Source organism: Rothia sp. HSID18067, from assembly GCF_003989445.1.
GTDB lineage: Bacteria > Actinomycetota > Actinomycetes > Actinomycetales > Micrococcaceae > Rothia > Rothia aeria.
On sequence record NZ_RBMF01000002.1, the window covers coordinates 1 to 115,343 of the forward strand.

Annotated in this window: 103 protein-coding genes, 2 tRNA genes and 1 riboswitch; of the genes, 15 read left to right on the forward strand and 90 right to left on the reverse strand. The window is 56.5% G+C overall.

Going from position 1 to position 115,343, the window contains the following annotated elements; translation table 11 throughout:
• Positions 1 to 448: 448 nt before the first annotated feature.
• From tyrS to D8M23_RS05085, 4 genes are all read right to left on the reverse strand, one after another.
• The gene (gene tyrS, locus D8M23_RS05070) at positions 449 to 1,753 is read right to left on the reverse strand and encodes a tyrosine--tRNA ligase (RefSeq protein ID WP_126853955.1); all 1,305 of its coding nucleotides are present in this window, start codon (positions 1,751 to 1,753) and stop codon (positions 449 to 451) included.
• Positions 1,754 to 1,937: 184 nt separating this feature from the next.
• Positions 1,938 to 4,241: a HelD family protein gene (locus tag D8M23_RS05075; RefSeq protein ID WP_126853956.1), complete on the reverse strand. Its 2,304-nt coding sequence runs from the start codon at positions 4,239 to 4,241 to the stop codon at positions 1,938 to 1,940.
• A 138-nt stretch (positions 4,242 to 4,379) separates the two neighbouring features.
• Positions 4,380 to 4,925 carry an adenine phosphoribosyltransferase gene (locus tag D8M23_RS05080; protein ID WP_126853957.1) on the reverse strand — a complete coding sequence of 182 codons (546 nt, stop codon included), beginning with the start codon at positions 4,923 to 4,925 and terminating at the stop codon, positions 4,380 to 4,382.
• 121 nt (positions 4,926 to 5,046) lie between these two features.
• Positions 5,047 to 6,717, reverse strand: a complete 1,671-nt coding sequence (locus D8M23_RS05085; protein WP_174234616.1) for an AMP-binding protein — start codon at positions 6,715 to 6,717, stop codon at positions 5,047 to 5,049.
• A 249-nt stretch (positions 6,718 to 6,966) separates the two neighbouring features.
• Between D8M23_RS05085 and D8M23_RS05090 the strand changes: the two genes are divergently transcribed.
• Positions 6,967 to 7,383, forward strand: coding sequence for an ankyrin repeat domain-containing protein (locus tag D8M23_RS05090; RefSeq protein ID WP_126853958.1), 417 nt, complete (start codon positions 6,967 to 6,969; stop codon positions 7,381 to 7,383).
• Between the two features lie 104 nt (positions 7,384 to 7,487).
• On the opposite strand, the gene D8M23_RS05095 is transcribed toward D8M23_RS05090, so the two are convergent.
• The 14 genes from D8M23_RS05095 to infC all read right to left on the reverse strand — a co-directional run bounded on the left by D8M23_RS05095 (position 7,488) and on the right by infC (position 22,313).
• On the reverse strand, positions 7,488 to 7,973 hold the full coding sequence (locus tag D8M23_RS05095; protein ID WP_023132807.1) for an arginine repressor: 486 nt from the start codon (positions 7,971 to 7,973) through the stop codon (positions 7,488 to 7,490).
• A gap of 328 nt (positions 7,974 to 8,301) precedes the next feature.
• Positions 8,302 to 9,078: a hypothetical protein gene (locus tag D8M23_RS05100; RefSeq protein WP_126853959.1), complete on the reverse strand. Its 777-nt coding sequence runs from the start codon at positions 9,076 to 9,078 to the stop codon at positions 8,302 to 8,304.
• Positions 9,079 to 9,285: 207 nt separating this feature from the next.
• Positions 9,286 to 11,838: a phenylalanine--tRNA ligase subunit beta gene (gene pheT, locus D8M23_RS05105; RefSeq protein WP_126853960.1), complete on the reverse strand. Its 2,553-nt coding sequence runs from the start codon at positions 11,836 to 11,838 to the stop codon at positions 9,286 to 9,288.
• 4 nt (positions 11,839 to 11,842) lie between these two features.
• Positions 11,843 to 12,970 carry a phenylalanine--tRNA ligase subunit alpha gene (gene pheS / locus D8M23_RS05110; RefSeq protein ID WP_126853961.1) on the reverse strand — a complete coding sequence of 376 codons (1,128 nt, stop codon included), beginning with the start codon at positions 12,968 to 12,970 and terminating at the stop codon, positions 11,843 to 11,845.
• Positions 12,971 to 13,202: 232 nt separating this feature from the next.
• Positions 13,203 to 13,724, reverse strand: a complete 522-nt coding sequence (locus tag D8M23_RS05115) for an ABC transporter ATPase (protein WP_236588911.1) — start codon at positions 13,722 to 13,724, stop codon at positions 13,203 to 13,205.
• Between the two features lie 291 nt (positions 13,725 to 14,015).
• Positions 14,016 to 15,332 carry an iron uptake transporter deferrochelatase/peroxidase subunit gene (gene efeB, locus D8M23_RS05120; RefSeq protein WP_126499787.1) on the reverse strand — a complete coding sequence of 439 codons (1,317 nt, stop codon included), beginning with the start codon at positions 15,330 to 15,332 and terminating at the stop codon, positions 14,016 to 14,018.
• A 158-nt stretch (positions 15,333 to 15,490) separates the two neighbouring features.
• Complete coding sequence (gene efeO, locus D8M23_RS05125) at positions 15,491 to 16,918, reverse strand: iron uptake system protein EfeO (protein ID WP_126853962.1); 1,428 nt, start codon at positions 16,916 to 16,918, stop codon at positions 15,491 to 15,493.
• Between the two features lie 35 nt (positions 16,919 to 16,953).
• Complete coding sequence (gene efeU, locus D8M23_RS05130; protein WP_126853963.1) at positions 16,954 to 17,898, reverse strand: iron uptake transporter permease EfeU; 945 nt, start codon at positions 17,896 to 17,898, stop codon at positions 16,954 to 16,956.
• A gap of 347 nt (positions 17,899 to 18,245) precedes the next feature.
• On the reverse strand, positions 18,246 to 18,695 hold the full coding sequence (locus D8M23_RS05135; RefSeq protein WP_126853964.1) for a (deoxy)nucleoside triphosphate pyrophosphohydrolase: 450 nt from the start codon (positions 18,693 to 18,695) through the stop codon (positions 18,246 to 18,248).
• A 4-nt stretch (positions 18,696 to 18,699) separates the two neighbouring features.
• Positions 18,700 to 19,629 (reverse strand): cation diffusion facilitator family transporter, encoded by a 930-nt coding sequence (locus D8M23_RS05140; RefSeq protein WP_126853965.1) that lies wholly within the window; start codon positions 19,627 to 19,629, stop codon positions 18,700 to 18,702.
• Positions 19,630 to 19,680: 51 nt separating this feature from the next.
• Entirely contained in the window at positions 19,681 to 20,583 is a 903-nt protein-coding gene (locus D8M23_RS05145) for a TrmH family RNA methyltransferase (protein WP_232018634.1), read from the reverse strand.
• A 188-nt stretch (positions 20,584 to 20,771) separates the two neighbouring features.
• Positions 20,772 to 21,155 (reverse strand): 50S ribosomal protein L20, encoded by a 384-nt coding sequence (gene rplT, locus D8M23_RS05150; RefSeq protein WP_006888986.1) that lies wholly within the window; start codon positions 21,153 to 21,155, stop codon positions 20,772 to 20,774.
• Between the two features lie 112 nt (positions 21,156 to 21,267).
• Positions 21,268 to 21,462 (reverse strand): 50S ribosomal protein L35, encoded by a 195-nt coding sequence (gene rpmI / locus D8M23_RS05155; protein WP_004006287.1) that lies wholly within the window; start codon positions 21,460 to 21,462, stop codon positions 21,268 to 21,270.
• A 167-nt stretch (positions 21,463 to 21,629) separates the two neighbouring features.
• Complete coding sequence (infC, locus tag D8M23_RS05160; RefSeq protein ID WP_080727408.1) at positions 21,630 to 22,313, reverse strand: translation initiation factor IF-3; 684 nt, start codon at positions 22,311 to 22,313, stop codon at positions 21,630 to 21,632.
• Between the two features lie 357 nt (positions 22,314 to 22,670).
• Between infC and D8M23_RS05165 the strand changes: the two genes are divergently transcribed.
• The 5 genes from D8M23_RS05165 (at position 22,671) to D8M23_RS05185 (ending at position 25,969) form a co-directional block, all read left to right on the forward strand.
• Complete coding sequence (locus tag D8M23_RS05165) at positions 22,671 to 23,093, forward strand: DUF1844 domain-containing protein (RefSeq protein WP_023132813.1); 423 nt, start codon at positions 22,671 to 22,673, stop codon at positions 23,091 to 23,093.
• 146 nt (positions 23,094 to 23,239) lie between these two features.
• Complete coding sequence (locus tag D8M23_RS05170; protein ID WP_052186586.1) at positions 23,240 to 23,650, forward strand: hypothetical protein; 411 nt, start codon at positions 23,240 to 23,242, stop codon at positions 23,648 to 23,650.
• Between the two features lie 197 nt (positions 23,651 to 23,847).
• A complete protein-coding gene (locus D8M23_RS05175; protein WP_126853966.1) occupies positions 23,848 to 24,537 on the forward strand; it encodes a hypothetical protein in 690 nt (229 codons plus the stop codon).
• Positions 24,538 to 24,734: 197 nt separating this feature from the next.
• Complete coding sequence (locus D8M23_RS05180; protein WP_126853967.1) at positions 24,735 to 25,118, forward strand: hypothetical protein; 384 nt, start codon at positions 24,735 to 24,737, stop codon at positions 25,116 to 25,118.
• A 254-nt stretch (positions 25,119 to 25,372) separates the two neighbouring features.
• On the forward strand, positions 25,373 to 25,969 hold the full coding sequence (locus tag D8M23_RS05185) for an SMI1/KNR4 family protein (protein ID WP_126853968.1): 597 nt from the start codon (positions 25,373 to 25,375) through the stop codon (positions 25,967 to 25,969).
• A 122-nt stretch (positions 25,970 to 26,091) separates the two neighbouring features.
• On the opposite strand, the gene D8M23_RS05190 is transcribed toward D8M23_RS05185, so the two are convergent.
• The 6 genes from D8M23_RS05190 to D8M23_RS05210 form a co-directional block, all read right to left on the reverse strand.
• Positions 26,092 to 26,586, reverse strand: coding sequence for a hypothetical protein (locus D8M23_RS05190; RefSeq protein WP_161971651.1), 495 nt, complete (start codon positions 26,584 to 26,586; stop codon positions 26,092 to 26,094).
• Positions 26,587 to 26,598: 12 nt separating this feature from the next.
• A complete protein-coding gene (locus D8M23_RS05195) occupies positions 26,599 to 27,492 on the reverse strand; it encodes an SseB family protein (protein WP_126853970.1) in 894 nt (297 codons plus the stop codon).
• Entirely contained in the window at positions 27,489 to 28,322 is an 834-nt protein-coding gene (locus D8M23_RS05200) for a HisA/HisF-related TIM barrel protein (RefSeq protein WP_126853971.1), read from the reverse strand. Before D8M23_RS05200 ends, D8M23_RS05195 begins: the two co-directional genes overlap by 4 nt.
• Positions 28,323 to 28,332: 10 nt before the next feature.
• Entirely contained in the window at positions 28,333 to 28,506 is a 174-nt protein-coding gene (locus tag D8M23_RS11825) for a hypothetical protein (RefSeq protein WP_023132820.1), read from the reverse strand.
• A 6-nt stretch (positions 28,507 to 28,512) separates the two neighbouring features.
• Positions 28,513 to 29,208, reverse strand: a complete 696-nt coding sequence (locus D8M23_RS05205; RefSeq protein ID WP_126853972.1) for an imidazole glycerol phosphate synthase — start codon at positions 29,206 to 29,208, stop codon at positions 28,513 to 28,515.
• Positions 29,209 to 29,330: 122 nt separating this feature from the next.
• Positions 29,331 to 29,885 carry a LysM peptidoglycan-binding domain-containing protein gene (locus D8M23_RS05210; protein ID WP_161971652.1) on the reverse strand — a complete coding sequence of 185 codons (555 nt, stop codon included), beginning with the start codon at positions 29,883 to 29,885 and terminating at the stop codon, positions 29,331 to 29,333.
• A gap of 375 nt (positions 29,886 to 30,260) precedes the next feature.
• On the opposite strand from D8M23_RS05210, the gene lexA reads away from it, so the two are divergent.
• The gene (gene lexA, locus D8M23_RS05215; protein ID WP_006888969.1) at positions 30,261 to 30,944 is read left to right on the forward strand and encodes a transcriptional repressor LexA; all 684 of its coding nucleotides are present in this window, start codon (positions 30,261 to 30,263) and stop codon (positions 30,942 to 30,944) included.
• A 105-nt stretch (positions 30,945 to 31,049) separates the two neighbouring features.
• A complete protein-coding gene (locus D8M23_RS05220; RefSeq protein WP_094758307.1) occupies positions 31,050 to 31,418 on the forward strand; it encodes a VOC family protein in 369 nt (122 codons plus the stop codon).
• Between the two features lie 162 nt (positions 31,419 to 31,580).
• Here the strand turns inward: D8M23_RS05220 and D8M23_RS05225 are convergent, their stop codons facing one another.
• Both D8M23_RS05225 and hflX read right to left on the reverse strand, forming a co-directional pair.
• Positions 31,581 to 33,590 carry an ATP-dependent DNA helicase gene (locus D8M23_RS05225; RefSeq protein WP_174234617.1) on the reverse strand — a complete coding sequence of 670 codons (2,010 nt, stop codon included), beginning with the start codon at positions 33,588 to 33,590 and terminating at the stop codon, positions 31,581 to 31,583.
• A 20-nt stretch (positions 33,591 to 33,610) separates the two neighbouring features.
• Positions 33,611 to 35,263, reverse strand: coding sequence for a GTPase HflX (gene hflX / locus D8M23_RS05230; RefSeq protein WP_126854437.1), 1,653 nt, complete (start codon positions 35,261 to 35,263; stop codon positions 33,611 to 33,613).
• Between the two features lie 158 nt (positions 35,264 to 35,421).
• On the opposite strand from hflX, the gene D8M23_RS05235 reads away from it, so the two are divergent.
• Positions 35,422 to 36,039: a class I SAM-dependent methyltransferase gene (locus D8M23_RS05235; protein ID WP_126853975.1), complete on the forward strand. Its 618-nt coding sequence runs from the start codon at positions 35,422 to 35,424 to the stop codon at positions 36,037 to 36,039.
• A 48-nt stretch (positions 36,040 to 36,087) separates the two neighbouring features.
• Here D8M23_RS05235 and dapF read toward each other — a convergent pair whose 3' ends face one another.
• From dapF to miaB, 4 genes are all read right to left on the reverse strand, one after another.
• Positions 36,088 to 37,047, reverse strand: a complete 960-nt coding sequence (dapF, locus tag D8M23_RS05240) for a diaminopimelate epimerase (RefSeq protein ID WP_094758304.1) — start codon at positions 37,045 to 37,047, stop codon at positions 36,088 to 36,090.
• Between the two features lie 45 nt (positions 37,048 to 37,092).
• A complete protein-coding gene (locus D8M23_RS05245; protein WP_126853976.1) occupies positions 37,093 to 38,250 on the reverse strand; it encodes an acyltransferase family protein in 1,158 nt (385 codons plus the stop codon).
• A 92-nt stretch (positions 38,251 to 38,342) separates the two neighbouring features.
• A complete protein-coding gene (gene miaA, locus D8M23_RS05250; protein WP_126853977.1) occupies positions 38,343 to 39,314 on the reverse strand; it encodes a tRNA (adenosine(37)-N6)-dimethylallyltransferase MiaA in 972 nt (323 codons plus the stop codon).
• Between the two features lie 241 nt (positions 39,315 to 39,555).
• On the reverse strand, positions 39,556 to 41,061 hold the full coding sequence (gene miaB / locus D8M23_RS05255) for a tRNA (N6-isopentenyl adenosine(37)-C2)-methylthiotransferase MiaB (protein ID WP_126853978.1): 1,506 nt from the start codon (positions 41,059 to 41,061) through the stop codon (positions 39,556 to 39,558).
• A gap of 40 nt (positions 41,062 to 41,101) precedes the next feature.
• Here miaB and D8M23_RS05260 point away from each other — a divergent pair, with 40 nt between their 5' ends.
• Complete coding sequence (locus tag D8M23_RS05260) at positions 41,102 to 42,412, forward strand: hypothetical protein (RefSeq protein ID WP_238693770.1); 1,311 nt, start codon at positions 41,102 to 41,104, stop codon at positions 42,410 to 42,412.
• Positions 42,413 to 42,449: 37 nt separating this feature from the next.
• On the opposite strand, the gene D8M23_RS05265 is transcribed toward D8M23_RS05260, so the two are convergent.
• From D8M23_RS05265 to dapB, 12 genes are all read right to left on the reverse strand, one after another.
• Positions 42,450 to 43,460: a DNA glycosylase AlkZ-like family protein gene (locus D8M23_RS05265; RefSeq protein WP_094758299.1), complete on the reverse strand. Its 1,011-nt coding sequence runs from the start codon at positions 43,458 to 43,460 to the stop codon at positions 42,450 to 42,452.
• Between the two features lie 38 nt (positions 43,461 to 43,498).
• On the reverse strand, positions 43,499 to 44,749 hold the full coding sequence (locus D8M23_RS05270) for a regulatory protein RecX (protein ID WP_238693771.1): 1,251 nt from the start codon (positions 44,747 to 44,749) through the stop codon (positions 43,499 to 43,501).
• 125 nt (positions 44,750 to 44,874) lie between these two features.
• Positions 44,875 to 45,984, reverse strand: a complete 1,110-nt coding sequence (gene recA / locus D8M23_RS05275; protein WP_094758297.1) for a recombinase RecA — start codon at positions 45,982 to 45,984, stop codon at positions 44,875 to 44,877.
• Positions 45,985 to 46,269: 285 nt separating this feature from the next.
• The gene (locus D8M23_RS05280; protein WP_006888983.1) at positions 46,270 to 46,491 is read right to left on the reverse strand and encodes a DUF3046 domain-containing protein; all 222 of its coding nucleotides are present in this window, start codon (positions 46,489 to 46,491) and stop codon (positions 46,270 to 46,272) included.
• A gap of 162 nt (positions 46,492 to 46,653) precedes the next feature.
• Entirely contained in the window at positions 46,654 to 47,061 is a 408-nt protein-coding gene (locus D8M23_RS05285) for a helix-turn-helix domain-containing protein (RefSeq protein ID WP_006888959.1), read from the reverse strand.
• A 248-nt stretch (positions 47,062 to 47,309) separates the two neighbouring features.
• Positions 47,310 to 47,816: a CinA family protein gene (locus tag D8M23_RS05290; protein WP_006888958.1), complete on the reverse strand. Its 507-nt coding sequence runs from the start codon at positions 47,814 to 47,816 to the stop codon at positions 47,310 to 47,312.
• 69 nt (positions 47,817 to 47,885) lie between these two features.
• Positions 47,886 to 48,503: a CDP-diacylglycerol--glycerol-3-phosphate 3-phosphatidyltransferase gene (gene pgsA, locus D8M23_RS05295; RefSeq protein ID WP_126853981.1), complete on the reverse strand. Its 618-nt coding sequence runs from the start codon at positions 48,501 to 48,503 to the stop codon at positions 47,886 to 47,888.
• A gap of 199 nt (positions 48,504 to 48,702) precedes the next feature.
• The gene (locus tag D8M23_RS05300) at positions 48,703 to 51,777 is read right to left on the reverse strand and encodes an FtsK/SpoIIIE family DNA translocase (RefSeq protein WP_126853982.1); all 3,075 of its coding nucleotides are present in this window, start codon (positions 51,775 to 51,777) and stop codon (positions 48,703 to 48,705) included.
• Positions 51,778 to 51,927: 150 nt separating this feature from the next.
• Positions 51,928 to 53,646, reverse strand: a complete 1,719-nt coding sequence (locus D8M23_RS05305; RefSeq protein WP_126853983.1) for a ribonuclease J — start codon at positions 53,644 to 53,646, stop codon at positions 51,928 to 51,930.
• A 184-nt stretch (positions 53,647 to 53,830) separates the two neighbouring features.
• Entirely contained in the window at positions 53,831 to 54,823 is a 993-nt protein-coding gene (gene dapA, locus D8M23_RS05310) for a 4-hydroxy-tetrahydrodipicolinate synthase (protein ID WP_006888957.1), read from the reverse strand.
• 75 nt (positions 54,824 to 54,898) lie between these two features.
• Positions 54,899 to 55,552: a hypothetical protein gene (locus tag D8M23_RS05315; RefSeq protein ID WP_126853984.1), complete on the reverse strand. Its 654-nt coding sequence runs from the start codon at positions 55,550 to 55,552 to the stop codon at positions 54,899 to 54,901.
• On the reverse strand, positions 55,549 to 56,310 hold the full coding sequence (gene dapB / locus D8M23_RS05320; RefSeq protein ID WP_023132840.1) for a 4-hydroxy-tetrahydrodipicolinate reductase: 762 nt from the start codon (positions 56,308 to 56,310) through the stop codon (positions 55,549 to 55,551). The genes D8M23_RS05315 and dapB overlap by 4 nt, the downstream gene beginning before the upstream one ends.
• A gap of 220 nt (positions 56,311 to 56,530) precedes the next feature.
• On the opposite strand from dapB, the gene D8M23_RS05325 reads away from it, so the two are divergent.
• On the forward strand, positions 56,531 to 58,486 hold the full coding sequence (locus D8M23_RS05325) for an acyltransferase family protein (RefSeq protein WP_126853985.1): 1,956 nt from the start codon (positions 56,531 to 56,533) through the stop codon (positions 58,484 to 58,486).
• Between the two features lie 115 nt (positions 58,487 to 58,601).
• On the opposite strand, the gene D8M23_RS05330 is transcribed toward D8M23_RS05325, so the two are convergent.
• Together D8M23_RS05330 and D8M23_RS05335 are read right to left on the reverse strand one after the other, a co-directional pair.
• Entirely contained in the window at positions 58,602 to 59,195 is a 594-nt protein-coding gene (locus tag D8M23_RS05330; protein ID WP_126853986.1) for a uracil-DNA glycosylase family protein, read from the reverse strand.
• A gap of 59 nt (positions 59,196 to 59,254) precedes the next feature.
• Positions 59,255 to 59,698, reverse strand: a complete 444-nt coding sequence (locus tag D8M23_RS05335; protein ID WP_238693772.1) for a hypothetical protein — start codon at positions 59,696 to 59,698, stop codon at positions 59,255 to 59,257.
• Between the two features lie 318 nt (positions 59,699 to 60,016).
• Here D8M23_RS05335 and D8M23_RS05340 point away from each other — a divergent pair, with 318 nt between their 5' ends.
• Positions 60,017 to 60,808, forward strand: coding sequence for a hypothetical protein (locus D8M23_RS05340; protein ID WP_238693773.1), 792 nt, complete (start codon positions 60,017 to 60,019; stop codon positions 60,806 to 60,808).
• Between the two features lie 48 nt (positions 60,809 to 60,856).
• Here the strand turns inward: D8M23_RS05340 and D8M23_RS05345 are convergent, their stop codons facing one another.
• The 30 genes from D8M23_RS05345 to rpsB all read right to left on the reverse strand — a co-directional run bounded on the left by D8M23_RS05345 (position 60,857) and on the right by rpsB (position 92,802).
• Positions 60,857 to 61,222 carry an RNA polymerase subunit sigma gene (locus tag D8M23_RS05345; RefSeq protein WP_126853988.1) on the reverse strand — a complete coding sequence of 122 codons (366 nt, stop codon included), beginning with the start codon at positions 61,220 to 61,222 and terminating at the stop codon, positions 60,857 to 60,859.
• 79 nt (positions 61,223 to 61,301) lie between these two features.
• Entirely contained in the window at positions 61,302 to 62,633 is a 1,332-nt protein-coding gene (locus D8M23_RS05350; protein WP_126853989.1) for a M16 family metallopeptidase, read from the reverse strand.
• Between the two features lie 139 nt (positions 62,634 to 62,772).
• On the reverse strand, positions 62,773 to 64,986 hold the full coding sequence (locus D8M23_RS05355; RefSeq protein ID WP_126500841.1) for a polyribonucleotide nucleotidyltransferase: 2,214 nt from the start codon (positions 64,984 to 64,986) through the stop codon (positions 62,773 to 62,775).
• A 333-nt stretch (positions 64,987 to 65,319) separates the two neighbouring features.
• A complete protein-coding gene (gene rpsO, locus D8M23_RS05360; protein ID WP_006888961.1) occupies positions 65,320 to 65,589 on the reverse strand; it encodes a 30S ribosomal protein S15 in 270 nt (89 codons plus the stop codon).
• 155 nt (positions 65,590 to 65,744) lie between these two features.
• On the reverse strand, positions 65,745 to 67,166 hold the full coding sequence (locus tag D8M23_RS05365) for an amino acid permease (RefSeq protein ID WP_126499757.1): 1,422 nt from the start codon (positions 67,164 to 67,166) through the stop codon (positions 65,745 to 65,747).
• Positions 67,167 to 67,393: 227 nt separating this feature from the next.
• Positions 67,394 to 67,696, reverse strand: coding sequence for a hypothetical protein (locus D8M23_RS05370; protein WP_006888979.1), 303 nt, complete (start codon positions 67,694 to 67,696; stop codon positions 67,394 to 67,396).
• Positions 67,697 to 67,855: 159 nt separating this feature from the next.
• Positions 67,856 to 68,746 carry a 5'-methylthioadenosine/S-adenosylhomocysteine nucleosidase gene (mtnN, locus tag D8M23_RS05375; RefSeq protein WP_126853990.1) on the reverse strand — a complete coding sequence of 297 codons (891 nt, stop codon included), beginning with the start codon at positions 68,744 to 68,746 and terminating at the stop codon, positions 67,856 to 67,858.
• Positions 68,743 to 69,201 carry an S-ribosylhomocysteine lyase gene (locus D8M23_RS05380; RefSeq protein WP_126853991.1) on the reverse strand — a complete coding sequence of 153 codons (459 nt, stop codon included), beginning with the start codon at positions 69,199 to 69,201 and terminating at the stop codon, positions 68,743 to 68,745. The genes mtnN and D8M23_RS05380 overlap by 4 nt, the downstream gene beginning before the upstream one ends.
• Positions 69,202 to 69,328: 127 nt before the next feature.
• Entirely contained in the window at positions 69,329 to 70,285 is a 957-nt protein-coding gene (locus D8M23_RS05385) for a bifunctional riboflavin kinase/FAD synthetase (RefSeq protein ID WP_126853992.1), read from the reverse strand.
• 114 nt (positions 70,286 to 70,399) lie between these two features.
• The gene (locus D8M23_RS05390; protein ID WP_126853993.1) at positions 70,400 to 71,062 is read right to left on the reverse strand and encodes a DUF4345 domain-containing protein; all 663 of its coding nucleotides are present in this window, start codon (positions 71,060 to 71,062) and stop codon (positions 70,400 to 70,402) included.
• Between the two features lie 59 nt (positions 71,063 to 71,121).
• Positions 71,122 to 71,565, reverse strand: coding sequence for a hypothetical protein (locus D8M23_RS05395; protein ID WP_126853994.1), 444 nt, complete (start codon positions 71,563 to 71,565; stop codon positions 71,122 to 71,124).
• A gap of 45 nt (positions 71,566 to 71,610) precedes the next feature.
• Complete coding sequence (locus D8M23_RS05400; RefSeq protein ID WP_006889018.1) at positions 71,611 to 71,982, reverse strand: hypothetical protein; 372 nt, start codon at positions 71,980 to 71,982, stop codon at positions 71,611 to 71,613.
• Entirely contained in the window at positions 71,979 to 73,127 is a 1,149-nt protein-coding gene (gene truB, locus D8M23_RS05405; protein WP_126853995.1) for a tRNA pseudouridine(55) synthase TruB, read from the reverse strand. The genes D8M23_RS05400 and truB overlap by 4 nt, the downstream gene beginning before the upstream one ends.
• The gene (gene rbfA, locus D8M23_RS05410; protein WP_037233244.1) at positions 73,128 to 73,592 is read right to left on the reverse strand and encodes a 30S ribosome-binding factor RbfA; all 465 of its coding nucleotides are present in this window, start codon (positions 73,590 to 73,592) and stop codon (positions 73,128 to 73,130) included.
• Between the two features lie 220 nt (positions 73,593 to 73,812).
• Positions 73,813 to 76,596 (reverse strand): translation initiation factor IF-2, encoded by a 2,784-nt coding sequence (infB, locus tag D8M23_RS05415; protein WP_126853996.1) that lies wholly within the window; start codon positions 76,594 to 76,596, stop codon positions 73,813 to 73,815.
• Between the two features lie 196 nt (positions 76,597 to 76,792).
• Positions 76,793 to 77,101 (reverse strand): YlxR family protein, encoded by a 309-nt coding sequence (locus D8M23_RS05420; RefSeq protein ID WP_126853997.1) that lies wholly within the window; start codon positions 77,099 to 77,101, stop codon positions 76,793 to 76,795.
• Positions 77,102 to 77,238: 137 nt separating this feature from the next.
• On the reverse strand, positions 77,239 to 78,273 hold the full coding sequence (nusA, locus tag D8M23_RS05425) for a transcription termination factor NusA (RefSeq protein ID WP_037233353.1): 1,035 nt from the start codon (positions 78,271 to 78,273) through the stop codon (positions 77,239 to 77,241).
• A 130-nt stretch (positions 78,274 to 78,403) separates the two neighbouring features.
• Positions 78,404 to 79,060 carry a ribosome maturation factor RimP gene (locus tag D8M23_RS05430; protein ID WP_126853998.1) on the reverse strand — a complete coding sequence of 219 codons (657 nt, stop codon included), beginning with the start codon at positions 79,058 to 79,060 and terminating at the stop codon, positions 78,404 to 78,406.
• A 39-nt stretch (positions 79,061 to 79,099) separates the two neighbouring features.
• Positions 79,100 to 80,917 carry a proline--tRNA ligase gene (locus D8M23_RS05435; RefSeq protein ID WP_126853999.1) on the reverse strand — a complete coding sequence of 606 codons (1,818 nt, stop codon included), beginning with the start codon at positions 80,915 to 80,917 and terminating at the stop codon, positions 79,100 to 79,102.
• A 120-nt stretch (positions 80,918 to 81,037) separates the two neighbouring features.
• Complete coding sequence (locus D8M23_RS05440; protein ID WP_126854438.1) at positions 81,038 to 82,048, reverse strand: GNAT family N-acetyltransferase; 1,011 nt, start codon at positions 82,046 to 82,048, stop codon at positions 81,038 to 81,040.
• Between the two features lie 77 nt (positions 82,049 to 82,125).
• Positions 82,126 to 83,277: a flavodoxin-dependent (E)-4-hydroxy-3-methylbut-2-enyl-diphosphate synthase gene (gene ispG / locus D8M23_RS05445; RefSeq protein WP_023132850.1), complete on the reverse strand. Its 1,152-nt coding sequence runs from the start codon at positions 83,275 to 83,277 to the stop codon at positions 82,126 to 82,128.
• A 188-nt stretch (positions 83,278 to 83,465) separates the two neighbouring features.
• Positions 83,466 to 84,965: a M50 family metallopeptidase gene (locus D8M23_RS05450; protein ID WP_126854000.1), complete on the reverse strand. Its 1,500-nt coding sequence runs from the start codon at positions 84,963 to 84,965 to the stop codon at positions 83,466 to 83,468.
• 105 nt (positions 84,966 to 85,070) lie between these two features.
• Entirely contained in the window at positions 85,071 to 85,919 is an 849-nt protein-coding gene (locus D8M23_RS05455) for a hypothetical protein (RefSeq protein ID WP_148110468.1), read from the reverse strand.
• A 404-nt stretch (positions 85,920 to 86,323) separates the two neighbouring features.
• Entirely contained in the window at positions 86,324 to 87,640 is a 1,317-nt protein-coding gene (dxr, locus tag D8M23_RS05460) for a 1-deoxy-D-xylulose-5-phosphate reductoisomerase (protein ID WP_126854002.1), read from the reverse strand.
• Between the two features lie 142 nt (positions 87,641 to 87,782).
• Positions 87,783 to 88,382: a DivIVA domain-containing protein gene (locus D8M23_RS05465; RefSeq protein ID WP_006889001.1), complete on the reverse strand. Its 600-nt coding sequence runs from the start codon at positions 88,380 to 88,382 to the stop codon at positions 87,783 to 87,785.
• 70 nt (positions 88,383 to 88,452) lie between these two features.
• On the reverse strand, positions 88,453 to 89,331 hold the full coding sequence (locus D8M23_RS05470) for a phosphatidate cytidylyltransferase (protein WP_126854003.1): 879 nt from the start codon (positions 89,329 to 89,331) through the stop codon (positions 88,453 to 88,455).
• A gap of 18 nt (positions 89,332 to 89,349) precedes the next feature.
• Complete coding sequence (gene frr, locus D8M23_RS05475) at positions 89,350 to 89,907, reverse strand: ribosome recycling factor (RefSeq protein ID WP_126854004.1); 558 nt, start codon at positions 89,905 to 89,907, stop codon at positions 89,350 to 89,352.
• 219 nt (positions 89,908 to 90,126) lie between these two features.
• Positions 90,127 to 90,873, reverse strand: a complete 747-nt coding sequence (pyrH, locus tag D8M23_RS05480; protein WP_006889002.1) for a UMP kinase — start codon at positions 90,871 to 90,873, stop codon at positions 90,127 to 90,129.
• A gap of 166 nt (positions 90,874 to 91,039) precedes the next feature.
• A complete protein-coding gene (tsf, locus tag D8M23_RS05485; protein WP_126854005.1) occupies positions 91,040 to 91,870 on the reverse strand; it encodes a translation elongation factor Ts in 831 nt (276 codons plus the stop codon).
• A gap of 125 nt (positions 91,871 to 91,995) precedes the next feature.
• Positions 91,996 to 92,802, reverse strand: coding sequence for a 30S ribosomal protein S2 (rpsB, locus tag D8M23_RS05490; protein ID WP_006889032.1), 807 nt, complete (start codon positions 92,800 to 92,802; stop codon positions 91,996 to 91,998).
• Between the two features lie 610 nt (positions 92,803 to 93,412).
• Between rpsB and D8M23_RS05495 the strand changes: the two genes are divergently transcribed.
• The gene (locus tag D8M23_RS05495; RefSeq protein ID WP_094758270.1) at positions 93,413 to 94,024 is read left to right on the forward strand and encodes a murein hydrolase activator EnvC family protein; all 612 of its coding nucleotides are present in this window, start codon (positions 93,413 to 93,415) and stop codon (positions 94,022 to 94,024) included.
• Between the two features lie 81 nt (positions 94,025 to 94,105).
• On the opposite strand, the gene D8M23_RS05500 is transcribed toward D8M23_RS05495, so the two are convergent.
• The 11 genes from D8M23_RS05500 to D8M23_RS05550 all read right to left on the reverse strand — a co-directional run bounded on the left by D8M23_RS05500 (position 94,106) and on the right by D8M23_RS05550 (position 107,889).
• Complete coding sequence (locus D8M23_RS05500) at positions 94,106 to 96,370, reverse strand: flagellar motor protein (RefSeq protein ID WP_126854006.1); 2,265 nt, start codon at positions 96,368 to 96,370, stop codon at positions 94,106 to 94,108.
• 13 nt (positions 96,371 to 96,383) lie between these two features.
• A complete protein-coding gene (locus D8M23_RS05505; protein WP_126854007.1) occupies positions 96,384 to 97,178 on the reverse strand; it encodes a hypothetical protein in 795 nt (264 codons plus the stop codon).
• Between the two features lie 256 nt (positions 97,179 to 97,434).
• Positions 97,435 to 97,508 (reverse strand) — tRNA-Ile (locus D8M23_RS05510).
• Positions 97,509 to 97,584: 76 nt separating this feature from the next.
• On the reverse strand, positions 97,585 to 98,784 hold the full coding sequence (locus tag D8M23_RS05515) for a glycosyltransferase (RefSeq protein ID WP_037233309.1): 1,200 nt from the start codon (positions 98,782 to 98,784) through the stop codon (positions 97,585 to 97,587).
• A gap of 274 nt (positions 98,785 to 99,058) precedes the next feature.
• Positions 99,059 to 99,922, reverse strand: a complete 864-nt coding sequence (locus tag D8M23_RS05520; protein ID WP_037236051.1) for a phage holin family protein — start codon at positions 99,920 to 99,922, stop codon at positions 99,059 to 99,061.
• A gap of 415 nt (positions 99,923 to 100,337) precedes the next feature.
• Positions 100,338 to 100,410, reverse strand: a tRNA-Asn gene (locus tag D8M23_RS05525).
• Between the two features lie 99 nt (positions 100,411 to 100,509).
• Positions 100,510 to 102,480 carry a DNA primase gene (gene dnaG / locus D8M23_RS05530; protein WP_126854008.1) on the reverse strand — a complete coding sequence of 657 codons (1,971 nt, stop codon included), beginning with the start codon at positions 102,478 to 102,480 and terminating at the stop codon, positions 100,510 to 100,512.
• 105 nt (positions 102,481 to 102,585) lie between these two features.
• Complete coding sequence (locus D8M23_RS05535; RefSeq protein ID WP_126854009.1) at positions 102,586 to 103,947, reverse strand: deoxyguanosinetriphosphate triphosphohydrolase; 1,362 nt, start codon at positions 103,945 to 103,947, stop codon at positions 102,586 to 102,588.
• A gap of 109 nt (positions 103,948 to 104,056) precedes the next feature.
• Positions 104,057 to 105,223 (reverse strand): tRNA dihydrouridine synthase DusB, encoded by a 1,167-nt coding sequence (gene dusB, locus D8M23_RS05540; protein ID WP_126854010.1) that lies wholly within the window; start codon positions 105,221 to 105,223, stop codon positions 104,057 to 104,059.
• A gap of 141 nt (positions 105,224 to 105,364) precedes the next feature.
• Complete coding sequence (locus D8M23_RS05545) at positions 105,365 to 106,429, reverse strand: GNAT family N-acetyltransferase (protein ID WP_126854011.1); 1,065 nt, start codon at positions 106,427 to 106,429, stop codon at positions 105,365 to 105,367.
• An 80-nt stretch (positions 106,430 to 106,509) separates the two neighbouring features.
• The gene (locus D8M23_RS05550; RefSeq protein WP_037236064.1) at positions 106,510 to 107,889 is read right to left on the reverse strand and encodes a glycine--tRNA ligase; all 1,380 of its coding nucleotides are present in this window, start codon (positions 107,887 to 107,889) and stop codon (positions 106,510 to 106,512) included.
• Positions 107,890 to 108,050: 161 nt separating this feature from the next.
• Between D8M23_RS05550 and D8M23_RS05555 the strand changes: the two genes are divergently transcribed.
• Entirely contained in the window at positions 108,051 to 108,263 is a 213-nt protein-coding gene (locus D8M23_RS05555; RefSeq protein ID WP_006888225.1) for an RNA-binding S4 domain-containing protein, read from the forward strand.
• Between the two features lie 94 nt (positions 108,264 to 108,357).
• Here D8M23_RS05555 and D8M23_RS05560 read toward each other — a convergent pair whose 3' ends face one another.
• From D8M23_RS05560 to D8M23_RS05580, 5 genes are all read right to left on the reverse strand, one after another.
• A complete protein-coding gene (locus D8M23_RS05560; RefSeq protein WP_126854012.1) occupies positions 108,358 to 109,122 on the reverse strand; it encodes an alpha/beta hydrolase in 765 nt (254 codons plus the stop codon).
• Between the two features lie 183 nt (positions 109,123 to 109,305).
• Entirely contained in the window at positions 109,306 to 110,109 is an 804-nt protein-coding gene (locus D8M23_RS05565) for a MerR family transcriptional regulator (protein ID WP_126854013.1), read from the reverse strand.
• Positions 110,110 to 110,257: 148 nt separating this feature from the next.
• Positions 110,258 to 111,490 carry a homoserine O-acetyltransferase MetX gene (gene metX, locus D8M23_RS05570; RefSeq protein WP_126854014.1) on the reverse strand — a complete coding sequence of 411 codons (1,233 nt, stop codon included), beginning with the start codon at positions 111,488 to 111,490 and terminating at the stop codon, positions 110,258 to 110,260.
• 91 nt (positions 111,491 to 111,581) lie between these two features.
• Positions 111,582 to 112,928, reverse strand: a complete 1,347-nt coding sequence (locus D8M23_RS05575; RefSeq protein ID WP_126854015.1) for a bifunctional o-acetylhomoserine/o-acetylserine sulfhydrylase — start codon at positions 112,926 to 112,928, stop codon at positions 111,582 to 111,584.
• Between the two features lie 111 nt (positions 112,929 to 113,039).
• A riboswitch (SAM riboswitch) is annotated at positions 113,040 to 113,152 on the reverse strand.
• Positions 113,153 to 113,331: 179 nt separating this feature from the next.
• Positions 113,332 to 113,682, reverse strand: coding sequence for an ArsR/SmtB family transcription factor (locus tag D8M23_RS05580; RefSeq protein ID WP_006888253.1), 351 nt, complete (start codon positions 113,680 to 113,682; stop codon positions 113,332 to 113,334).
• Between the two features lie 143 nt (positions 113,683 to 113,825).
• On the opposite strand from D8M23_RS05580, the gene D8M23_RS05585 reads away from it, so the two are divergent.
• Positions 113,826 to 115,034: an MFS transporter gene (locus D8M23_RS05585; protein ID WP_006888160.1), complete on the forward strand. Its 1,209-nt coding sequence runs from the start codon at positions 113,826 to 113,828 to the stop codon at positions 115,032 to 115,034.
• The last annotated feature ends 309 nt before the right edge of the window (positions 115,035 to 115,343 follow it).

Here is a 115,343-nt window from a genome sequence, read left to right on the forward strand (position 1 = left end):
ACACACCCACAACAGGCACGCAGAAGCCCCCCAGACAGTCATCATTCAGAGCCAACCACAACATCAACAGCACCCCTTCAGGGCCCCTCGCCGCGGCGACTCATACAACTATACACACCCCCCACACAACACGCAACCCGGATTAGAGTGTTCTGCAACACAAATAGGCCTGTATTGGGGGGTAAACAAGCTATACGGAGGCCCTCACACCTCAGAGTTCCTTGAAAACACGCGGAACTGATGGCCTGTTGGACCGTTAAAAATTCTCACAAAAATTTTTCAGCACTCTGGTATCTGGGCGCAGCAGGGTGCTTCTCTAAGGGTAATTCCTGGCATGGCAGCGCATTCGCGCCTATGGCGTTCCCACCCACGTTGCGACAGTAAATAAGAAGGGGGTTTACTGCACAAGCTGTGCAGTAAACCCCCTTCAATGTCTACAGTCAAATCTCTATACGACCGTAATAGCACCTTGGTTTTTCTTACCACGACGCACAATCGCGTACTTACCGTGAAGCAACTGCTCAGCTGTAATCACGGCCCCCTCCCCCTGAACCTTCGCCCCGTTAACCGAGGCGCCGCCTTCTTTCAAAATGCGGCGTGCTTCAGATTTGGAAGAAGCAAAACCAAGCTCCGTAAGCACTGTAATCAAATCCAGCTGATCTGAAGAGAGCTCAACTGAAGGCAGTTCACTCATCACCGCTTGAAGAGTGTTTTCATCCAAAGCCGCAAAATCACCTTTACCAAAAAGAGCTTCCGAAGCCGCAATAGCCTGATGTGTAGCCTCAACACCATGCACAAGAGCTGTCACCTCATAGGCGAGTCGTTTCTGAGCCTCACGTTTATACGCTTCCGTTTCAACCTTACGCTCGTATTCGCCAATCTCAGCACGAGTCAAGAAAGTAAAGACCTTCAAGCGGTCCACCACATCAGCATCAGCGGTATTAAGCCAGAACTGGTAGAAGGCATAGGGTGAGCACATCTGAGGATTCAGCCAAATTGCGTTACCTTCGCTCTTACCAAACTTCGTGCCATCGGAATTGGTAATCAGCGGAGTTCCAATAGCGTGAACGGTTTTACCCTCAACCTTACGAATCAGCTCAGTACCGCTTGTGAGATTACCCCACTGATCAGAACCACCGGTTTGCAGGGCACACCCGTACTGACGATTAAGCTCAAGGTAATCCAGCCCCTGCAAAATCTGGTATGAAAACTCGGTGTAAGAAATACCCTCTTCTGAGTTCAGGCGTTTAGCAACGATTTCCTTCTTCACCATAGTTCCCACACGGAAATGCTTACCAACATCACGCAAGAAATCAATAGCGGAAAGCTGCCCGCCCCAGTCCAAGTTATTCACCATCCGGGCGCCGTTCTCTCCCTCAAACGAGAGAAACCGCTCAATCTGGGAACGCAACGAATCAACCCACCCAGCAACAACTTCACGGGAATTAAGCACACGCTCCGACGTCTGACGAGGATCACCAATCAATCCCGTAAAACCACCCACCAAACCAATCGGCTTATGCCCGGCAAGCTGCAAACGACGCATCACCAATAGCTGCACGAGGTGCCCCAGATGCAAAGACGCGGCGGTAGGATCGTAACCGGTATAGAACGTTACAGTCTCGCTGCTCAGCGCTTTCTCCAGCGCCTCCTCATCAGTGCTCACGTGCACAAGACCGCGCCACTTGAGCTCCTGCCAAATGTTCTCAAAAGTATCGTCATTATGCTGCGCATTGAGGATGTCGGCAGACATGGTTCTCCGTTTCATACGGGTCGAGGTTGCGTGCCGCAGGTAGCGGATACAACACAAGAGGATTTACACAGGGTTAAGCCTAGCAGGTAGCAACCGAGCACGCGCTTTCTCAACATCCCGCTTACTCAGCCTCACAGCTGCTGCTACGCGCAGAACTTTTAAACAGTTCAGACCCAAACGGGTTCTATTCAAGCCCCTCAGGCATACGATCACCTACCAGATGCAAACGTTGAGTGGGCCGAGTCATCGACACATATAAATCCCCCACAGCCCCAAGCGCATCATCAATAAGACGCTGCGGCTCAACAATAACCACAACATCAAATTCAAGCCCCTTTGCCTCCCACGGGGTGAGCACTAGAACCTGATTCTCAAGAGCGTCCTGCGCGGTACCGGTACGCCCGGTCTGTGCCCGCCCCACAGCCTGTGCCACCGCAATATACTCATCTGGTGGGCAGATAACCCCAATCAGTGCCCCGCCGCTGTGCTCAACCTCGCGGTTCACAACAGACACCGTCTCAGCCACCACGCGCTCCGCAGGAACACGGTGAACCTGCGGCCCCCAGTCACCCTGACGCACTGCACGCGGGGCTGACACCTCATAACCAGCCAATCGGGCCACAGCAACAGCAGCATCAGAAATCTGTGCCGGGGTGCGGTAGTTAATCGTCAGCTCATCAAGCGTAAAACGCTCCCCCACAAATGGCTCAAGTGCCTGTTCCCAGGAAGAAGCCGCGGCTGCTGAAGAAGCCTGAGCAATATCCCCCACTACCGTCAAAGACTTCATAGGGCACCGGCGCATTAGCAGACGCCACTGCATGGGTGAAAGTTCCTGAGCCTCATCCACCACAATATGCCCATACGCCCACGTACGATCAGACTGGGCCGCAGCCGCAGCTGTCATGCGCTCACGCACAGTCTCATTCATCGCTGCAATCTGCTCCGCAGTGACCACTCCGTCAGCCCCGACATCGGCAAGAGACTGATGCACATTCTCCAGTGCCTTAGCGGCGTTTTCCAGGTTCGCCTGATGCTCAGCCGCCGCGCGAGCCGCCGCCGCTGCGCCTGTCACCTTCGAAAAATCGCCCAGCAGTTCGGCTGCTTCATCCAGCAGCGGTACATCCGCCTCGGTGAAAGGAGCATCAGCCTCACGTGCTAGAAGGGCCCGCTCCTGTTCCGTAAAATCAGGTGTCGCAGATATCAGATAGTGCTGTTTCGAAAAAAGCGAGCGCACCAATGTTTCGGGAGAAAGCGGCATCCACGCCAGGTTAAGGGCACGGCGCACATCCAAGCTGCCGCGCACATCATCCTGCAGATACGGGCGCTCCACTACCCGGCCCGCCGCCTTATTCAACTGCTCATCCAATGCAGTGGTCAGCTCACGAAGCAGGATTTTTACGAATGTCTCACGTGCCTCATTATGCGGTTTGCCTGTGGCCCTAGCCCGAGCACGGGCAGAACGCACCATCTCAGGAGTCAGCTCAACATCAGTACCCTCAACGTTAAGCTGCTGCGCCTCTTGCGGCACCTTCTGCCGGTCAGCAACCGCACGCTCAATCACTTTCACCATACGCAGCCCGCCTTTTAAAGCAGCAACTTTACGGCTCTTCTCGGCCACAGCCTGTAAGCCCGGGTACAAGGTCGCCAACGATGCCATCACCACGCCTGTCTCCCCCAAGGAAGGCAGCACACGTTCGATATACCACATAAACGAATTCGAGGGGCCCACTACCAGCACACCTGCCTTAGCGAGACGCTCACGATTCGTGTATAGCAGGTATGCGGCACGATGCAGGGCAACTGCCGTTTTACCTGTTCCCGGCCCGCCCTGCACCACGCGCACGCCCGCCAGGTCCGAGCGGATAATCGCATCCTGCTCAGCCTGAATAGTCGCCACAATATCATTCATGCGCCCCGTACGCTTCTGATTGAGCGCAGCCAGCAGTGCACCCTCGCCATGTAACTCACCTGAATCCTGCAGCATGGCTGGGTCAAATACTTCATCCTCAAGGTTCACCACGGTGCGGCCTTCAAGCATGAGGTGGCGACGACGACGCACCCCCATTGGTGTGAACGCTGTTGCTTGGTAAAAAGTTCCCGCTTCCGGGGCACGCCAATCCATTAACAGGCGGTTCTGCTGCTCATCAGTAATCCCCAGCCGCCCAATATAGCGGGTCACGTCCTCGCCCTCGCGGCTCATATCTAAACGACCAAACGCCAACCGCGCATCTACCGCGTTAAGCTGCGCTAGACGGTCCTCATAGTGGGCCGCAAATGAGTCCCGTTCCGACCGGTTCTGGTGCCCACCCACTGCCTGGTTCTTCCGCACCTGCGCGAGCTTCTGCTCAGTCTCTTGCCGCAAAGTATCAAGACGAGAATACAGGCGTGAAACATAGTCACGCTCAAGGTTGAGCTGCTCCGCGAAAACCCGCTCCCTGCGGCGTTCCGCCTCTTCTACATTCGCGTACTGCTGGTCATCTGCGGACAAATGCGGCTCCTTAGAACAGTAATACCGCCCGGGCGAGAACCGCCGGGCGGTATCGAAAATACGGTGAACTATTTTACAGGGTTCACACAGGGGTGGGAAACTTACCCTAAGCTAAAACCCAAAAATGTGAGTGAAGAATTACTCAGTGACCGCGCTAAGGCTCTCAACATGGTACGACTCAAGCGCGGTACGACCGCCCAAGCCATCAAGCTCAAGGAGCACACCAATACCAGCCACCTGCAGCTGTGCCCGCTCCACCAGCTTCGCTGCAGCTACCAGGGTACCTCCGGTGGCTAAAATATCATCCATTAAAAGCACCCGAGTACCCGTTGGGAAATCATTGCAGTGAATCTCAACGGCCGCCGTACCATACTCTAGGGAGTACTCTTCGCGGAATGTCTCGCGCGGCAGTTTACCTGCCTTACGCACCGTCATAATCCCTTTACCCGTGGCGTAGGCAAGCGCTGATGCTAACAAAAAACCACGCGCCTCAACACCGGCCACCACATCATAGGTACCTTCAAACCGGCGGGCCAACTCATCAATGCATTGTTTGAATACCTTGGCATTGGCAAAAAGCGTGGTCACATCGTAGAAAAGGATACCCTCGTGCGGATAATTCTCAATGGTTGTGCACGCATCAGGTACGATCTGCTGCATGGGGGCAGGCTCGGTGACGCTCATATATCTCGCTTTCCGGTGGCGGATGCTGTGCATCCAAGGTGTCTGTGCAGCCCCATTTAGTCGGGGGCGTGGTGCTAATGTAGCCTACAGAATTCTACTCTGTTTTAGCGGCACCTCGCTTTTATTCGGTGAGTCCCAAGGCGGCCCGCAACTCACGTTTGAGTATTTTACCGGTTGGCCCTAACGGTAGCTCGTTCACAAAAAGGTAGCGGCGTGGGTGCTTATACGCTGCTAAGTGGGTGCGGGCCAAGCTGTCTAACTCATGTTCCAGCTGAGAGGTATTTGTGGCCTCACGCGGAAGAATGACCGCTAGGATTTCTTCTCCCACCCGCTCGTCGGGGACCCCCACCACGGCGGCGGTACGCACTTGAGGGTGCACGTAGAGCACATCTTCAATTTCTCGCGGGTACACTGAGTAACCGTTGCGCAGCACCATATCTTTAATACGGTCAAGAATATAAATATTGTTATCTGCGTCGATACTGGCAATATCGCCGGATGCGAACCACGAACCGTCGAAAGCCTGTTCTGTGGCTTCTGGGTTTTCCCAGTACCCTGCCATCACGTTTTCTCCCGAAATCCAGAGCTGCCCGGCCTCTCCGGCGGGCGCTGGGGTGCCGTCCTGTTTGCGTACCTGCACCCTCACCCCGGGCAGCACACGCCCCACCGACCCGATGATCAGGCCAAACTGCGACCGATTAAAGCAGACCACCGGCGACGTTTCGCTCAGTCCGTACCCCTCATAGATGGGGCAGGAGACCAGTTTCTCAAATCTCCGATGCGCCGGTTCCGGCAGAGGTGACCCACCGGATATACCGAAACGGATACGCCCCCTCAAGCACGCTGAGCTTTCGGGATTAGAGTCAAGAACATCGGCGAGCGCTAGGTACATGCTGGGTACCGCTGCGAGCACGCTCACGTGGGCCTGTTCAATGAGATACAGCGCGTCAGCGGGAGTGAACCGAGGCAAAAGGGCAACGGCGGCTCCTGCACTAAATGTGGCGTTCATGGACACGGTTTGTCCGAAGGCATGAAAAAGCGGCAGCCCACCAAAGATGATGTCTGCGTTAGTGAACCCGAAAACCTCCGCGCAGCTATGTGCGTTACTGAGGATATTTGCGTGAGTTAGAGTGGCACCTTTAGGCTTTCCGGTGGTTCCTGAGGTGTAGAGGATAAGCGCGGGATCTGCCCCACAGACCGGTAATGGAGTGAGTACCGCTTGGGTGCTATCAGGTGGGCTCATATGAAAGGGAGCGAAACAGGTTTCTGGGCCTTGGCCTGTGGCCGCGCGAAGTATTTCAAGGCGCAGAGTGCCTCGCTCAATGTGGGGAATACGCGGGGCTTCTTCGGCTAGCCTTGTGCCCTCCCAGGCGAAGAGGACTTTTGCTGTGCTGTCTTGAATGTGGTGTTCCAGCTCGGCCGCGCTCAGTAACGGATTCAGCGGTACACAGATAGCGCCTGCGGCAAGGACACCATAGTAGATAGCGGGCATAAGGGGAACGTTGGGAAGTGAAAGTGCGACGCGGTCGCCTTCACGTACACCAATACCCTGCAGGTAGTCTTGTACGCGGGCGGCTGCCTGAGCTAGTTCACGGTAGCTAATATGGGTTACCCCACCGGCAGCGCTGGGGACAATGAGTGCCGTGTCGTTATTGTGGGCTTTGTCGGCTAAAAGGGCAGCGATATTATTGCGTGGCTGTGGCGCGACTGTGGGAAGGTACGTGTGTGAGTCTTTCCGCGTCTCGGCGGGTGCAGCGAAGTGTTGTTGGTGTTGGGGTTCGCTAGTTGGCATGTAATGTCCTTGCGGGCAGAGGTCGTGAGATGCACCTGATGGGGGCGCATAAGATAGTGCAGCACGTTCTCACTATTTTAGTCCTTTACATGGCTCGTTTGGGAGGCTGCGGCTGGCCCTGAGACACCTCCCCGTTCTTCTTATTATGATAAAATCATTTTTAATATTTTTAGTAATTCACAATAAGTACTTTGAGCGCAGACTCCCCCGTACCACAGCGATAAATCGCCCTATTAGGGAAGAGAAACCATGAACACACAAATACCCCAACCTTCTCAAGATACACAGCTCACCAGTCAAGACCTTGATTTTCTCAACTCAATCTTTGACCTTGTGCGCGACAACAAGCCTCTAGCGCTTACCTCGCTCCTTGACCAAGGCATACCCGTGAATCTCACCAACTCTAACGGCGATACCCTACTTATTCTCGCCGCGTATCACGAACACAAAGACATGGTACGCATCCTCATTGATGCCGGAGCTGATCTGAACCGCCTCAACGACAGGGGACAAACCGCGCTTGTATGCGCCGTATTCCGCGATAACGAACCCATCGCACAGGCGCTGCTAAAAGCAGGTGCTGACCCTCACCTCGGCACACAAACCCCTGCCCAGGTGGCACAGTTCTTTGATCTGCCAAGCATGCAGAAGCTACTTGCTAATTAGCCTATTCTCAAGAGCCACTCCCTCAAAGTGCACCGGAGCCGCCGAACACCCATTGTTCGGCGGCTCCGCTGATACTACTAGCTCTCTACCTGAAACTCTTAAAGCTACTGACCTGCCGACCAGGCAAGGAAGCTTTCAGCAAGTTCCTGACCGCCCGAGGGGTCACGTGTTACCACCATAACGGTATCGTCCCCAGCGATGGTCCCTAAAATAGCTTCTAAACCACTCTGATCAATGGAGGAAGCCAAAAACTGTGCCGCCCCCGGTGGTGTACGAAGGATAGTTGTATTACCAGATCCTTCAGCTGTAATCAACAGTTCTTTGAACAGAGAAATCATACGCGCATCCGGGGTTTCTCCCCCACCGCGCCGGGCAGGGTAATTCGGAACTGCGTAAATTAGCCCGGAGCCTTCATCACGGATACGCTCGGCACCGATCTCAACAAGGTCACGGGATAGAGTAGCTTGGGTGACTTTCATACCATCATCAATGAGGTACTGCGCCAATTCGGCCTGAGAACGTACGCGTCGGGTTTGCAGCAGCTCAACGATGCGAGCCTGACGCGCGATTTTGGTCGAGGGGAAAGGCATGTCTCTTCTTCTTCCTTCGGTCATTATCGTGGAGGTACAGCCGTCGGAACACCGGAAGGTTACCGGGCGGCAAAATCTCCTCCATAAAGATAATACACGCACACATAAATATTCGCTCAAAATAGGTATTATGCGAAGAATAATTTAAAAAGATTTAGGGTGAAAAACTCAAATATTTTCTATTTTCTCCTTGTCAATCCACACTAACAAAATTTATGTGTTATTCACCACCATTATTGATAGGGGTAACGAAAAGAGGCGGATATCAGCGGCATTCAACAGCCGCAGATACCCGCCTCTAAAACTCAATATGAGCCAACTCTAAAGGTTAATCGAGTTCAAGATCTTCTTCACCCTCATATTCACTTTCAAGAGCTTGCTGTCGAGCGCGTCGAGTCAAAATAACACCCACATAACCGCCACCAATGAGAACAAGCAAAGCACCAATAAAGCTGGCCCACCCAATCAGTTTCTGTCGGCCCACGGTACCCTCATCTACTTCATGCAGACTGCCCTTTTCACCAGTGCGAATTACCTCAAGCTGGTTATCTCCAGTTTCGACCAACAACGCGCTCACTTCACGCGGGAAGTCAGAGGAAACTATACCGGTCTGAGAGCCACGGAATTCGATCTCCTCACCCCGGCTTACTTTCTGACGGTCTTTCAGATTCGAACGATATATTTTCCCATCAATACGCTCATCAACCGGCAAAGTACCCTTATAACGGGCCACATTATCTTTCGTTTCCAGGTCGGGGGTAACATCGACAAAAGAACCCTCTATAACCCACGTTTTACCGGTAATACCGGTATCCTGCTGCGCCGCAAACAACGCCCGACCACCCACAACGCACAGAGCAACAGCCAGGATAAGAGCCGCAACAACACTCAGCACCGCGCCCCAGCTCACGCTAGCGCGGTTCTCTGAATATTCCTCGTATTCTTCATCCCCGTGCATCTCGAAGAATTCCGAGTCTACTTCCTCGACTTCATCATCCTCATCAAAAAAATCTTCGTCAACGACTTCTTCGCCGCCGTCGATATCTTCGATGTATTCGCCGTCTACTTCGTCGTATTCTTCGTGCTCGTATTCTCGTTCAGCCATGAATGTGTCTCCTAGTATTTTCTCTACGGTCTAGGGTACCGGTCTACAACGCATTTGAGAAAGCCGACGCGGCCCAAAACTTTAATTCCACCAAAGGTATAAATTATGCATATCTAACAACAAATATACGTTGTAACGACCCTGCACCAGACAATGGGGCGGGTGAGCAACCGCTCCCCCGCCCCGTCAGCAGCACCGAAATCAGTCCTATACGCGTGCTACAGCACCGAAACGTTCCGTCGCAACAGCTACCGCCGCCTCACGGGACGCACTTGCCTCTTCAGCCGTTAGGGTGCGGTCAGGAGCACGGAACCGAAGCGCAAATGCTAAGGATTTCTTCCCCGGCTCAATACCCGCACCGCGGTAATCGTCAAACACCCTAATATCCTCCAAAAGCTCGCCAGCGCCCTCACGCAGCGCACGAGAAACCTCGGCGACAGGTACCGACGCATCCACCAGCAGAGCAACGTCCTGGGTGGCGGCGGGGAAGCCGTATATCGGGGCTGCCTGCGGCGCAGGGGCGTTCGCGTCCAAAAGGGCAGTGAAATCCAGCTCGAACGCACAGGTACGTTCAGGTAAGTTCTCAGTCTGCAAAAGCTTAGGATGAAGCTCACCAGCAAACCCGACCGTCTCGCCTTCAACGGTGCACAGGCGCGCAGTACGCCCTGGATGGAAAGCCTGGTGTGTGCCCTGCACGATCACCAGTTCCACGCCCATAGCATCAGCAATCAGACGCACTGCGTCCAATGCGTCGCGCCAATCATAGGGACGTGCCTGCGTACCTGGCATCGGGTCGTGTTCAGCGCCGGTGAACAAGCCACCTATATGGATTGGTTGTTCGGGAATACCGGCGTTTAGCTCAGCCAACACTTCATCACTGGGGCGCTGCCCCAAGGGCGGGTTCAATGCCGAGCCGTGCTGGAGGCGCGGAATAAACACACGTCCAGCCTCGAAAATCGCCAGGTTCTTAAACCCACGCGAAAGATTACGCTTCAGCACCCCTACCAGCCCCGGCAGCAGCGAGCGGCGCATCCACCCCTGCGCTGAAGAAATCGGGTTTACCAGACGCACCGAAGCGACCTGCTCCCCCGCCACAGGTGCAACCCAGCGGGCGTTTTCATCCGCTGAAACAAACGGGTACGCAAAAACTTCAGTCATACCGGACGCGGCAAGTGCGTCCACAACACGGCGGCGCATCGACTGCTCGGGGGTGTACCCGCGCCCGGCTGGTGCCACCGGCAAAGACGAAGGAATTTTATCGTACCCGTCGATCCGGGCGATCTCCTCCGTCAGGTCCTCTTTCGCCAGCAGGTCGGTACGCCACGAAGGAACCGTCACAGAATAACCGTTCTCAGTTTTTTCAACGTCGCACCCGATCTCACTCAGGCACGCAACAATCTGCTCCTGTGAGTAGTCCACACCGATACGGCCAGCGGTGTACTCGGAAGGCAGATCAATTACTACGGGATGATACGGCAGAGCCGCATCGGTCACCCCAGCATCAGCTGTACCACCGGCCAGCTGAGTCAGTAGCTCGACCGCCCGCTGCGCTGCCGCCTGCTGAATCTGTGGGTCTACCCCACGCTCAAACCGCTTCGAAGCCTCAGAAATCAGCTTATGGCGGCGGGCAGTACGCGCGATAGATACTTCATCGAAACGCGCCGCCTCGATCAGAATATTCTTCGTCTCAGCCGTAACCTCGGTAGAAGCACCGCCCATGACACCGGCAAGACCGATAACGCCGGAATCATCGGTAATCACGATATCCTCGGGGTGCAGGTCGCGTTCAACGCCGTCCAAAGTCGTCAGCTTCTCCCCTGCGACTGCTCGACGCACCACGATTTCTCCCTGTACCTTATCGGCATCATAGAAGTGCAGCGGCTGACCGGTCTCAAGCATCACGTAATTGGAAATATCTACCGGCAGCGAGATAGAACGCACGCCCGCTAAACGCAAACGCGAAGCCATCCACGTGGGTACAGGCGCGGTCGCATCCACACCATTAACCCGGCGCATGACGAAGCGTATGGTTGCAGGGTTCTCGTGAATTGGTGCAGAGTCTTCCAGGCGTACCGGAATGCCTTCGGAGTTCGCTTTGGGGGCGCGAGCGCCGTATTCCAGAACAAAATCGTTGAAAGAAGTTCCGGTCGCATGCGCGTATTCACGGGCAATACCGCGAATCGAAAACGCATATCCGCGATCGGGGGTCACATTAACCTCGGCTGCTTCGTCATACAGCCCCAAAAGCTCCAGCGCGTCTGACCCAAGTTCCGGATCGAGTCCCAGGGTGGAGAGCACCAAAATACCGCCGTGGTCCTCACCAATACCCAGCTCGCGGGTGGAGGCAATCATACCGGCAGACTTGTGCCCGTAGGTTTTACGGGCAGTAATAGCGAAATTTCCGGGTAGGACGGCACCAGGGAGGGTCACCACGACTTTGTCGCCGACCTTGAAGTTGTGGGCGCCACAGATAATGCCCTGCACACCGGATTCTTCGATACCTTTACCGGTGAGAGTCTGTTGCTGCCCCTCAGGAACAACACGCACCTGGCACCAGTTCACAGTCTTACCGTTAGAATGCGTCTCAGGTTCTATCGAGAGCACCTGACCGACCACAATAGGGCCAGAGATCTCATCGGCCGGACGGTGCACAGCCTCCTCTTCCAGCCCAACCTTCACTAGGGTGTCCAGTACGTCTTCAGCCGTCGCGTCCTCAGGAACAGGCGCGAACTCGCGCAACCATGATAGGGGTACTCGCATTGTTTTAAATCTCCATCCCGAACTGCTCAGAGAAACGAATGTCGCCCTCAATCATGTCATGCATATCGGGGACGTTATTACGGAACATAAGGGTACGTTCAATACCCATGCCGAAGGCGAACCCCGAATATATTTCGGGGTCGATCCCGGCTGCACGCAACACATTGGGGTTTACCATGCCGCAACCGCCCCATTCAATCCATTGCGGACCACCCTTGGCGTTCGGATGCCACAAATCTAGCTCAGCGGAAGGCTCGGTGAAGGGGAAGAAGTTCGGGCGCAAACGAATCCTAGCTTCCTCACCAAACATGGCGCGGGCCATATACTCCAGGGTGCCTTTCATATCAGCCATCGTCAGGCCTTTATCAACCGCAAGCCCCTCAATCTGATGGAATACGGGGGTGTGTGTGGCGTCCAGCTCATCTGTACGGTACACCTGACCGGGGCACACAATGTATAACGGCAGCTCACGGGTAAGCATGGCGCGCATCTGCACCGGGGAGGTGTGGGTGCGCAGTACCAAATGTGCCTCTCGCGGCTCGACGTAGAAGGTGTCTTGCATATCGCGTGCCGGGTGGTCAGGCTTAATGTTCAGGGCATCAAAGTTGTACCACTCGGACTCTAGTTCCGGTCCATCGGCGACTTCCCAGCCCATACCTACGAAGATATCGGTGAGTTTTTCCTGCATGAGCGCCACAGGATGCCGCCCACCCAGCGAACGCCGCGCTGAAGCCGCTGTCACATCAACTGCTTCTTCCTCTAGGATACGTGCCTCGCGCTCTGCTTCAAGTTCTGCGGTACGGGCCTCAATAGCCTCGGTGAGCGCCGCACGTGCCTGCCCCAGCAGTTTCCCCACGGGTCCCTTGTGCTGATTCTGAAGGTCACGCATTTGCTTGTTTGCCAAGCTCATGCTCCCCTTATCGCCGAAAAAGCCTAGGCGCACCGTTTTAAGCGATTCAAAATCTTTGGCACGTTCGCGGAGGGCGGTCAGTGCGCGCTCGCGCTCAGCGTCAAAGGCGGCGCGCACAATCTCAAGCCCACTTTCGGGGTTTTCATTGAGAATCTGTGCGATGCTGGCGAGGGTTTGCGCCGATTCAGGCGCGTTCTCGGTCTCCTGCACGGGATCGGTCATTGCTACTCTTCTCTGCGTTCTTCCTGAGGTTAGGGGCGCACCCTACAATTTTGAGGGGCCTGCCCATCCTTACTATTTTAGTGCAGTCGGAGGGCTCTTTCACCGTTTGCCCCTCTCACGTTTCTGCTTCGCAGCACGAAGAGTACATATAGGAACCGGCCGCATCCCAGTTGGCGGGGTGCGACCGGTTTTGCAGGCTACTTTCACGGTGTAGCCGAAAAGTTACGGGAACCTACTTGAGAGCAGCTTTCACTGCCGGGTCGAAAGCGGCGCGAATCCACAGAACATTGGCAATAAACCAGCCAGCATAGAGCGGCACAAAACCATAGCGTTGAGTATCAAGAATGTTACCTAGAAGGGACATAATAGCGATCAGCCCGCCCAAAATTGCGAAGATAAGCCCAATTGTCAGGCCCAGCCGGTTACCGTTTTGCACCATGAAATAGACGGTGAGGTAAACGGCAGCCGAAACAACAAGCAACCCGATGCCGCCAGCAACCCCGAATTCAGGCAGTCCCTCGAGAGGTTTAGCGTTACCCGGCGCAAATGCCGAGATGAGCCCATGAATAAAACAGATAATCGCCGACACAATCATAATTTCTTGTAGACGAAGAATTTTAGGATGTTTAGAAGGCAGATTAAAAAGGTTGCTTGCAGAGTCTCCGCCTTCTTGAATATAAATGGCTTGCGTATCAGAAGGAACGGCGTCGCTCCTAAAATTCTGCGGGTCGTACGAGGGGGGTTGAGCAGTCATCATTGTCTCCCATATGTATGTGATTTTTAACTCAATAGTACCGTTGGCGGTGTGGCAGTCAAATTAGACGCGCACCGCCGAAGGTTTTCAGCCGAACATCACAATAAACCGCGCCGCCAAGGTACACTACATCACTGTTTTAAAATGCCTTAGTACGAAGTTTCTCCCCTTTCCCATGCCCGATAAAGTCCTGAATAACCCGATAGACCACGGTTATCGAAACACTGCTGACCCCTAAGCGCCCGGATACCGTCTTGGTACCGGGCGCCCATCAGAAGCATACTCAGCGGTTTAGAACAACCCAGAAGCGATAAAATCGTTCTCGTCTTTGATACCGGGAGGTACCGCAAAAACGGCGCTGCCGGTGTGTTTAAGATACTCACTGAGCGCATCGGACTGGGTCATGGTATCCAGAAGCGGGATGAAGTGGGTGCGCGGGTCACAGACGAACGCTATAAAGAACAGCCCAGCATCCAGGTGTCCAAGTCCGTCGGAGCCATCCGTGTAGTTAAACCCGCGGCGCAGCATCTGAACACCATTATTTTGGTTCGGGTGCATGAGTCGCATATGCGAATCATCGGGAATGATAGGGCCGTTTTTACCCTTCATATTGAAATCTGGGGTGGTAAATTCCTCTCCGCCTGAGAGCGGCGCGCCTGATACTTTAGTGCGCCCAATAATATCTTCTTGCTCATGCAGGCGGGACCGGTCCCACGTTTCAATAATCATGCGGATGCGGCGTGCTGCGAGGTAGGTGCCGCCGTTCATCCAGTCGGGGTTTCCCTCAGAGTTCTCGGAGGAAGCCCACACATGTTTCTTCAGCAGCTCCGGCTCTTGGATTTTGAGGTTGTTCGTACCGTCTTTGAAACCGAAAAGGTTACGTGCCGTCACCTGACTCGTAGAAGTCGATGCGGTGCGCCCAAACCCTAGCTGGCTCCAGTGCACCACGGCCCGGCCCGCAGCAATACGGATTAAGTTACGGATGGCGTGGAAGGCCACCTGGGGGTCATCGGCACACGCCTGAATGCACAGGTCCCCGCCGCTGCGTTTATCGTCAAGGGCATCACCGGACATTTTAGGGATATTGACGAGCGCAGCAGGCAGCTTGTCTTTGAACCCAAAACGGTCTTTATTATCCTTATCGACAAAGAACGACCGGCCGAGCCCAAAGGTGAGAGTCAGATGCGCGGCAGAAAGATCGTAGGCTTCTCCCGTGTCCTTCGGCGGGGCCTCATAAGTGGAGACATCACCCACAACTTCACCAGCCATGAGCTTTTGGGAAGCGGCAGTCCAGTCTTTAAAAAGTTTCTTGATTTCTTCTTTATCGGTTGTTTTGAGGGTGAGAGCCACAAAGTACATACGATCCTGCACTTCGGTGGAAATGCCGCTCTGGTGCTCCCCAAAGAAAGAGTGGGTATCTTTCACCTCCTGACTCTTATTATCTTTACTGTCGTTCTGCTTCTGCTCGGTAGCGCAGCTGGCGAGTGTACCTGCTGTGGCAATACCAACAGCAGTCAGTGCGGTACCGGTTAGGAGGGCACGACGGTTAGTTCCGTGCGGTGCGGTGCCCTGATCTGTTGGGGGCACCGGGTAATTTTCTTCGCGCATGTGGTTTCTCCCTAATGGGTTTCAGTTATGGAATACGGGCCATGCGTGTGTGTTGATGCGGTGTTATCGGCTTACCCCAGCGGGGTGTGGTGTGGGATTTTCTGCACCCCGCTGGGGCCGTCAGTGCTGGCTCTGCCTAGACTGCGTGCCCGTTGTTGTTACTGGGCTGAGCCTGCCGCGCTGGCGCTTGAATCGTCTGAGGTAGACCCAGCTGATGCCGAGGACCCTGCTGATGCGCCAGAGCTACCGGTAGCTGAGGCTGAACCTGAGGCACCCGCGCTATTTGATGCCCCCGCCGAGGCTGAAGCCGATGCGGAAGCACCCGCTGATTCTTTCTCGGTGGACGTGTCGTTGCCGGTTTCGTCAACAACAGCAGCCGTCAGCTCGGAGAGCGGCTCAGCGAGTGCACCCACCGCGTCAGAAAGCTCACGTACCTCAGCCTCGCTGAGCTCCTTGTAGGATTTGAAGTCGTCACCGCTCTTGTGCTTATCGAGCAGAGTCTGCACAGCCGCGAACTTGCTCTCAATATTCTTGGAGAGCTTGCCGTTCTTCTTCTCAAGGATGGGGCGTACGTTTTCGTAGGCAACCTTAGCGCCGTCAATATTGCCTTGGAAATCGTAGAGGTCGGTGTGCGACCAGTTTTCTTCCTCACCGGTGGTCTTGGTGTGTACGATCTCGTCCAACAGTTCTTTCGCGCCGTTGGTGATGTCATCAACCTTCAGCTCTTGCGCGAACTTCTCGGAGTGTACGTGGTCGTACAGTTCTTTGGTGTCCTTGACCAGCTGGTCTGCGACTTTCTTCCGCTCATCCTGCGTGAGGGGGGTGTACTCCTTACCGTCATTCTTATCGGCCTTGGGCTGCCACAGATCCTTCTCGATCTTGTGCCAGCCGCTCCACTCGCTGATCTTGCCTTCCTGCAGGTCAGCCTCGCGGGCGTCCAGGTTCTGGTCAAGGGAGGTGCCGTACTTTTCCGCTACAGGTTCGATACGTTCGTAGTGAAGACGGGCGAGAGCGTACTTGGCTTTAGCTTCTTCGGTCTTGCCCTCTGCGTAGAGCTTTGCGAACTCTTCGGTCTTGGTTTGCAGAGACTCAACTTGGTCTTTCACATACGAGGCGTACTGGGTGGAGGCGGTATCGCGTAGCTTCTGTATGTCCTCAGCCACGGGTTTAGCGTTCTCGTTCTTGGTGACCTTAAAGTCTCCCTGAATGCCGTCACCGACCATACCCGGTTTGCAGGCGGTCTTGTAGGAGCCCTCGGGCAGATCAACCACCAGCTCACGGGTGAGGTTGGGGCCGATGTTCTCGACCTCTGAGATAATGCGCAATCCGTCAGAACCAAGCACATAGAACTCAGTAACCTTGGTACCTTCGTTCTTGACTTTGAAGGTGACCTTGCCAGCCTTGGTTTCGGTGGCTGATAGTTTGCAGGCGGTATCGGTTGAGGTAACCGAAATATTGCCGTCGTTTGAGGTGCCGCCTGAGGAGTTCGAGGAACTAGCATTATTCTTCGGGTTGTCGGTGCAACCAGTCAGCAGGATGGCGCTAACCGACAGCAGGGCGCCTGCGGAAACAAGTGACTTTCGCATAGTGTGTTTTCCTTTGTTTGGGGACAGGGGAAAATCTAGGGGGTACCGTTAGATAGCGGCTGTGTTGTGGTAGTACCGCCATTTTCAGGGGTACTGTTCGCCGCAGCGGCAACATTCTTAGGCGCACTGCTTTGGCGCACGCGACGGTGGCGCAATTGCACCCGGAAAAAGAGGGTCATGATAATACCGACGTACAGCACCCAGGCAATGGCTTCAATCCAGGTGGTAGTGCTTGAGAGGTTAAAGACCGCTTTTAGCATAGTGCCGAGGAAACTGCCGGGGTCAATGTATTTGTAGGATTCAAAAACAATGTTGTTGATCCCGGGGAGAATATTTGCTTCCTGCAGGTCATGCAGCCCGTAGGAAAGTACACCTGCGGCGATAATAATGAGGAACGCACCAGTCCAGGTGAAGAATTTGGCGAGGTTAATTTTCATAATGCCGCGCATCATAGCCCACGCGAGGAGTACTGCAACGATGATTCCAGTAAGCGCCCCATAAACGGGCAGTGCGGAATCGGCAGAGCCCTGCTCTGCGGTTGCGGCTTGTGTTGCCGACCAGATAAATAGGGTGGTTTCCAGCCCTTCACGCCCAACGGAGAGGGCTGCGAGAAGAACGACCGCCCAGGTGCTGCCCTGCACCGCGTCGAGCTTAGTGTGCAGTTCTGCGGAAAGCGCGCGGGCATTCTCTGCCATCCAGAAAATCATCCAGGTGACGAAACCGACCGCGATGATTGAGAGCGAACCGCCAATTGCTTCCTGAGCTTCGAAGGTGAGGGTTTTAGGACCGTAGGTGAGAAGTGCCCCAAATCCTAGTGATACCACGACCGCAAAGGCTACTCCCGCCCAGACTTTGGGAAGGAGGTGGGTTCGTTGAGTTTTATGGATATACGCGATGAGGATACCGACCACAAGTGCAGCCTCTAAGCCTTCGCGCAGCCCGATAAGGAAGTTGCCTGTAAATGCGGCCCAAAAGTTCATAGCTTTATCACCATAACGTTAGAGTTTCCTTCTCTAATTAACACTCTAGAGTATCCGTGTGCCACGACTCCCAAGCTGAGATGTGTCACTACACACACTTTTTTGCCTCCGGTGACAGATTCGACTGTGACTATCTTTTAGCTACATACCGTCAGCATAATAATTCATACTATCTTTAATAATCCCTTTAAAGTAAGGGGAAATCACCTATAGAAAGATGTATTTTTGAATACTGTTACGTTTCCGTTCCCCAGCCGAGGGCAAGCTTGCTGACCGCAGTTTCGCAGGAAAAACAGCTAACCGACGTAACAATTTGACAGAACACACCAGCTCACTGGAATAAAAACCTAACCAACGGCATGTACCGCGGCCAATAAAGCCTCCACAATCGGATAATCCGCAGGAATCCACTCCAAACTCAGCACTGCGGAGGCATTATGGTCAGACCCCAGCGGAAGCCACCGCAGCTCGCTATGGTCCTGTAAAGGGTGAGGCTCACCCAACGTGAGTTCAGCAAAGAAAACCCTCATCGCCGCATTATTGTTCAGCACCCAGCCCTGGGGGTGCGGCCCCGTAAGTTCCTGCCCCAGCTGAACCTGCACGCCCAGCTCTTCCGCAAGCTCACGGGCGAGCGCTTTTTCGCAGGACTCCCCCGGCTCAACCTTCCCGCCGGGGAATTCCCACAACCCAGCTAATGCCTCAGGCGCTGACCGCCTGGCAACCAACAGCCGGGTAGGAGACTGAAGCGAATCGAAAATTGCCGCGCCCACCACCTGCACCGGGTAATGCGTCATCATGCTTCTATGCCTCCGCAGGACGATAAACATCCGGTTCCAAATAAATTACCCGTGCCGCCGGAACAGCCTCACGGATCCGTGCCTCCGCCTCGTCAATCTCGTTTGCCACAGTAATACCAGTATCAGCATCGTGGATGCGGATCTTAGCCGCCACCAAAATTTCCTCGGGCCCCAAATGAACGGTCTTAATATGGATTAGTCGGTCAGAATCACCGTTCTCAATAGCCGTGCGGATCTTTGCCAGATCCTCGGGAGTTGCTGCCTCCCCCAGGATCAGCGACTTCATTTCGGAAGCTAAAAACACGGCAATAACCACCAGCAGCACCCCGATCGCCAGAGTACCGGCAGCATCCCACAGCCCGTTACCAGTCAGCAGGGTCATGCTCACCCCAAAGAGCGCCAGAATCAGGCCCAAAAGGGCACCTGCATCCTCCAGCAAAAGCACTGGAAGCTCTGGGTTTTTTGAGGTGCGCAAAAACCGGAACCACCCTTGTGTTCCCTTCAGTTCGCGGGATTCTTTGACCGCTACACGGAATGAGTTGCCTTCAAGAAGAATGGCGCCCACCAGCACAGCCACCGGAACCCATTGCCACTCGGTAATGCCATGCGGGTCGTGCCATTTCTCGTACCCCTCATACAGGGCAAACAGCCCACCTAGGGCAAAGATAATAATCGACACGATAAACGCGTAAATATAGCGGTTACGGCCATACCCGAATGGGTGCTCTTCGTCAGCGGCACGCTGGGATACTTTCCCACCCACTAGCAGAAGAAGCTGGTTCCCTGAATCTGCCACCGAGTGAATGGCTTCGGCGAGCATTGAAGAAGAACGAGTTAGAATAAACGCCACAAATTTCAGCACCGCAATGCCCAGGTTTGCCACGAGCGCCGCAATAATCGCGCCGGAACCGGAATGACTAGAATTGGCAGACATAGCTCTCCATCTATCGGTCAGTCAGAACAAAACTTAAATACATGCCGCTCATTAGGGGCGGTTCTGCGCCATCGCCGAGGCGTACAGGCACACGGCCGCCGCTGTGCCCACGTTCAAAGATTCAGCCGCCCCGTAGACGGGAACCGCCACGCGCATTGACGACGCCGCTTTTTCCTCGCTGCTAAGCCCCTGTGCCTCATTCCCAAACAACCACACAGTTGGTTTCGATAAGTCGAATGAGCCTTTCACCCCAGCCGGAACGGGCGTCTCGATATTAGCGGGACGTGCCAGAGAGTACTCCACCAGTTGCTGCAGATCCACCGTACCGTACCCGTCAGCGGCCAAAACCGTCATTCCCTGAGATTTGGCGTCCTCCGCAAAATCTTCAAGATCAACACCCTGAATCAGCGGCACGTGGAATAGCGAACCGGCTGTTGCCCGCACTGTCTTCGGGTTATATAAATCCACTGTGCCCTTTGACGCCACCACCAAATCAGCCCCCGCGGCATCAGCCACCCGCAGGATCGTACCAGCGTTTCCCGGATCTTGTACACGTGAAAGCACCGCAATAAGACGCGGGTTCAGCGCCCCCTCACCCCACAGTCGTCCGGCAGGGGCATCCAGTTTAAACGACACTGCAATAATGCCCTGAGGAGTGAGAGCATCGGCCATCGCTTGTAGTACCTCGTCCGTCACCACACGCATAAAAACACGGCGCCCCTGCTCGGGTGTGGGTGTGCCGTGCACCTCTTCTAATAGCTCGGCAATGTCGGGGTGGCGGTCGAACGCCTCTTCCGTCACGTATACTGCATCCAGCACCGGGCGGCGCAGGTGCGCATGCAGCGCTTCACGAACAGCCTGCGGGCCCTCAACCAAAAACTGTCCCCGTTTACGGCCAGCACGGGTGCGTAGCTTCGCAATATCACGCACACGATCGGCCTGAGGGTTCGACATAATCACTGGGGAACTGATTCGTTCAAGAAAACTCACTCTTCAAGAGTACAGGCAAAGCCCTCCCAATGCCCGTCACTTCCGCGATGCTTTCGGGAAGGCACCGTACAGCAAAACGGCTGCCGCATACAATATGCGGCAGCCGTTCAAGCTCTTAATTACCCCGCACATGACGGGGGTAACAACCGTTCTTATGCAGCCTTCGGCGCGGAGGTGTCCTCAGGCAGGTTGTTCTTGGCAATCTCAACCAGGGCGTTAAACGCTGCGGTATCGTTTACGGCCAGCTCAGCGAGCATACGACGGTCAACCTCAACACCAGCAGCTTTGAGCCCCTGAATGAAACGGTTGTAGGTCAACCCCTGTGCACGGGATGCAGCGTTAATGCGCTGAATCCAGAGACGGCGGAAATCGCCCTTCTTCTTACGACGGTGGTCGTAGCTGTAAACGAGCGAGTGAGTGACCTGTTCCTTAGCCTTACGGTACAGGCGCGAACGCTGACCGCGGTAGCCGGATGCTCGGTCGAGAATAGTACGGCGCTTCTTGTGCGCGTTAACCGCGCGCTTCACACGTGCCACGTGTGTCTCCTTCGTCTTATGTCCTACAAGGCCTCAGAACCAGCCTGTAGGAGCGAGTCTTTCATCGTCGGTGCGGGAATGCACCCGCCTCTAGCGAGAAGTAAGCGGTAGCCTACTTACCCAGCATCTTCTTGACAACCTTTGCCTGACCACCGGTCACAATCTGGTCGGATGCCAGACGACGGGTCAGACGGGAGGACTTGTGCTCCAGGTAGTGGCGGCGGTTCGCCTGCTGGCGCTTAACCTTGCCGCTGCCGGTGAGCTTGAAGCGCTTCTTAGCACCAGAGTGGGTCTTCTGCTTCGGCATAGCTGCCGTTCTCCTTACAATCACCCCCGCACATACGCACAGGGTAGTTTTACTGGGGAAAGGGACGCTTTCCCCACGGTACGGAAATAGTGAGGATTCATACCTCAGAACCCGCAGGACTATAGCCCCGCCGCATGTATGCGCCAGCGGGGTGTTCCCACCGAATTCTATTCTGCGGAAGCCTGCGCTTTCAACTCGGCGGGCATTGCGTCCGCCAGCGAGTTCGTTACAGGCTCTGCCTTGGTCGTATCAATACGTTCACGACCCTTGCGTCCACCGCCGCCCTGTCCACGGCGTACTTCTGCCTTACCGCGTAGCGGAGCCAGCACCATCACCATGTTACGGCCGTCTTGGCGGGGGCGAGACTCAACAGTACTCACCTCAGCCAGTTCTTCGGCCAAGCGTTCCAGTAGACGCACACCCATCTCGGGGCGCTGCTGTTCACGACCGCGGAACTGAATCATTGCCTTGACTTTGTCACCGCCAGAAAGGAAACGACGTGCGTGCCCCACTTTGGTTTCGTAGTCATGGGTATCAATCTTCAGCCGGAAACGGATTTCCTTCAGAACGGCTTTAACCTGCTTCTTGCGGGACTCACGGGCTTTAACAGCCGCCTCGTACTTGTATTTGCCGTAGTCCATCAGCTTGCATACTGGCGGTTTTGCGTTCGGCGCTACCTCGACCAAGTCAAGTTCAGCATCCTCTGCAAGGCGCAGAGCATCGGCCAAAGGCACGACGCCTACCTGTTCACCGCCGGGGCCAACAAGTCGGACCTCCGGAACACGGATTCGATCATTAATGCGCGGTTCGCTAATGACTAACTCCTGTACATAGTGGGTTTCCCCGTGAATATATCCGTTGACGGGAACTAAAAAGCCCCCGCATGTTACAAGCGGAGGCTACACTTACGACCGGTTGGTCGTTCTAAAACCCGACCACCATAATCTTAGAGACCTTTGTCCCTTTAGCCACGCTACGGTGACTGTACGAACCGGTGAATGCGGGTGGGAGTACAATCCACTTGCAAACAGTACAAGAGTTTACCCCATGCTGCCGCCTAATACAAGGGAACCGCTGGCTGCTTTCGTGCGCAACACCCTGATTCCCCTAAGTACCAGTTCTGCCCCGCATCACCTGCCATCACAGCGCGGAGCTGTAGAGACCTATATTTCTTTTATAAACCCTGTAACTATGAGATTCTTAGAGGCATGACTAACGAAACACAGAAGTTTACATTCGAGGCGGAGCACGGCAAACCGGTACACGGACACACAGATTTGGACGCCGAACAGCTTGAAGCCCTCAACGCCCAAATGCGCGACATCGCGGATGTTCCAGCCATCGAAATTATTGGCGCCGCAGCCGTTCACCTGATGAGCGCCGCTGCTATCAAATGCGGATTAGGTGCCGAACAGAACGCTGAGGACCTCAAAGATCTTGACGAGGCTCGGAAACTCATCACAGCACTTGCAGGCTTTATTACAGCCGCTGCACCCGAAATAGGCTCACAGCACGCCGCACCTCTACGCGACGGGCTACGCACATTACAGTTGGCATTCCGTGAAGCGTCCCCTATCCCTGACGAACCTGGCCAGGGCCCTGGAGAAAAGTTCACTGGACCGGTCTGCTAAGTCTGCGCAGCATGTTATAACACCTCAACCCAGAACCAGCAGTCGCTGCGTTACCTATATCTCTAAGCGCGGGGCATTCCACACGAGCGGTTGCCCCGCACAAGTATCTCTTCAGCAACAAGTGCAATCCATAAAGATTATTTATCGTGGAATTTAAGACAACTTCAGACTCTCCTTCTTGGACTCATGTTTCACAGCTCAGGGAAGAACTAGAAGAAATAGAAAAGATAATCAATAAATTTAGTAATTTTCCCGTAAATATAGGGATCTGCGTGAGATGTTTAGACAGTTGGAGCGGGTGGAAATCCGGTGCCAGATACTATTCAAGTGATAATTTTATATACATAGACATTGTCACACAAGAAATAGATTACAAACCCTATATAAACAACGTTCCTGCACAGCGTAAAATAATAGGTCAAGAGTTTTATAATTTTTTCCCAAAAGCCATGAAAAAATATGAAAAAAGATTTCCATCCCTAAAGGACATAAACCCTTATTTCATGGATGATTTAAAACATTGGTTAATTAAAAATCACTGGATTGATTCTCAATAAATTATGAGTGATATATTACGGATAATATGTAGCTCAAACGGCCTATCGTTCGAAACGTCACCAGACTATTCATAGAATGTGCAGCGATAGTACACCCTGTACCGAGCTGGATAGACTTAACGGGCAACACCAGAGCTCTGCACTTCCTGTTAAAATTTAATAAATAGTTCCAACATATCAAATCAGAGGATAATAAAATGAATAAATTAGAAATAATTAAGAAATACATCAGAGTAAATGAGATAGGAAAGGCGCAGAACCTAATCTTTAAAAGTATTACAGACTCAAATATCAGTATATTAGAAAAAAGAGAAATAATTGATTTATTCGTATCACTAGTTCCCAACCGGCGATCAGGCCTGATCGTAGAAATGAACAGCCTACTGGATAACCACACCCAGCTTCTCACATATTTTTCACAAAGTATTAAGAACCTTCCCCTTGAAGAAGAGGGTGACGTAAAGGAAAATGGCATAGAGTATATTGAAAATATTTTCCTGACTCTTGATCTAGAAAAACCCGTTGAAGGTATTAAACTCTCAGAGTGTCTACTTGATAAGAAATATTATGGGAATTTAAAAGATAAATATATGAAAAATATTAATAAAATATATTTTTCTTCAAGCAATAAGGACAAAATAGGCCTGTCTCTTGACAAAACATTTGCTTCGATAGATAAAAAGCTTACTGGTTTAGGTGCAGAAAATAATATTTATACTTATTTTATAGACGAGGTAATGCGTGATGCAGAAATACTCATAAAACATTATGCCTTTGATAAAGTTGACTATTTTATTGATTCACTGGCAAAGTGTTACCTAAAAGGTTATTTCCCCTATACGTGGGAAGGTAAATACCCAGAAGGTTATATTAAATATTTAGCCTAAACAGCAAGTTGCCGATCTACAGAACGGGGTTAGTCGTCAGCTCGCAATATCACTGCTGATACCACATATGGACTTCTGAAGGTTTCAGGCTGTAGCAACAATAAAATTTTTAGGGAATGACTTCGCTCAAGAGTAGACGATATGCAAGAATGGGTCTATGCGTGCGAAACGGTGACTGCACAGTAGGGATTTAAAGAATGAAAAAATCTATAGAGTATAAAATAGCAAAATTTAATAATCATATAAAAACAAATTTTGACTGGCTGGATTTTCAAGTCACTTCACTTGATTTTACCAAATTAAATATTATTGCCAGCTACGATCCAAGTTACTATCTCAATTATAATATTGACCTATACAACACTAAATATTTATCCGGAAGTTTAACATGGACTATAGATATTGACAATAACACTACTGCTGCAGAAATTATTAGTAGTAAAGAATATACCTATTTGCCCGCGGAACAAGAAAATTATTTTTTCCTAAGATTTAATAATACCGATTTAGAGTCTTCTCCTTTTATTATTATGGCAAATGACATAAATATTTCTTATGAGAAGAAATATTTTAATCTTTGAATTACACATTTAGAGGAGGAGGGGAATTATTGATATCTACATAAATTCCAGAATTAACGATGTAAAATTATTTCTTCACGGTAGATTGAAAATTAATATCTTTACACCGAGGCGACGCTGAGTTATAATTTTATTATTATACGATAAACGTAATCAGGTCAAAGATCGCCTTTGAAGCATTACTGGTATACAGATGCTTCACCCCGGTGTTGCAGTATTTATCTTTGAGTATAATCATCGAAAGAGATACTAAAATGAGGATTAAGAATTTAGTTGAAGAAATGGGTGGAGTCGCAAGGTTTACATCTGAACCGCTAGCCCCTACCCTTCGAGAAACAATGTCTGAATTTTTAGACATTACTAGAGAAGAATTTGCTGACTATTTAGATTACCTTGAGTTATATGGTGGGGAAACAGGACTTATAAAAGAATATAGATTAACACCATACAGCAACCTTCCTGAATATTGTTATCCAGATGATGCTATTCCTCCTGTTGGAGGTAATATTGCATGGGGTGGCGGAGGTTTAGGATTTTTTATAGCACCTGTGAAGAGTGGTGAACAATCCTCCCCGATGAGTGAAAGACTTAAAAAATATAAAAATAGAATACCGGATAACTTTCTACCAATATCAAGTAATGAGTTCGGTGACTTAATATGCCTATGCACCCAAGGGGAAAGAATCGGGCAAATTTTCTACTGGGATCATGAAAATGAGTGGGATGAAGAGGATTATATTGATGATTATGGTGTGCCGATGCCTGAAGAAGTAAAATTACAAAATATCTATCTAATCGGTAAAAACTTATATGACTGCTTTAGCAGGATGACTCCAGATTTATTGGATTAGCAAGTGCCACCTATACGTACCCAACTCCCTTGTTTCACTCATTAATTATTTAATTAGGTAATAAATATATCCACCCTTGTGAGCTGTGGAGCACCACTATACGTGAATCTCACCCGGCAGTGCTATCGGGCAGAGGCCATTGTTTTTCTCACCAGAATACGGGATGGCTCGTGCTGGCTTATTATTTTTGCTAGGAAAAAACCTTGCTCACCGTTAGAGAGGTAATACAGGTTCAGCCCGTTTCTCAGAAAAATCACATACTCGTCCCCATCCGAATACTCCTCAATGGCTGCATGTTTTAAAGGGCTGAGGTTAAATTTTTCAACCGTTAGGATGGAGCACAAAGCCGCATCTAGCACCAGCTCCGGAGCATACACCTCAATCTGCTCGCCTTTGGGACGATAAGTATTTTCATCACAGATGAACGCAATACTGTACCCTGCATAATCGAAGTAGTACATGGGTACACCAGTCCCAAATGAGCGGTCACACTGTTGCGGCAGAAGCCTAACAACATGTGTTTCCGAACTAACGCCACGAAAGAATGTGCCACACGCCAAGAATTCTGAAACACTAAACACTGGTAATGATGTAACACCGCTCGCCTTACCCAACACAGCAGCCACTATCTATGAAGCCTGTGAAAGTTTTATCTGCACCGAATCCACTAGCTCCGAGATAACCTCGCTAGCAGCAAGCCGCTGCTGAAAATCAGTAATAGTAGCGTCCAGTTGTTCCCGTGTCATGCCTGGTTTCAGCACCAGCGTTATCTCAAGTTCTGGCCCATGACCGCCCCCTGCCAGAATACGCCCCTTAGCAGAACGAGAGTCAACCCCCGCCGCTGCCGCTAACTGCACATCCTCAACCTGAGGCATCAGGCGAATAAGTTGGCGCACATCCTGGGAGACCGCCCCGTGGTTGTATGACGGCACCCACGGTTGTTCTTTAGCAATAGCCCAAATCGCCGGTCGACGCACCACAAATGTGGGGTCTTGCCCCGGGTTCACCACGATCAGCTGATTATTATCTTCCACCGCGCTCAACGATGTTTTACGCATCGAAGCAGCCACAGGACGCGCCTGGGCGTGCCACTGCGTCAAATAGTCCACACAGGTAAAAACAGGCAATGCCCTACGGCCATCTGGTGATTGAATACTCACCAGCGCCATATCTGCTTCTTTGTCTGAGACCAGCCCCTCAGCTGTAAGATGTACCTGAGATAGCTGTGCTACCACAGGAACAAATACCCGGGCCTCACGAAGAGCATCCACCACTGTTGTTTCATTCGCCTCACCCGCTGCAAATGCTTTCAATGCTGCACCAAGGGCAGGTTCTGTCAGCCCATTATCCCCATAAAACTGGTGGGTCTGTGAGGTGCCCTCGCCAAGGTTGCGACCTTTCCATGGCTGGCCCCCGGTATCTGTCTTACGACCGGCGCTACGTAACTGCGCGGCAATATGGGCCGGGAGCTTGCCGTGAAGACTCTGGGGACCGTGGTGTTGGTGATTCCCTCCGCCGCTCATTCACCGCTGCTTTCTGCCTGCTCTGTTGGCGGTTTCCACGCCAGTTGTTCCTGCACACTAACACCTTCCGCAGTACCGTGTGCCACCTGTAGCGCCTGCTCAAGGGTAAAGCGTCCTGTGTAAAGGGCTTTGCCCAGCACCAAGGCCTCCAGACCCTGGGCTGTCATACAACGCAGCACACGAATATCATTAAGGTTTGCCACCCCGCCAGAAGCTATCACCGGTTTCCCGGTCAGCGCCAACACGTGTTGCAGCGGCTCAAGGCCTGGCCCAGATAACGCCCCGTCACGGCTCACGTCAGTAACAACATACCGTTGAGCTCCCGCACGCTCAAGCCACATGATACTCGCGTCCAATGTGTCTCCCCGCCAATCGGTACCGCGGGCAACCACCACACCATCACGGACATCAACCCCAAGGGCCAGTAGTTCGCCATGTTCCTCAAGAACTTGTTCAAGCCAACTGGGCTGTGCCAGTGCCGCTGAGGTGACATTAATACGATCTGGTCTCAAGCTAAGAGCCAACTCAATGCTGCGGTGATCTTTAATACCGCCGCTTACCTGAATCTTTATACGGTTGGAGGTTCTGTCCCGCACCTCATCTATGACCTGTTCCAGCACAGAAGTATTAGTGCCGCAGCCAAAAGCCAAATCAAGATCTACCAGGTGAATCCACTCAGCACCGGCCTCACACCAGGTAATGGCGGCCGCCACGGGATCAATGCTCTGCGAAGTGCCCAACAGCTGCCCGCCCAGCGGACGTACAGCCCGCCCTTCAGAAATATCAACAGCGGGAAGCAGCTGAAGCTTCCCCAAATGCTGAGAGTGCATGAGCAGCCCCTTATGACCCAAAAGTAAAAGCTACATACGCCCCGTACCCAAAAAGCGCCAGAGCGATAAGCCACATAATAACCTGCGCAACTAACGGTAATTTCTGCTTACGAAACGATATTCCCCCACCCGCGAAGAAGGCTCCCACAGTCATGAGTATCAGACCGGAATACATTGGGTTCATGGACGACTAATTCTCCTCAACGTTGTTCTCAACCACTACTGGCATCCGCCCCGTCATAGGTAATGAGGCAACCCACCGGCGCATGAACTCCTCACCGGGCTCTCCCGATGCAATAGGACAAAACTGCACTGCTGTTAGCGGGCCATTCTCAACCGCCGCAATGTACGGCGGCGTAGTCTGTGTCCAGCTCACCGCAGGAGCTCTCATATAGTCAATATTTTGCTCAAACTCCCACCGCAGCACGCCATCTTCGGCCTTGTACCGCAGCGCTCCAGGCAGATTATGAAGCAGGGAACTTTCTTGTGCGGGCACCAGCTGTTGTACACCGAGAGGGGCGCCAACAGCAGCGAGCTTACAGGCATGCCCGGGCCACTCCCCCATACCTTTAACTTCGACGGTACCGGCTGAAGTCGTATCGTCCATTGTCTCGAACAACATGCCAAAAGCTGCCCCCGCAAAAAGCACTGGACGTCCCCCAGCCACACGACGCCCCACCACACGTTCAGCATCGAAAGACTGCACCGTGCGATAAGTCTCAAGAGAGCTTGTATGGCCGGGAATAATCATGCCATCAGCGTCCAACAATTCATTAGAGGTTTTAGTGACAAGAACCTGCGCCCCTGCGCGTCCAAGAGCCTGTGCTAGTTCCCCGAACGTGCCAGGCTCCCCCAAGATCGCAACGACCGGTTGTTCCTGCGCCATCATTCCTCCGATTCATCGCTTTGTACCATAGGCACTGAACCCACAACTTCTAGGGTACAGGGTCTTTTGAGACGGTGCTATTGCACACCCGACCCACAAAATATGTTTCGCATAGCCACTATTTACCGTGCAGGAACCTCCAGCCGTTGACCAGCCTGAAGCTTGGTGTTCTGTAAATCATTCAGTTTAATGATGCGCACAATCGTGTCCCGAGGGTCTGTCTCAGGGTCCGCCTCATGAGCAATATCCCATAGGGTTTGCTCTGCTTTGACAGTAACCACCTTAGTAACTGCCGTAGTCTGCTGTGATGTTCCAGCCTGTGCGCCCTGGGGCGCTAATAGGGTAATGGCACCAAGCACAATGAGGGCCGCAAGTGTGAGCAACGGCAGCCCCAGCAGGAGCATACCCCTGCGGCCCAAACGACTGTGAATATATTTAATGGGCGAAAAGATGCGCCCGCTAGACTGCTGCTGAGGTACTCGAGTGTTACGCGGTGGTTGAGTCACTGAGATCTGTTGAGCCGGGTTCTCAGCCGAACCGCCGCGGTGCGTGGAACGTGCCCGTTCAGCCTGTTGGCGTTCCCGAGCCAGCCGTCGCACGGCCGCCGATGATTTACGTCGGGCGGGGTGAATAACCGTTAGACCGGAAGGAATAGCGGGGCTTACCTGGGTATCCATAACGAGTCCTTTCACTGGCTGGTTGTCATAAAGGTGTTGATGTGGTGATGGGACGAGTAACGAATCATCCCGTTTCTTCGGACGCGGGCTATTAGCAAGACTCTGCACACATGCACCGGATGTATGAGCAATCATGAGCAAACCTCTGCTTTCGAAGATGTGTTCCTTAGATAGAACCGAGTATATCGAATCTCTATTCCAAATTCTAGTAGATGTGTACTAAAAATTTCTTCGAAGATTCGCCGGAAATCTAGAATAAATGTTTGGTTTCTGAGGAAGTTTGTTCTAAAATAGGAGCAACGATCGTTCCATTGGCGCTACGCCGCACGTATCAGTCGCTTCAGCAGGCGCCGCAGTCTAGGAAAGAAGGCACCCATGGCACCCGAGACCCCACGCCCGGCCCTAACTCCGCGCCAACAGAAGATTTTGGACGCTATTCGCACCGAGATTGAGCAGAAAGGGTATCCCCCATCAATGCGCCAAATCGGCGACATGGTGGGTCTTGCATCCCTCTCGTCGGTGACGCACCAGCTGGGGCGACTTGAGAAAATGGGTTATATTCGCCGTGACCCTAAGCTGCCGCGAGCAATTGAGGTACTGGACGCCTCAGGAAACTCCGAACAACGTGCCAATACCCAAGCGCCCAAAGTTCCGGAGCTGCCTACCTTTGAAGTCAGCGACGAGGATATGGTGCCTATCCCTCTGGTAGGTCGCATAGCGGCGGGCGGGCCCATCACAGCAGAGCAATCCGTTGAGGATGTGCTTTCCCTCCCCAAACAGCTGGTTGGCAGCGGCAAGCTCTTTATGCTGCGCGTCAAAGGAGATTCGATGATCGACGCCGCCATCTGTGACGGCGATTGGGTGGTGGTTCGCGAACAGCACACCGCCGATAATGGAGACATTGTTGCGGCTCTTCTTGACGACGAAGCGACCGTCAAAGTATTCCGCCAAGTAGATGGTCATACCTGGCTACTCCCCCGAAATTCCCAATATGAGCCCATACTCGGCGACCGCGCCACGGTGATGGGTAAAGTAGTTTCTGTTCTGCGAAGCATCTAACGGGGACCTTCTGACCTGCGCGCGTTTTTTCTCAAAAGACACAACGCTAGAGGTTCCGTTCCTGCGTATTCAGCCGTCTCATGTCCAGAAAGGAATAACAGCACAATGATTGACCGTGAGATCGTTTTTATTGTCTATGTATCGGATATCAAGGCCTCAGCGTCCTTCTATACGAGCCTTCTAAATCTTGAAGTCAGTTTTACCTCACCACGCTATGTCACCATGGATTTAGCACCGGGAGTCTCGCTAGCGTTGTGGACCGGAGCAAGCAATGCTCTTCATGAAACTTCAATACGTACCTCTGAGGTATGTATAAATCTCAAGGGTTCCGATGCAGAAATCCTCACGCAGTACCAAGCCTGGGTGGAACAAGGGGTTGTCATATTGGAAGAGCCCCATCGTGATGTATTTGGGATGACTTTCGTAGCAAGTGATCTAGATGGGAACCGTATCCGAGTTGCCCCGATAGACTAACTAGTTACTATAGGCAGCCATAAGCGCACAATGCACCAGGTAGGGTACCGTCGAACGGTACCCTACCTTTCTCACATTACATCTATGGACGCTTCGCTACGTTTATGTCTCGGCACCAGTACCGGAATACAACGTGCATTAAGCCCGCGTATCTTATTGCTTTTAGTCAATACTCTGATAGAGCCGTTCTAAAGCACCCAAAACAACATTCTTATCCTGGGTGGTCCAAAGGTTAGGCATCGCCCGCATCAGGTACCCACCGTATCGCTGAGTCGCCAGCCTAGAGTCAAGGATTGCTACTACCCCGCGATCGTGCACGGAACGTATCAATCGCCCTGCCCCCTGCGCCATACGAATCGCAGCATGATACGCCGAAACCGCCATAAAACCATTACCTCGGTTTGCCTGAACAGCCTCAGTACGGGCCTGCACCAACGGGTCGTTCGGCCGTGGGAACGGGATCCGGTCCATCACCACCAACCGGCACGAATCTCCGGGAACGTCAACACCCTGCCATAGGCTCATCGTGCCGAACAGGCACGCATCCATATCCTCAGTGAACTCGTCAACAAGCGCCCGCAGGGACGACTCCCCCTGCAGAAGCACCGTCAAGTCGCTGTGCTGACGCACATACTCTGCGGCCTGCTCGGCCCCTCTCTTCGACGAAAACAAACCCAACGCGCCGCCATTAGCTGCTTCACACAATTCGAGAAGCCGCTGAAGCTGCGGGGTGCTCACCCCAAAACCGGGTTTAGGCAGATCCGCAGCAACATACATGACCCCCTGTTTGGGGTAGTCGAAAGGAGATCCAACATCAATCCCCTCCCAGCGCGGAGCACCCGTACCCATCAGCCCAAGCGCACCGGCAGCAGCGTCAAACGACTCGCCCACCGCAAGTGTGGCACTCGTAAGAATCACCGTGCGATCCTCAAACAAGCCCTCCCGCAGACGAGAACCAATACTCAAAGGCGCAATATGCAAAGTTGCCGGGTCCGTATCATTCGCATCATGGTAACGGCCGTTCTCAAACACCCGGGGGCGAGAAACCCACAGAACCTCCCGGTTCTCGAAAGCTTCAAGGATACGCCCGCTTTCCTCATGCACCTCAGAAACACGCGAACGTGCCATTTGCAGGCCAGCGTCCACCTCTTTCGAATCCGTTTTAGAGTCCGACAGTGCACCTCGGGCGGCGTCATTCACAGCCGACACAGCAGTGAGTAGGCGCCCGTCAAGGCCCTTCAGCAAACCTTCCGGAACCCCCAGAAACGCTTCTTCAAGGGATGAAGCCGCGTCCTCCAAAGCGGCCGGGCTAGCCTTTGAGTTCTTACGAATACCCTGAGCGGCGCGGCGCACCATCGCCGCCGACAGGGATCCGGTGACTGCGCCAGTCACCCGGTCGGCAAGCTCATGCGCCTCATCAATAATGACAATGTCATGCTCAGGCAGCACGCCCAGCCCTTCAAACGAATTAATGGCCAGCAGCGCGTGGTTGGTGATAACAATATCCGATTCGTTGGCGCGGGTACGCGCCATTTCGCTGAAGCACTCCTCAACCATTGGGCAGCGCCGTCCCAAGCATTCTGAGGCACTCACAGACACCTGCGCCCAGGCCCTATCTGAGACACCGGGGCGCACTTCATCACGATCACCAGTCTCGGTGCGTCCCGCCCAGGCACGCAGACGCTGCACCTCCTCGCTCAGGCGAGACGACGCCCCAGAAGATCCAGGGGCTTCGAAGAGAGCCTCAGGCTCCTCTTCAGGGTACCCGCCTTCTAGCTTATGCAGGCACAGGTAATTATTGCGGCCTTTAAGAATCGCCACCTGGGCCTGCGACTCGGGGCGCGGTTCAAGTGCCGCAAGCAGACGCGGAATATCGCGGTTCACGATCTGCGATTGCAAAGCAAGGGTTGCGGTCGCCACAATAATGGGTTTGTTACTGTCGTCAACCTTGTGAAGCGCGGGAATGAGATACCCCAAAGATTTACCGGTTCCCGTGCCAGCCTGCACCAGCAGATGCCGCTCGAGCTCGAAAGCTTGAGCAACATGGGCTGCCATAAGTCGCTGCCCCTCACGTCGCTGACCACCCGTTGCCTCAATCACCTCGTCAAGCAGACGAAGCACAGGCTGGGCCCCCGGTAGGGTCTCGGCTTCAGCACCGGTGGGGGCGCTCACGCTCTCTTGCACTTTAACCCCTAGCTGCCCGAAGCGGCCACCGGTGTTGCGGCAGCATCCGCAAGCTCCGACTCAAGCACCTCTAGCAGTTCCCCGCTAATAACGTATTCTGAAAGCTCAGCGGCGACGTCCTCACGTACCAGTGCGGTGATAAAAGTGCCATCGGAGACAAACTCGGTGCGTTTAATTTCGGCATCCCACGAGTGCAGACGGGAGATGACCTCCCCATGGTCATAAGGGACGAGAAGCTTCACCAGGATGGAAGGGCGCGGGATAGTATCCGCAATCTTCTGTTTGAGTTCGTCAATGCCCTCCCCTGTGCGCGCCGAGACGATGATGTGGTTCAGTTCGCGCTGGCGCATGCGTTCGAGGATAAAAGGATCAGCCGCATCCGCTTTATTGAGCACAATAATCTCGGGTATACGGCGAGCATCTAAATCTGCGATAACCTCACGTACGGCGCGAATCTGCCCCTCAGGGTCTGGGTGAGATGCGTCTACCACATGCAGAATCACGTCTGCATCGGCTACCTCTTCGAGCGTGGAACGGAATGCTTCCACGAGCTGGGTAGGCAGTGAGCGCACGAATCCTACAGTGTCCGAAAGCGTATAGCCGATGCCGTCCGGAGTCTGTGCTTTGCGCACGGTCGGATCCAGAGTTGCGAAGAGTGCGTTCTCCACCAGGACACCGGCGTCGGTCAGGCGATTCAGCAACGACGACTTACCGGCGTTCGTATACCCCGCGATAGCAACCGAGGGTACCCTGTTGCGTTTACGGTTCAGACGTTTTGTTTCACGGGCGGGCGCCATAGCGGCTATTTCGCGCTTGAGCTTTGCCATGCGGGCACGCAGACGGCGGCGGTCCATCTCGATTTTGGTTTCACCGGGTCCGCGTGAACCAATGCCTTCACCGGATGCGGCACGCCCACCTGCCTGGCGTGACAGGGATGCACCCCAGCCGCGCAGACGCGGGAGCATGTATTCGAGTTGGGCAAGTTCGACCTGTGCTTTGCCTTCACGGGACTTCGCGTGTTGAGCGAAGATATCCAGAATCAGGGCGGTACGATCGATCACTTTGACTTTGACGATATCTTCGAGGGCTCGTCGTTGTGAGGGCGCTAATTCAGAATCGACAATCACGGTATCGGCACCGGTTGCCTGCACAATGTCTTTGAGTTCGAGGGCTTTTCCGGAGCCAAGAAAAGTTCCGGGATCTGGTTTGAGGCGGCGCTGAACTAGCCCGTCCAGCACTTCAGATCCTGCGGTTTCGGCGAGTGCAGCGAGTTCTCGCAGGGAGTTCTCAGCATCTTCGACGGTCCCTTCGGTCCATAGCCCGGCGAGAACCACGCGTTCTAGGCGCAGCTGACGGTATTCGACTTCGGTCACATCATCGAGCTCGGTAGAAAGCCCGGCGACTCGGCGTAATGCGCGGCGTTCGGCAAGGTCTTCCTGCTCGCCGTCAAATTCTGAGTGTTCCCGCTGATTATCGGAAATTTCTCGGGCACGGGTATCGAGCACGCGGCGTTGTGCGGTGCTACCGGTGCTTTCGGGGTAGATAGTGGTCTGTGCCGCTGCGTCTGCACGACCCAGGACTCGTTCTACGGTTCGGCGTAGCTGCTCATCACTGGGCAGTTTTTCGCCGGGGTTATTTGTGGTGTTCTCAGTGTTTTGCATTGAATTCATAGGTGGTTTCTATTCTACCGGGCGGATGCAGGGCTGTCGCGGTGTTCCGTTGCCTCATGCCCGCAGCGAAGCAGTACGCTGGAATCGGTGGCTGGTAGGAGCGGGATGCTGCGGGGCGTGGGCGTAATACGTCCCGTACACTGGTAGGCATGAGCGAACAGCATTATTTTTCCTCGTCCCCTGAAACCGAGTTCAAGCCGCGCACGGTTCAGGTTGAGCTGGCGGGCCGTGAAGTTTCTGTAACGACCGCTAACGGTATTTTTAGTCCTTCGGGAATAGACAAAGGGACCGCTGTCCTTCTGGGGCAGGCACCTGCCCCGCACGGGAAATATATGCTCGATATTGGGTGTGGCTGGGGGCCCATTGCGCTATCTTTAACGATGCTCGCCCCGCAGGCTGAGGTTTATGCGGTAGATGTGAATTCCCGTTCGCTCTCGCTCACCGAACAGAATGCCCGCGCTTTGGGGCTGCATAACGTCTCGGTGAGCACCCCCAATGAGGTAGATCCCACGTTACGTTTCGATACTATCTGGTCCAATCCTCCGATTCGCGTGGGTAAAGAGGTTCTGCACGATATTCTGCTCACGTGGCTTCCGCGGCTAGCCCCCGGTGGCGCAGCCTATCTGGTGGTTCAAAAGAATTTGGGGTCTGATTCTTTGCAAAAATGGCTGGATGCGCACTTCTTAGAGCGGTTCGAGGGAGAGTTCACGGTAAGCAGGTACGCTACTTCTAAAGGGTTCCGTGTGCTGGAGGTTCTTCGCTCCTAACCCGCTTCCGTCCCCGGCGCATACAGGTGCACGGGGCGTGGGGTACGGCTAGCTCAGCTGCGCCGTATACACCATCTGTGCGCCCCCAGCGAGGACCACGTGCTCTAGGTCGTCGGGGCCCAGGACGAAGGTCACCGCGAGGGTGCCTCCAGGAACATGTACGAGCCACTCGTCGGGTGCGTCCTCCCCTCCCCAGAAGCGGGTGGCTGCGGCAGCTGCGCACGCGCCTGTGCCGCAGGAGAGGGTCTCCCCCACACCGCGCTCGTGCACGCGCAGACGAATGGCTCCCACTTCAGACTGTTCCCCTGAGACCCCGGTGTCGCCGGAGTCATGCTCCAGTTCGAGAGGCACCACGAACTCCACATTCGTGCCGTTCTCCGGGGCGGGGGTGACCACTGGGGCGACGCCTAGGTCTAGGCCGTCGAGTTTCCCGTCGCTGCCGAGCATGACCACGGTGTGCGGGTTGCCCATAGAGATGGATAAAGCCGGGCGCGGGGTCTTAAGCCCGCGTGCGGAAACCTGCGAGTCTTCACCGCCCTCACGCGCGGCATCACCGTGGATAAAGCTCCAGGGGCCCATATCTACGGCATACCCGGTGTCGGTGCGGGCCACAGTTTTTACCCCGGCGCGGGTGCCAATACTCACGTGCTCCCCCACTTCAAGGCTGATCAACCCCTCGGTGCGCAGATACTCAACGAAGGCGCGCACACCGTTCCCGCACATTTCTGAGATCGTGCCATCGGCGTTGCGGTAATCCATGAACCAGGTGGCCTCGGGGTGTTTTTCCAGGATTTTCTGCCCTGTAGAGAACGTTTCGGTATGCGCAGCGCGAATAAACCCATCGGCGCCCAGCCCGAAATGACGGTCGCACACACGCGCCACCAGATCGGCATCAAGTACCGCCTCGGCTTTGGGGTCAGTGATGAAAATAAAGTCGTTACCGGTGCCCTGCCCTTTAGTGAGGGCGCGCCCGGTAAGATCTGCCCAGGCTGATGCGTTCTCGCTCATGCGTTCGTTGCCCCTTCGTAGTTGTGCGGTGTCTCTGTGAGAATTCTACCGCTTCTGGGGTGTGCTTACCTGCACCAGCACGGGGTGTGCCTCGGTGCCGTCCGCTTCCGTCTGGCGGTCAACGGGCTTAGCGGGCATAAGCTGCCAGTGTTTCAACGCCATAGCCGGTTTTTCGATATACCGCCACGAGAACCAGGCAATAGGCACGGTCACGACAATGGTCAGCAGCGCATTGAGCACCCACCCCAGCGGCTCGCTGCCAAGCATGAGAAGGATCACCTGCACCGGCCACGCGTAGATATACATGCCGTAAGAGATGTCATTCCGGCGGCACAGCGGGACACGGATAAGCGCCCCCAACGCCAAGATACCGTACGCGTAGGCGGGCTGGATAAGCTGTAACACCACGCTAGGGGCTACGAACTGCAGGGCAAAAGGAACCAAGAAACACGCTAAGGCTGCCTGCGGGTGGAGCCTGATTTTATTCCCCCAAACGTACAGGAGTGTTCCCGCGAAAAACATGGGGTACAGGCGTGCCACCTCCCAAAACGTATTGTTTGTCGCCCCGGCGGCGGTAAAAATAAAAAACGGCAGCAGGCTCAACAGGTACACCGTGGGTACCACCCTGTGAAAATTTCGTTTCAACGCGGGCAGGTAGAAGATTGGGATGAGCACCAAGTACCCCAAGAACTCGTAGCTGAGTGTCCATGCCGAGCCATTCCAGGAGTTTTCATAGGGCACATGGGAGGGTCCGTCAAAAAGCGAATACTGCAGGAAGAATAAGTCGAAGTTGTGCCCCACATACTCCAAAGCCCCCTGTGCTGTCCACGGGCTACCTGAGTGCGCGGTATAGTTCGCCAGTGGTGCACCAATGCATACAACAAACAGGATTGAGGCCCAGTAGGCCGGGAAAATACGGAGTATACGCCGTTTCAGGTAGCCGCCGAAGGTGCCGCGCTGGGCGCTATGGGCGATCAGAAAACCAGAGATGCAGAAAAACATGTTCACCGCATAGTCACCCAATAGGTGACTGAGGTTCAGCACAGGTATTGCGCTGGTTGCCTCCACCCCAAGAACCAGGTATGGGGCGTGCGAGATAATCACCGCAACCGCCAGCATTAATCGTATGAAATTTAGGGAGTTCTCACGGCCCAGTAGTGCGTCACGCAGGGTGGGCGGCGAGTGGGCTTCCAGTGTGGTCATAAGTCTTCTTAGGGTTTATTGAGTTGAGCTGCTTCCTAAATTCTAATGTGCCGACGGGCTCCTGTAACAAACCCTACAGGTTGAGTAGTGGTTTAGGCTAGGTTAGCAGAACCTGCAATATGGCCCTGTATGAGCGTGAGCGTATCCTCAAGGAGGGTCGGGGATTCGGCGTCGAACCAGTGCACGCGCGGGTCGGCCCGGAACCAGGTGAGCTGGCGGCGGGCAAACTGGCGGGTAGCAACAGTTGTGTCTTCGATCGCCTGCGCCACCGTGTATGGTTGATCTGCCCCGGATGTTTGGGATTCAAGGGCGCGTAAAAACTGGGCGTACCCGATGGCGCGGGAGGCTGTTTTACCCTGACGTAGCCCCCGAGCAGCAAGCTGCTCAACTTCCGCCAAGAGCCCCGCCTTTTCCATGGCCACCACACGGTCGTGGAGCCGTTCGTGCAGACGAGCACGGTCCATGTTCAGCCCGATCTGCAAAGTGTCGCTCACGTACTCGCGGGTGGGCATAAACGCAGAGAAGGGGCGCCCCGTTACCTCATACACCTCAAGTGCCCGAATAATGCGCCGTTCATCGTTCAGTTTGGCGGCCGAGTCCGGGTCTACGTCCGCCAGGCGTGCCCGAAGCGCCCCGATGCCGTGGGCCCTGCTTTCTTCTTCAAGGCGGGCACGCACCGCAGGGTCGGTACCGGGCAGCTCAAGTTTATCGAGGGCAGCACGCACATAAAGCCCCGATCCCCCCACCAGGATGGGGTATTTTCCACGGCTGGTAATGTCGGCAATAACTTCACGAGCGTGTGCCTGAAACTCGGCAACGGACGCCTCTTCGGTGAGGTCCATAATATCGATCAGATGATGCGCAACACCTTGGGTTTCGGCGGGAGTAATTTTTGCGGTACCGATGTTCATACCCCTATAGAACTGCATGGAATCGGCGTTAATGCATTCACCCCCCAGTTTTTTGGCGAGCGCAACGGCCAGAGCGCTTTTTCCGGTGCCGGTGGGGCCAACGACAGCGAGAATGGGACGAGACGGGGTTTTAGCCGGTGCTGGTGAGGTCATGGGCACCATTCTACCGGCGGGTTCATTGGCTATTGCGAGAATGTGCTGCCGCTAGGCAAGTTCTTTAAGGTGGGGCTGGGAAAGTTCCTTCCCCACCGAGAAACCATTATGAGTGATATAAAACACAAGGTGGAGCAGATTAGGCTCCACCTCGTGAACAGAAAGGATGTACTTATATACTACCGGCAGTTCGGCCACCGGGTCAGGAACGACACTCCCACAATGTGGGGGCTGAGCCGCCTTACTTCGGGCCGATAGTGGGCATGCCAAGCCCCACCGGACCGCCCGAAACCTGGGTAGTTCCGGCACCGCAAGATTCAGCCTGTGAACGGTCCCAGGCGTCCCCGGCTCGGGTGCGGCGAAGCTGATACTGTTCAGCGGTGGGATCTGAAATCAGATGGAACGACCCTGCCTCAGTGATAGGAACGGTTACCATGTCGCCAGGGCGAGGCTCTTCGCACCCAGCAGGTACTGAGAAATGCACGAGGCGCTGATCCGGTCCGCGGCCCGCCAGACGATGCGTCTGCTGCGCTTTACGTCCAGACTCTGCGACAACCATCAGCTCAACGGTCTTACCCAACTGTTTACGGTTCTCTTCGCCCGCAATACGGTCCTGCAGAGCCACTAGACGTTCGTAGCGCTCCTGCACAACATCTTTTGGAATCTGGTTTTCCATAGTCGCCGCCGGGGTGCCGGGGCGAATTGAGTACTGGAAGGTAAACGCTGACGAGAACCGCGCCTGCTCCACCACGCGCAGCGTATCCTGGAAGTCTTCTTCGCTCTCACCGGGGAACCCCACGATAATATCGGTGGTAATGACAGCGTGCGGAATGCGCTCGCGCACCTTCTCTAAAATACCCAAGAATTTCTTGGACCGGTATGAGCGGCGCATGTCTTTGAGCACCTTATCCGATCCCGATTGAAGCGGCATATGCAGAACAGGCATGACGTTCGGGGTTTCTGCCATCGCTTCGATCACATCGTCGGTGAACATAGCCGGATGCGGTGAGGTGAACCGTACTCGTTCCAGCCCCTCAATATCACCGCAGGCGCGCAATAGTTTGGAGAATGCCCGACGGTCCCCAAATTCCACGCCGTAGGAGTTCACGTTCTGCCCAAGCAGAGTTACTTCGATCGCGCCGTCATCGACGAGCGCTTGAACTTCAGCGAGAATATCGCCGGGTCGACGATCTTTCTCTTTACCGCGCAGTGACGGCACGATGCAGAAGGTACAGGTGTTGTTGCATCCTACGGAGATTGACACCCAGCCCGAGTACACATGGTCGCGTTTCGTGGGTAAGGTCGAGGGGAACACCTCAAGCGATTCAAGCAGTTCCGCCTGCGCCTCATGATTGTGGCGGGCGCGTTCAAGGAGCGTGGGGAGCGAGCCAATATTGTGGGTACCGAACACGACATCCACCCAAGGGGCTTTTTCAATAATAGTGTTCTGGTCTTTTTGAGCCAGGCACCCGCCCACGGCAATCTGCATGCCTTTGTGGCGTCGCTTCACGGAGGCCAGCTGCCCCAAATGCCCGTAGAGACGGTTCGATGCGTTCTCGCGCACCGCGCAAGTGTTAAACACCACGAGGTCAGGCTCTTCACCCTCAGCGGCACGCACATACCCGCTCGCCTCCAGAAGGCCCGCCATCCGCTCGGAATCGTGCACATTCATCTGACAGCCAAATGTGCGCACTTCGTAGGTGCGTAGGCTGGTTTGAGGGGATTCTGTGGTTTCGCTGATGGTCATGCTCACGCCTTTAGGGTAACGGATGGGGGATAATGGCTCTATGCAGGTACCCCTTAGTAATTCTTCAACCGGTGACTCAATGGCCCCCGACTCTATAGAAAGTATAGTGACCGGGCTGATCGAATCAGCCATCGGCACTTACTCCCCCGCAAAAAACCACGCCCCCGCCGATTCCGGTACCTTCCGCGAGGACGCCGCACAAGCCATCCTCTGGGCCTGTTCCCTGACAGTCTTCACAGGCAGGGAGCCGCTCGCCGTGACCATTTTGGGCACCGGTATGCGTTCGGTGGTGCTGCGGGTGCAGTACGAGGCAGCGGGTGATGCCCCCTCCACCATGATTCTAAAATGGTACCGGCGGCAGGATTCGGCGAAAAACTCGGGTGGTTTCGGGTACCTGCGGGAACGCCACGGACTGGTGGCTCTTGGGGAGCTGGCCCCCGGGGTATTCCCCCACCTCTACGGCGCTGAGGATGACCTGCGGTGCGTGGCCCTCGAAGACGTAGCGTTTGCCGACGCCCGCGCCGTGGGTGATGCGCTCCTGCCAAGCACAACCCAAACCCCACCCGGATATCTCGCGTTCGCAGTAGACTCATACCTGTCCGTGTGGAACGCACTAGCGGAAGCGGGAGTCAGGCCCCGCGCCGTTGAACGGTACCGTAAAGCACTGGCGAAAGCAGACCGGAAAGCCCAGCACCCCGGTGCTATGCCCTCCCCCGCGCTCGCTGAGAACGGGTTAGCATCGCTATACCCCGAGGCTGACGGGTTGCAGGTCCCCGAAGACGTTGAGCTTGAGGAACTGGGTGAACAGCAGCAGACGCTCATCGAAATGGCCTACCGGTTTCGCCGCGTGGTTCAGCCGTTTTTTACGAAACGCCCCCCGGTGCCTGAGCAGTTCACGCTGAACCGCGGGCAGGTGTACATGTTCTCTTCGGGAGATTTTTCCCCTCACAATGTGCTGTTTGGTTCGGCGCGAGATACGGTGCGGGCTTTCGACGCGGAAGGGGCGTGCATCCACCACCGGGGGTTCCCCTTTGTGGAGGCGATGCTGGGGTTCCCCTCCTCACCGGGGTACCCGAATTATGAGGTGAACCGGGAACGTACCGTACCCCGCCTCTTCGCGGCGCTCTTTGGGGACACCCCATTGGACACGCACCTAGCGGAAGATCTGGCGGTATGCGCCGCCGTGACAGCCTGCACCCTCATGGAGCTGTACTCTCACGGCGAGCGCGCCCATCTGCTGGGGCGTATCCGGCGGCAAAGTGCCGAGCTGATGATGCTGCTCCTACGCACCGGAGATTCGAAAGATACGGCGTTGGTTGATCTGGCCAAGCGCCTGGGGAATGTCAAATAGGCAGAAGATGCTGCTGGACCTCTGAGGCTGATGGCACTTATGTGCTGGCTCGCCCGGTTGCTTCACCGGCGGCAAGCGTAAAATCCCAGCTCATTCCGTTCCAGGTGAGAACCTGCGGACGCAGTTCCTCACGCAATGCAAAACTCTTATCGGCGTACCCCAGCAGATACTCGTCGAAGGCCGGGAGACTAAGCTCTCGGTTGAGTGCATCTCTGAGCTCCGAACGGGTAACGCCTTCTTGCCAGGAACCTACCGCATATTCTTGCCCACCCAGCACAATAGTCTGGGTACGGCGAGCATGTTCAAATGCATACCGGGCATCGGTTATTGTAATCCCAGCCCACCAGCGCAGATCCTCCGCGGTCACCGGCCCGTGACCGCATATATAACGTGTACCCAGTTCAGCCAGTGCCTGTTTTCGCTCGTATTTTGTGCGGGGCACAGGTATGGAGTCACGGTGCACGAAGCTTTCTTCTTTTTCCCGAAGCGGCCCCTGGAGAACCGTGCCCTCACCGCCGTAGAGTCGAATGAGGTGGCTGCGCCGCGATCTTGGCCCGCTATAGCCGTATTCGCACAGAATGGTGTAGAGATCAGTGCGGGTGAGCGGCTCAAGATGTCCCCTGGTTTGTAAAGCGTCATGAAGGTGCTCACGCCACCGTTCGAAGTCTTTGAGCGTAAAGTTACATTGACGCATATAGGCGGGCTGAGGCTTCGCGCCTCGGCCGGCGACAGCAGCATACAGCGAATCTGCACTATTGAGAGTCAAAAAGTGGAGTGTCCCGCGCATGGGCCACGAACGCACAATGCTGTAGTCGTGAATGCCTTCAAGAACTGTGTCAGTACTGCACCCAGCTCGTAGCGCAATGGCGCGCACACCGGCGTTATAGTTTTGCCCCTGAACAGCGTAGAGATGGTCTAAGGCATATACCGCAGCGTTCGTCTCTTGCCGCAGAGTGTCAGCGTCTACTCCTATATCGCGATGCGCTGCGCTTGGGGCGAGGAGCTGGGCGATCATACGCCTGGCACGAAGTTCTTGTAACGGCTGCATAGATAATCTCGTATCGGTCGCGGCTCTCGTCAGACAGCTCAGCTGCCTTCTTCCCACTCGCTGCGGTACCTCTCGATTTCTTCTTTCACCACCGAGAAAGCCACCGACGAAGAATACCCGCGGCGGGCTAGCATCCCTACCAGGCGACGCATGATTTTCTCCTTCTCGGTACGGTCTGAGAAGTTCATGGCGGGCCGCAGTTTTTTGCGCACTAATTCGGCGGCGTCACGGCGTTCGTCCTCATCGGTGCGTGCAGCAAGTGCCTCTTCGGCAAGGTCACCGGTAATTCCTCGCTCTTTGAGCTCACGGCGCAGGGCACTTCGGGAAAGCTTTTTGCCCGTGCCCCGCTGGGTTACGAAGGAACGCGCGTACTCGGCGTCATCAATCAGGTGCGCCGCCTCAAATTTGTCAAGGAGTGGTTCGATCAGCTCAGCCTCAAACCCTTTAGATTCCAGTTTTTTGTGCAGCTGCGCGCGGGATTTCGCCGAATACGCCAGCTGGTTATAGACAATGGTTTTCGCCCGCGTATATGGGTCTGTTTCTTCTCGACGTGCTTGAGTGCTCGCGGCGCGCCCACGGGTCCCGGGGATTTTCTGGTTTTCTTCGGCCGCGATACCCCGAATGAGTGTCTCCTCTTCGGGGGTGAGGGCATCGTTTAAGGCGCTCCCTTCACGGAAAAGACGCCGGGTTCCAGCTTTTCGTTGCGGGTTGTGGGTGCGTGAATTTGCCTGTTCTGACGAACGCTGAGCCCCGATTGCTGGGGCGAACGGAGAGTTGTTATTGCGGGGGCGACGGAACCCTTTTTTCCTGTCGGGGTTATAACGGCGGGCCGTGCGTGCTGGCTGACTGGTATTTTCTGCCTTGTGGGTCCTGCCCGCGGAACGTGCCGCAGGGCGTGAGGTATTGTCTGTTCCCACCCCCGGTGCTGTCTCTTCTGCCGGGGTAGTATGCGGAGGTGTTACGTCAGCAGATAATGTGCTTGGGCCGATGCCCGAACCTATACCCAGTGCATCTTCGTCAATTCCAAGGGCAGCCGGGTGCCACTCAGGAAAGTCTGTGCTTTGGTGAGCCCTCTGGCTGTTCGGTTTCTCTTCCCGCTGCTTTTCGCTGTTGTTCTGGCGGAGACACGGAGTGTCTAAGGGAGGCTCCGGAGTGTTTTCCACCTCAGCCTTCCCCCACCATTGGGCAGGAGGGGTGGGTTCTGAATGCTGCTGCGGCCGCTGCTTCTGTGCACGGTCGGAGGCCAGCAGAGGGTTCTCGCCCCAGGCGTCCGCTAACCAGTCGCTCATTCGTTTCCCTTCCCACACCCTGTAATGTTTAGTTCCTGCTGAATACCATGATGTCTTTACAGCACTTATGCGGTGTGTGCCGCGTACCCTGATGCGGGTTACGCGGCACACGCTCGGCATACTTATTAGATTTCCTCAGCGATTTCGTCCAAGGGATCAACCTCGGGGGCGGCACCGGCCTCCTCAGCGGTTTCCTCTTCCTCAGGCTCGATAACTCCCAGTTTCACCAGTACCTTGTACTGCAGTTCTTCGGTGAGTTCGGGGTTGTCCTTAAGCAGTTTACGCACGTTCTCACGTCCCTGCCCCAGCTGCTCCCCTTCATAGGTGAACCAGGCACCGGATTTCTTCACAATATCGTGTTCCACCGCCAAGTCAAGAATGCCGCCTTCAACCGAGATACCTTCACCGTAGAGAATGTCAAACTCAGCCTGTTTGAAGGGCGGGGCCATCTTATTCTTCACAATCTTGGCACGCGTGCGGTTACCAATCGGGTTTGCGCCATCTTTGAGGGTCTCGATACGGCGAATATCAATACGTACTGAAGCATAGAACTTCAAGGCTTTACCGCCGGTGGTGGTCTCGGGGGACCCAAAGAACACGCCGATTTTTTCACGGAGCTGGTTAATGAAGATGGCGGTGGTGCCGGTTGCCGACAGGCGCCCAGTAATCTTGCGCAGCGCCTGGCTCATGAGGCGTGCCTGCAGACCCACATGCGAGTCACCCATATCGCCTTCAATCTCGGCGCGTGGGACCAATGCGGCAACAGAGTCCACCACAATAATGTCGATGGCGCCGGAGCCAACCAGCATATCCATAATCTCAAGCGCCTGCTCACCGGTATCCGGCTGGGAGACCAGCAAGGCATCAGTATCAACACCCAATTTTGCTGCGTACACCGGGTCAAGTGCGTGCTCGGCGTCAATAAAAGCGGCCACCCCGCCAGCTTTCTGTGCGTTCGCTACAGCGTGAAGGGCCACAGTGGTTTTACCGGAGGATTCAGGGCCGTACACCTCAATAACGCGCCCGCGCGGCAGACCACCAATGCCCAGGGCCGCATCTAGAGCGATGGCGCCGGTGGGGATTACTTCAGTCTTAGTGGTTTCTTTATCCCCTAGGCGCATCACGGCACCCTTACCGTAGTTCTTATCGATTTTCGCCATGACGGCTTCGATAGCCTTGGCGCGGCCCTCCTCGGGAACGCGGGATACGCTCTCAGCTTTGTTGTTCTTTGCCACGGTTGTTACCTCGTTTTCTCTGCGTGGTTCTAACACTTATGGGGATGCTGGTTATCCCCTTCGTGCACCACTGTAGGGGCCGCCCCTGACGGTTTAAGACCGGTTTGCGGATTTTGTGGATAAGTCCGTCAAAAGGTCTGCAAAAAATTTCTTCGTGGATAAGCCTACCATGTATCGAACAAAATTTCTAGAAAATAGCACAGGCTTTCGATAAGGAGTGTAGTACCCCTATATTGCGCTACATTCAGCCCGCCCAACAAATACCAACAAAGCGCCGCCTCACCTCTAACTACTTGGCTTAATATCCGGCCCCAGCCTGCGCTCTAAGGGAATGTCTTGCGTATCGCAAATCGCCAGCCACACACGGCGCGGATCAACGCCTTTTTCCAGAGCCTCCAAGGCGGTCAGCTGCCCCAACTGCCCCAGCACCAGGTCTGCGGCAAGCACCCGGGCGTACCCCCGACCGAATTCATGCTCCATACACAGCCAAAATTCACTCAGCTTCACGCGGATCTCCTCATCCCACCGTCTACATGACAGACTATGACGCTTATAACCAGCACGCAGTGCCCAAAACCCACACCTGCTCGCGCACCCCACCTGCACAACGGACACAAAGCGGGCGGGCCGCACACCCACCGGTGTACGACCCGCCCACAAGAGCCTCGTTTAGAGGGAAGCCATTGCGTAATCATTCCTGTACTGCTCGGCCAGCTCGGCGGGAACAGTATCGGGAACATGAACGCCCTCAAGAATAGCCATGCGGTCAGCGACCTCACGGAGCATCTGGTACATAGGGGTCTCCAAAGCCTGGCAAATCCACGCCAGAAGCTCGGATGACGCCTCCTTCTGACCGCGCTCTACCTCACTGAGGTAGCCAAGAGAAACACGTGCACGCTGGGACACCTCACGCAGGGTACGGCCCTGGCGCTGACGGATATCGCGCAAAACCTCGCCGATAGCCTGACGGAGGGGAACCACCTTCGCCTCCTCAACGGCGGGAGCCGCTTTCTTAGGTGTGGTGTCTACTTCCTTCCACCTGGTAATACCATTGATTGAAACGCGCTGCTTGGTCATGCCTTGTTCTCCTATTGCGTAGTTGCACCCGACACGCGGGTATGTACTCGATTAAGCCTAACCTATTTTTCGCTTCAAGGCTAGAGAACCTCTCTCATTTGGCTTGTAACTATTCAAACTCATAAAACTGTGCGGTTATTCCCACTGAGCTGAATAGCAGCTGAGAGCCCCCTAAAGCTTTACTTAGAAAGTTTACTCCGCCTTATCCTACCCCACGAACACCAGAAATAGCTACCCGAATACCGCAGCTAGGCCGATGCCACCGCCTGCAGAAGCAGGATCGCATCATAGGTGGCCTGAGCCCGAATCTGCGCTCGATCCCCCGTATAATGCCGTTCATGCGCCGCCGACCCGGCGGGGCCGAACACCCCAATAAATACCGTCCCCACCGGTTTACCATCATGAGGCTCAGGACCCGCCACCCCGGTTGTTGACACCCCGTAATCGGCCCCGCACACTCGAGCCGTACCGGCGGCCATCTGCACGGCGACCTCAGCATCCACCGAACCGCACCGCTCTAACAGCCCCCTATCCACCCCAAGCACAGCTGCTTTGACTGCACTCGCATACGAAATAACACCGCCCAAATAATACTCGGAAGCCCCCGCAATAGTGCAGATAGCCCCGCCTACGTCCCCACCTGTTAGGGACTCAGCGGTGGCAACTGTTCGCCCGGTTCCTGCCAAAGCATCATGCAGAGAACGGGCAGCCTCCTCAACTTCAGTTGGCCCCACCATGCGAATACCCTCACCCATCATGCACCTTTCTCTGCCTATGTTCTGCTGACTGCACCCCGGATGCCGCAGCAGCCCGCACTGCCCCTTTTAGTCCTTACTCTGCCGAGCCAACCAGTTTTTACGCAGCTCGTGTGCATCACGAACATACACCAGCCCGGTCCACACGGTAATCGCAGTGACCGCCGCCATCAGCACCCACCCGGGGATTAACCACGCCGTGCCCCACAGCCCCAGCGGCACAAGCATCACCACTAGCGCCACGGTCTGCAGCACAGTCTTCACCTTACCGCCCTTACTCGCAGCCATCACACCATACTTAATCACGAACAGGCGCATCACGGTAATGCCCCACTCACGAACCAGAATCACCGCAGTCACCCACCACCACAGCTCCCCCAGCCATGAAAGCGTTATAAAAGCCGCACCGGTGAGCAGCTTATCGGCGATAGGGTCCGCGATCTTCCCGAAACTGGTAATAAGCTGACGCGAACGTGCCAAGTAGCCATCCGCCCAGTCCGTAATCATTGCGGCAACAAAAAGTGCCAGCGCCGCCCACCGCGCACCTAAACTATCGGCGCCATAGACGCCTCCCGCAATAAGAGCCACTGCGAAAAACGGCACCATCACAATACGAACCACCGTCAACGCATTCGGCAAATTCCAGTTAGATGCGGTAGGTGCCGCGCCACCGGCCTGTTCGCTCATGCTCTATCGCTCCGTACTCGTCGTGTTCCCGGCCCCATACCGGGCAAGTCCCTCCATTATAGAATGCACCCGCCCCACAGGAACTGCGCGAAAAACCGCACACAAGAAACCGTACGCACCGTAAACCTGCTGGTCACGGTGCGCACGGCGCATACTCTATATTTTTTTACAAGACAAGGCTCAACGCCCGCCGGACCCCCTACCGCCCGGTCAGCTGCCAGGCGTCCTCAGATTGTTCATCCTCACCGTCGAAATAGTCAGCAGCCGGCTCACCGGCATCCACCGCATTGGCGTACGGGTCGGGGCTGGCCTCCGGCTCGGCGGCCGGTTCTGGAACATCCTCGCCACGGATACGCGCCAACGTCAGCTGCAGGTCGTCCGGGCGCACCAGTACGTCACGCGCCTTCGAACCCTCTGAGGGGCCCACCACGCCCTGGGATTCCAGCAGGTCCATAATGCGCCCCGCCTTCGCAAATCCCATCCGCAGTTTACGCTGCAGCATAGAGGTAGAACCGAACTGGGTGCTAATCACCAGCTCCGCTGCGCGCAGCAGATCGTCCAGGTCGTCACCAATCTCCTCATCAATCTGACGTTTCGATGCGGCAGAGACCACGTCCTCACGGTACACGGTCGGGGCCTGCTGCTTCACGTGCTCAACCACCTCGTGAATCTCCGACTCAGACACCCAAGCACCCTGCACACGCAGCGGCTTTGAGGCACCCATCGGCAAGAACAGGGCGTCACCCTGGCCGATCAGCTTCTCCGCACCGGGCTGATCCAGCACCACACGCGAATCCGTCACCGAAGAGGTCGCAAACGCCATACGTGAAGGGACGTTCGCCTTAATCAGGCCCGTCACCACATCCACTGAAGGCCGCTGGGTGGCCAGCACCAGGTGAATACCGGCGGCGCGAGCCAGCTGGGTAATACGCACGATTGCCTCTTCAACATCGCGCGGGGCGACCATCATCAAATCGGCGAGCTCGTCCACAATCACCAGCAGGTACGGGTACTCGTGGATGGTACGTTTACTGCCGGGCTCAGGCTGAACCTTGCCCTCACGCACCGCCTTATTGAAATCATCCACATGTTTAAACCCGTAATGCGCCAGGTCATCGTAGCGGGCGTCCATCTCACGAACCACCCACTGCAGGGCCTCAGCAGCCTTCTTTGGGTTCGTAATAATGGGGGTAATCAGGTGCGGGATACCCTCATAGGCGGTCAGCTCCACACGTTTAGGGTCCACCATCACCAGGCGCACCTGGTCCGGGGTGGAACGCATCAAAATAGAGGTGATCATTGAGTTCACAAACGAAGACTTACCGGCACCGGTTGCACCCGCCACCAGCATATGCGGCATCTTCGCCAAATTCGCCAGCACGAAACCGCCCTCAACGTCCTTACCCACGCCCATCACCATCGGATGCGGGTTCGAATGCGCCTGCGGGCAGCGGAGCACATCACCTAACGCAACCGTCTCACGGTCGGTATTGGGAATCTCAATACCGATCGCCGATTTACCGGGGATGGGTGAGAGGATACGCACCTCTTCACTAGCCACCGCATAGGCGATGTTCTTGCTCAACGCCGTCACACGCTCAACTTTCGTGCCGGGGCTTAGCTCAATCTCATAACGGGTCACGGTCGGCCCACGCGAGAACCCGGTAACCTGCGCATCCACCTTGAACTGCTCCAACACGCTCGTGAGCGCCTGAACCACCTGCTCGTTCACTTCGGAGGATTCCTTCGCGGGCGGGCCTGCGATCAGCATCTGCTCAGACGGTAAGGTGTAGTTACCTCGCGAAGATTCCACAGTCTGCGCCGGGCGGGCCTGCTCAGTCTGCGCCACACGGGTGTTATTCTGCAGCGGGCGGGATACGCCCGTCCCGCCGGATGCAGGCTTCGCGGGTGCACTCGCTGCGGCGGCAGGAACTGCACCTTCAGGTGCAGGCCCCTGACTAGGCCGCTGCTGCACGGAAGGTTGAGGCTTCGTCTGGGCCGCTGGCTTCTGCGGCTGCTCGTACGCCTCCACATCAAAGAGGGTAGCCTCATTCGGGTTCACTCGCCCATGCTCCACGGCCGCCTGCTGCACCTGGTTCAGGCGCGTGGCGGGGGCGTTTGAGGCCTCCACATCGAACGGGTCTGCTGAGGGCTGCTCACCCCCATGCGGGTAACCGGGCAGGCGGCTAAGCCGACCATTACCGTTACCGCGCTGCTTCTTCGTGGTCTGCTGTACCGGGTGCACGGCGGTAGCATCCGAATCGTGCGCCTCACCAGCACGGTCGGATGAGACCACGGGGCTCACAAACGCCTCATCGCCCGCATACTCGTCAAGCGAAGCATCCGTATCGTTCTCGTTGCGGATAATCCCCAACGCACCCAACATCCGGGTCAAGAAACCCTGCTTCTTCTGGGGTGCGGTAGGCTCATCCCCATACAGGTAACTGCGGTCATGCTCCGCAGCCCCCAAATCAACAGTACGGGTCTCGGCGGTTCCAGAGCCCTCAGCACGGGCAGATTCCCACGCAGGCCCGGGAGATTTCTCCCCCAGCACCAACCGCACCAGGTACACGATACGCGGTATCAGCTGACGCACCGTCGTGCCGGTCAGTACCATCAGCCCCGCCACAAACAGCACAAACAGCAGCAGCCACTCAAGGAACGGCACCTGGCCCACCACGCGCGCGAGCAAAACCCCCACGGTTGCGCCAATCACCCCACCGCCTGACCAGACTTTCTCGAAGCCGTCAGCGAAACTGGGGTACCCGGCAATATGGGCGAAGAAAAGTGAGGCTGTCACCAAGAGAACAAACAGCCCGAAAGTAACCCGGTTATTGCGCTGAACCCGCTCAGGGTCACGAAACACGCACCACGCCAGCACAAAACACAGCACTGGAACCAGCAGCGCCCCCTGCCCAAAAATACCGCCCAGCATCACGTGCCAGGCCGATAGCGGCCAGTGAATAATAGCCGGACCGGTCATGACCCTCCAGCTGTACCACTCCACCCCAGCAGTTATCAGGCCAAAAAGGGCGATAAAAAGAGCGCCGCCATCACGCCGCAGCTGCGGGTCAGAATCGGTACGTGCGGTTCCGATAGAACGCACAACACCGCCGAGGGCGTGCGCAATGCTCAACCACACCGTAGAGACGAAACGGGTGAAAGCATTGGCGGGAACCTGATTCTGGCGCGCCGATGAGCTCCGGGAACGTGAAGAACCCGAAGTTTTCTTTTTGGCTGAGGTCGAGCGACCTTTAGAAGTCCGTGAAGCCATACCTACTAGAGTAACAACCTTCTCTCATTCATAGATTAACCGGCCGAAAAATCGCTGTACCATGCGGAACAACCCACCGCATCAGGAACCTGAAAGCGTAACGGGGCCAACCGAACACAGCGGTTGACCCCATCACGGCGCATACACCGGCTACTTAGCGGCTTCCGGGCCGCTCTTGTGCTCCACCACAACGGGCACAATCATTGGCTTGCGGCGCAACCGGCGCGAAACCCAGGCGCCCAAAGTACGGCGCACAATCTGCTGCAGCTGCTGGGTGGTGTGAACCTTCTGCGGTGCGCGGTGAAGCGCATCCTCAAGGGCGGCGGTGATCTTCGGAGTAATTTCGTCAAACACCGAGTCGTCCTCAGCAATACCGCGCGCGTGAATATCCGGGCCGGTCACCACACGCTTTGCGGCACGGTCAATAACGCTCACCACCGAAACGAAACCTTCCTCACCGAGCACACGGCGGTCTTTCAGATCGTCCTCGGTGACTGCGCCCACGGAACGGCCGTCCACGTACAGGTACTCGCAGGGCACCTCGCCCACAATGCGGGCCACCCCATCCTTCATATCGACCACAGTGCCGGATTCGCACAGCAGCACGTTCTCCGCAGGAACGCCGGTCTCCTGGGCCAGCTCGCCGTTAGCGATCAGGTGGCGTACCTCCCCGTGTACCGGCATCACATTCTTGGGTTTGAGGATGTTGTAGCAGTACAGCAGCTCCCCCGCGGCAGCATGCCCCGAAACGTGCACCTTCGCGTTACCCTTATGCACCACGTTCGCCCCCAGCTTCAGCAAGGCGTTAATAATACGGTACACACTGGTCTCGTTCCCCGGGATGAGGGAGGAAGCGAGCACAATCGTATCGCCTGGCTCAACCTGCACCTTATGGTCACCATTTGCCATACGGGACAGGGCAGCCATAGGCTCACCCTGCGAGCCGGTGCACATCATCACAATCTCGTCGGGACGGTACTCGTCTACCTTTTTCAGGTCCACCAGGATACCCTCGGGAACCTTCAAATAACCAAGCTTCTCGGCGATCGTCATATTACGAACCATCGAGCGGCCCACCAGCACCACCTTGCGGCCGCGCTCGGCAGCAGCATCCAGAACCTGCTGCACACGGTGCACATGAGACGAGAACGATGCCACAATAATACGCCCGGTTGCGTCCCGGAACACGTTGGAAATAACGGGGCCAATATTCTTCTCGGTCGGGGTGAACCCGGGCACCTCGGCATTGGTGGAATCAGGCAGGAACAGGTCAATGCCTTCTTCACCCAACTTAGCGAAGTGGCGCAGATCGGTGATGCGCCCATCCAGTGGCAGCTGATCCATCTTAAAGTCGCCGGTGTGCAGCACGGTGCCAGCACTGGTGCGAATAAAGACCGCAAGGGCATCCGGGATAGAGTGATTCACCGCAATGAATTCGCACTCATACGGGCCGAAACGCTCCACCTGGTGTTCTTTCACCGCCAGCGTGTACGGCTTAATGCGGTGCTCGGCAAGTTTCGCCTCCACAAGGGCCAGGGTCAGCTCCGAGCCGATGAGGGGAATATCCGGGCGTTTTTTCAGCAGGTAAGGTACTGCACCGATATGGTCTTCATGCCCGTGAGTGAGCACCATGGCCACCACGTCGTCAATGCGCCCCACCACGTAACTCAAATCGGGCAGGATCAGATCAACACCGGGCTGTGACTCTTCGGGGAAAAGCACACCGCAGTCCACAATCAGCAGTTTGCCGTTAATTTCGTACACGGTCATATTGCGGCCGACCTCTCCCAGACCGCCAAGCGGCACCACTCGCAGGGTGTCTTTCTGCAACGGCGGAGGGGCGGGCAGATCCGCCTCGAATACGCTCAATCTATTCTCCTTTATAGGTTTTTACTGTTTTCTATTGTCTGTACTCATAGTTGCTTTGCTGCCTCTCTAACCTGTGCTGGCGGCCCGCTATCTTGGGCACACCTGAATGCATCGAAACGGACCCGGCGTTCGCACCCCAATAGTGCAGGGTACTCACGCGGGCCCGTGAAGGAGACAGAATCAGCTAAGAATTCTGAATGCTGTGCGCAATGACCGAGTCACGCAAATCCGAACGCATCGCTTCCACCACGGCGGGTTCAGAAAGCACATGCGGCAGGCGCACCACAGGGGTGCCAAGAACGCCCTGCCACGACAAAATCTGCTTAGCGGAGACGCACCCGGGGGCACGGCTCATTGTCGCACGCACGATCGGGGTCAGCAGGAGGTGAACACGCTGGGCAGTCACCAGATCCTGGGCTACGACCGCATCAATAAGTTCACGGAATAGCTGCGGGGCAACGTGCGCTGTAACAGATACCAGCCCGACGGCCCCCACCGACATCCAGGGCAGAGTTAAACCATCATCGCCGCTGTAGTACTGCAAGTCTGTAGTTGCCATAACCTCGGACGCGGCGCCAAAGTCAGCTTTCGCGTCTTTGACCGCTACAATACTATCAATTTCTGCCATGCGGCGGTAGGTATCCGGCTCAATCGGAATGGCGGAGCGCCCGGGAATATCGTACACCATAATGGGCGTGTCAGAGGTTTTCGCCACCGCCTGATAGTGTGCAAACACGCCCGCCTGGGTGGGTTTATTGTAGTAGGGGGTAACTACCAACAGCCCATCCACTCCCACCTTATCGGCACGGCGAGCCAGCTCAATGGTGTGCGCAGTGTCATTCGAGCCAACACCCGCGACGATCTTAGCCCGGTGCCCCACGGCATCTTTGACGATCTGGAACACGCGTTCATTTTCATCATCAGTCATGGTCGAGTACTCGCCGGTGGTGCCGCACACCACTAGCCCGTCATGCCCATTGTCGACAAGGTACTCGGCTAACTTCACGGTCTGCGCCTCGTCCACGGAGCCGTCGGCGGCAAATGGGGTAACCATGGCGGTCAGCAGGCGGCCAAAAATCGGTGTGGCGAACGTACCCTGGTTATGCGGGGTTTTCAGCCCGCCAGCACTGTTCACGGGACGGTTGGAGGTTTCGGTGTTCACTGCGCTATCAGACATACTAACTACCCTACTACTCCCAGCTTTATTTGTCGCGCGTCACGCCCACTTTTCTTATCCGTTACGGCAGGCGGGCTAAGCCATAGGCTTGGCGGGCCGCCCCCGGTGCAGACTCACCGCGTTACGCATGGCGGCCCGGGCGCGTTTGCGCTCGCCGCACGCATCGTACATGCAGGAGAGGTTAAACCAGCTGGCCCAGTCGTCAGGGGCGTCTTCAACGGCAAGCGCAAATTTCTCGAACTCCTGTGCGGCAGCGGACTTGTCCACCCGCCCCGAGGGGCTGCGCGGCAGGGTGTCTTCAGGGAGTTTACCGGCAGCAGCCAGCTCATCGGCGAGCTTCTGGATGCGTGCACCAAAAATAATTTCACGTACCAACGCCCACGCCCCCACCGCCGGCAACAGCAGCAGCCCAACCCCCAGAACAGTTCCCGCAATATTGCCTGAGACGATCAGCATCACCCCACGTTGTGCGGTAAAGAGCAGATACAACCCCAGTAGCGCTACGGTGAGAGCCGCGAAGGTTTTCCCTTTACCGCCAGCATCGACGACCATGAATACGCCGCTAAAGAGCAACACTCCCAGTATGAAAGCGCGGGCACCAAACGGCACGGGCAGCAACAGCACTGTAGCCGCTAAGAGGATGCAGGCGAGCGCACTCCAGAGCCGCAACGATAAAAAAAGTGAGCGGCGAGAGGAATCCGTGCCGGAAGAGGGCACAGGGGTGCTCATGAAAGCTCCAGGTAGTTATCTAGGCCCACGCTCAGCCCCGGGTGGGAGGCAACCTCTCGCACACCCAGCAGCACCCCGGGCATGAAGGAGGCACGGTCAAACGAGTCATGCCGGATCGTCAAAAGCTGCCCGGTGTCTCCCAACAGGATTTCCTGGTGAGCGACCATGCCCCGCAGCCGCACCGCGTGCACGCTAATACCATCAATTTTTGCCCCGCGTGATCCTAGCGGGTCAGTTTCGGTCGCGTCGGGGGACGCCCCTACCCCGGCTGCTTCTCGGGCGGCAGCCACTTTCCGGGCGGTGTGTGCGGCGGTGCCGGAGGGCGCATCCACTTTATTTGGGTGGTGGATTTCAATGATTTCAGCCGATTCGAAATACCGGGCGGCTTTGGCCGCAAATTCGGTGGCGAGAATCGAGCCGATAGCGAAGTTAGGGGCGATGAGCACGCCCACACCGGGGTGCTTGCCCAGAAGCTGCTTCAGTGAGCTGAGCCGTTCTTCATCCCAACCGGTGGTTCCCACCACTGCGTGTATTCCGTGTTCCACAGCGAAACGCACATTTGCTTCAGTTGCGGTGGGCACGGTGAGGTCGATGATGACGTCGGCTTTAACATCAAGTAGTTTCGTGAGCGGGTCTGCGCTGCCCAGCGCTGCCACGAGGTCCATATCGGCGGCAGTATTAACCGCGCGCACGGCCTCAGACCCCATGCGTCCTTTCGCGCCGAGTACGGCCACGCGCCATATTTTATTGGTCGTCATCTCACCGGTATGTTGTACCACTGTCTACCTGCCTTGTTCTTTCTCTCACAGTATTTATGAGCGTTACCCAGGAAATACTGCACCCGTACCCTTAATATTTTTAATATTAGCCGTTAAAGCCGGTCTAAACTTGCGGGAAGTGCAAAGAACCGCACGAACCGACCCTATAATTAAGCAGTAATTTATTGCGCCATCATCTGACCCGGAGTAGTTACCGTCAATGAAGCAGCTTTTCGCCTCCGCTATTGCCCCCGAAGAGGGGAATCAAAAATTCATATTACCTGGGCTAGATGGTTTACGCGCCATCGCAGTGTCTCTGGTAATCGTGTATCACCTATGGCCCACGGTAGTGCCCGGGGGCATGATTGGTGTAGACATTTTTTTCGTCATCTCCGGGTATTTGATCACGGCCCTGCTGCTGCGTGAGGGAGCCACCACCGGGCGTATTAACCTGCTGGAGTTCTGGAAACGCCGTGCCAGACGTCTGCTCCCGGCTATTGCACTAGTAATTCTTCTCATTGGCCCCATTACCCAGATTATGCAGGGCGATATTCGGGTGGCCCTTGACCGTCAGGTGCTGGGCGCGGCCACATTCTCCTCTAATTGGCTCTCTATCCTTTCAGGCAACGACTACTTTACGCAAACTTCTCCGCAGCTGTTCACAAACTTCTGGTCGCTGGCGGTTGAGGAACAATTCTATGTAATCTGGCCGCTATTACTGGTGACTGTGGCCCTTATCCTTCAGCGCAGGTGGCGCTTATTCGCCATTGCTGTGGGGGTTCTGGTGGTTTTTTCGCTGAAAATCAGCACGGTGCTGGCTGCTGGCGAAGCTCCATTGAGCCGCGTGTACTACGGCACAGATACCCACATGTACGGTCTGCTCAGCGGCGTTCTGCTGGCGTTTGCGGTACCCTGGTCGCTGTACCCGCCCACGGATAAGTACGTGCTCTACACGGTGTCCCGCCCCTACGGCATGGTCACGTTTGCGCGGGTGCTCATCAGCTGGTTGTGCCTATTTGCGCTCATCCCCTATGCTGTGCTCGCTCACGAGTCGGCGAAGTTCTTCATCCCTTGGGGGCTGTTTGGTGCTTCTCTGCTGACGATCGGTGTGATTCAGGGGATGCTGCCTGATATGGTGGTGGGCGCCTCTGAGCTGCTGCGTAAGGTGCTGTCTTTTCCGCCGCTTCTGTGGATTGGCCAGCGTTCGTACGGGCTGTACCTGTGGCATTGGCCGCTGGCGGTCATTGCTCATTACTTGTATGGGCCCGATCGTTCTCCCCTGATTAATCTGCTGGTGCTGGCGTTGACCTTAGCGGTGGCAGAGCTGTCATACCGTTTTGTTGAGACACCGGTACGCCGCTACGGGTTCCGCGGGTGTGCACGCATGGTGTGGCAGTGGCTACGCACCGACCGGATGAAACTTGTACCGCTCTCTATTACTGTGGTCGTGACCGGAGCGTGCTTTGCCAGCACCGCAATGGCGGTGCACAGTGCACCGCAGATGACCAGTGCACAAACCGCTGTGGAGAACGGTAAGAAGGCCGCCCAGGAGCGGTTGCAGGCTAAGAAGGAGGCCCGTGCGTCTGCCTCCGCCAGCGCCACGGCCGACCCGCAGCAGTCGCAGGATCCTTCCGCGGCGCCCTCCCCCGAACCTTCCGGGGATTCGCAGCCGAAGGTTGATTCTTCACAGGTCACCATTATTGGTGATTCGATTGTGGTGGCAACCCAACCCGACCTGTACGATACGATGCCCGATGCTCAGGTGGACGCTGAAGAAGGCCGCACCATTGATAAGGTGATCCCGATAGTGAAGTCAATGGCCTCCAACGGTCAGCTGCGCAAGACCGTGGTAATTTCTGTGGCCGCTAACTCAACGTTCGCCCCGGGGCAGCTGGAGCAGATTCTTGAGACTCTGCCGCAGGACAGCAAACTGGTGGTGGTGACAGGGTTCGGCCCGAGTAATCTGACGTGGATTGAAAACTCGAACAGTATCATTCGCGAGTTTGCCCAGAAGAACTCTTCGCGTGTGGTGCTGGCCGACTGGAACAGCACGATCCGTGAGGAGCTACAGAAAGACCCGACGCTCATGACCTCCGACGGGGTGCATCCGGATTTGTCGGGGCAGGTTATCTATGCGCGCGTGATAACTGAGGCGGTAGCAAAAGCACAGTCTTAAAGGACAAGCTTAAAGGTGTGGGCGGTTCGGCTTTACTGATCGGATGTATCAGGGGCCGCACCGCCCACCGTAGTATGGGGGCTTCACCGGCAGGTGATGGCAGGCAACGCCGCCGCTACTGGTCAATGATGCTGCGCACCAGCTCTTTCGCGGCGGGAATCACTTCGTCTTCGAACCAGGGGTTGCGTTTGCGCCAGCCAATGGTCAGTGGCGAGGGGTGCACCAGCGGCAGCTGGGCGGGGAGGTACTGTTCATAGTCGGCGACAGTTTCGGACAGGTTTTTCTTAGCGCCGGTACCAAGGTAGTAGCGCTGCGCGTACGAGCCGACGAGAATGGTGAGCCGCACCTGCGGCATGAGCTCACGCAGCCGCGGGTGCCAGGTGGGGGCAAATTCTTTGCGCGGCGGTTTGTCCCCATGTTTGCCTTTACCCGGATAGTAGAAGTCCATGGGGGTAAGCGCGAAAAGGTCCGGGTTGTAGAACTCGTTATCAGTAACACCCAGCCATTGCCTCAGCAGCCGCCCGCTGGCGTCATTCCAGGGTTTGTGGGTTTGCTGCGCAATCCTGCCGGGTGCTTGCCCCACCAGCATAATGCGTGCTGCTGCGGTAGCGGTGTACACCGGCGTGTACCCTTTGGCGCGCATCTCAGCGTTCGTTGTGGCGTCGTTGATTTCCTGGTATAACAGGTTAGCTTCTGGCAACAGGTTCATGAGGCCCCAGTATACGCGGTGGGTGCTGTGTGTAGTGTGGGGCGGGGAAAATAGGGTGCCTAGCCGCGCACGGCGTGAAGTGCACTAAGCATCAGGTGATCGGTGCCGGTCTCCTGTGAGTAGGAGTATTCGTAGAGCAGATAATCCAGGCTTTTATCCTCCGTAAGAGCGTCTTGAGCATACGATAAAGAGGCGGCAAACCGGGCACAGTAGAAAAGCGGTTGTACGATATCGTACGGTTTATCGGCGTCGAGCTCCTCAAGGTACATCTCGTCCATGTGCTCTGCCCATTGCTGAAGACGTTCGGCGTGGGAGAAGATTTCTTGCTCACGCACTATACGCACAATATCCTCAGCCACCTCAAGCGCTGAAAGGTGCTGCTGTTTCCAGTCAAGCCACGCCAGGGCTAAAAGGCTGATGAGTTTCTCACGTTGTGATGCATCTAGAGTGCAGATTTGCTGTAGTTCTTCGGCGTAGTCGGGAGGGACAACGATAGTGAACATAGCGGGGTTCCTTTCGCGAATTCCCTCAACTTTAGCACAAGGGTAAAGTAAAACTGGGAGGAATCTCCTCAGAGAAACTCGTGAAAGCTGCACACGATACTCTCTGCAAAGCACCGCCCCTACACCCGATATCAGAAGGATTCTATGGAGCCACAGCAGGAAACATCACACGATATATTAGAGTCTCTTCTTCAAGAGCTTGTAGAGCGTGAAGAAGACTTTAGATTCTACATAAGTCTCTGTCTTCGTCTGCTTGCGCGGTCTCCACAGCACGGTTGGGATGTTAGGGCTTTTATGCGGGGTTTAGAGCCCGAAGATATGGCAGCTCCACGCGATCCTGCCGAGCTCCGAACAAACCCAAAGTTTCTGGAGAGCGAATGGCTTATGGGCAAATATTCCATCCTTCTGGAAGCTTTCGATGAGGCGGGAACTTCCCGCCATATATCTACTGCCGCTCCCAAAGATACGACCCTGGCAGGATATAATCTTCGCATCCTGTGGAAAATCGTCAATGCCCACTACAGCTCGTATTTTGAGCCAGACCCGCGCAGGCGTGTTACCTGTGCGGTTGAGGGGCTTGTGGGAAAAGATTATTCGGTTGAAGACCTCACAGATGATCTTCAAGATTACCTTGATCGGCATGCGTGTCTGCTTAAACTACCGGACCTCTGCCGCGAGCTGGCGGATCAGGGTAAAGATTTGGCATTCTTCGCGGACCTTGGTATACGTCTTCTTGAATCCGTCACCTGGCCCGTGGATGATCTGCGTTCTTCCCTTCAGGAAATAGGCTCAGAGACCGTAGTGGAGCCGGTTGCTCTCCCCCGGCTGGGGTGGCACCAGGTGTACCGTACCCACGAGAATGATGTGTTCAGCGACAGCGAGCAGCTCCTGCAGAAGTACAGCATTCTCGCAGACACGCTTGGTGAATTAAGCAGTCCCGCATACTCTCAAGTTGATCTTGCTTCCCGCGTCGCCCGCGCACAGTACGAGCTATTCTTTAGTCGAAAGCCGCAGGAACGCATCCTTGCCGCCTTACGGCACCTCATCTCAGATGAGTACCCCGCCGAGACGCTGCACCGGCAGCTTTTGGATTTCTTAGCCACACCATAGCCTGCTGACATCCGGTCTTTCCAGCAGGTGAGGCTGACCCGCTATCGGTTATCGGCCGGGGTGCTCGGCGCCCTGCGACGAGCGCGCCACCGAGAAAATAGCGGCCAGCGCCCTACGGAATTCCGGCAGGTGCCGGTCGTCAAGATTCACCAGCACCTCCACGACAGGCCCAACCTGCAGCGCCTGCTGAATATCCTCCCCCATGGTGAACACCACCGTGTTACCGCTGAGCGTGCAGGACACGTTATTGCTCTCAAGAGCGAGCGACTGGTCATTACGCTCTAAGTAGATGACGGGTTCCTCCTCAGGAGTACGTGCAAGCGTGAAGTACTCGTGCTGCCCATACGAGAAATAAACGTACGCCAACCCGTCCTCATTTGAGGGGCTGTATTCTATGGAGTGAGGCTCAATCATGACACCAGCTGCTCCTGCCAAACTCTCGCTACCAAAAAAATTATAGGCGTCCTTCAACCAACCGGAACAGCAAAATCTGTCAGCGCACAATTGTGGTGATCATCTGCTGCTGCCCCAGATACCTGGCGAGGCCGTGCACATCCTCAAGGGTGACCGCGCGGATCTTCTGAAGTAACTCATCAGTGCTCGTAAACCGGCCCGACTCCAGTTCCGCGTGCCCCAGACGGGACATGCGGGAGCCCGAGTCCTCACTGCCCAGAACAGTTGAACCGGCCAGCTGCCCGCGTACTTTGCTGAGTTCTTCCTCAGTAATTCCTGCGGACACCAACTTATCAAACTCATACTGCAAGAGCTCACACACCTGCTCGGTTTTAGCGGGCAGGCACCCGGCGTACATGCCGAAATACCCCGCATCAGAGTAGGCACCTGAGAACGCGAACGTGCTGTACGCCAGCCCGCGTTTCTCGCGGATCTCCTGGAAAAGCCGCGAAGACATACCCGCCCCAAAAGCACTCGACAACACGCTCATCGCGTAGCGTCGCTCATCCCCCGCAATAATACTCGGGCAGCCCATCACAATATTGGTCTGCTCGAAGCCCTTCTGGACTTCACGCAGCTCAGAGAACGGAACGATACCGCTTTCGGTGCGCACACGGCGCGGCGCCGGAGCCACACCCTCGCGAAGGTTCCAGCCGGAGCGGGTGAGCGCATCCAGTACCAGGTTCACAATACGCGAGTGCTCCAGCGACCCAGCCGCTGAAACAACCAGTCGATCCGGCGTGTAATACTGCTTGTAATGCTCCCACACCGCCTCCCTCGGAACCTGCATAATCTCCTGCGGAGTGCCACCAATCGGGCGGCCCAGCGGGTTATCACCCATCAGCTGTTCCACAAAATTCTCGAAGGCAACATCGGTCGGGTCGTCCTGATCCATCGCCAGCTCTTCCAGAATCACCCCACGCTCCTGCTCCAGATGCTCAGGATCCAGCAGGGCGTTACTGACCATGTCCGCCAGCACATCAATCGCCATCGACACGTCGTCGTCAAGTACGCGCGCATAGTAGCAGGTGTGTTCCTTCGCGGTGAGGGCGTTTGACTCGCCGCCCACCTCATCAAACGCCTGTGCAATATCCAGCGCCGTGCGCGAAGCCGTGCCTTTAAAGAGCAGGTGCTCCAAAAAATGGGTAGACCCCAACATGCCCGGGGCCTCGTCCCGAGAACCAACCCCCGCCCAGAAACCGATCGAAACGCCCCGAGTGCCCGGCATACGTTCGGTGATGACACGCACTCCGCCGGGCAGGATAGAACGGCGCACCTCATTCGAATCAGCACCAGCAAAAATCAGGCGGCCACGCTCATAATCAAGCTCCTCAGCGATTTCACCGGGCGCCACAGGAAGGCTAATAGCCATGAAAAAGTCAGTCCTTACCTCACGAACAATATGAACCACACACAAATATACGCGAAGGATGCGCCTCCCACCGGGCCCCGAACCCGGGGCGCCGTGCGGAAGACGCATCCTCGCCAGTTAGAGTGCCGCAGCGGGCATACTACTGGGCGTCATCAACCACCGGGGAGAGCGAAAGCTTGCCGCGGTCGTCAATCTTAGTGATCTCAACCTGCACCTTCTGCCCCACCGACAGCACATCCTCGGTGTCTACCACGCGCTTACCGCCGTTGAGCTTACGCATCTCAGAAATGTGCATCAGCCCGTCCTTGCCGGGGGTAAGCGAAATGAACGCACCAAAATCAGTCAGCTTCACCACGGTACCCAGGTAGCGCTCACCCATCTCGGGAACCTGCGGGTTCGCGATGGCGTTAATCGCCGTGCGGGCGGCCTCAGCAGAGGGCCCATCGGTCGCGCCAATAAACACAGTACCGTCGTCCTCAATGGAAATATCGGCACCGGTATCTTCCTGAATCTGGTTAATGGTCTTACCCTTCGGGCCGATCACCTCACCAATCTTAGCGACCGGAACCTTCACCGAAATGATGCGCGGCGCGAACTCGCTCATCTCATCGGGTGCATCAATAGCTGCGGTGAGCACCTCCAGAATATGCAGGCGAGCCTCGCGTGCCTGGGTCAGTGCACCTGCCAGCACCGATGCAGGAATACCATCAAGCTTGGTGTCCAGCTGAATAGCGGTCACGAACTCGCTGGTACCGGCGACCTTGAAGTCCATATCGCCCAGGGCATCTTCGGCGCCCAGAATATCGGTCAGCGCGGCGTAACGGGTTTCGCCATCAACCTCGTCAGAGACAAGGCCCATTGCGATACCCGCAACAGGTGCGCGCAGGGGCACACCGGCATTGAGCAGCGACAGGGTTGAAGCGCAGACCGACCCCATCGACGTGGAGCCGTTCGAGCCCAAGGCCTCAGAGACCTGGCGGATCGCGTAGGGGAATTCCTCACGCGAGGGCAGCACCGGGGTCAGTGCGCGTTCTGCGAGCGCACCATGGCCGATTTCGCGGCGCTTGGGCGAACCAACACGGCCGGTCTCACCAGTGGAGTACGGCGGGAAGTTGTAGTGGTGAATGTACCGCTTGGACTTGACCGGGTGCAGTGAATCGAGCTGCTGCTCCAGCTTGAGCATATTCAAGGTGGTCACGCCCATAATCTGGGTTTCGCCGCGCTCGAAAATTGCCGAACCGTGCACGCGCGGCAGCACCTCAACTTCGGCGGTCAGCTGGCGAATATCGGTGAGCCCGCGACCGTCAATGCGCACCTGTTCGGTGAGGATGCGCTGGCGCACGGTGTGTTTGGTGAGAGCCGCAAACGCTACTGAAACCTCGTTAGCGCGCTCCTCAAACTCTTTGCCTTCCCCGGTGAGGGCTTCCATCAGCTCGGATTCAAGCTCCGCGGCAGCGGCTTCACGCTCCTGCTTACCCGCGATAGAGTAAACCTCCACGAGGCGCTTGCCCGCGAAGTCTTTCACGGCGGTATCAACGTCTTCACCGTGTCCGCCGAAGTAGGGAAGCTCCAGGGCGGGTTTACCGGCGCGCTCCACAAGGTCAGCCTGAGCCTTGCACAGAGCAGCAATAAAGGGCTTCGCAGCCTCCAAACCTTCGGCTACGATCTCTTCGGTGGGGGCAGTATGGCCGTCTTCCTTAATGAGCTTCCAGGAGTTATCGGTTGCCTCTGCCTCTACCATCATGATCGCAACGTCTTCGCTGCCGTCGGCCTTGGTCACGATGCGACCGGCCACAGCCATATCGAATACGGCGTTTTCCAGCTGAGAGTACTTGGGGAAGCACACCCACTGCCCGTCAATAAGAGCCATACGCACACCGCCGATAGGCCCGGTAAACGGTGCGCCCGAAAGCGAGGTTGAGGCGGAAGCAGCGTTAATGGCGAAGGTGTTGTAGATTTCGTCCGGTTCAACGGTCAGAACGGTTACGACAACCTGCACCTCATTGCGGATACCCTTGGTAAAGGCGGGGCGCAGCGGGCGGTCAATCAGACGTGCAGCGAGCACGGCCTCAGTTGCGGGGCGCCCTTCACGGCGGAAGAACGAGCCGGGAATCTTACCGGCAGCATACATGCGCTCTTCAACATCCACAGTCAGCGGGAAGAAGTCAAAGCCTTCACGCGGTGACTTCCCCACAGCGGTTGCAGAGAGCAGGGTGGTTTCGTCGTCAATGGTGACAAGCACGGAGCCCGCCGCCTGCTTGGCGAGGCGGCCAGTTTCAAAACGCACATGACGTTTACCGTACACACCGTTGTCGATTTCGACCTCGGAAAATTGGATTTCGGGACCTTCCACGGTTCCTTCTTTCTGTGTTGGTGAGGTCGGCACACCGTGCGTTCTAACTATCGGCCTTCGATAGGAAACCACGGCCGCACCCGCTCCCGGGCGGGGGCCCGTAATTCGCTACCGAGGACCGCACCTAAACGCGCGGGGCGCTCCCTCAGGTTAATATTTCACTGTGTTCGATGCGTGGCACATTTGCGGGGCACTCCCCTGCGGCTCATTGCATCATGAGACAACCGGGGTCGGCCAAGTGTTGCTGCTTGCCACCCCATGCCCCTCCCCAGGTTGCAGTTACGGGCGTGCCCGCCTCTGTGGAGAGACTGACACGCCCGCACTATAAGCCCTTTATCGACGCAGGCCCAGACGCTCAATGAGCGAACGGTAACGCTCGATGTCGATGCTCTTGAGGTAACCCAACAAGTTGCGACGACGACCAACGAGCATCATCAGACCACGACGTGAGTGGTGGTCATGCTTGTGGAATTTCAGGTGCTCGGTCAGGTCGGAGATACGACGAGACAGAACAGCAATCTGCACCTCAGGCGAACCGGTGTCGCCCTCGTGGGTTGCGTATTCCTTGATGATTTCCTGCTTGATTGCCGGATCTAGTGCCATGAAAGTTAACTCCTGGAGTTAGTGCCGCGTACCTCCCGCACAATAGTGTTGTTGCGCGGGGTTTGGGCGAAAGCCCTCAGCGTGTCAACCGCGGACCGCAGACACGCATCCTTACTATTCTACTGCACAAGCCGTGTTTTTGGGGAATATACCCGCTATTTGACGGTAACGCCGGGCTGCTTACCCCGCAAGACCAGAAGGTAGTACCCCAGCAGGAACACGCACCAGACACCCCCAACCACCAGCGCCAAACGGGTGCTCTCAAAGAGCCCCAGAAGCACCACCACGAACGCCATGAACACCAACGTGAGGTAGCTGACCCACAGGGGCAGGCGCACAGGCTGCTTCTCGGTGTCATACCCACCGCGCTTATAGGCGATGTGCGCCAGCAGAATCATCACCCACACCAGCACCGTGGCGAAGGTGGCCAGCGAGGCAACCACCTCAAAAGCATCCTTAAAGAGCACGTTCACAATCACACCCACCGCCATGACCACGATCATGAGCAAAGTGGTCATCCACGGCGCGCCGTTACGGCTCACCCTACGGAACGATGCGGGGGCCAGCCCGCGCTGCGCCAAACCGTACAGCATACGCCCGGCACCGTACACATCTGCGTTCATGGCCGAAACAGCGGCGGTAATCACCACAATATTCAAAATGCCAGCTGCCGCAGGTATACCCAAAGAACTAAAAATCTGCACGAACGGCGAGTTCTCTTTACTGACCGAATACCAGGGGTACAGGGACATAATCACACCCAGGGTAAGCACATAGAAAATCATGATGCGGGCCGGCACGGTGCGGATTGCCTTAGGGATGGAAACACGCGGGTTTTTCGTCTCACCCGCCGCAATACCAATAGTCTCAATACCGCCAAAAGAAAACATCACCACGGTAAAGCAGGCCAAGAAGCCGGTGAACTGGTTCGGCATGAAACCGCCGTCCAGCGACCACAGGTTGGTAACCGACGGTGCGACAGAATCGTGCGCCTGAACCCCAACAAACAGCAGAATCACGCCACCAATAATCATGGCGATAATAGCCGAAACTTTCACTAGGGTGAACCAGAACTCTGCCTCCCCGAACGCTTTTACTTTCGTGAGATTAATGGCGAGCAGAATCAGAAGCACCGACACAATCCACACCCAGGCGGGGCTATTAGGGAACCAGAACTGCATATAGACGGCGAACGCCGTCACATCCGCAATAGCGACCAGCGCCATCTCCAGGGCGTAACTCCAGCCGGTCACAAAACCCGCCCAGCGCCCCAAGTAACGGGTAGCGTACTCCGAAAACGCCCCCGAAACCGGGTTGGCAAGCGCTAACTCTCCCATAGCGCGCATCACCATGAACACCGCTGCGCCGCCAACCATGTAGGCGACCAGCACCGAAGGCCCAGCCAACTGGATAGCAGATGCTGAACCGTAGAAAAGGCCCGTACCAATCGCCGAACCAAGGGCAATGAACATAATGTGACGCAGCGTCAGGACACGCTGAAGGTGCGGGGTACCCGGCTGCACCTTAGCGGTATCCACCGGTGTGGGGTTACGATCCGTTGAGTCCGTGTTTTTCATACTGTCCTCACTGGGTTGGGGTGCCAGGCGCCTGCTACGCGGGGCCCGGCGGGACGGTGGGCTAAGCGGATTGGATAGGCTAGGCCCGTTTCCCTACAGGGGATAAGCCAACGCCGGAGGCTGCCGCACCCGCCGTATACCGTGATGCCCGCAACCCCCGGTGCGTGAGGGACGCAAGCAAAAACGGCGGGCTGGCAACGAAGCCAACCCGCCGTCTTGTCTAAGACTTATTTCTTACGCTTACGACCAATAAGGATCGAAGCGAGAGCGGTTATTCCGGTCACTGTGTAAACCGAAGGCCACGCGCCAATCTTCTTGGCGAGCGGATGAGATGCGCCGAAAGCACCCAGGTACAGACCGGTCAGGAAGGTAGCGCGGGGTGCCCCGGCCTTACGCTTCCAGTTCATAAAGGCAATAATGCCGCACACACCCAGCACAGCACCGCCGAGGGGACGGTTACCTGTGGTGGAAGCCACCTTGTAGCCACCGAGCAGACCGGTGACAGATGCGAGGGTGGGGCAAACCTTCATGGGGTTTCTCCTGGGGTTCGAAAAATCTCTTGCCTAATAACCATACTGCATGTGCGCCACAAATGCATCCTCACCCCGCTGCGAACCGCCACTAGGCAGGGTCCGCAGAGAGCAAGTGAGCGCCGCGCAGCACCGGCAGAGCCGCAGCTGCAGCCCGTATTACGCCTTAGATTCCTGTTCTGTGTCTTCGGCATCATCCGTGTACCCGCGCAGGAACCACAGGTGCGCGGCAACCCGCAAGGCGTATTGGGCTGAGCGGGCAGCAGCCACCTCCACACCAAGGTGGAAATCTTGCCCAGCGGCAGGGCCGCACAAATCAGAGACGCACCGCACCGCCACAAACGGCACCTCATAGTTATGGCACACCTGGGCGATGGCGGTAGTTTCCATATCGGTGCTTAACGCGGCGGGAAACGCCTCACGGGTGTCTTTGACATTATGGGCGGTCACGAATGAATGTCCGGCAAGCATCAGCCCCCGGCACACCTGCCAGCCGCCTTCTGCCTGCTCAGCATCAAGAGCTTCGACGGCGGCGGCAACCGCATCATCCACGTCGGAATCCGGGCCGCCATAGGTTTCGGGCATGCCGGGGATTTGCCCACGCACATACCCGAAAGCGCTCGCATCAGCATCGGTGTAGGTGTACTCTGTACCGACTATCACATCCCCCACGTTCGTTGTGGCGGCAAGCCCGCCAGCGGTGCCTGCACTTATCACGCCAGAACAGTCGGTGGCGTAGCTCAATGCCTCGGTCACGGCGGATGCGGCGTTCACCAGCCCAATCTTGGAACGCACCAGCAGCAGAGGCACCTCATGCTGATTAACGGTCAGGGTGCGCGGGTGAAAGACCGCCGCGCCCTCATCAATAGGTTCCTGCGCCCAGGCGGTGGCGTTAAGAAGCGGCGCGATTTCTTCGTCCATAGCCACCTGAATAATGACGGCGTTGGAGAAGTTCAGCATCAGATCATTAAGGTTTTCGAGGTCAGCAAGCATGGCAGTGTAAACCTCGTCAGGATTCATCTGCGCCGCAGCAAAAGGAAAATCGCTCACGCCATCACCTGCTCCCATTCGCTGCGGGCGGCTAGGAAACCGCGGGCGGCCTCTTGAGCAGCACCCAGAGAATGGTGTGCCCCCCAGCCGCACTGCACCTCGTTTGCGGCGGGAACTTCGGTAGCCTCTAGAATATCGCGCATCGTTGCTTCAAGGATGGGCATAAATTCTTGCGGCTCAATACCTAGAGTGAGGGCGTAGAAGCCGGTCTGGCAGCCCATGGGGGAGAAGTCAATGAGCTTATCGGTGTGGTTGCGCATCAGTTCGGCGCTCAGATGTTCAATAGAGTGCACAGCAGGCATGTCAAGATGCGCATTATTTGGCTGAGTGAAACGGACATCATACTTAATGAGGGTGTCCCCGCCCGGCAGTATCTTACGGTCCGCAATGCGCACATAGGGGGCAGCGACAGCCCGGTGGTCCAGGTTAAAGGACTCAACGTTCATTTTTTCCATGGTTCCATTCTCGCTTAAAACCTGAGTAATGTAACCCAAAAAACTGCACGCATAGACGCCCACACCTTTGGCGGTGCAGACGGGTACTGGGCGCGTCCCTCAACACGGTACGCCCGGTTCGCAGGGACTACGCGGCGGCCAGTACCTCCCGAGTCTGCGCCACATCCTGGTTAATCTGCTCCACCAGGGCCTCCACCCCGTGGTACGCCACCATCGGGCGCAAATGCTTCACAAACTCCACCACCACATGCTGACCGTACAGGTCAAAGTCCTCGACACGCTCCTGCGGCCGGTCAATCACATGCGCCTCAACATGCCGGTTCTCAAGACCGTCAAACGTTGGGTTCGTTCCCACCGAAATAGCCGCCGGGTGGCGTGTTCCCGACTCGTCCGTCAGCCACCCGGCGTACACTCCATCCACCGGGATAAAACCGCGCGCCTCCAGCTCCAGGTTTGCGGTGGGGAACCCCAGCTCACGCCCGCGAGCCAACCCGTGCACCACCTCCCCGTACATGAGGTGAGGGCGGCCCAACAATCTGGCGGCACCCTCCATATCCCCCGTATTCAGCAGTTCACGGATACGCGTAGAAGAGCACCTGGTGCCGTCATCCGCCATGAGATCATCAACCACTACAACCTCAAACCCGTACTGTTCGCCCAGCTCACGCATGGTGTTAAGGTCACCAGAGTTGCGGTGCCCGAAACGCACATCATCGCCAATCACCACGTAACGGGCGTGCAGGGTATCCACAAAAACGCTCTTCACAAACTCTTCGGGGCTCTGCTTCGCAAACTCCAGGTCGTAGTGAAGCAGCACATAATTCTGCAGGCCCAGCTGACACATAAAATAGCGGCGTGAACCCTGCCCCATAATCTCCTGATGCATCAGCTCAGGGTGGTGAACCTGCATTGGGTGCGGGTCGAATGAGACCGCAACAGAGGCCAGCCCGTGCTCCCCAGCCAACTCGACAACGCGCGAAATCACGCGGGTATGACCAATATGCACACCATCAAAGTTGCCGATAGTCACCACCGACGGCCCAAAATCCGCCGGAATATCGCTCAGCTCGGTATAGAGGGTCACGTGCTCTCCTGCATAAAAAATACTGTACCTATACATCCTAGACCAGCGCGGGCATAGATGCTGAATCCTAAAACGGGGTGCACCCCGGTACGGCGAGCCCGGCCAAAGCCCCGATTAAACGCGGGAGGCGCTGAGCATCTGCTGACGGATCGTATTCGACTTATTAATCCAGGCGTACCACACCAGAAGACACGGCGGGATCACCAAATCCGTCACCATCAGCACAATAAGCGACCAGTGCGGGGTACCGTGCGAAGCCCACGAAATAATGCGCCCCACGCCGCCAAGGAACACCACCAGGCACGCCAGTACCAGCATATTCGCCCACTTAAACTTCCAGGCGATAAACAAGAACGCGATGCCCACCCCCGCATACACGGCGGCAAGAAACGCATAGTTCGACTCGATTGACGGGTTCACCGCAACCGCAGCGGAGTCCGGGGCAGCCTGCGTACCCGCCATCACCTGCCACGCCGCGTAGGCAATAATCGCCACGCCGTACAGCCCCACCACCGAACGGAACAGCCCACGGTTTTGGGGTTTTGCCGCATCCTCAAGGGTCTGCGGCTTCTGCTCCAGTTTCGTTTTCTGCTCGGGTTTCTTCAGTGCAGGCTGCTTTACCATCTCACCGTTCTCTGGTGTGGTTCGGGCCGGTTTCAGGGCCTGGGGCTCTTTTCCAGGCCGACCCGCAGTACCCGCTTCACTGGCGAGGAAACCCGCAGATTCCTCACGGTCGCCCTGACTCGCAGCCTCGTTTTTTGAGGTCTCTTCATTCATATATTCTCTCCTCACATAATGTGTACAATTCAATAATTTGCGCCACGGCTACCCAGCGCCTAGGCACGCCTGGAGTGGAACAGCCACCACAGGCCCACAACGGGCAAAACCAGCGGAATAAACCCGTACCCCTGCCCAAAATGCGACCACACCGAGGCCAGCGGGAACAGGTGCGGGGCAGCCAGAGACAACGCCCCCACCCCCAGCACGCCCACAAGCTCAGCTGAAATAGTCACAAGGGCAACTCGCCGCGCCTGCTCTCCGCGCCGTGCCAAAGCAACCGCGGCCACAGCATAAATAACAGCCGACAGCAAAGACAGCAGGATTGCCAGCGGAGCCTCATCAAATTTACGCACCAGCTGGTACCCCGCCCGCGCCCCAGCCGACAACGTAAAAACACCGTACAAAACGGCGATCAGCTTCCCCGGGCCCGAGGCGTGGTAGGAGCCCATGCTGCGGTTTTGAGGCCGCCCACCGGAGGCAGATTGAAGATTATTACCCATGTTTCCTTCCAAAAGTGTGTGCGGCAGAAGGTCACTGCGGCCGGCTCAGTAGTAGTACCACAACATATTCATCCGATGCACCATCACAATCAGCACCGGGCCGGGAACCGCCAACAGAAGCGTAGCCCACCGGGTGCGTTCACTCAACGAGTAGAAAAACGCACCCGCCGGGATCACCATAGCCGTCAGCAAATACCCGTAGTACTCCAGCCAGTCACCGCGAGGTCCCGGGCCAACCGCCTGCATAATAATCGACCCTATCAGGTACACCACCAGGTACGCCTCAAGCAGCAGCACCGGGCCCTGCGAATAATCATCCGGGGCGTACCCGCGCACATACTGCACCAGTGCTGCAGCCGCTGAGAGGGAGCCCAGTACGGCAGTTACCCAAAACCACCAGTCCAGCCCAGCAATCATGAGCTCTTCTCCAATGCTCCGGAAAAATCAGTCCCAGCCTCGAACACCAGGGTCGGTGCAGCCACCACGCTACCGCGCTGTTTTAAGTTCTCCAGCAACGCCACCAGCGTGCCATCCGGCGCAAAAGCCGCGTACACGCCCTCGGTAGTAGCGTGTTGCTTTTCCCCTCCGTCACCGGTACTTGCGTGGGCCTGCCGCAGAGTCACCGTCCCGTCCCCGTTCGGGCTAATGCGGCGGCCAAAAGACACATCTGTGGCCTGCTGCGCCGATAGCTCACGAACCTTAAAGAGACGGCGCGCAGCCTCCTCTAAACTCAGCAGCGGCATATCCGTCAACGGTTGCCCCGCCGTCTGCCGGCGTTCCAGCAGTTCCGGCAAAGCAGCGGCGTCTGCAAGGGTGGTTTCTCCCACCCGGGTGCGGCGTAAACGTATGAGGTGCCCGCCGGTGCCCAGCATCTGACCCAGATCCCGCGCCAAGGCACGAATATAGGTGCCTGAGGAGCAGGATACCGTCACCTCACAGTTGATCACCGGCACCGAGGTGATCGCAGTAGTGGGATCTGACAGCTCGCCGTGTGTTCCAGCCACGTCGATCCCCGCCTCGGCAAGTTCCTGCTGAGAAACGAGAACACACCAACTGGTCATAGTGCGTTGTGTGGAATGCACCGTGAACTCATTCACCCGCACTGGGCGGGCAGCTAGTTCTACCTGTTCACCGCCGCGCACCCGAGTGTAGGAGCGGACCCCATTAACCTTGATGGCAGATACCGCAGAAGGCACCTGCATAATATCGCCGGTTAAGCTTGCGACCGCCTCAAGAATGCGCTGCTCAGTCAGTGCCTCCACAGCCTCCGGGCAAGTTCCGGTCTGTCGGCCCTGAGCATCGTCCGTTTCTGTGCTAATACCCAGCTGAATCGTGGCCTGATACGTCTTATCCTGCCCTACCAGGTAGGTCAGCAGTTTCGTCGCCTTATTCAGCCCCAGAATCAGCACCCCGGTGGCCGCCGGGTCAAGGGTGCCCGCATGACCAACGCGACGGGTGCCCGCAATCCAGCGGAGTTTCGACACCACATCATGGCTGGTTATCCCCTCGGGCTTATCGATCACTACCAGCCCACTGGGTCCGTCCCCTTTCGTTTTAGCCACTTATTCGGTGTCCTCACCGGTGGTGTCTTCGCCGAACTCGTTATCGTCAGCGGATTTCTTATAGGGGTCGGCCTCCCCCGCATACTGCGCGCCCGTGGCGGCGGCGGCCAGCTGAGCGTCACGTTCACGGGTCTTACGGAGCAAATCCTCCAGGTGGTAGGCGTTTACGGGGACTTCATCAGGCACAAAAGTGAGGGTTGGGGTCAGGCGGGCGGTAATGTTCTTCCCCACCTCCGACCGCAGGATACCTTTGGCGGATTCCAAGGCAGCCTTTGTCGAAGCCTGCTCCTGTTCGGAACCGTACACCGTGTAGTACACGGTTGCGTGCTGCAGATCGTTGGTGACGCGGGCGTCTGTGACGGTCACGAACCCGAGCCTGGGGTCTTTGACACGACGCTCTAACGCCTGTGCCACAATCACTTTAATGCGGTCGGCTAGGCGAGCCGCGCGGGCTGCATCAGCCATGCTGTTCTCCTCTGTAGGTGATACGCGGCGCGGGGGCGACGCGATAGTTCTTCCGTATATTTTCTGCTCGCAAGGTACGATGCCGCTGGTGCACCGCTGACACTGGCCCCGCAGCGGCGCGGGCCGGCCCTTATAAACTCCCGTTCATAAGGACCGGCCCGCACGGTATGTGAGGTGCCCGCTTCCCTACTGCGGCTGGGAAGCAGACGGCCTTAGTGCCTTAGACGCGCTTCTTCTCGCGCATCTCCCACGTTTCAATAACGTCGCCTTCCTTAATGTCGTTGAAGGAACCGAGCCCAATACCGCACTCGTAGCCTTCACGAACCTCGGTGGCGTCGTCCTTGAAGCGGCGTAGCGACTCAATGGTGAGGTCTTCAGCCACCACGGACCCGTCACGTACCAGGCGTGCCTTGGAGTTACGCTTGATAATACCGTTCTTAACCAGCGAACCGGCAATATTGCCCCACTTGGAGGAGCGGAACACTTCGCGGATCTCAGCTGAACCAAGCTCAACTTCTTCATACTCAGGCTTGAGCATACCCTTAACGGCCTGCTCGATTTCCTCAATCGCACGGTAGATAACCGAGTAGAACTTCATCTCGACACCCTCGCGGTCGGCAAGCTCCGAGACGCGCTCTGCGGGGCGAACGTTGAAGCCAATGATCACCGCATTGTCCACGGTTGCCAGGTTCACGTCGTTCTGGGTAATAGCGCCCACACCGCGGTGGATCACACGCAGCTGAACCTCGTCGCCGCCCACGTCGATCTTCATGAGCGACTCTTCCAGAGCCTCAACAGCACCGGAGACATCACCCTTAATAATCAGGTTCAGCGTGTCCATCTTGCCCTCAGCCACGGCGGCATCGAAGGATTCAAGGGTTACGCGCTTACGACGCTTCGCAAGCTGCGCGTTACGGTCCGCCGCCTCACGCTTCTCAGCGATCTGGCGTGCAGTGCGTTCTTCCTCCGTCGAGAGGAAGGTATCACCCGCACGGGGCACCGTCGAAAGGCCCAGAACCTGCACGGGACGGGACGGACCGGCTTCTTTCACTGCCTGGCCGTTTTCATCGAACATTGCACGCACGCGACCGTGTGCCACGCCAGCAACAATCGCATCCCCCACATGCAGGGTACCGGACTGCACCAGGACGGTGGAGACCGCACCGCGGCCCTTGTCCAGGTTCGCTTCAATGGCAACGCCGCGAGCTTCCTTATTCGGGTTAGCACGCAGTTCCAGGACGTCGGCGGTGAGAGTCACAGCCTCCAGCAGTTCGTCAATATTGGTGCCGTTGCGGGCAGAAACATTCACGAACATGGTGTCTCCACCGTAGTCTTCGGGTACCAGACCGTACTCGGTCAGCTGGCCCTTGACCTTATCGGGCGAGGCACCTTCCTTATCGATCTTGTTAACCGCAACCACGATCGGCACGTTAGCCGCCTGGGCATGGTTCAGGGCCTCAACGGTCTGCGGCATCACGCCGTCATCCGCTGCGACCACAAGAATAGCGACGTCGGTAACCTTCGCACCGCGGGCACGCATAGCGGTAAACGCCTCGTGACCGGGGGTATCGATGAAGGTAATCGCACGGTCTTCACCCTCAACGGTGGTGTGTACCTGGTACGCACCGATGTGCTGGGTAATGCCGCCAGCCTCGCCCTCAATGACGTTGGTGTTACGGATGGCATCCAGCAGGCGGGTTTTACCGTGGTCAACGTGACCCATCACGGTCACAACCGGCGGGCGCACCTCAAGCTCTTTATCGCCTTCAGCAGCCGCTTCGGCCTCAAGGTCAATGTCGAAGGACTCCAGCAGCTCGCGCTCTTCGTCTTCGGGGGAAACGATCTTAATAACGTACCCCAGCTCGGCACCCAGCAGCTCAAACGTGTCCTCGTCCAGGGACTGGGTTTGAGTTGCCATCTCACCCAAGTGGAAGAGCACCGTAATCAGGGCTGCGGGGTTCGCGCCAATCTTCTCGGCAAAGTCCATGATGGAGGCGCCGCGGCGCATACGGATTTCGGTTGAGCCGTCGCCGCGAGGCACGACCACGCCGCCGGGTGCTGGTGCGTTAAGCTGCTCCTGCTCGCTGCGGCGTGCCGCCTTTGACTTGCGGTTTTTACGTTTGGAACCGCCGCGTCCGAAAGCGCCCTGGGCGTTACCGCGACCGCCGGGGCCGGGGCGGCCCGGGCCACGGTTAAAACCACCGCCGCCGCGACGGGAGCCACCGCCGCCACCGGAGTTACCGCCGCCTGAAGGCGATCCGGGCCCAACATTGGATACCTTCGGCATCATTGACGGGGTGGGGCGTGAACCGCCGCCTGAGCCTGAACGGGGGCCGCCACCGGGGCGTGAGCCCGCTGCGGGGCGGGGGCCGCCGGAACCAGCACCACGCTGTCCACCACGCGGCGGGCGCGGCCCGCCGGAACGCTGCTCACCACGCTCGGGGCGTTTCATGCCCTGCTGCGATGAGAACGGGTTATTACCCGGGCGCGGGCCGGGTTTCGGACCGGGCTTAGGAGCCGCAGGCTTTGGCGCGGCAGGCTTGGGGGCGCCGGGTTTCGGTGCTGCGGACTGCGCATCGGGGCGTTTCATGCCCTGCTGCGATGAGAACGGGTTATTACCCGGGCGCGGGCCGGGTTTCGGACCGGGCTTAGGAGCCGCAGGCTTCGGCGCAGCAGCAGCCTTCCCTGCCGGCGGAGCGGCCTTTGTACCGCTCTGTTTCTGAGCGGCAGATTTAGGCCCAGGTTTCGGAGCCGCAGGCTTTGCTGCAGATTTCGGCGCGGCAGAAGCACCGGAGGCTGCTTTCTGGGATGCGGCAGGTTTCTGAGCTGCTTCAGCTGCAGGTTTTGCAGCGGGAAACGCCTCACGCAGCTTTTTGACAACCATGGGGTTTAGGGTCGAGGAAGGACCCTTAACAAATTCATTCATCTCGCCGAGTTTGGCGATAACTTCTTTAGAGGTGACGCCAAACTCTTTAGCGAGCTCGTGTACACGAGGCTTAGCCAATTTTCTCCTGTCCTGGCTCGCGCCAGGACGGCGCGGGCTCTAGTGATGTATGGGTGTGCGCACTACGGCGCACGGTGGCATTAGACAGCCGTTTTCTGAGCACAGGTAAGTACTCATTCTGCGGCACTCATTAGATATCCATCAGTTTTCTGACTCGCTTTCATACAGTGTTAAGAAGCCGTCAAACTTGTTTGACTTACATGGGGCCTGCGGTTCTCTCCTCCGCCTCCAGACGCTGTTGAAGCTGCTCGGCAAAAGCCTGCACCTGCGAAGCGCCACAGACAGTTTTGAAGGCGCGGGCGAAAGCATTCCTGCGTACTGCCTGCTGCAGGCACTGCACGCTGGGGTGTAGCCACGCTCCGCGCCCGGACATATCTCTTCGCGCATCCACAAGAATACGCTGGGAGGTAGGCCCGTCACCGCCGCAGGATCGTACGATCCTGAGCATGTTCCGCTGGGTATCGCGGTCACGGCAACCGATGCAGGTTCTCAGGGGTAGGCTCATAAGTTTCCCCCTTTATCGTCCCAACATCAATTACCCTCGTTTGAGGGCGCACTAAGGCACGCGATCACAAACGCACATTTATATTCTATACGGTATGCCGGTATTTTCAGAGCCACCATTGCGGCTATGAACGAATATTACTCGTTGTCAGCATGCAAAGCGCGAGAAACCCGCTCCGCCACTTCCTCTTCAGCCTTTAGCTGCGCATACTTCGATTCCGAGAGAATATCGATACGCCACCCGGTGAGTTTAGCGGCAAGCCGGGCGTTCTGCCCCTCACGACCAATAGCCAACGACAGCTGGTCATCGGGTACAACGGCTCGGGCCGAATACTCACGCGCATCCAAAATAATGACCTCAGTCACCTTCGCGGGGGAAAGCGCTGCGGCAATAAACTCGGCGGGGTCTGAGGAATAATCGACAATGTCGATTTTCTCGTCATTCAGTTCCGCGGCAACAGCACGAACACGCGCGCCCATATCACCAATACAGGCACCTTTTGCGTTAATAGACGGGTCGGTGGCGTGCACCGCGATCTTCGAACGATGCCCCGCTTCACGGGCAATTGAGGCGATCTTCACCAGCCCGTCAGAAATCTCGGGAACCTCATGCTCAAATAAACGCAGCACTAGGTTCGGGTGGGAACGGGAAAGCACAATTGAGGGGCCTTTCTGGCCTCGGCGCGCCTCCACCAAATATGCGCGGATGCGCGCGCCATGCGGGTATTTCTCTCCCGGCACCTGCTCATTAGCTGGCAGCACCGCCTCAACAGTTCCCAGATCGACCTGCACCATACGCGGATTATTGCCCTGCTGCACCACACCAGAGACGAGGGTGCCCTCACGGTCACGGAACTCCCCCAGCACGCTGGCGTCCTCGGCGTCTCGCAGGCGCTGCGCCAGCACCTGACGCACAGTCGCGGCGGCGATACGGCCAAAGTTATTGGGAGTATCATCAAACTCGGCGATCTTCTGGTTATCGTCGTCAAGTTCGGGGGCTAAAATGACGAACTGACCGCTCTTACGGTCAATCTCTGCACGGGAACCTTTAATAGCGCCCGGCTGCTTCATGTACGCCAGCAGTAGCGCATTCTCGACGAGCGCAAACAGTTCTTCCAGAGCGATCCCGCGTTCCTTCTCAAGCGTGCTCAGAACGCTTAGGTCAATCGTCATATTATTGTCCACGCTCATCAGCCTTTCCCTGTAGCACAGCGCCGGGACGCTCTGGGCGCCCCGGCTACCGGACGGTATGCCCTTCACCACCTAAAAATAGGCAACAACGGTGAAGAGCCCACTTTGACTCCTATTCTACCGAATCGGCTGTGGAATTGAAATCAATCTGAAGATGAGCACTGGCGATACGCTCCCACGGCAGGGTCTGCGGCTCATGGTACGAAGGTTTCTGCCCCTTCTTAGTCTGCTTTTTCCGCCGCAGAACTGGGCCGTCATCCGTAACTTCATCAAGGCGCCCCACATACTCGGAGCCATCAGTCTCGGTAATGGCCACGAGTCGGGTTCGGGCTCGCACCCAGTGGCGGCGTTCAGACAGTTCACGTGTTGCCCCCGGCGAGGAGACCTCCAGTAAATACGGGAAGAACTCATCGTTCGCATCAGCACGATCCAGGGCCGCAGAGAATACCCCCGAAATCTCGGCGATCGTATCCAAAGAAAGCGAATCGGTGCGATCTTCCGTGTAATCTACGGTAATTTCAACGGTGCAGTTCTGTGCCGGGCCGGTAATTTTAATGCTCTCCACCACAAGGGAGAATTCCGCTAGGGTTGGTTCGATCGCAGCCCGCACCTCATCGGCATGAAGAGGGCGGGTACCCACCGGAGCCTGCGGAGCCTTCTCAACGGGTGCGCGTGAGACGCCGCTTGCGGCTCGTGAGGCGGCACGCCGGGCACGAGCATTGGAGGCACCGCCTTTCTTACCGCCCGAACGTTTAGGTTTGTACGCCATAGATATCCCTTCTTTCCTGCTATCCCACACCCAGAACAGTTAAGGGCGAGTTTCAGCCAGGACCTCGCGTACCGCATCCGATACGGCAATATCGCGTGCTTCGCCGCTTCGCCGGTCTTTGAGCTCCAACATTCCGTCTTTGAACCCGCGGCCAATCACTAGGATGGTGGGTACGCCCAGAAGCTCTGCATCGCCGAATTTCACGCCCGGGCTGGTTTTCAGACGGTCGTCCAACAGCACCTGCACCCCGGCGCCTTCAAGCTCCGCGCTCAAGGTTTCTGCGTACTCACGGGAGTGGGCGTCTTTATTTGTGATGACGATATGCACATCGGCGGGTGCCAAGTTACGCGGCCAGATCAGGCCCTTCTCGTCATGATTGCCCTCAGCGATTGCGGCAAGTGCACGGGTTACGCCAATGCCGTAAGATCCCATCGTTACGGTTTGGAGTTTACCGTTCTGATCGAGTACTTTCAGGCCCAGTGCCTCGGCGTATTTACGACCAAGCTGGAAGATATGTCCCATCTCAATGCCGCGTGCGGCAATAAGCGGTCCGGAACCATCCGGTGCTGGGTCGCCTTCGCGTACTTCACACGCTTCCAAAGTACCGTCTGCGCTAAAGTCCCGCCCGTACACAAGATTTGCCACGTGTTTGCCGTGCTCGTTAGCGCCGGTCACCCATGAGGTTCCGCGAACTACGCGCGGATCAACGAAAAATGGAATACCGGTAGCAGTGTGGCGCTCTTCGGTATTCTCACCCAGCATAGGCTGATCAAGAGTAAGACCCGGGCCGATATAGCCCTTGACGAGCTGCGGGAATTTCTTTAAGTCCTCCTCGGAGGCAGCCTCAACCTCGACTTCGCCGCCGATACCCAGGAGTGCACCAATGTTAACCTCGACGCGCCCCAGATCGACTTCGCGGTCACCGGGCACACCCACGGCAAAGAGCTTACGCTCCCCGGCAGGGGTAATGACTGCGCCCACAAAACATTTGAGTGTCTGTTCAGCGGTGAGTTCACCGCCGGTCGCCTGAGGGTGCAAGTCATTCATCTGGGCTACGAGGGTTTCAATCGTGGGAGATTCGGGGGTATCGAGCACGATAGCTGCGGGTGTATCCGTGAAATCAATATCTGCGGGCACAACGGTGGTGACTGCCTCCACGTTTGCGGCGTAGCCACCGGCGGAACGCACGAAGGTGTCTTCACCTACAGGGGTCGGATGCAGGAATTCCTCGCTACGGGAACCACCCATAGCACCCGATTGTGCGGTCACAATGACGGTGTCTAATCTCAAGCGGTTAAAAATACGCTGGTAAGCGGCACGGTGGGCCTCGTAGGCTTCACTCAAGCCTTCGTCGTCCACAGTAAAAGAGTAGGAATCCTTCATGATGAATTCGCGCCCACGCAGCAGACCGGCGCGGGGTCGCGCCTCGTCACGGTACTTATTCTGGATCTGGTAAATATACAGCGGCAGATCCTTGTAGGAGGAATACAGGTCTTTCACCAGCAGGGTGAACATTTCCTCATGGGTGGGCGCCAGCAGCATATCGGCGCCTTTGCGGTCCTGCAGGCGGAAGAGATTATCACCGTATTCTTCCCACCGGTTAGTTGCCTCATAGGGTTCTCGCGGCAGCAGCGCCGGGAAGAGAACTTCTTGGGCTCCAATCGCGTTCATTTCCTCACGCACCACATTCTCAACCTTGCGCAGAACCCGCAGCCCCAGAGGCAGCCACGTGTACACGCCAGGGGCGGCACGGCGAATATAACCTGCGCGCACCAGCAGCTTGTGACTGGCCACCTCAGCATCTACAGGGTCTTCGCGCAAAGTTCGCACGAAGAGGTTGGACAGTCGAAGTACCACGGGAAGCCTCCTGCAATCGGTTGAAATAGTCTTGTTCGCGCACAAAGGCGCGTAAACGGTGCGGGCACACAAAAACCAGGCACAGGCTGTGCCATCTTTCTAGTCTATCTGTTCGCAGGGTTAACGCGCGAAGATGACGGTGGCGTATTCACCCACCGGCTCCCACCCCAGGCGTGCATACAGGGCACGGGCGCGGGCATTATAGTCGTTCACATACAGGCTCAGATGCCGGTAGCGGCGGCGTAACAGGGCACACGCCGCGGCGGTCAGTGAAGCCGCCAGCCCCAAACCCCGGTAATCCGGATGCACCCACAGCCCCTGTATTTGGGCGGTATCCAGGCTGGTAAGGCCCGCGTCTGCCTTATACACTACCGCCCCCTCAACATTAGTAGCGACCACGGTTCGCTGCTGCGCGCTGAGGGTATGCACACGGTTACGGTACCCCTGCCCATACCGCTCCAGCGGGTCAAGGCCCACCTCCTCACGAAACATGGCGGCCGCTGCGGGCAGCAACGCATTATAGTCGGCGCTATTAGCAAACCGCACGTAATGCCCCACCTGCTGGTCATACAGGTCGGTGGTAGCAAGCGGAGGCAGGTGCATAGGGATACGCGGTAGTGTCGCATCAATATGCTCAGTGAGATCAACCTCAGGCGACAGGTACAGCAGAGGCTGAATCGGGCGGTACGAAGACGGCGCGGGCATACGGCTCTCAAGGGTGTGCCACAACGGGTTCACCATATCCGCAGGCCCAAAAATAGAGTCAAGGCGGCGCTTGCTGCGGTGGATGCATTTTGCCAACACAGCGTAATCACTATTAGCCACAACCACAGGAACCGTATTGTTCCCCAGCAGAATAATGCTGCTCAAATTCGGCTGCTGCGCACCGTCTCTTTCGTCTCCCTCAGCCGGGATACCCACAAAACCGGCGTAACCAGACGGTACTTTATCACCCACCGACCTGGCCATGGGCAGACCGACCTGCTCGTAAAAATCAACGGCATACAGGTTACCCACAATACTCGAATACAATGCCTCTTCCAGCGCATCCGCGTGCCGCACATCCAGCGGGATAGCGCGGCGGGGCGCCGACTGCGATGCGCTTGCGGCGGTGAAGAGCTTAGGTAACACTGTGACGTCCAAAGGTTGTAAGGTGCTGGGCGGCGAGTGGGCGAAACGCCCCGCACACGGGTGCGGGGCGCTGAAAACTATTTGACGGTGACGGCGGGGGCGGCTCCTTCGGGAACATATTCACCGCGTGCCTCCATTTCGGCGGCGATACGGTTTGCCTCCTCAATGAGGGTTTCCACGATCTGGTCCTCGGGCACAGTCTTAATGACCTCACCCTTCACAAAAATTTGGCCTTTACCGTTGCCGGATGCCACCCCAAGGTCGGCCTCACGCGCCTCACCGGGGCCGTTCACCACGCACCCCATCACGGCCACACGCAGCGGAACTTTCATGCCTTCCAGGCCCTTGGTCACGTTCTCGGCCAGCTCCCACACGTTCACCTGGGCGCGCCCGCACGAGGGGCACGAAACAATATCAAGTTTACGTTCGCGCAGGTTCAGCGATTCAAGGATTTTTGTACCAACTTTTACCTCTTCAACCGGCGGGGCGGAAAGAGACACGCGGATAGTATCACCAATCCCCTGTGAGAGCAGGGTGCCGAACGCGACGGAGCTTTTAATAGTGCCTTGGAATGCGGGGCCAGCTTCGGTCACTCCCAGGTGCAGGGGCCAGTCGCCGCTGGCGGCAAGCTGCCGGTACGCCTCGACCATAATCACCGGGTCGTTGTGTTTAACGGAGATTTTAAAGTCCCGGAAGCCGTGTTCTTCAAACAGGGAAGCCTCCCAGACGGCTGATTCGACCAGTGCTTCAGGGGTTGCTTTACCGTACTTCTCAAGCAGCCGTTTATCGAGTGAACCGGCGTTCACACCAATACGTATAGAGGTGCCGTGGTCGGATGCCATCTCGGCGATCTCTTTTACTTGGTCGTCAAACTTACGAATGTTACCGGGGTTCACTCGCACCGCACCGCAGCCGGCTTTAATGGCGGCGTACACGTATTTCGGCTGGAAGTGGATATCGGCAATCACCGGTATATTGGACTGTTTGGCGATAATCGGCAGCGCCTCAGCGTCCTTATCGGTGGGGCACGCAACACGCACAATATCGCACCCGGCGGCGGTGAGCTCGGCAATCTGCTGCAGGGTAGAACCAATATCGTGGGTCTTGGTGGTGGTCATGGATTGCACCGAGACGGGCGATTCGGAACCGATGCCCACAGTACCAACCTTGAACTGGCGGGTTTTGCGGCGCGGCGCAAGAACCTGGGGTGCGGGCTTAAGTACGGGCATGCCGAGGCTAACCGACAAGGTATTCCTCCAAAAGGGTTGAGGTGGCGCTGGGTGCGCCGTTCAGCTTCTTATTGTGCCACCGCCGCGCGGCGATTCACTAATACGGATACCCTAACCGCGTGATAAATCACAGGGCGTTAAGGATGGGGCGTCCAAACCGTAGGTTGCGGCTCTCACAAGCCGCACATTTAGAACAACCTAATCGGTTTAATAATATCTGCGGCAATAAGGATAACGGACATGAGGATGAATGCTCCAGCCACCACGTAGGTAAGCGGCATGAGCTTAATGGGGTCGAAGGGACCCGGGTCTTCACGGCGGGTAAGTTTGGCGAAGGCACGGCGGGTAGCCTCCCATAGTGCCCCAAACACGTGCCCGCCATCCAGGGGCAGCAGTGGGATAAGGTTGAACGCGAAAAGCATCAAGTTCATGCTGGCCACCAGGGAGACGAGAGTTGCCTCCTTAGAGGTGCGGTCAATCTGATCAGTAGAGGCGACCTCCCCCGCAATACGGCTCACCCCCACCACAGAAACCGGCGAGTTCGCGTCGCGGTCACCATTGGTAACGAGAGTTACCCCAAGATCCCAGACCCGTTGCGGCAACGACCACATGGACCCGGCAATACGAGCCAGGGTATGCCCCACGTTCGGCGGCACATCGGATAGGTTACCAGGCTTCAGCTCGGAGGTGGGAGAAATACCCACAAACCCGCCGCTGACTGTTTTAAAGGACCCGTCCTCATTGCGGGCGTACTGACCGGTCTGTTCATCAACCACGGGCCGCACCAGCTGCACCGGGGTGATGGTGAGGGTCTGTTCACGCCCGTCTCGCATGATCTTTATCTCACTGGGGGTGGCCCCTGCCGCGCGGATAGCGCTTGAGACCGCCGTCCAGCTGCTGGTTTCAGTACCGTTCACCGCCAGCACCGTGTCACCTGAACGCAGCCCGGCAGTTTTCGCGGGGGACGGCTGAGAAGAAGCGCTGCACTCCTCATAGGTGATGGAATCTGTGTTCATGCTGACCGTCGGCACGCACTCCGACACGGAGCTGACCTTATTCGTGGCGGTGGGCAGCCCAAACCCACAAATTAGGATTGCGGTGCACACAACCCCAATCAGCAGGTTCATGAACGGCCCGCCGAGCATAATGATAATGCGCTTATACACCGGCAGCTTATAGAAGAGACGGTTCTCATCACCGGGCTGGATACGTTCGGCATCCGCCTCACGGGCGGCAGCAGAGAGCGATGCCAGCAGGCTGGTGTTCCCGGAACGCACCTGCCGCTGGGGTACAGCGTGTTTTTCGGCTGGTTCTGCAGTATCACCGGTGGGTTCAGCGGTTTCAGATGCTGCCCGCCCCGCCACGGTACCGGCGGCCGCGGACGCTGTGACCTTCTCACGTTCATTCGAAGTATCCTCTTCGGCTGAGGCATCAGTTTTTTCTTGGGCGGCGGGTGGGTACATGCCAATCATAGAGATGTACCCACCGAGCGGGATGGCTTTAAACCCGTACTCGGTCTCGCCCCGGCGGAACGAGAAAATGGTTTTTCCGAAGCCGATCATATACTGGGGTACGCGCACGCCGAAGAGTTTAGCGGGCACCAAGTGCCCCACCTCGTGCAGAGCAATGGATACCGCGATGGCAAACGCCATAATAATCACGCCAGCGGCGTAGTACAGAATCTCCACGTCTCTCCTTCAGAGCGGACTGCTTGTGTGTGCGGGATACCGCAAAGCCTTTAGGATACTCCTGTTATCTGTGAACCTGCTGAAGGCGCCACCGAGTCTCTCAAGCTAAGCACCCTCAACCTCTTCTGCGTTCTTCCCCCGAGAAACAGAAACAGGGAGGAAAAATTTATCTGTCATAACCTCAGCACTAATCGCATAAAACAACGCAAAAAACGGATTCCACTCCACCGGATGAAAAATCAAAAAAATTACTACCGCTATTACTCCTAAACGACGCCACCGCGAATACATTCTAAAAACACACCGAAGGATTAAATAAATAACTATTCCCGACCCTATACTTTGCATAGCAACTATCAGCTCCGGAATGTAACGCGCATCATCTCGATACACAAGATAAAGGAATAACCCTGAAAATAATGGGAACCCTACCAGACACACAAAAATAAAAAACGCCTCACCCCGCACATACTGCACATACCCCCGCACCCCCTCCTTCCTCGCCACCGGCGCCGGAGGAACATACCGCAAATAATAATTCGGATCCAACCCCCGATACTGCGCCCAAAACGTCACCACCACCGACGCCCAAAACGTCGCCACCAAAGACGAAGTAGCACACACCGTGGTCAACAACTTATACGGGGGACCTGCCAAATTAGGAATAAGCATCCCTATCAGAAACAGATTTCCTTCCCACAAACCATGCATCCTCCCCCGACGACGCACATACCGCACCACCGTTAACCCCGTAAAAATTACCGGCGCCAACACCGCCAACACATAAAACAACACCGGAGGCGCAGTAGGCTCATGAAGCCCCAAATATATAGCACCATACATTGCAGGCCCCACCACAAACACCATCGCCAATATCGGCCGTAATAAATACCGCCCCAGCTCTCCCGGCTCCCAATCCCACGTCCCCCACCGGCCCCGCGACTCCTCAGACACAGGCCCCACAGACCGCTCACAAAAATACGGCTCCAACGCATGACGCGGCTCCTCACCATACCCACCCATAACCGATATTTCCCTCTCCTCTGCCGAACAACTAATAAACGGGGAATTGCCCTGCGCGCTTCACCGTGCACCCTTCCTTGTACGATACCGCTATGGGTTCCTCGGATCCGGTGCCACTGTCGCCGCAGAAGGCTCCGGGTTCGGGGCGCCCGAAGACTTCTCCGGTGAGGGGGTGTAAGTTGAATCAATAGGCTGCGCCGAAGCATCTACCCCGGCGCTGTTTGGCTCCACCGGACTCGGTCCAGGCGCAGGAGCGGGGGAATCTAGCACAGGAGCCGAGTCAAAGTTGACTGACCCCACTATTGGATCTACAGCATGTGCTTTTACAATCCCGCCTACAGAATCAGTAATTCACGGGCTTGTGTCCGCGCCCAGGTTTCGGCGTTAAGCACCGCGTCTAGGGTCATCTCGGTGTCTGTCACGGCTTCGCCGCTGGCGGTGTGCGCTTCCAAAACACGCGCCACGGAATCCACAATATCGGTAAACCGAATTTTACCGGCGTGGAAAGCGCTAACCGCTTCCTCATTAGCAGCGTTAAAAACGGTGGGAAAAGTTCCGCCCTGTTTACCCGCATCTTTAATCATCTGCACGGCGGGGAAAGCTGTCGTATCAAGCGGTTCAAAGGTCCATGTTTGCGCCTGAGTCCAATCACAGGGGGCTGCTACCTGCGGAATGCGATGCGGCCACGTCAACCCCAAAGCAATAGGCAGAAGCATGGTCGGCGGGGACGCCTGGGCGATAGTCGCGCCGTCTACGAACTGAACCATCGAATGCACAATCGACTGCGGGTGCACCGCAACATCAATGCGGTCAAGATCAACCCCAAAAAGATGGTGTGCCTCTAACACCTCAAGGGCCTTATTCACCATGGTCGCCGAATTGGTTGTAACCACCAACCCCATATCCCAGGTAGGATGCGCCAGCGCCTGCCGTGGGGTAACATCATGAAGCATGTCACGGGTATATCCTCGAAAAGGTCCACCTGAGGCCGTGAGAATCAGCCGGTCTATCTCGGCATCGGTGCCACTGGCTAATGCTTGTGCAAGAGCCGAATGCTCCGAATCCACGGGAACCATCGGGGTTTCCAACGGTGAGGCATCGACGCCGGCACGCACAAGTGGTCCACCCGCGATCAGAGATTCTTTATTTGCAAGGGCAACCCGGTGCCCCGCTTTGAGGGCGGTCAGTGTGGGTTCTAAACCGATAGATCCGGTAATGCCATTGAGCACCACATCCGCCGGATGCGCCGCCGCCTCAACGCTGGCACGTTCTCCCCAGACGATGCGCGGGCTGTACCCGCTAATGCCCACACTGCGGGCGGCCGCATCAAGGTATTCTTGCAGCCGTTGTGCATCTTGCTCTGTGCCGCTGGTGGCAACAAGCTCGGCACGTACCCGAACCGCCTGCTGTGCTAATAATTCGAGGGAGCGCGAACCGGCACTGAGAGCTGCAACCTTCAGCGGCGCATCCGCAGCATCGACGGTGGTGCCCGCAAGACGCGCAAGATGCTCAATAACCTGTATTGCCTGGGTGCCGATAGAACCGGTAGAACCTAGAAGAGTGACACGTGAGGGTGTGCGCACAAGGCTTCTCAACGTATCAGTAAGGGTGGGGGACGTGGCATCTAAGCGGGCGGAGGAACCAAATTTCATAGTTATAAGTATCCCCTATCCGAAGCTAGAACCAGAAGCGGACTACTCCCGCCCGTCAGCAGCTGCGAACCCCAGTATCGCCTGCGAAAGTCAAGCTACGCACGGACGTACCGTTGGTGCCTCAGAGAGAAAGCATGCCGCCTTAGGCTAAGTCCTGCAGCAGCTCAATGCAGCGGTCCAAAAACGCGTCCACCTGAGTTTCGTCGTAGCAGACAGACCCGGTGGCAGGCCGGAACGAGGCGCGCTGCACTACACCGGCATCCAGCGGCTCCTCACTGTTGAGCTGGGCGAGCACCCGGTCACACAGTTCATCTACGTCACTAATGAAGTAGCCAACCGTTTTGCGTTTAGTAGGGCGGCGGAATTTCTCACCCCGAGGACGCTCTAAACGCCCCGCCAGCAGCTCACCGGTGGACCGTAAAGAACGCTCCCATTCGGTCAGTCCGTACCGCTGAATATAGCGGCTGCGTTCCAGTTTGGCGAACCTCTCCCCCACCTGCTCCAAGGCACGGTCCACTTCCACGGGATTGTATCCGCCGGGCTCAGCCTGAAAAATCACCTGCCGGATGGAACGTGACGTGTATATGTCTGAAGGTACTTCTGCTCCGCTGCTGAGGTGCTCGTAGTCGTTGGCAAGGCGGGTAAATAGGCGGTCTACCTCCACACGGCGGTACCCGGCAACGGTCTCAGCGGTACGGGAGAAGCCCCCGTCACGGGCGGGCCTAATTTTTTTCCTTGCCAAAAGGACGCTCCTTCGTGTACTGGCGTTCAATAACCTGCAGCGCGGCTAAACATCTAGTGTACGGTATCCGTTACAGCGGCATCACGGTCCCAAAAATCAGACACCCGGCGGCAGCCGCGAAAAGAATTGAGTCCAACCGATCCATCATGCCGCCGTGACCGGGCAGGATGTTCGACATGTCTTTCACACCCAGCCGACGTTTTACCACCGACTCCATCAAATCCCCAGCCGTGGATGCGACCACCATCACAGGGGCTACGAGCAGCCCGTACCACCACGGCTGTCCCACAATAATGAGGGTGACAATGGCTACCAGGGCCGACCCGATAATGGAACCAGCCAGCCCTTCCCAGCTTTTCTTGGGTGAAATTTTCGGGGCCATGGGGTGTCTGCCCCAGTTTACTCCGGCAATATAGCCGAACGTGTCGTTGCTAATGGCCATGAGGAGGATCATCAGGATTCCCAGCCAGCCACGCTCAACACTCCCCAGGTAGACAATGGGGATGCTCATCAGCACCGGCACCCACAGTAGGGTCCCAAGAACCCCAAAGGTGGCCGCCGGGATGTTTGCGGTGCGCCTACGTCCGCTCAGAAGCAGGGTCCACACCAGCAGAATACCTGCCGATACCGCAGTACATATAACCAGCCCAAGCACCCCATGAATATATGAGGCGACAACGGTCATCACCGTCAACGCTCCGGTCGCGACGGCGGGGATGCCGTGCCCGCGCTTATCGTTCAAAACATGAGCGACTTCCCAGGCACCCACCCCAGCGGTTAGCGCGGCAGTAAAAACCATCACGGGCGGGAAGAACAGCCCCAAGAGAAGAAGCATCCCGAAAGCCACCCCCACGCCAATGGCGGCGGGCAGGTCCCGCCCAGCCTTTGACGTGGGCTTTACCTGCGGTAGTGAGGGGGATTCCCCGGTGCTTTCGGGTTCTGCTGTCATCGTTGGTACCGGCTCCCGCTAAACCTCTAGCAGTTCGGATTCCTTGTGCTTGTACAGCTCGTCAATGGTATCAACATGTTTCTTGGTGAGGGCATCCAGTTCCTTCTCGGCACGTGCCCCGTCATCTTCACCGATTTCACCGTCCTTGACGTACTTATCGATGGTGGTCTTAGCGTGACGGCGGATATTACGCACCGAAATGCGGGCCTCTTCGGCCTTATGGTTCACCAGTTTCGTGTATTCTTTACGGCGCTCAGCGGTCATTTCTGGCATCACCACGCGGATAGCCGCCCCATCGTTGCTGGGGTTAACACCCAAATCCGATTCACGTAGCGCTTTCTCGATAGCGACGAGGGCGGTCACGTCAAACGGCACGATTTTCACGGTGCGGGCGTCCTCAACATTGAACGAAACAAGCTGCTGCAGTGGGGTGGGTGCCCCGTAATAATCGGCGGTGAGCGAGCTGAACAGGCCCGGGTTTACGCGGCCCGTGCGCACCTTAGCGAACTCAGCCTTAGCAGCTTCAACAGTCTTGTCCATCTTCTCGCCGGCTTCGGCAAGGGTTTCTTCGATCACTTCGGATCTCCTTCTGGGGGGGTGAAGTCGGCGCGAGCCGAATCTGAACATTATTTTCGTGGCGGCTTCCAGCGGTACGGGCGGGCTCTACGATGGTGCCCGGGTACTTGAGCGATGCCTGTAGTTATAGTTTAGTCGCCCCACGGCCTTCGCGGCGACTCTTTGCGCCTGTGTGTCGGTGCGATGGGGCAAGACGCCGCTGTATAAATAGCGCGGCACCTAGCGAGTCACCAGAGTGCCCATTTTCTCACCCTTAATGGCGCGAGTCACGTTATCTTCACCCTGCATGCCGAACACGCGCATCGTCACGTTATTATCGCGGCACAAAGAAAACGCGGTCTGATCCAGCACCCGGATATTACGCTGCATCGCCTCATCGTAGGTGAGGTTGTACAGGCGTTCAGCATTTGGGTCTTTATTCGGGTCGGCGGTGTAAATCCCGTCCACACCGTTCTTAGCGACCAGCACCTCATCCGCGTGGATTTCCAGAGCGCGCTGGGCGGCTACGGTGTCAGTTGAGAAGTACGGCAAGCCCGCACCAGCACCAAAAATAACCACGCGATCCTTCTGCATGTGACGAATCGCGCGGCGTGGAATGTAAGTTTCGGCAACCTGCGGCATAGTGATAGCAGACTGCACACGGGTATCAATACCCTCCTGCTCCAGAAAATCCTGAAGTGCCAAAGAGTTCATGACGGTACCCAACATGCCCATGTAGTCGGCACGAGAACGGTCCATCCCCGCTTGGGAAAGTTCGGCGCCACGGAAAAAGTTGCCGCCACCGATCACGATGGAGGTCTCTACCTCACCCACGGTTGCCGCGATCTGCCGAGCAATATTGCGCACCACCTCGGTGGAAATACCCACTTCACCGCCACCAAAAACTTCGCCGGAAAGTTTGAGTAAAACACGGCGTCGATGCCGGTTGCTGTCCTCATACAGGGGGTGTGCGATCGATTCTTTCATAGAACCCTCCAACGGTTAGTTAGTAGTGGTCGGGGTATGCCCCATCAGTCTTTATCAAGGATACGTTAAAGGGAGGCCGCCGTGTGACGACCTCCCCTCGTTTTCTCGCCCCCGCCGCCAGGTTTCACCGGGTTAGGGGAGCACCAAAATTAGTGGCTGCGTATTTTTATGCGCCCACACGGAAACGTGCGAAACCGGTTGCGGTTGCGCCTGCCTCAGAGAGCACCTGGGCAACGGACTTCTTGGGATCCTTAGCAAAGTCCTGATCCAGCAGAGTGTTCTCCTTGTAGAAGCCCTTCAGGCGCCCCTCAACAATCTTGTCCAGAATCTGCTCGGGCTTGCCCTCAGCGATCGCGGTCTCACGGGCCACACGCTTCTCAGTCTCAACCTGGTCAGCAGGGATGGACGCCGAATCCAGGTACTTGGGGCTCATAGCGGCAATGTGCACAGCAACATCGTGTGCGATTTCCTCGGTGTTAGCACCAGATACAGCCAGCAGAACACCGACCTGTGCGGGCAGGTCCTTGGAGGTTTTGTGCAGGTACACTGCCACGTTCTCGCCTTCCACACGGGCCACGCGGCGCACCACAATCTTCTCACCCAGCAGCGCACCTGCGTCAGTGGTCAGCTCCTCAACGGTCTTCCCCTCGTAAGATGCAGCCTGCAGCTCTTCCAGGGTGGAAGCGTCAGCTGCAATAGCAGCCTCCAGCACATTCTGACCGAACGCAATGAACGGGTCGGACTTCGCCACGAAGTCAGTCTCGGAGTTAACCTCAACCATGTAGCCAACGCCATTCTCCACGCGGGCAGCAACCAGACCCTCAGCGGTCGCACGACCTTCACGCTTGGTGATGCCCTTCAGACCCTTAACACGGATGATCTCCGCGGCCTTCTGCTGGTCGCCGTTTGCCTCGTCCAGGGCTTTCTTAACGTCGAGCATGCCTGCGCCGGTCTTCTCACGCAGTGCCTTAATGTCGGCTGCGGTGTAGTTCGCCATGTGAACTCCTCTTTATCCTTTATAAGATGTGGGCGCGATAACGCCCATGAGTTATGAGCAGACGGCACCCGCCCTGAGCGGGTGGGTACCGTCCGTGAGCTCCCCGTTACCGGGTGAGCTAAAGCTTACTTAGCTTCTTCTGCGGATTCCTCGGTCTTAGCGGCCTCGTGCTGCTCCAGAAGCTCACGCTCCCAAGCAGCCATGGGCTCCTCGGTGGTCTCCGCCTTGCCGCTCTTCTTAGCGTTACGCTCAAGCAGACCAGCTGCCACCGCATCCGCCACCACGCGGGTGAGCAGGTTCACGGAGCGAATTGCGTCGTCGTTGCCGGGGATGGGGAATGCCACCTCGTCGGGGTCGCAGTTGGTGTCGAGAATAGCCACCACGGGGATGCCCAGCTTCTGAGCCTCGTTAACCGCCAGGTGCTCCTTCTTGGTGTCAACAACCCACACCAGGGAGGGAACCTTGGTCAGGTTACGGATACCGCCCAGGGTCTTTTCAAGCTTCTCAAACTCGCGACGCATCAGCAGCAGTTCCTTCTTGGTGTAGCGTGAACCTGCGACGTCGTCGAAGTCGATCTGCTCCAGCTCTTTCATGCGCTCAATGCTCTTAGCGATGGTGGAGAAGTTGGTGAGCATACCACCGAGCCAGCGGTGGTTCACGTACGGCATGTTCACGCGGGTAGCCTGCTCAGCGATAGCTTCCTGGGCCTGCTTCTTGGTGCCCACGAACAGGATATTACCGCCGTGTGCGACGGTTGCCTTCACAGCCTCAAAAGCCTTGTCGATAAATTCGAGGGACTGCTGCAGGTCAATGATGTAGATGCCGTTGCGCTCGGTGAGGATGAAACGCTTCATCTTGGGGTTCCAGCGACGGGTCTGGTGGCCGAAGTGAACGCCGGAATCCAGCATCTCACGCATAGTTACGACGGGCATGTCGTCTCCTTTTTCTGGGTGCCGCGCCGACCTCCCGTCTCGGGCTAGCCGCACGCGCGCATAGTAGTTATCGGTTTCTCCTAGCGGCGCTTAAGCCAGGGGTAGCCCCGGGCCTCAGACCCTCACCGCCTAGTTTTATGGGGCGGACCGAAGGTTCCTTATCGTCCGGCTTGTGATACCGGACGCTCACGCCGCGCGTAGTCAGAGTACGCAAAAGCGCACACTGCAATACGAAATTGTACCCTATTGACGCAGGTTTTTCTGCTTCGGCTCTCTCACCGTGCCCGCGCCCCTGCCCTCAATACCTCACCCCAGTGGCAGTTCCGCTTATGAGGCAGTTTGTTTCTGTCCCTACTGGGCAGTCACCATGCTCCAGGCACTAATACGTTTCCCTCGCCTCGTTGACTCAGATACAGACCAACACCGCCACACGAGTGTACCCACGAAAGATCTGTCGCTGCGCACCTGTGGATAGCACCATTAGGTGACTGCGCCCCGTCTTTATCCACAGTTCTGGCACACGACGCCTCAAGATTGAAAATTTTCTGGTTTCCTCAAAAGAACCACATATTATCCCCGACCCAAGAAAATCGCTTAAGGAGAAAACATAATGCCTCTCTCCCTTACCGCGCATGCGTCGAAGACCTTACCAACAATAGCTGCATGTGTTGCGTTTATATTGTTCACCCCGCCCATTATCGTCTCTGCCGCCGAACCCGCCCAGGCCATCACTGTGCAGCAGGTATCGGCATCTCGCAGTAAATGGCGGTCACCCGCCTCCGGCAAAGTGCGCGTGCTCAAACCGTTCAGCAAACCAGCCCAGCGGTGGAGCGCGGGGCACCGTGGTGTTGATTTAGCTACCGACAGCGACAATGCGCAGGTGCAGGCCCCCGCTGCTGGAACCGTCGTCTTCTCCGGCAAAGTTGTCGATCGCACCGTGATCGTGTTGGAACATCCAGGAGGTTTAAGGTCTAGCTTTGAACCAGTAAAAGACCCTCTTCCTGAAGGGACACAGGTATCCGCCGGGCAGACTATCGCAACATTAGACCCCGATATACACCACTGTGAGCAGGGGCCGTGCCTGCACTGGGGCGTGCGACGCGGCGGGGACAAAGAAGACGGAAGCGGCAAAAACGCCGAGTACATTAACCCGCTCACCCTGCTGGGGCGCGAACGGCCCAGTATCCTGTTGCCTGTTGATGGGAGCTTTACCGCAGGTTAGTGTGTAGTGGGCGTACAGCAAAGCCGCTGACTCCACCGCAGAAGCGGTGTATGCCAACGGCTTGCTCGCACAGAACCACCCCTATTTCAGGTAGTCCTGTTCGCGCTGTGAAGAGCTGCCCGAACGGGGCTGCTCAGAGACCGGTCGAGTCGGAGGCTCATGCTGAACTGCACCGTTCCCGGAAATCGCCTGAGTAGGTTCCTCATACGTTACCTGCTGGTAAGACATGGGCACAGTGGGCTCTCCCATGCCTTCCTGCGGTGCATACTGGGGCATCGGGTGGGTCTCATCGTCCCAGGCACCGTTTGAGCCCATATCGTTAATAGGAACAGTTGGCGGTTCGCCATACCCCGACTTCTGTGGGGGATACTGATCCTGCTGGTAGGTCCCTTCCTCCAAGTAGGGAGGCTGGGCTGGGCTATACCCCTGGGCCTGGTGGCCTCCGCCAGAGCGGCTCATAAAGTATGTTTCAGGGTTGCCGCCGTGACCGTACCCCTGCGCCTGCTGGGCGGCTGCGAGAGCTGCCCGCTGTTCACGGGAGTTACGAAGTGAGGAGCTAATGCGCCTGCGGAACAGCAACAGGATCATGACGATCAGCAACACCAGAAGCACAATGACGCCGTCAATCACCATATCGCTCATTGTTAGGCCAGCGGCCGGAATCCTCAGAGTAAATGTTCCATGCTCGTTGCTGACCGTCAGGTTACGCCCTTCAGCCTCAGTTCTCGCCCCCTCAGGCAGAGAGTTCTGCGTCTCAAACTTTTTCTGATCCACCGTGCTCATAAACGGTGCGTTGAATGAGAAACTGTAGCTGCCTGAGTAGCCATCCCCCACTCGTGAGTTGAGATTAAACGCTGGTTCCACCGTGTATGAGGTGCCGAAAGGGTTATAACCACCGGGGTGAGTGATAGTGAATGTCGACCCGGGCAGGTAGCCTTCTAAACGATTGTTAAAATCAGCCGAGTCTTTCCCCTTAATGACAGTGGAATAGACGGTGTTGTCGCCGTCGTTCCCTTCCTCTAAGGTTCCAATATCATCGCCGGGAGAGAACTTCTTTTTAAGAGCCTCTGATGCTAAAGCCGCATCGGAGTTCTTCACTGAGTACTCGAAACGAGCCTCAACGGAGCCGTCCATGCCCAAAGATACAGAAGTCCTGGCATCCTGAACCTTAATTTCCTGGGTGGAGCTAAGGTCCACATTCTGCACGATGTTCTTAGACGATCCGCTATTTGAGGAGCTGCCCTGCTCGGTGTATGCACCGTTACTGCCGGAGAGCTTGAAAAGGGTTCCGTTACCTTCCGGTGAGCATACAATCGAGCAGTCCACCTGGCCGCTGATATGATTTTTCACCATGAGCTTGCCGGAGGTATCGGTCACTTCCTGCTCGTGCTTCAGTTCGGTGTTTTTATTCCCGAAGATTTTCTGCAGCTTCGAGTTCATGTCTTCTAAGTTGCTGGCTTCAAAGGTGAGGGTACGCCCCAGTTCTTCTTTCCCAGCGGAGGTGCTGGCTTTGGAAGAGACGGTGTAGTAGCTCTTAATGCTCGCCTCATCCACGCCCTTAGATACCTGTCCGCCCTCGGGGGTGGCCGACTGCAGGTAAGAGTCTACAGCCTTAGCTTTATCAGGCTCCATAATATCTTTTGCAACAAAAAATATTTTTGCAGTGTACGAGCCATTCTGCTGCACCTGCGTATCCACCAGAACGAAGCCGAACCCGTTATCTTTAATATCTTTCACTGAGATCGGGGTCGACGAGGATGAGTTTTTCAGCTCCCTATCGCCCATTTTGACAGTGGTTTTATCTTCTGTTCCAAGCACACTACTTTTGCGCTTCGACTCGATAACACCATCGACTACCAAGCTCTCGGGAACCCACCCCAGCAGTTCTTTGGAGCTGAAGTTCTCCGACACCTGTACACCCTGAACCAGCCCCGTGGTGCTGTCTGAGATGCTGATAGTGGGGGTTGTGGAGGATCCTGAAAGCTTCAGAAGGTTCTCAACTTTTGTGCGGTATTCGCTGATACTCGTAAACGAGAGTTTGAAGGTGGCACGCGCCTTATCACCATCGGTCTGTATACCCTCATAAGACAGTTCAGAAGGCAGATGCTTCTTAATCGACGAATCAATCGAGTTAATGTCACCCTTCACGTAGTCCTTATTGTCCTTCATATTGAAGGAGATGGACATTGTTCGGGAGCCTTTCTCGGCGTTCTCCAACCCCAGATCTGTCTCAACCCTGGCGCCGCATGCTGAAAGTACGAGCGCCACCAAAACCAGTAGAACGCCCAGGTAACGCACACGCATGGGGGTGCGCGTTACCTGGGCGTCGTCACGCGTCATGCTCATCAGAGATGTTCCGCTAGTGGGAGGGGTTCGGGGCTAATACGCTGAAGCCGAAGTACAGTACCAGAATCCCAGCAAGTACGAATTCGGTGCTTAACACCACGTACATGAAGAACACCGATTTTTCGGTGTTGGCAACTTTCGCCTGTCCCAGGTACAGCAGGGATTCACCAACGATTACGCTAAATACGGCGAAGACTATCATCATCACCAAGATGGGGCGCTGCCACACGGCGTACGTATCGGTCACAGTACTTGCATGTGGCAGCAAGAATGAGAGGACGAACAGAACTAGGAAAGCGGGAATCTGTGGTAGCACAGCAGTACCCACAATAGCCATCGCGGAGTTAAACCCCATCTGCGACTTGCCGATGCGGGCGATACGCATCAGGCCCACCCCGCGTAGCACGAGCACACCAAAAATCAGGAGCAGGAAAATAAGGAATAGGAGGAACCTCTCATCGGCGGTGTACGCGCCCGAAGTGTACTTCGCTGTATCTTTAGTAACAACAAACAAGACACGGAAAATTTGCCCGGCATAGGTGTTCAAAAACGCCATAATGAACAGGGAACCCACAACCGACTGTAATGTGCAGGCAATAAGCCAGCTCCACAGGGGGTGCTGCTGCATACGGTCGTGCGCGCCAGTGGGGTTGCTCTTAAAAATATCTAGGAAGGCCCCACACACCCCCTTGAACGCCAACACAAAATGATTAGGGGCGGCCGGAGTCTGGCTCTGCTGATTCTGCTGGTACTGATCCTGCTGGTCATACCCGTTGTACCCGGGCTGCTGCGGAAGGTTATCGCTCATCATCGGTCCTTGTCTCAAGGGGGTAGACACATCAGTTGCGCCGTGCATTCAAACCTTCTGCGGTGCTAAGACTAGACCGCCAGAAGACTACCCTTTACAGTACCTTAAAACTGCGTCCAAGGGGCATGTATTCAGTCATGTTTAACGAAGATTGACCCGGCTTATTTTTGCTTATTTTTATTTCTGCCGCACCACTATGCACATACTAAAACCCGCTCGGCGACTACTAGACAGAGTCATACCGAGCGGGGGTATGTAGGGAGTGTGGGACTTGAACCCACGACCAAAGGATTATGAGTCCTCTGCTCTAACCGGCTGAGCTAACCCCCCACGGCTTGTGCGGCTTATGTGCTACACGAACCTTAACCAGAGTACCTGACGAACCGGGTTTAGGAAAATAGGGGCGTCAGCTGTGGCGGAAGCGGTCGTAGGGGGCATCGCTTACGTATAGTTCTTCGAAGGTGCGCCACGTGTTATCGGCCCGGTGGAAGTCGACGATGCGGCGGCTTTCACGCCCCATCTGCTCACGTTCAGCGGCGGGAAGTGAAAGGATCGCCGCGAGTTTGTGGGCGAGGTCGCGGGCATTGTTCGGCTCGAAGAGGTAACCGTTCACTCCGTCTTCCACAAGGTGCGGTAGCGCGAGAGCGTTCGCAAGCACCACAGGTTTTGAGGCACTCATTGCTTCCAGGGAGACGAGAGACTGCAGTTCGGCGGTGCCGGGCTGGCAGAAAATATCGGCCCGCTGGTACACCCCGGGTAGGTCTTCATCAGGCACGTAGCCGCGGAATACGACCCGTTCGCTTACCCCACAGTCATGGGCTTTTTTCTCTAGTTCTTCCCGCAGCTCTCCCCCACCTGCTATATCAAGAATCACGTGGTTCAGGTGCTCCGGCAGTAGAGAGAGCGCCTCAATGAGCACATCAATATTTTTTTCTTGGGCAAGGCGCCCCACGAAGGTGATGCGAAGTTCACCGGGGGCCTTATCAATGGTGGCCCCTTCGGCCAGTTCGTAGTCCCCGATTTCAATACCGTTGGAGACAGGCATGACAGGACGGGTGAAGCCGCCAAGGTCCCTCATGGCGTCAGCCCCAATCTGGGTGGGGGTGGTGACGACTGCGGCCCGAGAGAAGCAGCGGCGCATATCGATCCAGGTGGCTTTTGAGATGACGCGTTTAATAGGCGTGGGAACCGGCAGGAAAGGATCGAGATTCGCCGGCATGAAGTGGTTGGTGGCGATCACCCGGATACCGCGTTTATGGGCTTGGGTGATGAGGGCCCGCCCAATAATGTAGTGGCACTGTACGTGCACAACGTCTGGTTTCACTTCGTCAAGAATATGCCCCACTTCGAAGTGGATTTCCCAGGGGATGCAGATGCGGTTGGTGTCATGGGTAGGGGGTAAGTGTGAGCGCAGCCGGTGCTCGACAATACCGCCCTCAACAGTGGTGCGGTAGCTGGGTCCACGCATGGGGCTGGCCGCAACCACATGCACTTCGTGCCCGCGCCCAAGCATTGCGGTGGCAAGGCGATGACCGAACTGGGCGGCCCCATTAATGTCTGGCGGGTAGGTTTCGGCGCCGATGAGGATGGTGTGGGCCTGCTTCATCGCGGTTCTACTCCTTGGTCATTATGAGCCTCGTAGGGTGATACGGGGCACAGGGTGTGAGGTGATTTTTCCAATTCAACTATTTTATCGGTTTGGGTGCGTTACTAGAGCCTAACAAGAAGGTAGGTAGCCTTAGAGTTCTCTGAGAATCAGTGAGTTTGCGGCGTATTGGTGATGGGTGGGGTTGTTGGGGTGATGCGACTTGGCCCGCCACCTTCGGAAGGTGGCGGGCCAAGTCGCGGTGTTTCGCATCGCCGTACGGCGGGGGTGGTGTTTAGCGGCGCAGGAACCTGCGGAGGAACACCAGGGCCGCGGGTAGTGCAGCGCCGAGTGCGGCGAATGATTTCCAGCGTGCTTTGACGACGTTGGGCTGGGTGATGTTCTCAGCCAAGCCGCGACCAACATTGACGGCCTCTGTGGGGGCCTGCTGCGCTTTAGCTTTGGCAGAGCCAATGATGCCCTGCGCGTTTGCCTGTACGCCTTCACTGTATTTCTGCATGTCATCGCGCAGAGCGGCCAGGTGCTCGCGGCGTTCTTTGGTGCGCTGCCTAAGCTGCTCTTCAGTGAGTGGCTGCGGTTCGGCTTCTCCGCGTGCTTTGCGTTCTTCGGCCTCTTGGCGAGCTTGCTCAGCAGCAGCTTCGCGCTCTGCCTGTTTGCGGGCGGCGCGTTCTGCTTGTTCTTTTTTCAGCCGGGACGCGGTCATAGCGCTGCCTTCACGCAGTACACCCAGGTCGAAGAGCAGCCCGAAGACTGCCGATTCGGGGGCGAACGGCATTTGTGCTTTGACTTTCTTGTACCCGATGAGACCGGTGATGAGGATTACGATAGCGAAGATGAGTGCTACTACGAGCGCGGCGAGCCAGGGCCTCATGATTTCGCCGAGACCCAGGATAATAGCGCCGACGATGGCGATAATGAATAGGGCCGCGAAGAACGCTGCGATGGCTAGGAATGCCGCGCCTTTACCAACGGCGATGCCTTTGGTTTTGAGCTCGTGTTTAGCAATCTGGATTTCGTCTTTGACCTGGTTGATACCCAAGGTTGAGAAGACTTTACCAGCGTCAATGACGCTCATGACGCCGTTCTTAATCCCCACTAGGCTGGCGCGAATGCCTTTGGGATTAGTGTTAGTGGCCATGCCCACCTCTCAAGACTTTGATGCGTGGAGTTTACTTCACTCCGTAAAGTACTATTCTATCTCTATTATCCACTGAATCGCGTAGTTTTGAATTTGAACCTTTGGTTCCGAGTGTTTCTGCGGGTTTTCGCTGGTGGGCGCGGGTGCGGGCGGGCTTACCGGGAGGAGGATAGCGCGCCTGTATTCACTGTTGAGCAAGGGCGGCTGCGGCAAGAGCCCTCAAGACGACACAGCCAGGACACCCTACAGATGGAGCCTAAGAAATCTTTAGAGATACTCCCCGACTGGACTCGAAATAGACGAAGCCCGATAGGAGGCGCCCCAGCGCCTCCGCAGAGCGAAGTGGGTTACTGGTTCGGATTCAGTCACCATACAAAGAAAGGATCTCCGGCAGAGCCTGAGATCCTTCAATAAGCTCCCCCGACTGGACTCGAACCAGTAACCCTTCGATTAACAGTCGAATGCTCTGCCAATTGAGCTACGGGGGATTATGTTGTTTTTTGTGTTGTTTGCAACGAATAATAACTATACCGGCGGTTTGTGGGGTTCGCAAATCCCCATCTTGTGATATATCACACTTTCTGCTTTTAGTGGCGCGTCATGGTGCGGCGGCGCACTTCTAAGTCGAGCAGTTCTCGTTGGATGCGCCCGTATTCTTCAGAGTCAGGAGTGGAGCTGAGCTGTTCAAGGCGCATCATAAGGTCAGATTTTTGGCGTGAGATCTGGTGTTCAAAGAGGCTGTTCAGCACTCCTTCAATGTAGTACGGCAGTTTCTCAGCAGTGGCTACAGGGAGCTGGGCTACGCTCAGCTCGGCGATACTGTGGTGGACTTCCTCGGCGGATCCGGCACGCACATAGTTGAGCCATGCGACTCCGGGGGCCGGGGCTATCTGAGAGGCTGCGTGGATAATACCTCGGGCGATTTCTTGGTGGGTGCGGTAGCGGAAGCTTACACGCGCAAATTCTTGCCATTGCGGCACACTCATGAGGTTGGGGTGCTGCAGCGCTATTTCCAGGCAGGTGCGTTCAAGGCGGGCAATGGGGTCTGCGGGGTTGGGGGTGAAGAACTCGGGCTGGGGAGCTTCCTGCTGAGGTTCTGTTGTGGGTGCGTTCTGCGCCGGCTGCTGGGCGTGGGCGGCACCAGTGGGCCCAGGCTGGTGTCGGGCCTGCGTCTCGCCGTTCTGGTAGGGAGAGTCGTTTCTGCGTTGATTGTAGTTGGAACGCCTGCCGCTGGGGTTACGCTGGGCGTAGGCGACCGCACGCTGTATTTCCTCAAGTTCCATACCGAGCTGTCCAGAGGCTTTACGCATATAGGCCGGGCGCAGGTCGCGGTCCCTGATTCCGGCGATAATAGGCGCGATGGCGCGCATCGCCAGCACACGCCCCTCTAGGGTTGTCAGGTCGAAGCGTTTGAGGGTTGTGTCAATGACGAATTCAAAGAGCGGGCGGCGAGAGGCGATGAGGGATCGTACCGCCGCATCGCCCCTGTGCAGGCGAAGGTCGCACGGGTCCATACCTTCTTGGGCGACCGCCACGTATGTTTGTGCCACGAAACGCTGATCCTCTTCAAACGCTGCGAGCGCGGCTTTCTGCCCCGCGGCGTCGCCATCGAAGGTAAAGATAATTTCTCCGCCGGAGCCGTCATCGGTGATCATGCGGCGTACCACTTTGATGTGCCCCGCGCCGAAGGCGGTGCCGCAGGTTGCTACGGCGGTTTTGATGCCTGCTAGGTGTGCCGCCATAACATCGGTATAGCCTTCGACGATGACGACTTGTTTGGTTTTGGTCATCTCACGTTTGGCGAGGTCGATGCCGTAGAGCACTTGCGATTTTTTGTATAGCGGTGTTTCGGGGGTGTTGAGGTATTTGGGGCCTTGGTCGTCGTCGAAGAGACGGCGTGCCCCGAATCCGATGGTTTCGCCCGCTATGGCGCGGATGGGCCAGATGAGGCGCCCACGAAAACGGTCGTAGAGGCTGCGGTTTCCTTCAGAGAACATACCGGTAGCGCGCAGTTCCTCGTCGGTAAATCCTTGGGAACGCAGATGTTTGAGCAGATTGTCCCAGCCACGGGGGGCGTATCCAACCCCGAAGATTTTGGTGGCGGCTGGGTCGAACCCGCGAGCGCCGAGAAAGCGTTGTGCTTCCCCTGCGTTCGCTGAGTAGAGGCTGCGTTCAAAGAACTCTGCGGCGATTTTGTGCGCGTCGAGAAGTCGACGACGCAGGCTTGCCTCGTACCTGTCTCGCGGGTTTCCGCCTTCATAGTGCAGGGTGTAGCCGATACGCGCCGCTAAGCGTTCAACGGTTTCGGTAAACCCGGTGTGTTCCATCGCCATGACGAAGGAGTAGACGTCACCGGATTCTCCGCATCCGAAGCAGTGGTAGGTTCCCATTTGCGGGCGCACGTTGAAGGAGGGCGTGCGTTCGTCGTGGAATGGGCACAGCCCTTTGTACGCGCCGATACCTGCACCTTTGAGGGTTACATATCCCTCAATGATTTCGCGGATGTCGGTACGGGCGCGTACTTCATCAATGTCTTCTTTGCGGATTAGTCCAGCCATCGTCTCATTTCTGCTGCACCGTGCTGTAATAGCAGTTTTAGAAGGTATTTCATGCCCGTCTATGCACGGGGTCTCTGTCTTGTCTTTGCCGTGTGGAAGGCGGCGCTACCATAGAGGCTTCTCCCCCAGCATCCAGGGGGTCCCGTTAATGCGTTTATAGAGCGCAACCGCCGACCTGTCGGTTAGGGATGCCACCTGATCAATGACGAGGCGCAGGCGCGCGTCGTCGTCATGAGCCCCCAGCTGCGCGTAGTCCGTTCTGAAGATGCTGTCGATGTACTGAGGGTATGCGCGCTGGGAATCTTCGTAGAGCGCTTCGACGAGGATGCCCAGTATTTCGTGCTGGTGTTCGTAGTGGGGTTGGGCGTCGCGCACCGTCATAACGAATGCGGTTGCGATCCCCTTCATGACGGCGATTTCGTCTCGGGTATCCTCCGGTACGATCAGTTCGGCGCTGTAGCGGGTTAGCGGGGTGTTTCGCCCGTAACGTTCGCGGGTTGCCTCCACAGCGCTCCAGGCGAAGCGACCGATAAGTTTACTGGTGAGTCCCTTGAACTGTGCCAGGGAAGCGCGCGAACCGGTCATGCACGGAACCCACCGGTTCAGGGTCTCTAACCGGCTGAGTGCCGCATCCAGTTGTTCGTCAGTAGCGGCTGGCAGATACCATTGGCGGGTCATGTCGAAGACGGCCTGCCGGTGCTTTGCTTCGCGCAGCTGTTCTAACTGCACGTGCCCGCCGAAGACTGCATCTTCGACGTCGTGCACCGAGTATGAAATATCGTCGGCTAGGTCCATAACCTGCGCTTCCAGGCATTTGCGCTGGGACTCTACCCCGGCGTCGTGTGCGCCTTCGCGGAACCATTCGAAGACCGGCAGGTCATCCTCGTAAACACCGAATTTGTGGGTTTGGGTGCCGTCTGCGCGGCGTGGTGCGTCTGTGCGTGTCCACGGATATTTGCAGGTGGCGTCCAGGGATGCGCGGGTCAGGTTCAGCCCCGCAGATACATCATGTTCGGCGATCACTTTCGGTTCAAGGCGGCTGAGCAGCCTCAGGGTTTGGGCGTTGCCCTCGAACCCGCCCATATGGGCGGCGATCTTGTTTAGGGCACGTTCGCCGTTATGCCCAAAGGGCGGATGCCCCAGGTCATGAGAGAGGCAGGCAGTATCAACTACGTCTGGGTCGCAGCCGAGCATCCGGCCCACTTCGCGCCCGACCTGGGCGACTTCAAGGGAGTGTGTGAGCCGGGTACGCACGAAATCGTCCGTATCCGGGTTCATGACCTGGGTTTTAGCGCCTAGCCGCCGCAGCGCGGAGGAATGAAGCACACGGGCACGATCGCGTTCAAAGGGGGTGCGGTCCTGGAAGGGGTGTATTTCGGGCACCCAGCGTTCTGAGTCGTCGGGGGTGTACCCTGCGGGCAGGTTCCATTCCCAGCGTTCCTGTCCCTCCTCGGCAAGGCGAGTCATCACTCCTCCGTTCCTGCTTCCGGTGCGGTTGGTGTCTTTCTACTACCTATATAAGCACTATTTTGCCCAGACGCAATGTTTTTATCAGACTACGATAAACCTTGCCCAATTATCCGCCCGAGATATCCAGTTCTGCCTCCACGAGTCCAAGCCGCTCAGCGTCCCCCAAAATACGGGAGTTAAGCCACCCATCCGGCAAATGGGGTTTCTTCGGGCTCCCGGCCCGGCCGCGGGAACCTTCAACCGCAGCCCCCGGATACCCAATACTGTGATCAAGCTGCCCCAGCAGCTCACGGAAAGTCTCTAAATCAGGTACGGTCGCCATTTTGGCACGCAGCTCACCGCCCACCGGGTAACCCTTGAAATACCAGGCAACATGTTTACGAATCTCACGCAGTCCCTTGTACTCATCGGCAAAAGTCTCCACCAACAGCTCAGCATGCCGATAAATCATCTGCGCCACCTCACTCAGAGTAGGTCGGATACGCTCGGAACTACCCTCAAAAGCATTCTGCAGATCGCCAAAAAGCCACGGGCGCCCTTGGCAGCCGCGCCCAACCACCACGCCGTCTACACCGGTCTGTTCGACCATGCGCACGGCATCTTCGGCGGCGAAAATATCGCCGTTGCCCAAGATGGGAACGTCCGGAATCGCCTCGCGAAGCTGCGCGATGGAGTCCCAATCCGCTGTTCCCGAATAGTGTTGGGCAGCGGTACGCCCGTGCAGGGCTATGGCAGAGACACCCGCATCCCGGGCGATCTTAGCGGATTCAAGGAACGTGATGTGGTCATCATCAATGCCTTTACGCATCTTGATGGTCAGGGGAATATCGTTACGTGATGCTTCTTTAACAGCCGTATGCACAATCGCAGTGAAGAGATCGGTTTTCCACGGAAGCGCCGCACCGCCGCCGCGTTTTGTGACTTTCGGCGCCGGGCACCCAAAGTTCAAGTCGATATGATCCGCACGGTCTTCCTCTACGACCAGCCGAATAGCCTTACCCACGTTAACCGCGTCTACCCCGTAGATCTGGATGGAGCGGATCTGTTCGTCCGCGTCGTGTTCGATAATGCGCATCGACTCGGGTTTGCGCTCCACGAGGGCGCGCGCCGTCACCATCTCGGTCACATATAATCCACCACCGTACTCGCGGCACAGACGACGGAACGCCTTATTCGTCACACCCGCCATCGGGGCGAGCACCACAGGCGTTTCAACGGTCAGTTTACCGAGTTTCAGCGGCGGTAATTTCAGGTGGGAGGCTTCAGAATTCACCTCTATATTGTGGCATACACACGCAAATCGGCACGGATGCACCTACCCCGGTTCACGACAGGCGCACCGGCCAGCATTTCATAAGGTTGTCACGCCCTCACGCTGCGAATTTTCTGGGGCCTCTTCTGGGCACTTTGTTCTTTAGGAGGCAGCACCCGGATAATCGCTGGCGTAAATATAGGCGGGGTCGCCTTCCACGCTCGCGGTTCCAGCACGCAGAAGAACGTCGGTCACCTCTACGAGAGCGGTCATCGAGTCGTCTACCTCAACCACCACCGGGTACTGCGCCGTCAACAGCGAAAGAAGCTGCATAATGGCCTCGACCGCGCCTTCGTTCTGCATGTCATATCCGAGCAAAATCTCAGTCGCGGTATTCTCATCGACCAGCGCGGCGGCGGGGTCGGTCTCAAAGGGGTGATAACTCACCGCAAAGGCAATGATTTCGCCTTTCTTCCCCTCTTTCTCAGCCTGCTGAATGTTATCGCGCAGTACCAGCGCCCCGAAGGCGCGTGCCTCATCCGAGAGGAAATACCGGTTTACGGTCCCTAACCCGACCTCGGCAGGAACATCCCAATCATGCGAATCGCGGTAGAACTCCCAGAGCTTCGAGGTCAGCTCAACCGAGCCGGTCGCCAAATCCTCAATCGCCTGAGTGGGTTTGCCGTTCTCATCCTCACGCAGAGAAACCGGCGGAATCGCGCCCGCATCAATATGAACCAGACGCGAGCGCTGAATCATTTTCATGCCCTTCGCCTGGGCAAATTCTTCGCCGGTGCTAAATGGGGCCAGCTTCACGCGGACGTTCGGAACCTGCGCGTTTTCGGCGGCGATCTCACGCAGCCGGTCTAAAAGCTCGGTACCTAACCCGGCGCGGCGGTGCCCTTCGGCAACCTCAAGATAGGTCCACAGGCGTTGTGGGTGCAGAAGTGAGGCGGTCACCACACCAGCGGCGATCGGCACACCAGAGTCGGTGACCACAAGGGTTCGGCTAAAAGGGGCATCCGAGGCTTCTCCGAACGATGCGCGCTGCTGCGCCTCCTGCTCGCTTCGCGGATCTCCCCACACCTGCAGAAGCTCTAAATCGTCGCCTTCGCGCCAGGGACGAAATTCGTAGGTGTTCATGGGGTGCCTTTCTTCCGCAGAATGCGCGGGTTTTACCGCGAGGATAGGGTTCTCACTATTGTACGTATCGGCTAGGTTCTGCACCAGATCCTAGTGAGTGCGTGAAAATACCGGCGGGGTTCTCCATTGCAGAGAACCCCGCCCATGTACATGGTAAAAAAGGCTTAGGCAACCAGACGCGCCGCCAGGTATGCCTTCACCTGATCAAGTGCCACGCGCTCCTGGCTCATGGTGTCACGCTCGCGGATGGTGACCGCCTGGTCCTCTAAAGTATCGAAGTCTACGGTAATGCAGAACGGGGTGCCGATTTCGTCTTGGCGGCGGTAGCGGCGGCCGATAGCCCCCGCCTCATCGTAGTCGATATTCCAGACGCCACGCAGTTCCTCTGCCAGCTTGTGGGCGGGCCCGGAGAGTTCGGGTTTCTTCGACAGGGGCAGAACGGCGGCCTTCACGGGCGCCAGGCGCGGGTCGAGTTTAAGAACCACGCGTTTATCGACGCCGCCCTTGGTGTTCGGGGCTTCATCCTCAACGTAGGCATCGACGAGGAACGCCATCATGGAGCGGGTCAGGCCGAAGGAAGGCTCGATGACGTAGGGTACGTAGCGTTCGCCGCTGGCCTGATCAAAGTATTCGAGCTTCGCGTTCGAGTGCTCATTGTGCACGCCCAGGTCGTAGTCGGTGCGGTTTGCCACACCCATGAGTTCGCCCCATTCGCCGCCTTGGAAACCAAAACGGTACTCAATGTCGATGGTGCCCGCCGAGTAGTGCGCGCGGTCGTCCTCAGGAACATCGAACTGGCGCATGTTCTCGGGGTTAATGCCCAAGTCAACAAACCAGTTCCAGCAGTCTTCAACCCATGCGTTGAAGTGCTTATCTGCTTCGTTGGGGTGAACGAAGTATTCGATTTCCATCTGCTCGAATTCGCGGGTGCGGAAGATGAAGTTGCCGGGGGTGATCTCGTTACGGAACGCCTTACCGATCTGCCCGATACCGAAGGGTGGGCGTTTACGGGCCGCAGTTACCACGTTGTTGAAGTTTACGAAGATGCCCTGCGCGGTTTCGGGGCGCAGAAAGTGCAGCCCTTCTTCGTTATCGACAGGCCCCAGGTAGGTTTTCAACAGGCCTGAGAAGTTCTGCGGTTCGGTCCATTCGCCGCGGGTGCCGCAGTTCGGGCAGACAACCTCACCCATATTTTCGGGTGCACGCCCCTTTTTAGCTTCGAATGCCTCAATCAGGTGGTCTTGGCGCTGGCGCCTGTGGCACGAGAGGCATTCCACCAGCGGGTCCATAAAGGTTGCCACGTGCCCGGATGCTTCCCACACCGGGCGCGGCAGGATTACCGAAGAGTCCAGCCCAACCATGTCTGCGCGTGAACGCACGAAACGCTGCCACCACTGCTGACGGATGTTTTCTTTCAGTTCCACGCCGAGGGGACCGTAATCCCATGCGGAGCGGGAACCGCCGTAGATTTCACCCGCTTGGAAGACGAAGCCGCGGCGCTTAGCGAGCGCAATAACGTTGTCGAGAGTGGACTTTTCTGCCATGTTTACTCCTTTATGCCCCGCCACCGGCTGTGGCGTGCGTGAGTTCAGTGTTCTTCCGCGCGCGGTAAGCGCCGGGATATACGGTCACAAGTACAAGATACTAGGGTATCATTGCGTACCCGTCTTGCCGTGTAGTTTCTGGGCGCCGATACACTGGTGACATGGAGAAAATCTATATTCGTGACGAGATGATTCGTCTGGGACAGTTTTTGAAGCTGGCTAATCTGGTCGAAGACGGTGCGCAGGCGCGCGAGGTGATCCAGCATGGGCTGGTAAAGGTCAATGGGCAGATTGAGGAGGCGCGGGGCAAACAGCTGCATCCGGGCGATACGGTGAGTTTCAACGGGGTGAGCGTGCAGGTGGCTCGGGACTAGGGTCCCGCCCTCTCTCCCCTTAAAGCATCTTGGGTTGTATAACTCACCTTCCGGCGGTGCGTTATACAACCCAGGATGCGTTATTCAGGTTCTTTTAGTCGGCAGATTCTTGCTCTGGCACCCCAGCATTATCTGCAGCATCCGTAACCTTCTCGGCACGGATACGCGGCGCGTGCCCCAGCACCTTCACGTCGATGAACTCGCCCACATGGCGAATTTCCAGGGCGCTTACCCCGTGCCCGGCGCCCGCATACAGAACTTTGATGCCGTCGGTGTACGCGCGAATCCACTCGTAAGTGTAATCCACGAAGGGCTGCGGAATAATAGGGTCTTCCTGGTCCCTGCCGAAGAAAACGGGTAGCTCGGTGGCTTTGAGCTCGTCGTCCTTGAAGTAAGGAGAGTCTGATTCGACCGCGTATCCGGAGAGCCCCACCAGTGCAGCAAATTTTCCTGGGCGATGCCGCACCATAGAAGTAGCCACCGCCATGCCTTGCGAGAACCCCACCAGCGCGACTGAAGCATAGTGTGATTCGTGCTGCTCGACCCATTCCAGGACGTAGTCGCTGGCCTGTTCTATGGTCCGCACATCCGCGTTGAGCTGCTGATCCAGCGGGTACCACTGGTAGCCTATGGCCTCGTCGGGAATGTGCGCGCCGGTTGCGTCCGCCGAAAACTGGGTGCCTACCGGCTGCGGGGCGCGCATTCCCGCGTAGGTGATGCCCTCCTGCGGCAGATGTTCAGCCAGCGACAGCAGGTCTTTCTCGTGCGAACCGTACCCGTGCAGCAGAAGCACCAGGTGGGTTCCGGCGCGTTCATTCTCGGGCCGGGAATATTCGACAATGTACGTATTTTCACTCATACACCCCATATTACCGATGTCGCCTCCTGCGGGTTTACGCCATTGGGCGCGCAGAAAGTGACTTTCCAGCCGAAAGCACATGCTGTCTTCCGTGCCGAAAAGTCACTTTCTGCGCACAATAACTTTGTGGGTGAGCGCTGAGGCTCTGCTGAACTCATATGGGTGCTGCAGCTTCCCCAGGTACTACCCCCAGGTAACGGTTTCAGGGTTCACCCCGTAAGCTCGGGCGTTCTCGGTAATAATGTCCCGCAGCCACGGGGCCAGCCCTTCAGCCAGTTTCTCGTAGTGCTCAGCGAAACGCGCATCCTCAACATAGCCGCGCGCCAAAATCACATGTTTTGCGGGGGTGACGTCGAAGTAAAACAGGGAGGCCCGGTGCCGGTCAGCCAGCGCGTTCGCCTCTGCACTGCCGGGCTTCACCCCTTGGGTGAACGCCTCAACGAGCGCGTGTTCAACATCGTCAAGGTTCTGTTTGGCGGCTGCCCAGTCGGCGCGGCTCATGGAGTCGGTGCGGCGCCGGTACTCCGCCCAGTCGTCGGTGTGCCCGTAGCGCTGCTGCGCCTCACGCTCATGCTCGGGGTTAAACGCCTCCCCCATAATTTCGGCCCTTTCGGCGGCCGTCAGCCGTTCATTGGTCGGTGCCATTGCATCCTCCAGTAGTTGATCCAGTGTTTGCAGCATGTGCTTGTAGCATCGTATTTTCTTGTGCAGCATTTCACGCTGGGTGAGTAGATGCTCCACACTATTGCGAGCGCCCTCATTCATGATGGTGCGCACGGTGTCAAGGCTCATGCCGATGGCGCGGTACCCAAGGATCGCGGTGACCTTCTCGACGTCTCGATCGTGGTAGTAGCGGTATCCGTTGACGGGGTCATGCTCGGGGGTGATCAGGCCCTTCTGCTCCCAATGGTGTAGGGTTCGCACGGTGATACCGTGCATTTTTGCGACCTCGCCCACGCTGTATTCTTGGGGTTTTTCTGCGTCCATGGTTTCACTGTAGGCCCTGACGTTGCGTGAGGGTCAAGCGGGTGCGGCAAAATTTCTGACCCCACGAAGGTGAGGTTCTGCGACTTACTTTGCGTAATCGGACGTGGCGCCTTGAGGTGTCGGCCGATGCGTGCCGTTTACGGGATATCTAGAGGGCGAGCGAGCTGGCTGCAGGTAGCGGCTCTTTATCGCCTATAGTGCTCAGGTTGGGTGGGGTACTCTGCGGTTTCTCTCCCAAGGCGTGCGCGAGAATACGTTCTACCTGCGCCGCCTCAATCAGGAACCCGTCGTGCCCGTGCTCGGATTCAATGATTTGAACCTCAGCCGGTACGGGGAGGGAATCGGCCAGCAGCTGCGCCTCATGCGGGAAAAACAGCCGGTCGGAGTCTACAGCGGCAATGGTCCACTCGCAGTTGCTGAACGCCAGCGCGTGGGTGAGGCACCCGCGCCCGCGCGCAACATCGTGGGAGATAAGCGCCTCATTCACGGCAAGGTAGCTGTTCGCGTCGAAACGTTCTATGAGCTTATCCCCGTGGTGGTCTAGGTAGCTTTCGACGGCGTACCGGCCGCGTGGGGCCCCGAGCGTGCCGCCGGTAACAGTTTCATGGGGGTTTTCGCTGCGCCCAAAACGATGCTCCAGTTCTGCGGGGCTGCGGTAGGTGGTGTGGGCGATACGCCGCGCAAGCGCCAACCCTGCCGTGGGCGCGGGCCCGTCATAGTAGTCGCCTGAGGCGAAATTAGCGTCGGATCGGATAGCCACGTTCTGGGTGTGCGCCCACGCGATCTGTTCGGCGGTGGCGGCTGGCCCGGAGGCGATCACTGCGCATCCGCGCACCAGGTGCGGGTAGGTGGCTGCCCATTCGAGGGCGCGGGCCCCGCCGAGTGAGCCGCCAATCACGTAACGGAAACTGGTGATTCCCAGGGTTTGAGCTAGTCGCGCCTCGGCGTGCACCGAGTCGCGGATGCTCACCTGTGGGAACGCCCCGCCCCACGGCTGCCCTTCACCGGGGTACCCGGCAGGGATGAGGCTGGCAGGCCCGGTTGAGCCGTAGCATCCGCCGAGAATATTGGGGGCGACCACATAGTATTTGTTGGTGTCTACCACGGCGCCGGGGCCAACGATGCCTTCCCACCAGCCGTCACGTTCAATTTCGGCGGCCACATCGGCGGGGGTGCCTTCGGGGGCGCTCCCGCGGGAGACGTGAGTGTCCCCGGTGAGGGCGTGCAGGATCAGGATGGCGTTGTCGCCGTCTTCGTTGAGGGTGCCCCAGGTTTCGTAGCTGATGCGCACCTCCGGCAGGGTGATGCCGTTCTCTAGGCGCAAATCACCAATGCTGTGGTGGCGCAGGATACCCTGGGCGGTCTCGGGGGTGCCGGTCATGGTTCTCCTTAGCGTTGCGGGCGGGGCGCCGGTGGGTGGAGCGGGGTTCGCCCCGCCCCGGCTGGTTCACGGGGCGGGGCTTGCGCCGTATCTACTGTTGCAGGGTTGCAAAGCCCAATTCTAGGTCTGCAATAATATCGTCAATATTCTCGATCCCTACGGCGAGGCGCACAAAGTTTTTACTCACACCGATTGCCTCTAGTTCTTCCTCGGAAAGCTGTGAGTGGGTGGTGGACGCGGGGTGAATAACGAGCGAGCGCACATCACCGATATTCGCCACATTGGAGTGCAGCTGCAGGGCGTCCACAAAGGTGCGGGTCTGTTCCAGGTCGGCGTCTTTAAGGGTGAATCCCACGACGGCACCCGGCCCCTTCGGCAGGTATTTCTGGGCTCGCTCGTACCAGGGTGAGGAAGGCAGACCGGCCCAAATTACTCGATCAACCAGCGGGTGTTCCTCCAGCCAGTTTGCGACCTTGGTGGCGTTCTCGATATGGCGTTCGATGCGCAGGGAAAGGGTCTCCAGCCCAATACCAATATTGAAGGCGTTAGTCGGAGAAATCGCGGCCCCGGTATCGCGCAGAAGAGAAACTCGCGCCTTGAGGATATAGGAGAGGTTCGCACCGAACGCGGAGTCTTTACCCAAATCACGTGCGTAGACTAGGCCGTGGTAGCTAGGTGCTGGTTCGTTGAATTTGGGGAATTTTTTAGGGTCTGCCCCGTAGTCGAAATTCCCGGAGTCTACGATAACGCCGCCAATGGAGGTGCCGTGCCCGCCCAGGTATTTCGTGGCGGAGTGCACCACCACGTCCGCGCCGAATTCGATGGGGCGCACCAGGTATGGGGTAGGTACGGTGTTATCGACGATCAGCGGCACACCTGCCTCGTGCGCAATCTGGGCGATGAGCTCAATGTCGAGCACATCGTTGCGGGGGTTGGGGACGGTTTCGCCGAAGAAGAGCTTGGTGTTGGGGCGCACCGCCTCACGCCACTGCTGCAAATCGTCCGGGTTCTCAATAAACGTGGTTTCAACGCCGAGGTCGGCAAGCGTGTATTTGAGGAGGTTATAGGTGCCACCGTAGATGGAGGGGGAGGCAACAATGTGGTCGCCCGCCCCAGCGATGTTCAGAATTGCGTAGGTGATGGCAGACTGTCCCGAAGCCACCAGCAGCGCTCCCACTCCCCCTTCAAGCGATGCGATGCGGTTCTCGATCACCTCTTGGGTGGGGTTGTTCAGGCGGGTGTAAATAGGCCCGAGCTCGGCGAGAGCAAAACGGTTAGCGGCCTGCTCCGCGTTCTCAAAAACGAACGAGGTGGTTTGGTAGATGGGTAACGCCCGTGCTCCCGTTGCGGCATCCGGTGCCTGCCCCGCGTGAATCTGGCGGGTCTCAAATTTCCACCCTGCGGGGTTGGCGGGAGTCGGGACGGTGTTGTTGCTCATGCGAGGCTCCTAGGTTTGTAACTATGGGGCCGCATGCCGATTTCGGTACAGAGTTCTTGTGTTTTCTTCTCTGCAAACGAAAAAACGATGTACCGGGTATCGGGCACATCGGTCCCGCGCTTGCGCTGCACTTGTGTGTAACGCCTGGTCCTCACCCAGGGCACCCCACCGCGGAGGAGGGTTGCCGACCAGCTAGCTGGGGCTTATCACTGGCTCTCATGACCTGCATCTAGAGTTTCACAGGAGGCGCGCGCGGTCAAGCGGGGTGCATGTTTTCGGCGCATTGTTGCAAAGATGACGTTTTGTGAATTGTTTCCATCCCTGTCTCGACTAAGAAGTCTGCTTCGTCTGAGCTCTTCTGCCGCACCATAAAGTTTTGTCTTCGCTCGGGGAGTGACCAAACTCAGGTATCTGTAGTATTCGCAGCAGACTCATCCCATTGCCCTTGACCCGGTGGCAGTCCAACAGAATGTAAAAGACCGGGGAAAAGACTCTCAATCACGCTGTCTCGGCGGGTAATTTTACGGTGCGTTCCCAGTACTTCGGTGTGCATGAGCCCTGATTCTCGGAGCACTTTGAAATGATAAGACATCGTGGATTTGGCGATTCCATAGTCAAAATCACCGCAGAACTGCGGCCCGTGGTCTGCAATGTGTGCGAGAACATCTCGTCGAATGGGGTCTGACAATGCACCAAGGACACGATCCAACGTCACGTCATCAGGAGTGGGGTGATGCAGCCGTTCCTTACCCATAACCAGCCTTTCCGGGTGCTTCCCATAACGTATTGAGCCTGCGGACTCTGTGACAGAATATTACCTCTTGAGCTTGCCCTTTAGCATAATGCGGATTTATTCTAATTTCGACGAACATAGAAATAATACTAGGGAGGTACGCCTTGGATTCTCGCAGTACATCACATCAGCTACCTAAGACTTCTGAGGCAACTATGCGGATTGTCTCATTCAGCACTCTCTTTGTCATCGGTACAGATACTCTGCTCACTGCCCCTCTGTTGCCGCTACTCAGCAAAGAGTTCAATACCAGCACAGAACAATCGGGGTGGTTCGTCTCTGCATACGCTTTAGGGTATGCAGTTTTCGCGCTCATTGCAGGCCCATTATCAGACCGCATTGATCGCAGGCGCATTATTCTTACTGGTTCCATCGGCTTTACGCTTTTTACGGGTTTATGCGGTTTAGCATGGGGGTTTTGGTCTCTTTTTACCGCCCGGTTTCTTGCGGGAGTGTTCGCTTCTTTGATTTCACCGCAGATTTGGGCATCTATCCCCATGACGGTGCCGAAACAAGCCATTATTAAAACTATGGGGTACGCAACGGCTGGACTTGCCATAGCCCAAATCGCAGGTATTCCTGTAGGTTCCTTTCTCTCTACTTATGGCTGGCAGATACCGTTTTTTGCAATCGCCACAGCATCTCTTCTTCTCTGGGTTATACTCTATTCACGTTTTCCCAGCATTCCCCCTGTGGCTGCGGCGCAAGATGGAAATTTTCTGACTCCCTACCTGCACGTTTTAAAAGCCCCTTCACTTTTACTGTCCCTCCTGGCGTACCTGATTTTCCAGACGGGAGTATTTGCATCCCTATCTTTCATAGGTTCATGGTTTGCGCGAGACTTTGGGGCATCGCAGACGACAATCGGTTTCGCCATGCTTGTAATCGGATGCGGCAACGCTCTAGGCTCCCTCACAGGGTCACGATTCGTCGCATATATAGGTATGCAAAAGACTATGCTCGTGGGGCTTATTGCACTCAGTATTGTGTATCTCTCAGTGTCATTGACAGCTACTTTCTGGACTGCTTTAGGTATTTTTACTCTTGCACTTTTCCTGGGCGGAATTATGCTCCCCGTCCTCATGGGAGAGCTACAAAGCCATACCGCTATAGCTCGCGGTACTGTATCATCCCTCTCAAACACGGCAATGTACGCTGGAACAACTATCAGCGGTGCCGTTGGCGGTACATTACTCACACAGTTTCCTGGATATAGCGGTATAGCCGTCATGAGTGCATGTGCAATCGCAATTTCTCTTGGTGTCTATGCACTTGGCGGAGCGTTCCGGCCGAAAAACGGGGAATCGTTTTAACTTCTTCGAATAAAATCAAAAAAAATTTAATCACAGCATTCCGTGAGCCATGCTACACTGATGGAAACCTTGAATCTAGGAGTGATGAGGTATGACCTCCCGCTAAAGTCGCACCGGCTCGCGGAATGCCCACCCAGATGGTGGGCTCTAAAATTTCAGAAATAACCCTGCTTTGGTTTGATACATTTCAGGGGCGCATAGTGAGCGCTTGGGACACCAAAGTTCTGAGGGTTTTATTGTTATACCTTCCGCACCTGCAGTCGGTGACTTGGGATTATTCAGGCACTAAGAGTGCCTCTCTCACGACTA

Coding starts and splice junctions, on each gene's coding strand:
- tyrS (WP_126853955.1), bottom strand. CDS start 1,753: ATGTCTGCCGACATCCTCAATGCGCAGCATAATGACGATACTTTTGAG.
- D8M23_RS05080 (WP_126853957.1), bottom strand. CDS start 4,925: ATGAGCGTCACCGAGCCTGCCCCCATGCAGCAGATCGTACCTGATGCG.
- D8M23_RS05085 (WP_174234616.1), bottom strand. CDS start 6,717: ATGCCAACTAGCGAACCCCAACACCAACAACACTTCGCTGCACCCGCC.
- D8M23_RS05090 (WP_126853958.1), top strand. CDS start 6,967: ATGAACACACAAATACCCCAACCTTCTCAAGATACACAGCTCACCAGT.
- D8M23_RS05095 (WP_023132807.1), bottom strand. CDS start 7,973: ATGCCTTTCCCCTCGACCAAAATCGCGCGTCAGGCTCGCATCGTTGAG.
- D8M23_RS05100 (WP_126853959.1), bottom strand. CDS start 9,078: ATGGCTGAACGAGAATACGAGCACGAAGAATACGACGAAGTAGACGGC.
- pheT (WP_126853960.1), bottom strand. CDS start 11,838: ATGCGAGTACCCCTATCATGGTTGCGCGAGTTCGCGCCTGTTCCTGAG.
- pheS (WP_126853961.1), bottom strand. CDS start 12,970: ATGACCGATCCCGTGCAGGAGACCGAGAACGCGCCTGAATCGGCGCAA.
- D8M23_RS05115 (WP_236588911.1), bottom strand. CDS start 13,724: ATGACTGCTCAACCCCCCTCGTACGACCCGCAGAATTTTAGGAGCGAC.
- efeB (WP_126499787.1), bottom strand. CDS start 15,332: ATGCGCGAAGAAAATTACCCGGTGCCCCCAACAGATCAGGGCACCGCA.
- efeO (WP_126853962.1), bottom strand. CDS start 16,918: ATGCGAAAGTCACTTGTTTCCGCAGGCGCCCTGCTGTCGGTTAGCGCC.
- efeU (WP_126853963.1), bottom strand. CDS start 17,898: ATGAACTTTTGGGCCGCATTTACAGGCAACTTCCTTATCGGGCTGCGC.
- D8M23_RS05135 (WP_126853964.1), bottom strand. CDS start 18,695: ATGATGACGCATTACCCGGTGCAGGTGGTGGGCGCGGCAATTTTCGAT.
- D8M23_RS05140 (WP_126853965.1), bottom strand. CDS start 19,629: ATGTCTGCCAATTCTAGTCATTCCGGTTCCGGCGCGATTATTGCGGCG.
- D8M23_RS05145 (WP_232018634.1), bottom strand. CDS start 20,583: ATGTCGAACCCTCAGGCCGATCGTGTGCGTGATATTGCGAAGCTACGC.
- rpmI (WP_004006287.1), bottom strand. CDS start 21,462: ATGCCGAAGCAGAAGACCCACTCTGGTGCTAAGAAGCGCTTCAAGCTC.
- D8M23_RS05165 (WP_023132813.1), top strand. CDS start 22,671: ATGACTAACGAAACACAGAAGTTTACATTCGAGGCGGAGCACGGCAAA.
- D8M23_RS05175 (WP_126853966.1), top strand. CDS start 23,848: ATGAATAAATTAGAAATAATTAAGAAATACATCAGAGTAAATGAGATA.
- D8M23_RS05180 (WP_126853967.1), top strand. CDS start 24,735: ATGAAAAAATCTATAGAGTATAAAATAGCAAAATTTAATAATCATATA.
- D8M23_RS05185 (WP_126853968.1), top strand. CDS start 25,373: ATGAGGATTAAGAATTTAGTTGAAGAAATGGGTGGAGTCGCAAGGTTT.
- D8M23_RS05195 (WP_126853970.1), bottom strand. CDS start 27,492: ATGAGCGGCGGAGGGAATCACCAACACCACGGTCCCCAGAGTCTTCAC.
- D8M23_RS05200 (WP_126853971.1), bottom strand. CDS start 28,322: ATGCACTCTCAGCATTTGGGGAAGCTTCAGCTGCTTCCCGCTGTTGAT.
- D8M23_RS11825 (WP_023132820.1), bottom strand. CDS start 28,506: ATGAACCCAATGTATTCCGGTCTGATACTCATGACTGTGGGAGCCTTC.
- D8M23_RS05205 (WP_126853972.1), bottom strand. CDS start 29,208: ATGGCGCAGGAACAACCGGTCGTTGCGATCTTGGGGGAGCCTGGCACG.
- D8M23_RS05210 (WP_161971652.1), bottom strand. CDS start 29,885: ATGGATACCCAGGTAAGCCCCGCTATTCCTTCCGGTCTAACGGTTATT.
- lexA (WP_006888969.1), top strand. CDS start 30,261: ATGGCACCCGAGACCCCACGCCCGGCCCTAACTCCGCGCCAACAGAAG.
- D8M23_RS05220 (WP_094758307.1), top strand. CDS start 31,050: ATGATTGACCGTGAGATCGTTTTTATTGTCTATGTATCGGATATCAAG.
- hflX (WP_126854437.1), bottom strand. CDS start 35,263: ATGCAAAACACTGAGAACACCACAAATAACCCCGGCGAAAAACTGCCC.
- D8M23_RS05235 (WP_126853975.1), top strand. CDS start 35,422: ATGAGCGAACAGCATTATTTTTCCTCGTCCCCTGAAACCGAGTTCAAG.
- dapF (WP_094758304.1), bottom strand. CDS start 37,047: ATGAGCGAGAACGCATCAGCCTGGGCAGATCTTACCGGGCGCGCCCTC.
- D8M23_RS05245 (WP_126853976.1), bottom strand. CDS start 38,250: ATGACCACACTGGAAGCCCACTCGCCGCCCACCCTGCGTGACGCACTA.
- miaA (WP_126853977.1), bottom strand. CDS start 39,314: ATGACCTCACCAGCACCGGCTAAAACCCCGTCTCGTCCCATTCTCGCT.
- miaB (WP_126853978.1), bottom strand. CDS start 41,061: ATGACCATCAGCGAAACCACAGAATCCCCTCAAACCAGCCTACGCACC.
- D8M23_RS05260 (WP_238693770.1), top strand. CDS start 41,102: ATGCAGGTACCCCTTAGTAATTCTTCAACCGGTGACTCAATGGCCCCC.
- D8M23_RS05265 (WP_094758299.1), bottom strand. CDS start 43,460: ATGCAGCCGTTACAAGAACTTCGTGCCAGGCGTATGATCGCCCAGCTC.
- D8M23_RS05270 (WP_238693771.1), bottom strand. CDS start 44,749: ATGAGCGACTGGTTAGCGGACGCCTGGGGCGAGAACCCTCTGCTGGCC.
- D8M23_RS05285 (WP_006888959.1), bottom strand. CDS start 47,061: ATGACCAAGCAGCGCGTTTCAATCAATGGTATTACCAGGTGGAAGGAA.
- D8M23_RS05290 (WP_006888958.1), bottom strand. CDS start 47,816: ATGGGTGAGGGTATTCGCATGGTGGGGCCAACTGAAGTTGAGGAGGCT.
- pgsA (WP_126853981.1), bottom strand. CDS start 48,503: ATGAGCGAACAGGCCGGTGGCGCGGCACCTACCGCATCTAACTGGAAT.
- D8M23_RS05300 (WP_126853982.1), bottom strand. CDS start 51,777: ATGGCTTCACGGACTTCTAAAGGTCGCTCGACCTCAGCCAAAAAGAAA.
- dapA (WP_006888957.1), bottom strand. CDS start 54,823: ATGTCTGATAGCGCAGTGAACACCGAAACCTCCAACCGTCCCGTGAAC.
- D8M23_RS05315 (WP_126853984.1), bottom strand. CDS start 55,552: ATGAGCACCCCTGTGCCCTCTTCCGGCACGGATTCCTCTCGCCGCTCA.
- dapB (WP_023132840.1), bottom strand. CDS start 56,310: ATGACGACCAATAAAATATGGCGCGTGGCCGTACTCGGCGCGAAAGGA.
- D8M23_RS05325 (WP_126853985.1), top strand. CDS start 56,531: ATGAAGCAGCTTTTCGCCTCCGCTATTGCCCCCGAAGAGGGGAATCAA.
- D8M23_RS05330 (WP_126853986.1), bottom strand. CDS start 59,195: ATGAACCTGTTGCCAGAAGCTAACCTGTTATACCAGGAAATCAACGAC.
- D8M23_RS05335 (WP_238693772.1), bottom strand. CDS start 59,698: ATGTTCACTATCGTTGTCCCTCCCGACTACGCCGAAGAACTACAGCAA.
- D8M23_RS05340 (WP_238693773.1), top strand. CDS start 60,017: ATGGCAGCTCCACGCGATCCTGCCGAGCTCCGAACAAACCCAAAGTTT.
- D8M23_RS05345 (WP_126853988.1), bottom strand. CDS start 61,222: ATGATTGAGCCTCACTCCATAGAATACAGCCCCTCAAATGAGGACGGG.
- D8M23_RS05350 (WP_126853989.1), bottom strand. CDS start 62,633: ATGGCTATTAGCCTTCCTGTGGCGCCCGGTGAAATCGCTGAGGAGCTT.
- rpsO (WP_006888961.1), bottom strand. CDS start 65,589: ATGGCACTAGATCCGGCAATCAAGCAGGAAATCATCAAGGAATACGCA.
- D8M23_RS05365 (WP_126499757.1), bottom strand. CDS start 67,166: ATGAAAAACACGGACTCAACGGATCGTAACCCCACACCGGTGGATACC.
- D8M23_RS05370 (WP_006888979.1), bottom strand. CDS start 67,696: ATGAAGGTTTGCCCCACCCTCGCATCTGTCACCGGTCTGCTCGGTGGC.
- D8M23_RS05380 (WP_126853991.1), bottom strand. CDS start 69,201: ATGGAAAAAATGAACGTTGAGTCCTTTAACCTGGACCACCGGGCTGTC.
- D8M23_RS05390 (WP_126853993.1), bottom strand. CDS start 71,062: ATGAATGAAGAGACCTCAAAAAACGAGGCTGCGAGTCAGGGCGACCGT.
- D8M23_RS05395 (WP_126853994.1), bottom strand. CDS start 71,565: ATGGGTAATAATCTTCAATCTGCCTCCGGTGGGCGGCCTCAAAACCGC.
- D8M23_RS05400 (WP_006889018.1), bottom strand. CDS start 71,982: ATGATTGCTGGGCTGGACTGGTGGTTTTGGGTAACTGCCGTACTGGGC.
- rbfA (WP_037233244.1), bottom strand. CDS start 73,592: ATGGCTGATGCAGCCCGCGCGGCTCGCCTAGCCGACCGCATTAAAGTG.
- D8M23_RS05420 (WP_126853997.1), bottom strand. CDS start 77,101: ATGAGCCTACCCCTGAGAACCTGCATCGGTTGCCGTGACCGCGATACC.
- nusA (WP_037233353.1), bottom strand. CDS start 78,273: ATGACGATTGACCTAAGCGTTCTGAGCACGCTTGAGAAGGAACGCGGG.
- D8M23_RS05430 (WP_126853998.1), bottom strand. CDS start 79,060: ATGGCGTACAAACCTAAACGTTCGGGCGGTAAGAAAGGCGGTGCCTCC.
- ispG (WP_023132850.1), bottom strand. CDS start 83,277: ATGCCCGTACTTAAGCCCGCACCCCAGGTTCTTGCGCCGCGCCGCAAA.
- dxr (WP_126854002.1), bottom strand. CDS start 87,640: ATGAAATTTGGTTCCTCCGCCCGCTTAGATGCCACGTCCCCCACCCTT.
- D8M23_RS05470 (WP_126854003.1), bottom strand. CDS start 89,331: ATGACAGCAGAACCCGAAAGCACCGGGGAATCCCCCTCACTACCGCAG.
- pyrH (WP_006889002.1), bottom strand. CDS start 90,873: ATGAAAGAATCGATCGCACACCCCCTGTATGAGGACAGCAACCGGCAT.
- tsf (WP_126854005.1), bottom strand. CDS start 91,870: ATGGCGAACTACACCGCAGCCGACATTAAGGCACTGCGTGAGAAGACC.
- rpsB (WP_006889032.1), bottom strand. CDS start 92,802: ATGCCCGTCGTAACTATGCGTGAGATGCTGGATTCCGGCGTTCACTTC.
- D8M23_RS05495 (WP_094758270.1), top strand. CDS start 93,413: ATGCCTCTCTCCCTTACCGCGCATGCGTCGAAGACCTTACCAACAATA.
- D8M23_RS05500 (WP_126854006.1), bottom strand. CDS start 96,370: ATGAGCATGACGCGTGACGACGCCCAGGTAACGCGCACCCCCATGCGT.
- D8M23_RS05505 (WP_126854007.1), bottom strand. CDS start 97,178: ATGAGCGATAACCTTCCGCAGCAGCCCGGGTACAACGGGTATGACCAG.
- D8M23_RS05515 (WP_037233309.1), bottom strand. CDS start 98,784: ATGAAGCAGGCCCACACCATCCTCATCGGCGCCGAAACCTACCCGCCA.
- D8M23_RS05520 (WP_037236051.1), bottom strand. CDS start 99,922: ATGGCCACTAACACTAATCCCAAAGGCATTCGCGCCAGCCTAGTGGGG.
- dnaG (WP_126854008.1), bottom strand. CDS start 102,480: ATGGCTGGACTAATCCGCAAAGAAGACATTGATGAAGTACGCGCCCGT.
- D8M23_RS05535 (WP_126854009.1), bottom strand. CDS start 103,947: ATGACTCGCCTTGCCGAGGAGGGACAGGAACGCTGGGAATGGAACCTG.
- D8M23_RS05550 (WP_037236064.1), bottom strand. CDS start 107,889: ATGGCAGAAAAGTCCACTCTCGACAACGTTATTGCGCTCGCTAAGCGC.
- D8M23_RS05555 (WP_006888225.1), top strand. CDS start 108,051: ATGGAGAAAATCTATATTCGTGACGAGATGATTCGTCTGGGACAGTTT.
- D8M23_RS05560 (WP_126854012.1), bottom strand. CDS start 109,122: ATGAGTGAAAATACGTACATTGTCGAATATTCCCGGCCCGAGAATGAA.
- D8M23_RS05565 (WP_126854013.1), bottom strand. CDS start 110,109: ATGGACGCAGAAAAACCCCAAGAATACAGCGTGGGCGAGGTCGCAAAA.
- metX (WP_126854014.1), bottom strand. CDS start 111,490: ATGACCGGCACCCCCGAGACCGCCCAGGGTATCCTGCGCCACCACAGC.
- D8M23_RS05575 (WP_126854015.1), bottom strand. CDS start 112,928: ATGAGCAACAACACCGTCCCGACTCCCGCCAACCCCGCAGGGTGGAAA.
- D8M23_RS05580 (WP_006888253.1), bottom strand. CDS start 113,682: ATGGGTAAGGAACGGCTGCATCACCCCACTCCTGATGACGTGACGTTG.